Raw genomic sequence first — 113,752 nt, 5'->3', positions numbered from 1 at the left:
GAACAGCAGCACGGCACGGTCGCCGAACGTTGCCTGGGCTTGCAAGGTGGCCGCGATGGTACGGGCGCGCGTATCGAGGTCTCGATAGCTGAGCACGGCCTGGGCACCCGGTTCGTCGGCCAGAAAGCGCAGCGCGACGCGGTCCGGGGTCTGCGCGGCGTGCGTTTGCAAGGCCTGGACCAGCGTGAGCGGGAGTTCGAAGGCGTCCGTCATGGGGTTTCCTGCCATGTCTGGGTAATCGGTGGCGAGCGCCCGCCTTGCGAGCAGGCGCAAGTGTCGGGGGACCGTGATGTACACAAAGGACGGATGGACAGGGGAAAAATTAAGGATCAGGGAACGCGGTCGGTAGGCATTCCCTTCCGCTTTGATAGGGGTGGTATATCTAGCGACTGGGATCGGACAGACGGACCCCGGCCACAGGCGGATGACTGGCGCTATCAGCCGTTTTCGGCGTGATTGTACGAGGCGACCGCGCGTGCCTTGGGAAATTGCGGCGCATCAAGGTATTTTCTCAATTGACAATCATTATCATTCTGAATAACGTGTCGCTCGTCGCAGGGACCTCGACCACCCGAAGGCCTCCTTCTCCTTTCGAAACCAGGTGATTTCCATGGCGGAACAACTCTCCACAGGCAAGTGCGATTCACCGTTGCTGCAAGCGTTCGTCGACAACCGCAACGTGCTGGTGAAGATCGCCGCACGCATCACCGGGTGCCGCTCGCGTGCCGAAGACGTGGTGCAGGATGCGTTCTTTCGCCTGACCAACGCCCCGCAGATCACCTCCTCGTTCAAGGCTCAGCTGAGCTACCTGTTCCAGATCGTGCGCAACCTGGCCATCGACCACTACCGCAAGCAGTCCATGGAGCAGAAGTATTCCGGGCCCGAGGAAGAAGGCATGAACGTGGTGGTGCAGAGCGCGACGCCAGAGACCAGCCACATCAATTTCGCCACCCTCGAGCACATCGCCGCGGCCCTCGACGAGTTGCCCAAGCGCACCCGCTATGCCTTCGAGATGTACCGCCTGCATGGTGTGCCGCAGAAGGACATCGCCAAGGAGCTGGGCGTCTCGCCGACCCTGGTGAACTTCATGATTCGTGATGCGCTGGTGCATTGCCGCAAGACGGCCAATCGCCAAGGGTGATGGTACGACGGTGTGGACCACACTGCTGATCTGGCAGAGCGGTTCCCCCCTGTGGGGAAGCAGGCTTGCCCGCGATGCAGGCGGTGATGGGCCGGACGCTATCGCGGGCAAGCCTCACAGGGGGACGTCCGACGCCCTACTGTTGCCTCACAGCAACCCGCACCGCTCGAAGAACGCCTCGCGCCCTACCCGCATCAATGCCGCGCGCTTGTGTGGGAAATCGAAGGTCTTTTCACGGTAGAACCCTTGCGCCTGGAGGTAGCCGATCATCTTGTCGTTGTCGGCCCGTGGCTCGGCCACCACGTGCTGCGTGCGCGGATCGTCCAGGAACAGGTAATGCGTCAGCGCCGACAGCCAGCTGGCGACCTTGTGCGGCCCGCGGTGGGTGTCTTCACCTACCAGCATGTGCACGCCCCGGTCGTAGTCGTCGACCGGGTAAAACGGCGCGATGCGGTCTTCCTTGGCCCAGTAGGCCTCGAAATAAGCGAAGGGCTGATCGTCGAAGCAGCCGATCAGGGTCACGGTGTGAGGGTCTTGCTCCAGTCGCGACAGGTAGTCGTGGTGCTGCGCCAGGGTGCCGCCCTCCTCCCAGAACTGCAGGACACGTGGGGTGTTCTGCCAGCGGTTGAAGCGCTCCAGGTCATGCTCGACCGACAGGGTACGCAGCGATACCCAGGCCCCGATGCGCGGATCGAAGCGGCGATAGACCTCGCCCTGGGGCTTGGGCGGACGTTGCGGGTGGCGTTTGCCAGCCGTGATCTGCATCTGTTGCGGGTAGACCGCCGCGGCGGTGTCGCCCAACCAGGGCCGAGGCAATTGCCAGAACAGCGTGCGCTCGCAGCGGTAACGGCCAGGCTCCCCATCGCGCACCAACAGGCCAAGGGCCAAGGCCTCGAGCGGCACCTGGGACAACGTCCACTGCAGTCGCTGGCAGGCCGGGTCGCGTGCCAGCAGCCAGTAGCAGGCCGTCCAGAGCGCCTGCTCGACACGCTCGGCGTCGAGCGCGTCCAATCGAACCTCGAGGTGCGGGCCGGTCCCAGCCACACGCAACGCGATCAAGGGTCGACCCTCCAGCATCAGGTTCAGGCGGCCTGGGGCCTCTTCGGCCTGCAGGCTGCGCCAGCGCGGCGAGAAAAAGGTCTGGGGGTCGGCATCGAACGGCATGGCGGAGGCTCGCGGCAATGGGAGGGTACACACGACAGGTAACGTTGCCGAGGCAGGAAAAATTAGCCGAGGCGCAATCAGTGCCAGGTGTCGACAGGCACGGCAGGATCCCTGTCGCGCTCGGCTCCATCCCGAGTCTATACACGGCAGCCCGGCGTTGGCGCAGCCGTATCGAGGCCCTCACGCCTTAGAGTGGCGTCGTCACCCGCACTTGATACGGCGCGAAGATCCGTCGCAGCTCACCATTGGCGCGCAGTTGCGCCAGCAGCTGCGCGAAGGCCTGCGCGCTGATCGGGGCCTGGGGCCGCAGCAGGGCGTAGTGACGGTAGGTCTGATCGATGCGCTCGGAGGCCAACAAGCGCTCGGTCTGATCGGGATGGCGCAGCAGGAAATCGTTGAAATACGAACGGGTCACCAGGGCGATGTCGGCGCGTCCGCGCTCGAGCATGTACAGGTTGCTGTCATGGGAGTAGGTCAAGATCGCGCGGTGGGTCTGCTGCAGGAAACGGGTGTCGGCATTGAAGCCGGCGAAGGCGTAGTGATAGCCGTGGAACAAGGCCAGGTGCTTGCCGCGCAGGTCATCGAAGAAGTGCTGGTCGCGCCCGGCCTTGCGCGCTGCGACGAAGATCTCGGCATCTTCCAGGCCCATGTCCACGGCGCTGTGGGCCACCGCCTGCCAGCCCCAGGCAGGATTCTCGAAGATGGCCATGTCGGTACGGCCCTGCTCCAGGTCGGCGAAGCGCCGGGGCACCGAGGTCGGCACCAGGACGAAGCGATACACCGGCTGCGCTTGATTCAGTGCCTGGGCCAATTGCGCCAGCAAACCAACCTTTACGTTTTGTTCGGGTCGTATCGTGTACGGCGGGAAGTGTGTCGCCCCGATCCTGACTTCGATGGCTTCGGCGGCCAGCGGCGATGGGGTGTACCACAGCCCGACGAACACCGTCAGGCAGGTAAAGGACAGCAGGCGTATGAATCGGGGCACGACCAGGCGCTCGTTACGAATTCTGAAAGAAATGGCCTTGGCCACGTGAAGGGCCCACGCGCGACCCTGGAGGGCCGAGCGATGGGCAACGGCAAAATGCCACGAAATGGCGTTGGCTGCCACAGCAGCTACGCTTGGGCCACGTCTTGCAAGGGAGCCTCGCCATGGGCCATTGGCTGGTGATCGACCTGGAAGCCACCACCGACGAGGGTGGTTGGCCGATCACGGACATGGAAATCATCGAAATCGGCGCCAGCCTGGTGAACCGGGAAGGTCGTGAAGTCGACCATTTCCAGCGGTTCGTGCGACCACGTCGGCGTCCGCAACTGACCACTTTCTGCCGTCACCTGACGCACATCGGCCAGGCCAGCATCGACACCGCGGAGTCGTTCGCCCTGGTATGGACACAGTTCGAAAGCTGGCTGGTGCACCATCAACCACGCCTCGAAGGTTGGGTCAGCTGGGGGGACTACGACCGTCGGCAATTGCTGCTGGAGTGGCAGGTGCATGGCGTGCAGAGCCTGTTGGGGGCCTTGCCACACGTCAACCTCAAGCAGCGCTTCGCCAAGGCTCGACGACTGGAGCGGCCGACCGGCCTCAACGGCGCATTGCACCTGGCAGGCTTGCAGTTCACTGGGCAACAGCACCGAGCGCTGGAAGACGCCCGCAACACGGCACGCCTGCTGCCCCTGAGCCTGCCGCTGGCCCAGGCCTGAAAGCAGATGACGGCGCGTTGGGCCTTGGGCATACTGGCCGGCCCTCTCATAGCCTTCATGCAGGAGCCGCGCCATGTTCAAGGTCAACGAATACTTCGATGGAACCGTCAAGTCGATCGCCTTCACCGGCCAGGAAGGCCCTGCCACCTTGGGCGTGATGGCACCGGGCGAGTACGAGTTCGGCACCGCCAAGCGCGAGATCATGCACGTGGTGTCGGGCGCATTGACGGCGAAGTTGCCAGGCAGCGACGACTGGGAAACTTTCGAGCGCGGCAGCCAGTTCCAGGTGCCGGCCGACAGCAAGTTCCAGTTGAAGGTGGCCGTGGACACGGCGTACCTGTGCGAGTACCGCGACTGAACGAGGGTGAGCGAAGCACGGCGCCGTGGTGCCTGACCGGGCGCCATCGCGGCGGGTGGAGCAGCCCCTCCCGGGCTGCCCAACCGGCTCCACAAATCGATCAGCGACACAGCCTCCGAGCACTGCCCGCCATCGCCATGTTCTCTGCACGACAGCACGGTGCCTGGCGGCAGACGGATTCCCACAGGTACCTGTTTCAAGCAGGTAGCAACACGACGGCGATGCACCCTCTGGGAGCGGGCTTGCCCGCGATGGCGTCAGCTCAGCCACCGACGAGCGAGGCACCCTTTCAAGCCTGACCTCGCAAGAAAGCCCCCACCTGCTCCACCGCCGCTTGCATATGCTGCTCGTGGGTGAACCCGGACACCTTCAACGGCTTGAAATCATGGTCACCCGTCGCCAACCAGTGCACCTGGATCGCAGGCGACAGGGCATACCCTGCGACCGTCTCGCGATCGCCCAGTGCATCGCGTGTGCCTTGCACGATCAAGGTCGGTGTACGTAACGTCGCCAGGTGTTCGACCCTGGGCTTGTCCGGCTTGCCGACGGCATGGAACGGATAGCCGAGACAGACCAGCGCTTCGACGCCCCTCTCATCGGCCAGCAGGCTGGCCATGCGCCCGCCCATGGACTTGCCGCCTATCGCCACAGGTCCGGTCAGGTGCGTCCGCACCTGCGTCAGCACCTCGCGCCAGCGGTCGAGCAGGACTGTCTGCGGGTTCGGCGGCCGGCGCTTGCCGTCCAGCCGCCGCTGTGCCATGTACGCGAATTCGAAACGCACCACCCCGATCCCCTGGGCGGCCAGACGTGCTGCCACCGTGTCCATGAACGGGCTGTCCATGGGCGCACCGGCACCGTGGGCGAGGATCAGACAGCCGATGCCCGCCGTCGCCTGCCGGGGCGGATCACAGCGCAGCCCAGGCACGTGCGCCAAGGCACTCCATGCCGCCAGATCCTCGTTCGTCACCTGTCGCTCCCTCACTCCGGTCTCCCACCTCACTGCTGACAGCCCCTGACCGACCGCGGCCAAGGTTCGAGCGCATAGGGTAACCCTTACGCTCGGCGCACGTTCGGCTTTCCAGCCTCCCGGCCTCGCCCACGCCCAGGCTTGTCGCGGCCGACACTCACCGAGGCGGCCTTGATGCAGATCAAGGTCGCCTGCCGCAGACGTCCTAGACTGCGCTACCGCCGTTCTCTCTCCAGGACATTCCCATGCTCGACGACCTCCGTTGGGATCCAGACCTGATCCGTCGCTACGACATGGCCGGGCCTCGTTACACCTCCTACCCCACCGCCGTGCAGCTGCGCCCCGAGGTCGGCTCGTTCGACCTGCTGCACGCCCTGCGCGACAGCCGCCGGGCGATGCGCCCTCTGTCGCTGTACGTGCACGTGCCCTTCTGCGCCAACATCTGCTACTACTGCGCCTGCAACAAGGTCATCACCAAGGACCGCGCCCGGGCCCAACCGTACCTGCAACGCCTGGAGCAGGAGATCCAGCTGGTCGCCTGTCACCTGGACCGGGCCCAGCCGGTCGAGCAGTTGCACTTCGGCGGCGGCACACCGACCTTCCTCAGCCATGTCGAACTGCGTGCGCTGATGGCCAGCCTGCGTCAGCACTTCGGCCTGCTCGATGACGACTCCGGCGACTACGGCATCGAGATCGACCCGCGCGAGGCCGACTGGTCGACCATGGGCCTGTTGCGCGAACTGGGCTTCAACCGCATCAGCCTGGGCGTGCAGGACCTCGACCCGACCGTGCAGCGGGCGATCAATCGTCTGCAGAGCCTGGAACAGACCCGCACCCTGATCGAGGCAGCGCGCACCCTGCAATTCCGCTCGGTGAACCTCGACCTGATCTACGGGCTGCCACACCAGACGCCCGCCGGTTTCGCCCGCACGGTGAACGAGGTCATCGCCCTGCAACCGGAACGGCTGGCAGTCTTCAACTACGCCCACCTGCCCGACCGCTTCCTGCCGCAGCGGCGCATCGACAGCCTGGCGCTGCCCTCACCGGCGGCCAAGCTAGAGATGCTGCAGGCCACCGTCGAGCAACTGATCGCCGCTGGCTACCGCTACATCGGCATGGACCATTTCGCCCTGCCCGACGACGACCTGGCCATCGCCCAGGAAGATGGCACCCTGCAGCGCAATTTCCAGGGCTACACCACGCACGGCCATTGCGACCTGATCGGCCTGGGCGTCTCGGCGATCAGCCAGATCGGCGACCTGTACTGCCAGAACAGCAGTGACCTGACCACGTACCAGGACGCCCTGGGTAGCGGCCAGCTGGCCAGCCAACGTGGTCTGATCTGCACGCCGGACGATCGCCTGCGCCGTGCCGTGATCCAGCAACTGATCTGCCACTTCGAGCTGGCGTTCGAGGCCTTCGAGACACGCTTCGCCATCGACTTCCAAGGCTATTTCAAGGATCAATGGCCCGCCCTGCAAGCCATGCATGGCGATGGCCTCATCCACCTCGACCGACGAGGCATCCGAGTGCTGCCTGCCGGACGCCTGCTGGTGCGCTCGGTGTGCAAGGTGTTCGATGCCTACCTGGACTACGGCAACCTGCAGCGCTTTTCCAAGGTCATCTGAACGCTGCACCTGGAGACGCCTCGTCGGAGGGCTGGGCGAAACCGCCCTCGACCCGACCTGCTTGTCCCGGTCCTGCCACCCCCCGGCGTCCCATGCGCTGGCCTACAGTCCGGTCGTGGGTTACCCTTACAGCCGATGTGTGCTTTCCCACAAGGACCGAAAAGAATGCCCGAGCCCGTCAAACTGCGCGCCCACAGCCAGGCCCACTGCAAGGATTGCAGCCTGGCTCCTCTGTGCCTGCCCCTGTCATTGAACCTCGAAGACATGGAGGCACTGGACGAGATCGTCAAACGCGGCCGCCCGTTGAAGAAAGGCGAGTTCCTTTTCCGCCAGGGCGATGACTTCGGCTCGGTCTACGCCGTGCGCTCAGGTGCCCTCAAGACCTTCAGCCTGAGCGACGGCGGCGAAGAGCAGATCACCGGCTTCCATCTGCCCAGCGAGTTGGTCGGCCTGTCCGGCATGGACACCGAGTCCTACCCGGTGTCGGCCCAGGCCCAGGAAACCACCTCGGTCTGCGAGATTCCCTTCGAGCGCCTGGACGAACTGTCGGTGCAGCTGCCGCAATTGCGACGCCAGTTGATGCGGGTGATGAGCCGCGAGATTCGCGACGACCAGCAGATGATGCTGCTGCTGTCGAAGAAGACCGCCGACGAGCGCATCGCCACCTTCCTGGTCAACCTGTCCGCGCGGTTCCGGGCCCGTGGCTACTCGGCCAACCAGTTCCGCCTGAGCATGTCGCGCAACGAAATGGGCAACTACCTGGGGTTGGCGGTGGAAACCGTTTCGCGGGTGTTCACCCGCTTCCAGCAGAACGGCCTGCTCAAGGCCGAAGGCAAGGAAGTGCACATTCTCGACCCGATCCAGCTCTGCGCGCTGGCCGGCGGCTCGATGGACACCTGAACACGTCCGGCAGCAGGTATACTGGCGCATTCGTTTTTCAGGATACCTGCCTCATGCACAGCGACACCTTCGACCTCAAAGCCTTGATCCGCCCTGTCCCGGACTTCCCGAAGCCGGGCGTGATCTTTCGCGACATCACGCCGCTGTTCCAGTCGCCCCGTGGCCTGCGCTACGTGACCGACCAGTTCGTCGAGCGTTATGTAGAGGCCGACTTCACCCACATCGGCGCCATGGACGCACGCGGCTTCTTGATCGGCGCGATCATCGCCCATCAACTGAACAAGCCGCTGATCCTGTTCCGCAAGCAGGGCAAGCTGCCGGCCGACGTGCTGTCGGAAGGCTACCAGACCGAATACGGCGAAGCCTTCCTCGAAGTGCACGCCGACAGCCTCTGCGAAGGCGACTCGGTGCTGATCTTCGACGACTTGATCGCGACCGGCGGGACCTTGCTGGCCGCCACCAACCTGGTGCGTCGCACCGGTGCCCAGGTGTTCGAGGCGGCGGCGATCATCGACCTGCCGGAGCTGGACGGTGCCAAGCGCTTGCAGGCGGTCGGGGTGCCGACGTTCTGCCTGACAGAATTTTCGCTCAGCGAATACTGAGGGCGTGAGGGTGGGCAGTCTTTGTGGAGACTGTTCATTCATGCGCTAACGCGTTGCCTGGCTTCGTGGGGCCTTTGGCCCCAATCGCGGCACTGGGGCCGCTCCCACATGGACCGCGATCGCCTTTACCACCGCGGCGGGTGTAGAAGCGGCCCCCGCCGGGGCGCCGGACCGGCCGCGATTGGGCCCGCAGGGCCCATGAAACCAGCCCATTCAATACATCAGGCGCACTGCTGCCAGCCCCGCGCATCGGAGGGTGATGGGCCAGCGTTGCAGGCGCATGCTGGACCTATCCCGCCACACCCTGCCCTCACAACGAAATCGGCCGACGCCCCGCAAAGGCATGGGCCAAGGTCCCGCCGTCCACCAGCTCCAACTCCCCACCCAGCGGCACCCCGTGGGCGATACGGGTCGCCGGCAGGCCCTTCTCGGCCAGCAGCTGGGCGATGTAATGGGCGGTCGCTTCGCCTTCGACGGTAGGGTTGGTCGCCACGATCACTTCGCTGAACGTGCCCTGTTCCTCGATCCGTGCCATCAACTGCGGGATGCCGATGGCGTCCGGGCCCAGGCCGTCCAGCGGCGACAGATGGCCCTTGAGCACGAAATAGCGCCCTCGGTAGCCGGTCTGCTCCACCGCATAGACGTCCATCGGGCCTTCCACCACGCACAGCTGGGTGTCGTCGCGGCGCGGATCGGCGCACTGCGGGCACAGTTCCTGTTCGGTCAAGGTACGACACTGTCGGCAGTGCCCTACCCCTTCCATGGCCTGGGCCAACGCCTGGGACAGGCGCACGCCGCCGCTGCGGTCGCGCTCGAGCAGTTGCAGCGCCATGCGCTGGGCGGTCTTCTGGCCGACACCGGGCAAGGTTCGCAGTGCGTCGATCAGTTGGCGGATGAGAGGGCTGAAGCTCATGGGGGCAACCTGTCGGTGGTTCAGAGGGACTGCAACGAAAATGGGAGCAGCGACGCGCTGGCCGATGCTCCCACTGGACCTGACGCCGTGTCGGTCAGAACGGCATCTTGAAGCCTGGCGGCAGTTGCATGCCAGCGGTCATGCCGCCCATCTTCTCCTGGCTGTTCTGCTCGACCTTGCGCACGGCATCGTTGATGGCCGCGGCGATCAGGTCTTCGAGCACTTCCTTGTCTTCCTGCATCAGGCTGTCGTCGATGCTCAGGCGCTTGACGTCGTGACGACCGGTCATCACCACGCTGACCAGGCCGGCACCGGATTGGCCGGTCACTTCGGCATTGGCCAGTTCTTCCTGCATCTTGGCCATCTTTTCCTGCATCTGCTGAGCCTGCTTCATCAGGCCGGCCATGCCACCTTTCATCATGGGGAATTCCTCGGTTGTGTCGTGTAGGGCGGCCAGGCGTACCTGGCCACAGAGTATGCGTTCAGTGGCCCTGGGGCGCCTTGGCCTCGACCGGTTGGATGCTGTCCGATCGCACCGTCGCGCCGAACTGGCGGACCATCTGCTGGATCAATGGATCGCTTTCAATCGCCACCTCGGCCTCGCGCTGACGCTCGGCACGCTTGCGCGCCGCAGCCTGGGCAGGCGTTTCCTGCTCGGGCCGGACCAGTTCGATCTTCAACCGCAGGCTGCGGCCCAGGTGCTGGTCGAGCGCTTCGTTCAGGCGCCGCTGCTGGGTGGCGTTGAACAGCGCGCCTTGCGCCGGATCCAGGTGCAGCAACCAGTCATCGCCGTCGGCCGCCACCAGCGTACAGTTGGCGGCGATGTTGCCTGTCATCCCTGAGATAGGCAATTGTGGGAATAATTCCAGCCATTGCAAGGCCAGCCCGGTGGCCGGGCGTGCGGCGGGCGACGGTTCCGGGACGCTGGACGGCTCGGGGTCATGCACATGCTCGGCCAGTTCGTCGAGGTAGGTGAAGCCGGCCGGGTCCGTTTCGACCAGGTAGTCGTCCTCGTCGTCCGACGGCGGTTCGTCATCCCGGGTCATGCCCGCCAGGTCGTAGGCCTCGGGATCGAACGGCGGCGCGTCGTCACGCGAGGGCACTGCGTTCGTCACCGGGGCAACTGGCGGTGGGCTGGCCTGCGGGCCGGCATTGGTGCGCGGCGCAGGCGGAACCGACTCGGGCGAGGCCTCCCACGGCGGGTGGAATCCCTGGGCATCGGCAGGCGCCGGCTCAGGCACTTCGGCGGCCACGCGTGGCTTGACCGTCGGCCCTGCGACGGCCGCCAGGGGCGCGTCGGGGTCGTCGCGTTCCAGCGGCGTGGATACAGACACGGAATCGGGCTGCGGGGCCGGCACCGACGCTGGGGCAGACGGGGCGACAGCCACGGGCTCCGGGGAATCAGCCGTGGCCTGGCTGATCCCCGAGGTCTTTAGTCGGGGCGTCGGGGCATCGTCGGTGTCGGCGGGCCGGAACGCGAGCATGCGCAACAGCACCATCTCGAACCCGCCGCGAGGATCGGGCGCCAGTGGTAGGTCGCGACGGCCGATCAGGCCCATCTGGTAATAGAACTGCACGTCCTCGGCCGGCAAGGCCGAAGCCAGCGCCAGCACCTTGTCCCGGTCGCCCTGGCCATTGTCCACCGCGTCGGGCAAGGCCTGGGCGACGGCGACCCGGTGCAGCACGTTGAGCATCTCGGCCAGTACGCCGCTCCAGTCCGGCCCCTGCTCGGCCAAGGCGCGTACCGCCTCGAGCAAGGCGCGGGCATCCCCATCGAGCAGGGCCTGCAACACGCCATAGACCTGGCCATGGTCCAGCGTACCGAGCATGGCCCGCACGTCGGCGGCCAGCACCCGGCCTTCACCGAAGGCGATGGCCTGGTCGGTCAGGCTCATGGCATCGCGCATCGACCCATCGGCGGCACGGCCCAGCAGCCATAGCGCATCGGCCTCGAAAGGCACGTTCTCGGCACCGAGGACATGGGTCAGGTGCTCGACCACCCGCTCCGGGCTCATGTTCTTCAGAGAGAACTGCAGGCAGCGCGAGAGGATGGTCGCCGGCAGCTTCTGCGGGTCGGTGGTGGCGAGGATGAACTTGACGTAGGGCGGCGGCTCCTCCAACGTCTTGAGCAGCGCGTTGAACGAGTGCGTCGAGAGCATGTGCACTTCGTCGATCAGGTAGACCTTGAAGCGCCCGCGGCTCGGGGCATACTGCACGTTGTCCAGCAGTTCGCGGGTGTCCTCGACCTTGGTACGGCTGGCGGCGTCGATCTCGATCAGGTCGACGAAACGACCCTCGTCGATCTCGCGGCAGACCGAACAGGTGCCGCACGGGGTCGAAGTGATGCCGGTTTCGCAGTTCAGGCACTTGGCGATGATCCGGGCGATGGTGGTCTTGCCGACCCCTCGGGTGCCGGTGAACAGGTAGGCGTGGTGCAGGCGCTGGTTGTCCAAGGCGTTGATCAGCGCCTTGAGCACGTGCGCCTGGCCGACCATTTCGCGGAACGAGCGCGGACGCCATTTACGTGCAAGAACCTGATAACTCATGGGAAAACGCCACAGCCTGAACGAGCGGAAGAGGCGCTAATGCTAGCGGAGCGGGGGCAAAATTGCACCCTGCCCTGCACGTCTTCCTCCCAGTGGGCCAGGCCCATCCCCTTTACCCAGGGAGACCTTGGTGTGCGACGACTGCTAGCCCTCTTGATGCTGTGCGCAGCGCCCTGCCTGGCAACGACGGCGACCTTACGCATCGCGGTTTCGGAAAGCTGGAGCATGCCGCTGATGCAACTGCGCGACGATCGGCCGGTGGACGGGATTCTGTTCGAGGTGTTTCAGGCCCTGGCCGAGCGCACGGAGGTCGAGCTGGAATACCACCTCATGCCGCGGCTGCGCCTGCAACAGGCCATGCTCGAGGGTACCGTCGACCTGCAGTGCTACATGGCGCCGACCTGGCTCGAGCAGATTCCGCCCGCCTACCGCTGGAGCGTGCCTCTGTTGATCCAGCGTGATGTGCTGGTGGCCGCGCCAGGCGTGGCGACGTCGACCACCCTGGCCCAGTTGCATCAGGAAACCGTGGGCGCCGTGCTGGGCTTTCGTTACCCCGCGCTGGATACCGCCTGGCAATCCGGCGAGCTGCACCGCGAAGACAGTCGCAACCAGTTGCTGGTACTGCAAAAGCTCGAGGCCGGCCGGTTCCGCTTCGCCGTGAGCAATCAGCTGACGCTCGACTGGTACAACCGCCAACTGCCGCCGGACGAACGGTTGCAGGCACTCGATGTACTGGAAGAGGACGCGCTAGGCTGCCTGGTGCGCGACGATCCACGCCTGCCGGTGCGCGCCGTGCTCGCCGAACTCAAACGCATGAAGCGCTCGGGGGACATCGATCGGTTGATCCACCGTTACCTGGCGCGGACCGGGTCTGTCCGCGCGGACTGAACGCGGACGAGCGAACACCGCTAGCACATGCCCCTCGTGTTTGCGAGTCCCTGCCATCCGGACTATAAACGCGGATGTGAAATATTTCTATTTACACTTTTTTCACAATTGACTAGCCTTCCGTTCGCGCCGACGGCTAGGCGCCTTCGCCTTAAAGGGACGTTCACTCTCAGACTTCGACACCGCCCCATCCGAGGCGCGGGTCCGCTTGGGTTTTGCCCGGGGAATCTTTCGAGCATGAATCGCTTTGCTGTGCGCCCACTGGCGCTGCTGATTTCGCTGACCACCGCCAGTTCGCTGGCCGTCGCTGCCGACGTCATCGAACTGGACGAGAGCACGATCACGGCGCAAACCGCCGGTGTGGCCGGGCAGGCGACGACCGAGGGGACACGGTCGTATACCACGGGGTCGATGAGCACGTCGGCGGGCCTGCCGCTGTCGATTCGCGAGACGCCGCAGTCGGTGAGCGTGATCACCCGCCAGCGCATCGAGGATCAGGGGTTGAACAACCTCGATGACGTGGTCAAGGCGGCGCCTGGGGTAACGTTGCGCAGGACCGGCTCGGACCGTCGCGAATACCTGGCCCGAGGCTTCCGTATCGACAACCTGATGTACGACGGCCTGCCCACCACGGCAGGCACCTTCACCCTCGACACCTTGTCTGCTGCCGACCTGGCCATCTACGACCGCATCGAAGTCGTTCGCGGCGCGACGGGGTTGATGACCGGCGCTGGCGACCCTTCCGCGACCTTGAACCTGGTGCGCAAGCGCCCGACCGCAATCCCCCAGGCCAGTGTCACCACCAGCGCCGGCAGCTGGGACCGCTATCGCACCGAGATCGATGTCTCCAACAAGCTCAACGACAGCGGTACGCTGCGTGGGCGTGCGGTCGCGGCCTATGAAGACAACGACAGTTTCGTTGATGTACGGGGCACCAAGCGCCAGACATTCTACGGGATCCTGGAAGCCGATTTGAGCGATGCGACCACCTTCACGGTCGGTGCCTCCAAGCAACGCGAAGACAAGAAGTCCGACTGGGGCAGCCTGCCGGCAGGCCCCAATGGCGAGAACCTCGGTCTGTCGCGCTCGACCTTCCTCAGTGGTGATTGGGGCTACTGGGACCAGGACACCTATACGCTGTTCGGTGACATCACCCACACCTTCAGCAATGGCTGGAAAGGCAAGATCGCGGCGCAGAAAGTCTGGGGTGAGTCGGATACATTCTCCAACTACCTCGGTTCCACCCGGTCCGACTATGCTTACACGTCCGTTGCGGACCTGGGGACGGCCTCGGGCCACTATGTCACCGACGACGACCTGTTCAACGTCGATGCGTCGCTGGGCGGCAACTTCCAGCTGGGCGGACGCGAGCACGAATTCATGGTCGGCGTGAACCGGCGCCAGGAGAAGTACAACCAGCGAGGGGGCTATTGGGGTCTCACGCCGGTCGACATCTACCACTTCGATCCGGGCAGTATCACCAAGCCATCGCTCAGCGATCGCATCTCCTATTCCAACCATAACGTCACGACCGAGGAAGCCGCCTACGCGGTGGCACGCTTCAATCCCATCGACCCGCTGCACGTCATCGTAGGCGGTCGCGTGAGCTGGTGGGACTACGACAAGATCGGCAGCGACAGCGATTACAAGACGACTCGCGAATTCACCCCGTACGCCGGCGTGATCTACGACTTCAACGATACCTACTCGGCCTACGCCAGCTACACCGAAATCTTCAAACCGCAGGACCAGCAGGACACCGGTGGGTCCGTACTCGAGCCCATGACAGGCAAGAGCTACGAAGTGGGTCTGAAGGCCGCCTACCTGGACGGCGCTCTGAACGCTTCGGCAGCGCTGTTCGAGACCAACCAGGAAAACCGCGCCTACGCCATCGCCAACCAGCCGGCAACGTGTCAGGCGACGCAGCGCACCTGCTACGAAGCCGCTGGCGAAGTCCGCAGTCGCGGTATCGACACCGAATTGAGCGGTGCGATCACGCCCAACTGGAACTTCTCCGCCTCCTACACTTATGTCATGAGCGAGTACGTCAAGGACAAGACCTACCAAGGCAGCCGGTTTGCGCCCAACCAGCCCAAGCACCTGTTCAAGGCGGTCACGTCCTACAACCTCACGGGCGACCTGAACAAATGGCGCATCGGGGCAGACGTCTTCGCCCAGAGCAGCACCTACGAGCGTGTCGGTCTTGGCCATGCCGAACAGGACAGCTACGCCGTGGTCGGCCTGATGGCAGGCTACCGCTTCGACGAGCACTGGGACGGCCGAGTCAACCTCAATAACGTGTTCGACGAAAAGTATTGGCAGGGCATCCCGACCGGTACTGGCCAGGGCGTCTACGGTGACCCTCGCAACGTGATGTTCAGCCTGAAATGGACCCTGTGATCGGCCTGAGCGGCTGATCCACGGCCCACCCCCTGGCAGCGGCGAATCCGTAGCGCTGCCAGGGCATGGAGCATCCCGTCACGCCGCCGCCACCCAGGCAGTCGCGTACAACCCCGCCCCGAACAACAGGTGCGTCATCAGGCTCCGTGCGCAACTGCGCCAAGGTGTCGCCGTACGCCGTGCGAATACCCCCAGCCCCATCGCCGGCTGCATCACGCACAGCGGCACCAGCACCGTCAGCGCACCGAACGCCAGCGCGACCCCGAGCGTCGGCTGCACGCGCCACCCTGCCCCGACCAGTGCCAGGAACAGGCCGGCGAACAGGATGCCCACCGCATAGTGAAGCCCCCAGCCCCATGCCCGCTCGCACCTGACGGGTGAGGCTTGCCCGATGGCCTGATGACGCCACCGTCCTCGCAGTCCATGCCCTGCCCACCGCCCCAGCAAGGCGTAGTCCAAGGTGCGGACACCCAGGCGGCGCAGCAGCCACGCCCACAGGTCCATGACCAGCGTGGCGCCGATGCCGACGTACAGTGCAGCGAGTGTGAAAGCCGTGATGTTCATGGCACGTGATCCTTGCGTATCGATGAGGTACCACGCAGCATGGAAGTTGAAGTCAACTTCAAGTCAAGGGGCTTTTCATGGACATTGCAGACGTCGCCAAACGCACTGGCGTCCCGGCCTCGACGTTGCGCTATTACGAGAAGAAAGGCCTGATTCGGTCGCTGGCCGAGCCAGGGCAGCGCCGCCAGTTCCCGGCCGATGTCATCGACCGTCTGGCGCTGATTGCCCTGGGCCAGGCGGCGGGGTTTTCCCTCGAGGACATCGACGGCCTGCTTGGCCAGCCTCGGATCGACCGGCAGCAACTGGTCGCCAAGGCCCTGGAACTGGAGGCAACGGCCAGACGGTTGATGGCCTTGGGCAAAGGCCTTCGCTATGCCGCCGAGTGCCCGGTGCAGGACCACCTGAGCTGCCCGACCTTTCAGCGGTTGCTGAAGGTGTCGGCTGATGCGGTGCGGGTGAGGAAGCGTCGGTAGATCGAGCGCGAGCGTGGTGGCACTCCATGGCGATCACGGGCACGTCCCGTGAATGGATGTCAGTGCAGGTTGGCCTGACCCTCGGAGTGGCTGATTTCATGGGCCCTGCGGGCCCAATCGCGGCCGGTCCGGCGCCCCGGCGGGGGCCGCTCCGACACCCGCCGCAGTGGTGCATGCGATCACGGTCCATGAGCGGCCCCTGTGCCGCGATCGGGCCCGCAGGGCCCGCAAACCCACCCAACGCGGTAGCACATGCCTCAACGCCTGTGGCAGCGAGCTTACTCGCGATGAGGCTGCCACCATGCCTGCCAGACCCGCCCTGCCCTTCAGTAACCGTGCGCCCCCCGGTGATTGCTGGCATGAAACCCGATCCACTCCTGCAAGTCGTACGGCAGATACAACCGATGCTTGGCCCGGGAGATCCCGATGTAGATCGCACAGATCCGGTGGTCGAACTCGTAGGCATCCTTGAACGGCACGGTGGTGAGCAACCCCGGCGTCAGCAGCACCTGGTCGAACTCCCAGCCTCCGGCCTCCTCCGCCATCAACAACAGGCAGCTCGATGCCTCGTCGCTGATCACCCGGTCGAGCGCCGTCACGTCGGCCACGCGCAAGCCCTGTTCCAGCTCATCCTGCACCCACAGGAACGACTCATCGAACCGATGGGCCTCGCGCACCCGATGCCAGTCGGTCATTTCGGCAAAGGCCGGGTGGCGCTCGGCACGCCCGGTCTCGCCATACACGTCCGGGCGGAACAGCCGGACGGCGCTCTCCATGAACCACTTCAGGTCGTCCTCGGCGCGCTTTTCGAGAAAACCGAAGCCACACTGCTGGCGGCACAGCTCCAAGGCCCAGCGCATGCTGTCCCAGCGCGAGCCGGTCAACACCACGCAGCCGGCCGGGGGCGTGAAGCGCTCGGGGTAGAGCTCCACGCGCACGTCGGCATCGCGCGCGCCCTCGAACGGCAAACGGGGCTGGTGCGAGTGCAGCGAGATCAACGGATTGACCAGCGCCTCGACCTTGCGGCCGGAGCGCACTGAGTAGCTCACATCGCTCTGCCGCACTCGCCGCTCGCGCTTGACCACCGGACCGCTGGCCTTCTGGTACTCGTCGCCCAGGGTCACCAGCACCTGGCGTCCACGCTCGATGATCTGCAACAGCGGCGGCGGGATGTCCTGGCTTTCGTCAATGATCACGTGGGTGAAACGCGGTGGCACCTGGCAGCCGGCCAGGCTGGCGCGCTTGATCAGCAGCAGCATCTCGAACCCCGTGCGCGGTGCCCACTGCGGGTGCGCGTCCAGCCAGGTCCAGACCCGGCTGGCCTGCTCGAGCAGCACCTGCGCCTCGACCGGTGTCAGGGCCTGCTGGAAGACCGGCAGGTGGGCGTTGCACAGCGCCCGGTCCCACGAGTCGCAGTAGCGCGCCAGCACGACCAGACAGATGTCCAGCGCCTGTATCGGTCCGTATCCCCGGAATCCATGGATCGACAACTCATCGCACACGGCCGCCTTGGTCGCGAGTCGCGCCGTGCTTCTTACGGTGCGGGCGCCACGTGGCGCGGCCTGCACGGTCTCGGCGAACGCCTTGAAGCTCAGGCCGGGCAGCTTGCCCTTGCCCCCCAGACGCCGCCGCAAGGCTTCGAGCTTCTTGTCGGTGCGCGCTAGGGCCAGGGTACGCCCCGGCCGCAGGCAGTCCACCAGGGCGCCGAGCAGGTGGCTCTTGCCCACCCCGGCGTAGCCTTGCACGTGCAGGTGCTCGTCGAGGTTGGCGCGGAAGGTGCGTACCAGCCGGTCCTGCGCCGAACTCAGCCAGCGCTCGCGCCCGCGGGCGGTGATCATCTGGCTGGCGAACGGATGGTGACGGTGGAAGTGTCGGGCCTTGTAGTGCACGTCCCAGCGGCCATCGGGCAGCAGGTATTCCTGCGCCGTCACCTCCTCCGCCTCGAGCAACCGCAGGCCCAGGCCGTCGAGCAGGCCCAGGCCGAAGTAGAGCTTGCGCGCATCGAACAGCCGCTGCGCTTCGCTCAACAGGTGGGGCCCGGTGTCCGACGTGCGCGCCTGCTGCCAGGCCAGCAGCTTGGCCAGGATCTTCTCCGCGCCGCCGGCACTGCCCCCCTGCTCACCGGCCTGTGCCAGGTGCTGGATCACCAGCAACGCGGCCAGTTCCGGGTCGCTGAGCGCTGCCAGGCCCGCCACGCCATCGTCGTCGAGCAGCTGCTGGCAGCAGGCTTCGGCAATGGGCAGGTAGACGGGGCTGGAGAGGTCGTAATGTTCCGGTTGCATGGGGTCTCGTGGTGTGGGCGATGGGACGTGGTGTCACTGTGGATCGGGGTCTTCAAGGTCGTCCTGCCTGACAGGACGGTTGGCCAGCAGTTTGGAGGCCGCCAGTTGGGCGACCACGCGCTGCGCCGGATTGGCCGGTGCGGGCCGCTGACGGACGTCGCGCAGCAGGTGGGCATCGATCAGCCGTTGGCGCACGGTCGTGGCCGGCAGGGATAACGTCCTGCCGAGGTCGGCGATGATACGTTGCGCGGTCTCGATGTTGTAGGGTTCGTCGTCGACATAGATCACGCCATGGCCACGCCACTTCACGTCATACGCGGCCAGCAGCGGCATCAAATGCTGGGCGAGGGCCTCGTCCGACAGGTGTGGCGCAGCAGGTTGGCCGGTGACGCCTGGTGCGGGCGTGTCCGTGGTGGGAGGGGTCGAATCATTCATCGGAAAGGCCTTTGCGCTGGAGCTCGAAGCGGTAGTCACCGAGGGTACCGCCCATCCGGCCGGTGAGCGAATGCCCCGTGGCACCGCCCAGCTTGCCGTCGAGTTCGTGCAGTGCGGTCTGGATCAAGGCGCGAAGGTCGTCGACGTTGGCGGCAGAGACGTCCAGCCGCAGATCGAGCCGGTGGCGACCTTGCCCAGGTGCAGGTTTGCTCAGCGGGGGTGACGCCTGCGCGGGCTCGACCGGATCGGGCACGTCTGCCGTCGGCGTGCTCCCTTGGGCGGCGTGCAGGATGCGCTCATGCTCTTCATCCATTTCATCCAGCACCCATGACAATTCCAGGGTGCGCTCCGGAGACGCCTGCATCTGATCCTTGATGGCCAGACGCCGAGCCTGCCATTCCCGAATGCGCTCCGCGATGAGCGGGTCGACTTGATCCACGGTTACCACCCCTGACGCGTTGACGAACACCACCGACGAGTAGGCACTAGGATGCCGGCAGGATCAAGCGGTGCAAGGATTCAAAATGTGCAACGACGGCCGAGCGAGCTGATGCGTCTGCACTACGCCACATGTGTCATGAGCACGGCTAAAGGGTCTGTGAAATCCATTCAGTTCCGCTCCCTCCACCCCGCACCTACCATACGACCGACTGGCAGGGCCTGCAGCTATTGGAGCGAGACGACCGATCATGACGTGCACCGACTTCCGTTTTTCCATCACGACTTTGGGTTTCGACGAACACTACCGTCCCTCCTCCACGACCCGAGTGACGACCAACTTCGCCAACCTGGCACGGGGCGAACGTCGCCAGGAAAACCTGCGCAACACGTTGCGCATGATCGACAACCGCTTCAACGCCCTGGCGCAGTGGGACAATCCCGAGGGAGACCGCTACGCCCTCGAACTCGACATCGTCTCCGTCGACATGCACCTGGCCACTGCACAGGACAACCCCGCACTGCCCTTGATCGAGATGCTGAAAACTACCGTGCTCGACCGCCAGACCGGTGAGCGCAGCGCAGGCATGGTCGGCAACAACTTCTCGTCCTACCTGCGCGACTACGATTTCAGTATCGTGCTGCCCGCGCAGGCCCAGCGCGCGTCGACTGCCCACCCGCCTGCCCACTTCGGCGAACTGCACGGCAAGCTCTTCAAGTGCTTCATCCAGTCGAGCACGTACCGCGCGCACTTCGACAAACCGCCGGTCATCTGCCTGAGCGTGTCGAGCAGCAAGACGTACTACCGCACCGACAAGCACCACCCCGTGCTGGGCTTGGAGTATCAACAGGACGCTCCCTCACTGACCGATGCGTATTTCGCGAAGATGGGCTTGCAGGTGCGCTACTTCATGCCGCCCAACAGCGTCGCCCCCCTGGCGTTCTATTTCATGGGCGATCTGCTGGCGGATTATTCCAACCTGGAACTGATCAGCACCATCAGCACCATGGACACCTTCCAGAAGATCTACCGCCCCGAGCTCTACAACGCCAATTCGGCGGCCGGCAAGGTCTACCGGCCCACCTTGCAGCACCAGGACTACTCCCTGACGCGCATCGTCTACGACCGCGAAGAACGCAGCCGGCTGGCCGTCGAACAAGCCCGTTTCGTCGAAGCGCACTTCATCACGCCTTACCACGCCATCCTCGAGCAGTGGTCGGCGAACTACACCGTTTGATTCACGCGGCACATCAGGTCATTTCTCATGAAAACGTTGTTACCCACCTCCACCGCCGGCAGCCTGCCCAAACCGTCCTGGCTCGCCCACCCCGAAACGCTCTGGTCACCCTGGAAGCTGCACGGCGAGGCGCTGACCGAAGGCAAGCAGGATGCCCTGCGCCTGGCGCTGCTGGAACAGCAACGGACAGGCATCGACATCGTCAGCGACGGTGAGCAGACCCGTCAGCATTTCGTCACCACCTTTCTCGAACACCTCGACGGCGTCGATTTCGAAAAACGCGAGACGGTCAGGATCCGCGACCGCTACGAGGCCAGCGTGCCGACGGTCGTCGGGGCCGTCGCGCGCCGCGCGCCAGTGTTCGTGGAAGACGCCGCCTTCTTGCGTCGACACACCGACCAGCCCATCAAATGGGCCCTGCCCGGCCCGATGACCCTGATCGACACGCTGTACGACAGCCATTACAAGAGCCGCGAACACCTGGCCTGGGAGTTCGCCACGATCCTCAACCAGGAAGCCCGCGCGCTGCAGGCGGCGGGCGTGGACATCATTCAGTTCGACGAACCGGCGTTCAACGTGTTCTTCGACGAGGTGAACGACTGGGGCGTCGCGGCCCTGGAGCGGGCCGTCGAAGGGCTCACCTGCGAAACGGCCGTGCACATCTGCTACGGCTACGGCATCCAGGCCAACACCGACTGGAAAAAGACCCTGGGCCGCGAATGGCGGCAGTACGAAGACGTCTTCCCCAGGCTGCAGGCCTCCAGCCTCGATATCGTCTCGCTGGAATGCCACAACTCGCACGTACCCATGGACCTGCTCGAACTCATTCGTGGCAAGAAGGTGATGGTGGGCGCCATCGACGTGGCGAATCCAGCCATCGAGACGCCTGAAGCGGTGGCCGACACACTGCGCAAGGCGCTCCAGTTCGTCGACGCGAACAACCTATACCCCTGCACCAACTGCGGCATGGCACCGTTGCCCCGCGCCGTGGCGCAAGGCAAGCTGCGGGCCTTGAGCGCAGGCGCGGACATCGTGCGCCGCGAGCTGTCGGCCCGATGAAGGCACACGCGAGCGTAGCCCGTCGCCCATGATCGACTTGAGGCACCTGCGCACCCTCCACACCCTGCGCGAGACCGACAGCCTGCCCCTGGCCGCCGAGCGCCTGCACCTGACGCAGTCGGCGCTGTCGCACCAGTTCCGCGAGCTGGAGAGCCGCCTGGGCCTGCCCGTGTTCGTGCGCAAGTCCAAGCCCGTGCGCTTCACCACCGCAGGCCTGAAGCTGCTGCAACTGGCCGACCAGGTCCTGCCGCTGATCCGCACGACCGAACGCAGCCTGGGCAAGCTGGCCGGAGGCATCGCCGACCGGCTGCACATCGCCATCGAATGCCACAGCTGCTATCAATGGCTGATGCCGTCACTGGACGCCTTTCGCAGCGACTGGCCGGAGGTCGAACTGGACCTGGCCTCGGGATGGTCGTTCGCGCCGCTGCCGGCCCTGGCACGGGGCGACCTCGACTTGGTCGTCACCTCCGACCCGGTGAGCCTGCCGGGCGTCACCTACATCCCCCTGTTCGGGTACGAAGCGCTGCTGACCCTCGACAAGCACCATGCACTGCGCGATAGACCGTACCTGGAACCTGCCGACCTCGCCGGGCAGACCTTGATCACATACCCCATCGAACGCGACCGCCTGGACATCTTCACCCGCTTTCTGGATCCGGCCGATGTCGAGCCGGCACAGGTCCGCACGGCGGAGATGACGGTCATGATGATGCAGCTGGTCGCCAGTGGCCGTGGGGTGTGCTGCTTGCCGAACTGGGCGGTGCATGAATACAGCGCACGGGGGTATGTGATGGCCAAGCGGCTGGGGAAGGAGGGGTTGCAGGCGACACTGTTCGCGGGGGTGCGCAGCGATATGCTGGAGATGGCGTATATGCGAGATTTCTTGCTGACGGCGAAGGATATTTCGTTTGCGCGGTTGGAGGGGGTGCATAAGTCAGTGGGCGGGGTGTGAGCCTGTATCGACGTCTGGCTTGAGCAGAGTACCGCTTGGCATTGAGAAATGTCTTACGGGAAGCGGATGCCAATCCTCAGACACGCCGCGTGGCGGCTTCGTAAACTTCATCGTCGCGCCTGGCCCCGACACACAGCACCAGGACGATCTCATTACCTCTTATGCGATAAACGATACGAACATCACCTGTGCGTATACGGCGGCACCCAGCCAATATGCCCCGTAGCGGCTTGCCGAGCTTGTCGGGCTCACCCTCGGCAATGCGCGTTCTCACCACTTTGAGGATTCGCCTTGCTTCCGCAGTACCGAGCTGTAGAAGATCGTCGTGTACAGCAGGATGAAAGGTGACGTTCCAGCTCATAGGCTCACGACCTGAAACAGGCCTCCATGTCTTCAAGGCTGACAGTGTTACTTTCGTCCAAACTGAGTAACCGCTCGGAGGCCAAACGATCGGCACGAAGGTCTTCGAGCTCATCCTGCAGGGATTGATAAGCTTCGACGCCTATCAGTACCGCTGCGGGCTCATTGTCCTTGAAAATGACGAGATGGGTAGTCTCTCCACTGGTGACATCCTTCAGACGCGCGCCGAAGGTTCTAGCCATTGCAGTAGCAGATACGGCCTGTTCAGCTCTGGTCAATAGCGATGCCATGCTGTTCTCCTGCTTCTTGGTTCAACGTGACAGGTAGACCTGTTCACTTCCTGCCCGTAAACGAGACACCTAGACATGACGAGTCATGATGTCACGCATCAAAGCTCGCTCAATCATACACAACATGATGCGTAGATCAATGATAGGCGGGGCTGTGATTGAAGCATCCAGAACACATACTCGCTCTTGCCAATACGCATGGAGTACCTGGCTGCAGAGCACATAATGCAGCATCCTCCACCCATGGCAATGCACGACAGTAAGCTCAGCGCACACTGACCATGAAGTCGCTGTCAATGGAAGGATGTTCTATTTGCAACGCTAGAGCGCATCACTACGGTAGCAGCATCGACTGATCAGCGCTGGCGCTCGAGCGTAAAGCTCAGCAGGCTTGGCAACGATGCCGTCGGAGGCGTTTGGAGAATCCTTGGGAATTCAAGGAATTGCGTAATGGAGGCAGCCCCACCAGCCACACCCCGGCACACGATGTTCCCGCCATGGCTGCTCCCTTCCGGGCCTGACCAGGTTAACGGGTAATCGTTGCGGAGGGACCGGTAGGGCCACCACGACGCCACTTGTCATGTGACAAGCGGCGCCATTGTACCGCGCTGGGCAGAACTTACAACCTCTGTCTCACGAAAAACCCATCATTTCTCAATGACTTGTCGCGCAGGCTCGTCAAACGGCGATGCCCTGCCCTTCCAGGAAGCGCACGAAGGCGTCCTCGTCGAGCACCTCCAGGCCCAGTTCGTTGGCCTTGGTCAGCTTCGAGCCGGCGCCGGGGCCGGCGACCACGCAGTGGGTCTTGCCGGACACCGACCCGGACACCTTGGCCCCCAGGCGTTCGAGCGTGTCCTTGGCCACGTCGCGGCTCATGCGCTCGAGCGAGCCGGTCAGCACCCAGGTCTGTCCGGCCAGGGGCAGGCCTTCGGCGGTCTTCTTCTCGCTCGCCCAGTGCATGCCGAAGTCGCGCAGCTGCGCTTCGAGAGCACGGGCCAGGCGCTGGTTGGCTTCGTCGCGGAAGAAGGCGCGCACGGCGTCGGCCTGGCGGGTGTTGAGCACCTGGCGAAGGTCAATGCCATCGGCCTCGATGATCTTGTCCAGGCTGTCGAAGCGGGCCACCAGTTTTTCAGCGCCGGTCGGACCGACCGAGGCGATGTCGAGCTTGGCGATCAGGCCGGCCAGGCGGGTGCTGGCGGCGAACTCGGCGCCCAGCTCGCCCTCGTCCTGAAGCGTGAGGCCGCAGTCGAGCAGTTGCTGGATGACGCTGCGGTTGTGCTCGTCGTCGAAGAAGTTGTGAATCTCGTGGGCGACCTCCAGGCCGATGTCCGGCAGGTAGGTGAGCACCTGGGGCAAGGCGGCCTGGACGCGCGCGAGGCTCCCCAGGGAGCGGGCCAGGACCTTGGCGGTCTCTTCGCCGACGTCCGGGATGCCCAGGGCGTAGATGAAGCGCGCCAGGCTCGGGCGCTTGCTGGCCTCGATCGCCGCCAGCAGCTTGTTGCTGGAGACTTCGGCGAAGCCTTCGAGGGCCACCACCTGGTCGAAGGTCAGGCGGTACAGGTCGGCGGGCGAGCGGATCAGGTGCTGGTCGACCAGTTGCTCGACGCTCTTCTCGCCCAAGCCATCGATGTCCATGGCGCGGCGCGACACGTAGTGGATGATCGCCTGCTTGAGCTGGGCGGCGCAGGCCAGGCGGCCGACGCAGCGGTACACCGCGCCTTCGCTGGTGGTCTCGCGGCCCTTGCTGCGCTTGACCAGCTGGGTACGCTCGACCTGGGCGCCACACACCGGGCACTGCTCGGGCACGTGCACCGGGCGGGCATCTTCGGGGCGGCGTTCGGTGACCACCTGCATGACCTGCGGGATCACGTCGCCCGCGCGGCGGATGATCACACTGTCGCCGATCATCAGGCCCAGACGGCCGATCTCGTCCATGTTGTGCAAGGTGGCGTTGGACACGGTGACGCCGGCGACCTTGACCGGCTTGAGCCGGGCCACGGGGGTGACCGCGCCGGTACGGCCGACCTGGAACTCGACGTCGAGCACGTCGGTGATCTCTTCGAGCGCCGGGAACTTGTGGGCCAGGGCCCAGCGCGGCTCGCGCGAGCGGAAGCCCAGTTCGCGCTGGGAGGCCAGGCTGTTGACCTTGAACACCACGCCGTCGATCTCGTACGGCAAGTCGTTACGCCGCGCGCCGATGTCATGGTAGTAGGCCAGGCACTCGTCGATGCCGGCGGCATGGCGCAGTTCGCGACTGATCGGCAGGCCCCAGGTCTTGAGGGTCTCGAGGGTCTCGATGTGGCTGTCGGCGACCGGGGCCGAGGTGTGGCCGACGCCGTAGCAGCAGAATTCCAGGGGCCGGCTGGCGGTGATCTTCGAGTCGAGCTGGCGCAGGCTGCCGGCGGCGGCGTTGCGCGGGTTGGCGAAGGTCTTGCCGCCGATCTCGGCCTGGCTGGCGTTGAGCCGCTCGAAGCCGGCCTTGCTCATGTACACCTCGCCGCGCACCTCCAGCTCGGCCGGCCAGCCGCTGCCGTGCAGCTTGAGCGGGATGTTGCGCACGGTGCGCACGTTGGCGCTGATGTCTTCGCCGGTGGTGCCGTCGCCACGGGTGGCCCCCTGCACCAGCTGCCCATCGCGGTAGAGCAGGCTGACCGCCAGGCCGTCGAGCTTCGGCTCGCAGCTGTAGTCGACGGCCGAGCCGGCGTTGGGCAGGTCCAGGCCGCTGACCACGCGCCGGTCGAACTCGCGCAGGTCGCTTTCCTCGAAGGCGTTGCCCAGGCTGAGCATGGGGATCTGGTGGCGGATCTGGCTGAACGCAGCCAGCGCCTGGCCGCCGACGCGCTGGGTCGGGGAATCGGCGGTGACCAAGTCAGGGTGCTCGGCCTCGAGCGCCTTGAGTTCGTTGAACAGGCGATCGTATTCGGCATCGGGCACGCTGGGCTCGTCGAGCACGTAGTAGCGGTAGTTGTGCTGGGCGATGGCGTCACGCAGTTCGAGGATTCTGGAGTCGGCGGTCATGTCTAGGTTCTTCTCTTGCAAAAGCAAGAAAGCAGCCGAGGCTGCTTTCTTGTCCGTTAACGGCTGGGCCCGACCCGGCGAGCCCGCGTCACCTTCAGCGCTTCTGGGTCAACGCCCGGCGCTCGAATTCGACGATGCGCTGGCGATAGTGCTCGATGGTCTGGGCGGTCAGCACGCTGCGCTGGTCGTCCTTGAGTTCGCCATCGAGCTCATGGGCCAGCTTGCGCGCGGCCGCGACCATCACGTCGAAGGCCTGCTTGGGGTGGCGCGGGCCTGGCAGGCCGAGGAAGAAGCTCACGGCCCGGGTGCTGAAGTGGTCGATGTCGTCCAGGTCGAACACGCCCGGCTTGACCGCATTGGCCATCGAGAACAGCACTTCGCCGTTGCCGGCCATGCTTTCGTGGCGATGGAAGATATCCATTTCGCCGAAGCGCAGGCCGCTTTCCAGGATGTTCTGCAACAGCGCAGGGCCCTTGAAGCCGCCCTCGTCCCGGGAAATGACGCTGATCACCAGCACTTCCTCGGCCGGCGGCAGCTCCTTGGCCGGCGCCTGGGAAGACGCCTGGCCGGCAGGGGCCGCCTGGGCCGACACGAAACCGGTGCCACGACGTTCGTCGCTGTAGTCATCGTGATCGTCGACGAACAGCTCCGGCTCACGCAGCTCACGCGGCGCGGCGACCGGGGCGTTGTCGGCCACTTTCTCTTTGCGCTTGGGCGCCTTGACCGGTTTGGGGTCGCGTTCACGCGCCGGCGCGCTCATCGACGGCAGGTCGCTTTCGTCCAGCTCCGGCTCACGCTGCGTGTCCAGCACCCGTGAAGGGCCCAGCACCTCGGCGCCACCTTCTTCTTCGGGCAGGTTGGAGAAGCTGCGGTCCAGACGAAATTTCAATTTACCCTTGCCGCCGCGCATACGGCGCCAGCCATCGAACAGAATGCCGGCGATGACGATGACGCCGATGAGGATCAGCCACTCGCGCAGACCGATTTCCATGTAATTCCGTGCCTCTGTAAAAAAATGTGCTTGGAAACAAAGGCTTCAAAGCCCTTTAACTCGTGGCGCCAACTCGCTGTTCTGGCAGGCGTTTTCCCACGTTTAAAACAGGTGACATAAAGCTAGCACGACCCACGGCAAGTTTCACCGTCTGTCTGACATGTCAGTGGCATTCTTCCCACTTCCGCGTTCCTTCTCGCGCCTCAGGTGTCCACCAGGGCCATCGCCTCTTCCACGTCGACCGCCACCAGCCGCGAACAGCCCGGCTCGTGCATGGTCACCCCCATCAGTTGATCGGCCTTTTCCATAGCGATCTTGTTGTGGGTGATGTAGATGAACTGCACGGTTTCGCTCATCTCCTTCACCAACCGGGCGTAACGTCCCACGTTGGCATCGTCCAGCGGTGCATCGACCTCGTCGAGCATGCAGAACGGCGCCGGGTTGAGCTTGAAGATGGCGAACACCAGTGCCAGCGCGGTCAGGGCCTTCTCGCCACCGGACAGCAGATGGATGGTGCTGTTCTTCTTGCCCGGCGGACGCGCCATGATCGTCACCCCAGTATCGAGTAGATCTTCGCCCGTCAGTTCCAGATAAGCGCTGCCGCCACCGAAAACTTTTGGAAAAAGTGCCTGTAAACCTGCATTTATCAGATCAAAGGTATCCTTGAAGCGGTTACGGGTTTCCTTGTCGATCTTGCGGATGACGTTTTCCAGCGTGTCGAGGGCTTCGACCAGGTCGGCATCCTGGGCATCGAGGTAGCGCTTGCGTTCGGACTGCTGCTGGTATTCGTCGATGGCCGCCAGGTTGATCGCACCCAGGCGCTGGATGCGCGCATCCAGCTGTTCGAGTTCCTGTTCGGTGCCCGACTCGCTGGCCTGTTCGTCCAGGGTATTCAGCACGCCATGCAGGTCGTAGCCGTCGGCCAGCAGCTGTTCTTGCAGGGTCTTGCGGCGCACGTCGAGCCCTTGGCTCTCCAGGCGCAGCTGCTCCAGCTGGCCACGCAGCAGCTGGGCCTGCTGCTCGGCCTGGGTACGGCGCTTCTCGGCATCGCGCAGTTCGCGGTCGGCGTCTTCCAGGTGCAGCCGTGCCAGGCGCATCTCCTCGTCGACGCCCATGCGTTGCTCGAGCAGCGCTTCGAGCTTCAGGCGCAACTCTTCCAGCGGCGCCTCGCCCTCTTCCAGGTTGAGGCTCAGTTGTTCCTGTCGTTCGAGCAGGCGGATGGCCTGCTGCTCCAGGCGCTCCAAGGCCTGATGGGTAGAATCATGCTGGGCCCGCAGCGACCCCACGCGCACGGCGAGCTGGTGCGCATGGTCTTTGTGCTGACGGGCTTCCTGGCGAGCCCGGTCGAGGGTCTCGCGCAGCCCGTCGCGGCGCGCCAACAGCTGCTCACGCTGGTCGGAGTCCTGGGCCATGAGCTCCAGTGCCTCCTGCAGCAGCAACCGGGCCTCGCTCAATTGCTCATGCTCCAGGGCGCGCTGCTCTTGCAGTTCGGTCAATTCTTCCTGCAGGCGCTGGCGCCGCAGCGCCACCTGCTCGGCACGGGCGCGGGCACCCGACAGCCGCGCCTTGGTCTCGCCCAGCTGACGGCTTTCGTCCTGCTGGCGGCGGCGCAGGTGCTCGCGCTGCGCGTCGTGTTCGCGTTGACGCTCGCCCAACGCCTGCAGCTGTTCGTCGAGCTGGTCGAGCTGAGCCTGTTGCTCCACCTGGTGGGCGAGCAGGCGCTCGAGCTCCTGACCCCGCGCCAGCACGCCGCCCTGGGCATCGTCGCCGCGGCTGACCCGCAGGAACTGCCGCCCGACCCAGTAACCGTCGCGGCTGACCAGGCTTTCGTCTTGGGCCAGGCCTGCGCGCTGGGCCAGGGCCTGCTCCAGGCTCTCCACGGGGCGCACCTGGCCCAGCCAGGCCGACAGGTCGACGGCGCTCTCGACCTTGTCGAGCAGGCTGCCGGCCGATGCCGATCCTGGGGCCTGGGTCACCAACAGGCGCAACTCGCCCTGGGCCAAGCTGGCGTAGTCGAGACCGGCGAGATCATCGACCAGCACCGCCTGCAGGTCGGCGCCGAGCACGGTCTCCACCGCCTGCTCCCAGCCCGGCTCGACACGCAGGCCGGTGGCCAGCCGCGGACGCTGGGCCAACCCGGCCTCACGCAGCCACTGCGCGGTCCCGGCACCCGGCTCGAGCGCGGCCTGTTGCAAGGCTTCCAAGGAGGCCACGCGACCGCCCAGGCGCTGCAGCTCGCCCTGCACGCGCTGGCGACGTTCGTTGCCTTCACGCCAGTGCTCGCGCGCCTGCTCGAGTTGCTCGAGCGCCTCCTGCTCGGCCATCTGCAAGCCTTCGATCGTGGCCTCGCCGGCGGCCAGCTGCTCGGCCAGCTCGAGCAAGGCCGCGTCTTGCGGGTCGGCGCCGAGCTGATCGCGCTCCTCGCCGAGCTTGCGCTGGCGTTCGGCGAGGCGTTCGAGCCCCGCTTCGAGCTGTTGCAGGCGTGACTGCTGCACTTCGGCCTGGCGCCGAGGCTCGGCCGAGCGGGCGGTGAAGTCGTCCCACTGCGCCTGCCAGCCCTGCATGCCCTCTTCGGCTTCTTCCAGGGTCGCCGCGCTCTCTTCGGCGGCGGCCAGGGTCAGCTCGCGCTCCGGCTCGAGCATCTCCAGCTCTTCGGCCAGGCTGGTCAGCAGGGCGCGGTCGTGGCCCAGGTGCGATTCGGTCTCCTGGCGCGTGCGCTCGGCTTCCTTGAGGTCGTCCTGCAATTGCCGCAGGCGCTGCTGACCGTGCTGGATGCTCTGCTCGACGCGGGCGATGTCGCCTGCCACCGAATAGAAGCGTGCCTGCACCTGGTTGAAGCGCTCCGACAGCTCGTGATGCCCATCGCGCAACCGCTCGATACTGGCATCGGCACTGCGCTGCTCGGCCACCAGTGCCTCGAACGCCACCTCCTGATCCAGGATCACCGCCTCGCGCTGACGGACCCGTTCATCCAGGGCGCTCCAGCGCAAGGCCGACAGGCTGGCCTTGAGCTGACGCTCACGGGCCTTGTAGTCCTTGTATTTCTCGGCGGCCTGAGCCTGGCGGTGCAGGCGTTCGAGCTGACGTTCCAGCTCTTCACGCAGGTCGGTCAGGCGTGCCAGGTTCTCCTGGGTGCGACGAATGCGGTTCTCGGTCTCGCGGCGGCGCTCCTTGTACTTGGAGATGCCCGCGGCCTCCTCGATGAAGTTGCGCAGCTCCTCGGGCTTGGCCTCGATCAGCTTGGAGATCATGCCCTGCTCGATGATCGAGTAGCTGCGTGGTCCCAGGCCCGTGCCGAGGAAGATGTCGGTGATGTCCCGACGGCGACACTTGGTGCCGTTGAGGTAATAGGTGTTCTGCGCGTCGCGGGTGACCTTGCGGCGGATGGAGATCTCGGCGTAGGCCGCGTACTCGCCCACCAGGGTGTTGTCGCTGTTGTCGAACACCAGTTCGATGCTCGCCTGGCTGACCGGCTTGCGGCTGGTGGAGCCGTTGAAGATGACGTCGGTCATCGACTCGCCGCGCAGGTTCTTCGCCGAGCTTTCGCCCATCACCCAGCGCACGGCGTCGATGATGTTGGACTTGCCGCAGCCATTGGGCCCGACCACGGCGGCCATGTTGCTGGGGAAGTTGACGGTGGTCGGGTCGACGAAGGACTTGAAGCCGGCCAGGCGAATGCATTTCAGGCGCATCGGTCAACCTGCGGCCAAGGCAGCGATGACCAGGTCGCCACTGCGCGTGCAATAGGTCACCAACACCTCGCGGATCCGTGGTGTGTCGCGGCGCAGCACGGCCTCGAGCAGGTCGTCGAACAGCTGGACGAAATCGGCCATGCTCGCCTGGCGCTGCGCGAGCGCCAGGTGGTAGGCGCGACTCATGGCCGGCTGCAGGTTCTCGGCCGTCTCCTGCAGGTACAGGTTGTCGGCGAACGGATAGGCGGCGCGCATCACCGCGAAGCTGTCGGCGACGAACGCCTCGATGTCCCCGCGCGCGCAGGCCTGCACCAGCCGCTGCTGCACCGCCATGAACGGCAGCAGGTCGCTGTCGGTGCGCCAACGGGCGGCCACGGCATTGCCCAGCAGGATGTACAGCTCCCCCATCATGTGGCACAGGCTGCGCACGCTGTGGGCGTCCAGCACGGTCACATGGGCGCCACGGCGTGGCAGGATGGCCACCAGATGCCGGCGCTCGAGGATCAACAGCGCTTCACGCACCGAGCCACGGCTGACGTTCAGGGCCTGGGTGACCTTCTGTTCCTGGATGCGCTCGCCAGGCGCGAGTTCGCCGCGGATGATCCGTTCGGCCAGGTGGCGGGCGATCTGTTCGCAGAGGCTGTCCGGCGCCTTGAACGTCATGGGGGTCCTCAAGGGTCATGGGGCTGGGCGAAGGGGCGCAATTGTAGCGCACTTGATGCCCGGCGGCGCGAGCCGTTGCGGGTCTGGTACGCTTGCCCATGGCCCGCGTCGAACGTGCCCTGTTCCGTCTGAGGACAGGGCCTACGACGCTGCACCTTTTCTGACAGACGAGAGCCGCATGAGCACACCCTGCACCGCCTACCGCGCCGCCATTCTCTACAGCCTGGCCGACCCCAGCGAGGTCGGCCTGGACGCGTCCTACGCCTACTTCGACGATGGCCTGCTGGTGGTCGAGGACGGCCGGATCACCGCCGTCGGCCCGGCGACCGAGCTGTTGCCGACCCTGGCGCCAGACACCGAGGTGGTCACCCACACCGATGCGCTGATCACCCCCGGCTTCATCGACACCCATATCCATTTCCCGCAGACCGGCATGATCGGCTCCTATGGCGAACAGCTGCTCGACTGGCTCGAGACCTACACCTTCCCCTGCGAGCGCCAGTTCGCCGACAAGACCCACGCCGACCAGGTCGCCCAGCTGTTCCTCGGCGAACTGCTGCGTAACGGCACCACCACGGCCCTGGTATTCGGCAGCGTGCACCCCGAGTCGGTGGACGCCCTGTTCGAGGCGGCCGAACGCCTCGACCTGCGGCTGATCGCCGGCAAGGTGATGATGGACCGCAACGCCCCGGACTACCTGACCGACACGGCCGACAGCAGCTACCAGGACAGCAAGGCGCTGATCGAGCGCTGGCACGGCAAGGGTCGCCTGCACTATGCCGTGACCCCGCGCTTCGCGCCCACCAGCACGCCCGAGCAACTGACCGCCGCTGGCCGCCTGCTCGAGGAACATCCTGGGGTGTACCTGCACACGCACCTGTCCGAGAACCTCAAGGAAATCGACTGGGTCAAGGCGCTGTACCCCGAGCGCAGCGGCTACCTGGACGTCTACGACCACTACCGGCTGCTCGGCGAGCGCTCGGTGTTCGCCCATGGCGTGCACCTGTGCGACGCCGAATGCCAGCGCCTGGCCGAGACCGGCTCGGCCGTGGCCTTCTGCCCGACCTCGAACCTGTTCCTTGGCAGCGGTCTGTTCAACCTGCCCCAGGCCGAGCGCTTCGGTGTACGCGTGGGCCTGGGCACCGACGTGGGGGCCGGTACCAGCTTCTCGCTGCTGGCGACCCTGAACGAGGCCTACAAGGTGATGCAGTTGCAGGACGTGCGCCTGCACCCGTTCAAGTCACTGTACCTGGCGACCCTCGGTGGCGCGCGCGCCCTGCGCCTGGAAGAGCGCATCGGCAGCCTGGCGCCAGGGCACGACGCGGACTTCGTGGTGCTGGACTACAAGGCCACGCCGCTGCTCGACTACCGCCTGCAGCAGTCGCGCAGCATCGAGGAGACGCTGTTCGTGCTGACGACGCTGGGAGATGACCGGGTGGTGCGGGAGACCTACGCTGCCGGGCGGTGCGTGCACAAGCGGTAATCACGCGCAACGTCCATGCGGATCGAGCGGCCGGGCGAGTGACAATTTTGTCAGTTGTCCGGGCGCAAGGGACGGCTCACAGTGCACACTCTGCTGCTGGAGAGCGTATCCATGATGACCACTCAGCTTTTCTATCGCGCCGAGCACCTCAGTGAGCTTTTGAAGGGTAACGGGCACGTGCACCTGATGCGGCACCGAGGCTCATTGCTTTCCCAGTACTCGCACGCACAGGCCAACGGGCTGTTCAAGGTTGACCTGCAGAACTCCGTGCATGCCATAGTCTCGACGCAGACGACGCAGCACATGACCTATACGCCGTATGGTCATGTCTCCTCGTGTTCGCCACCGTCGATGGTCGGCTTTACGGGGATGTTGTTCGACGCGGCCCTCGAAGGCTTTTTGTTGGGCAATGGACACAGAGCTTATCGACCTGCACTACGGCGCTTTCTCAGTGCAGACGTGTTGAGCCCCTTCGGCGCAGGTGGCATCAATGCGTATGCGTACTGTGCGAACGACCCTGTCAATCATCAAGACCCCAGCGGCAGGGTACGGGTATTCAATACCTCCCTGGTACGCCCACTGGTCAAGACCCTCATAGCCAGCACGTCCAAGATCTCAGTGCCAATTACCCTCAAGAAAAAAGCGTACATCGCCACGCAACTGGAAGACGCTCGGCAGGCGCTCTTCTACAAGCGACAACCTGCCCTTCACATGTCCCCCGAGCGACAGGTGCTTGATGCTGCGTTTTCCGCCTACCCGGTCGAGCGCCTGGAACCCTTCCCTCGGTCCGTCCAGTACGTCAACACGAACCTGGCCTCTCACGGCAACAGCAGGATTTCGATGGAGGGCAGCCGCCACTACGCTGCCCTTGTCGCCCAGGTACAGGCAGACGAGCGGAGTAACAGCAGTGCTCATCTGTCGGCGGCTTACTCGTGGCTCTCGAGAGGTGAAGCGACCGGCTTTGTGTTCAATGTCGGAGGTGCTTTGGTCACGGGCGCGCACGACCATAGAAATCGGGTCTTAGGGATACGAAGCGGACACTGACATCGTCACTCTCGTCACCGCCCACTTCAAACGTTTGGAAAAACAGCCGAACTTGATCGATCGCTCAAGTTATCGACGTCAACTTCCATGATCGAACGCTTGAGCTTCACTCGACAACTCAGTAACCTGCGCGCCCTTCGAGCAGCCTGGCTTGCAGACGCGCCGTGCTGGCGCTCGAAACCTTCGACACCCCGCATCCTGTCGCATGCCAAGCTTCGGCCGTCCTCCGCCTGAGTGCTTGGACAGGCGCCTGCGTGCACACCCTAACGACACGGCCGCCAACGCCGACACTGACACCCGGAGCTTCCTTCGCAATGCGTATCTTCCAGAGTCTGGTACTGGCCGCTGGCCTGCTGACCACCGGCACCAGCCTTGCTGGCGACCTGCTGCAGTGGCAGGGCAACAGCCTTACCTACCTGTACGGCCACGACTTCAAGGTCAACCCTGAGATCCAGCAGACCTTCACCTTCGAGCATGCCGATGCCTGGAAGTACGGCGACAACTTCGTGTTCGTCGACCGCATCTTCTACAACGGCAAGAAGGATTCGGGTAATGGCCGCAGCACGCTGTACGGCGAGATCACCCCGCGCCTGTCGTTCAACAAGATCTTCGACCAACAGCTCGCGTTCGGCCCGGTCAAGGACGTGCTGCTGGCGATGACCTACGAGTTCGGCGAAGGCGACGTCGAGTCGTACCTGATCGGCCCCGGCTTCGACCTTGCGGTACCGGGCTTCGACTGGTTCCAGGTCAATTTCTACCACCGCACCACCGATGGCAGCCGTCCGGGTGACAACGTCTGGCAAATCACCCCGGTCTGGTCCTACACGATTCCCGTCGGCCGCTCGGACGTGCTGATCGACGGCTACATGGACTGGGTGGTCGACAACGACGTGAACCGCCGTGGCACCTATCAGGCCAACCTGCACTTCAACCCGCAGATCAAGTACGACCTGGGCAAGGCATTGAAGCTGGGTGAGAAGCAGCTGTACGTAGGGTTCGAGTACGATTACTGGAAGAACAAGTACGGGATCAAGGACAGCAGCGCTTTCGAGACCGACCAGAACACCGCCAGCTTGCTGGTCAAGGTGCAGTTCTAAGACGTCCGCCCGGCGCCGCGTTGTCGCACAGAGCACATGGCGATAGCTGGCAGGCTCAGAGGCCTTATCGCCGATCGATTTCTGCAGCCGCTCACGCCCGCCGCGGTGGTACAGACAATCGCGGCCCATGTGGGAGATTTATGGTTCCTGCCACGTGCAGATATAGGCCCTGCGGGCCCAATCGCGGCACAGGGGCCCACAGGAGAGCCCGCCCCCACAAAGGCTTGCGCTCAACGCGCTGCGCGTCCACGCACCCAGGACACACCGCCAACCGCCACCGCTGCCAGGAAGCCCGACACGATCCCCACCACGCCAAACAGCCCCATCTTGACGACCGCGCCCCAGCTTCCACTGTTCGCGACCACGTGCTCGACGGCATGCTCCAGCGGAACAATGCCCTCGCCCACGAACGTTCCGCCGACCAGGAACATGGCGATCGTCCCGATCCAGGACAGGGCCTTCATCAGCAGGGGTGCCGCCGACACCAGGATCTGCCCGCCCTTCCTGACCACCCTGCCCCACAGGCCTTGCGCCTTGGATTTGGCGAGCGCGAACCCGGCATCATCGAGCCGAACGATGCCTGCCACCACGCCATACACGCCCACGGTCATCGCCACCGCGATCACGATCAAGGTCAGGATCTGCTGATACAGCGGGGCGTCGGCCACGACGTTCAGGGTGATGACGATGATCTCGGCGCTCAGGATGAAATCGGTCTTGATGGCGCCTTTGATCTTGCGCTTCTCGTACTCGGCGAGCGCTTCGGGGGTTCGCGGGACGGCCTTCTTTTTCGCCTCCTGCGCACCTGACGCCTTGCGTGAAAACTTGTCCTTTATCGCCTCATAGCCTTCGTAGCAGAGATAGACACCCCCCGCCATGAGCAACCACTTGACGGCTGCAGGGAGAAAGGCGCTGAGCAGGAGCGCACAGGGCACCAGGATCGCCTTGTTCTTGAGCGAGCCCTTGAACACGGCCCAGACCACGGGCAATTCGCGATCGGCCTTCATGCCCGTGACCTGTTCGGCATTCACGGCCAGGTCGTCACTCAGGACACTGGCCGTCTTTTTTGCTGCGACCTTGCTCATCAGGGAGATGTCATCCAGAAGCGCTGCGATGTCATCCAGTAACGCAAAAAAACTGCTGCCCGCCATGTCATTTCATCCTTAGTCGATTCTTGTCGCTTCGTGCTTCCTGGAAGACCGGGTATACGGATGGCCCGATGGGAACAGCACGATGCTCGACAAGATGGCGTTCAGACCTACCGTGGGCGAAACAGTTCTGCTCAGGCGTTCAGGCACTCGAAGGTCTTGTCATGAGCGCCTATGCTTCGAAGCACCTCCATGGCCAGGCGTCGCTTCTGCTTGCTCGGCAGCGCATCCACGCACAGGCCCTTTCTACGCTGCCGCCCCTCGCTGGGCAGGAAGACGAACACGATGCGCATTGCCGCCAACCTGACCTTGCTCTTTACCGAAGTGGATTTTCTGTCCCGTTTCGAAGCCGCCGCCAAGGCCGGGTTCGACGGTGTCGAATGCCAGTTCCCTTACGCCTTCGACGCCGAACAGATGCGTGAACGGCTGGACCGTCATGGCCTGCCAATGGTGCTGTTCAACCTGCCGGCGGGGGATTGGGCACGCGGGGAACGCGGCATCGCCTGTCACCCGGACCGTATCGAGGAGTTCCGCGCCGGGGTGCACACGGCCATCACCTACGCCAAGGTGCTGGGGACCAAGCAGGTCAACTGCCTGGCAGGGGTAAGGCCAGCGAACCTGGACGACGCGCTGGTGCAGCGTACTTTCGTCGATAACCTGCGCTACGCGGCAGATGCGCTGCAGGATGCTGAAATGACGCTGCTTATGGAAATGATCAATACCCGTGACGTGCCGGGGTTCTACCTCAACCACACGGCCCAGGCCCTGGCGATCCAGGCCGAGGTCGGCAGTGCCAGCCTGTTGTTGCAGTACGACCTTTATCACATGCAGATCATGGAAGGTGACCTGGCCCACACACTTCAGACCCACCTGGACCATATCGGCCATGTCCAGCTGGCCGATACGCCGGGACGCCACGAACCGGGCACTGGAGAGATCAATTACCGTTTTCTGTTCAAACACCTGGCGCGGATCGGCTATCAAGGATGGATCGGTGCGGAGTACCAGCCACGAGGTCACACCCATGATGGGCTGGGGTGGCTGACCAGCGCACCGACCCTGCGTCTGAACCCTTGAAGAACCTCAACGAAGCAACGGATGCGACCCTGGGCTCGGCTCGACCCGATCGATTTGAACTGTTCGGTGAGCCTGCCGTATGCCACATCGCTTATGGTTTTCCAGGCCAGCACGATGGTCGTGCTTGTCGAAAGAACCTGTTTGGGCGCTTGCCCTGGTGTTTTCACTGGAATGGACAATATCGCTGTTCCTGAGGCAGGAGCCGTCGTTACATTGCCTATCACAACCTGGACAGCCCTGGGCGTGGGAACGTTGACTTCGACGCCCTTGGTGCTCATGGTCAGCGTGCTTCCGGGCAATTCGCTGAACAGGGCGCCCAAAGGAATCCGCACGTCCACCCCTTTATCATGACTGGCCCCCGACCGTGTTGATGAGTCTAGAGCGTCATGGAACCTTCACGCCCACGAAACTGACATTTCTATCGGTTTTGCAGGTTTGAAACGCTTGTCACGGACCTTGCTCCACTTCTAGCCTTGCCGTTCTGCCTTTGGAACCTGTGCTTTCATGTCCTCCTCACCCTCCCTGCGCGAACGCCTCTACATCGTCGTCTTCCAGAACGACAACACCGCTGGCCGCCGTTTCGACAAGGCCTTGCTGCTGCTCATCCTCGCCAGCCTGGTCACGGTCATCCTCGACAGCATCGATTCGGTGCACCGCAACTACGCCCATGTGCTGGCCGGTATCGAGTGGGGCTTCACCACGGTCTTCCTGCTCGAGTACCTGACGCGCCTGTACTGCTCGCCCAAGCCGCTGCGCTATGCCTTCAGCTTCTACGGCCTGGTCGACCTGCTGGCGATCGTGCCGGGCATCCTCGCGTTGTACTACAGCGATGCGCAGTACCTGCTGATCATCCGCGTGATCCGCATGCTGCGAATCTTCCGCATCCTCAAGCTCAGCCCCTACCTCAACCAGGCCAACTACCTGCTCACCGCCCTGCACGGCAGCAAGCAAAAGATCATCGTGTTCCTGGTCAGCGTCTCGACCCTGGTGACGGTGTTCGGCACCCTGATGTACGTGATCGAAGGCCCGGAACACGGGTTCACCAGCATTCCCAAGGGTATCTACTGGGCCATCGTGACGCTGACCACAGTGGGCTTCGGCGACATTGTCCCGACCACGCCGCTGGGTCAGGTGCTGTCGTCGCTGGTGATGATCACCGGTTACTCGATCATCGCCGTGCCCACCGGGATCTTCACGGCGGAATTGGCCAGCGCCATGCGTCCGGGGCAACTGGTGCACGACTGCCCGAGCTGCGCCAAGTCGCAGCATGAAAGCAGCGCCGCCTTCTGCGCGCGTTGCGGCAGCGCGCTGTTTCGCAAGACCGAATAAGCACAGCACGTTTCGGTCTTTATAAGGGCGATGGCCAACCGCTATAGTCGCGGACCCTCGCCCTTCTCTCTCGAACAAGGAACGCGTCGTGAAAAGACTCTTCAGCGCTTCGTTGCTGGCCGCCGGCCTCGCACTCGGCAACCTGGCCCAGGCTGCCCCTACCCTGCTCAACGTTTCCTACGACGTGATGCGTGATTTCTACAAGGACTACAACCCAGCGTTCCAGAAACACTGGGAGGCCGAGCACCAGGAGAAGGCCAACGTGCAGATGTCCTTCGGCGGCTCGAGCAAGCAGGCCCGCGCGGTCATCGACGGCCTGCCGGCGGACGTGATCACCATGAACATGGCCACCGATATCAATGCGCTGGTCGACCATGGCAAGCTCATCCCGGACGACTGGGTGACCCGCTTGCCGAACCACAGCGCGCCGTTCACCTCGGCCACGGTGTTCATCGTGCGCAAGGGCAACCCCAAGGCGCTCAAGGACTGGCCGGACCTGCTCAAGGACGGCGTCCAGGTGATCGTGCCCAACCCCAAGACCTCGGGCAACGGCCGCTACACCTACCTGTCGGCCTGGGGCTACGTGCTCAAGACCGGCGGCGATGACGCCAAGGCCCGCGACTTCGTCGGCAAGCTGTTCAAGCAGGCGCCAGTGCTCGACACCGGCGGGCGGGCGGCGACCACCACGTTCATGACCAACCAGATCGGCGACGTGCTGGTGACGTTCGAGAACGAGGCCGAGATGATCGCCCGCGAGTTCGGTCGCGATCAGTTCGAGGTGGTGTACCCGAGCGTGTCCGCCGAAGCCGAACCACCGGTGAGCGTGGTCGACAAGGTGGTGGACAAGAAAGGCACCCGGGCGCTGGCCGAGGAATACCTGAAGTACCTATGGTCGCCGGCCGCGCAGGAGATCGCCGCGCAGAACTACCTGCGTCCACGCGATGCGACGGTGCTGGCCAAGTACACCGACCGCTTCCCGAAGGTGGACTTTTTGTCGGTGGAAAAGACCTTCGGTGACTGGCGCACGGTGCAGAAGACCCACTTCAACGACGGTGGCGTGTTCGACCAGATCTACGGCGGGCAGTAAGGCGAAGTCGAGGAAGCGCTCTTGGGTCATGAGGTCATTGCCACGGCAACCAGGGCTTTTCCTGCGGCCCCTGGCGGGCCCGATCGCGGCACTGGGGCCGCTCCCACATGGACCGTGATCGCCTGTACCACTGCGGCGGGTGAGCGGCCCCTGCCGGGGCGCCGGACCGGCCGCGATCGGGCCTGCCAGGGGCCGCAGAACCTGGCACCGCGCTGGCCGCGTTCACTGCAGTACAGGACTCTCCTGCTGACCACTCGAGATGAATCGGCCTGCTCGCTCATCGAACTTTCTCACCCCTCAAGCCCTCAGTTCCTTGGATAACCCGTCCCCGCACTGGTCCAAGGAGTCCTCCCGTGCCGCGTTCACTCATCACTCTGCTGTTCGGTCTCTTGCTGAGCACGCGCCTGCTGGCCGCCGAACCGGCCCCTGCCGAGGAACCGGCACCGGTCGTTCAGGGCGGGTTGCTGGGCGCGCTGGCCGATGGCCTGGACACCGCCGCCGACGACCTCGACCTGGATGCGCACCTGGTGGATGCCTGGCGTTTACGCACCGACCGCGCGGCCAAGGAAGTGGAACGCCTGGTCAACCGTCACGCCGGCAACGATGGGCTCGGTCTGGTCGGTGACTTCCTGCTCATCACGCTGGCCTGGGTGGCCAGCTTCGCCGTCCTGACCGGCATCGGCCGCTGGCTGTTCCAGCGCAGCCGTCGCCGCGCCTGGCTGGCCAAGCGCCCGCGCATCGAAGGCTTGCTGAGCTACCTGCTGCCCTTCACCCTGCCCGCGCTGGCCAGCCTGCCGCTGACCCTGTACGCCAGTCGCTTCCTGGACCCGTCGGTCGCGCGTGCCTCGGGCTTGAGCCTGGCCTATGCGACCAGCAGCGGGCTGTTCTCCACGTCCATCGTGCTGTGCCTGATCGTCCTGTTCGACGCCGGCCACAAGCGGGCCGCCGTCGGCGTGATCCGTCGGCTGACACCGCGTCCGCTGTTCATGATCGGCTTCCTGGCCGCCTGGAGCGACGCGCTGACCAGCCCGCAGATCGCCCGCCAGCTCGGCACCAACCTCACCAGCAGCATCGCCGTGTGCACGGGCCTGGTCGCCACACTGATCTTCGCCGGCCTGGTGATCCGCCTGCGCCGGCCGGTGGCTCACCTGATCCGCAACCGCGACCTCAAGGACCGTCTGCAGCACCGCGCCGTGCAGGAAACGCTACGCATATTCTCCACCGTCTGGTACCTGCCGATCCTGCTGATGATCCTGGTGTCGGCAGTGCACCTGATCGGTGCTGGCGAAGAAAGCCAGCGCGCGCTGCAAAACGCTCTGCTGACCACGGTACTGCTGGTGGGCACGGTGTTCCTCAGCACGGTCCTGCAGCATGTGTTCGCCCCGCGGGCGCCCGACCTGAATGCACGCGCACGGCCCTACAAGGAACTGTTGCGCAGCCTGGCCCATGCCGTGCTGAGGATCGTCATGGCCGTGGCGTTCATCGAATTGCTCGGGCGCATCTGGGGCGTCTCGGTCATCGATTTCGCCCTCAGCAATAGCCTGGGGCGGGCGATCAGCGACTCCTTGAGCAGCATCGGCCTGATCCTGCTGGTGACCTGGCTGCTCTGGGTGGTGCTCGACACCGCCATCCAGGAAGCGCTCAAACCGGCCGTGGGGCGCCGCGCCTCGCGTCAGCCGAGCACGCGGGTGCGGACCATCCTGCCGATGCTGCGCAACGCCATCAAGATCATCCTGGTGGTGATCTGCACCATCACCACCATGGCCAACCTGGGCATCAACGTCGCGCCTCTGCTGGCCGGTGCCGGCGTGGTCGGGCTGGCCATCGGCTTCGGTTCGCAGCAGCTGGTGCAGGACGTGATCACCGGGCTGTTCATCCTGATCGAGGACACCATCGCCATCGGCGACTGGGTGGTGCTGGACTCGGGACACGCCGGCACGGTCGAGAGCCTGACCATCCGCACCCTGCGGTTGCGCGATGGCAAGGGCTTCGTGCATTCGGTGCCGTTCGGCCAGATCAAGGCGGTCACCAACCAGTCGCGGCAGTTCGCCTATGCGTTCTTCTCGGTGCAGTTCACCTACGACAGCGACGTGGACAAGGCCCTGGAACTGATCCACGAAGTGGGCCAGTCGATCAGCGAGGACCCGCTGCTGAAGATCAACCTGCAAGGCCCGTTGCAGGTCTTCGGCGTGGACCGCATGGACCTCAACGGCTTCGTGCTGACCGCGCAGTTCCGGACCATTTCCGGTGGGCAGTACACGGTCAGCCGCGCCTTCAACGAACGCCTGAAAAAGCGCGTGGACCAGACCGGCGACGTCAGCTTCGCCCAGCTCTACCCACTGCCTCCTGCGCTGCGCGGGGAGGCGGTGCAGGGTTGAGTGTCCTGCGCTTCAGCTCTGAAAGACCAGCGCCTTGAGCCCGCCCTGGGGATCGGCGTCCGGAAACTCCGGCGGGTTGTCCAGACGTTCGACGAAGCGCAGCGTCGGCGCGTGTTCGGCCATGCCTTCGATGAGAAAGTCCTGGCCGATGCCCGGATCGTTGACGCAGGCCAGCACGGTCCCGCCGTCGCTCAGCAACTCCGGCAGCCGGCGCAGGACCTTGGCATAGTCCTGGGTCAGCACGAAGCTGCCGCGCTGGAACGTGGGGGGGTCGATGATGATCAGGTCATAGGGCCCGTACTTGCGGACCTTGCCCCAGGACTTGAACAGGTCGTGGCCCAGGTAGGCGACCTTCGAAGCGTCATGGCCGTTGAGACGGTGGTTCTCCCGACCCCGTGCCAGGGCCGACTTGGCCATGTCCAGGTTGACCACCTGCTCGGCGCCGCCGGCGATGGCCGCCACGGAAAACCCACAGGTGTAGGCGAACAGGTTGAGCACCCGCCGCCCGGCGGACCGCTCGCGCACCCAGCGCCGGCCCAGGCGCATGTCGAGAAACAGCCCGCTGTTCTGCCGTACACCCAGGTCCAGCAGGTAGCGCAGGCCGTCTTCCACCACCTCGCGTTGTGGCTGAGGCTCACCCAGCAGCCAGTGCCCGGGGCTGTCCGGCAGGTAGCGGTGCTGGATCAGAATGGCCTGACCCGTCCACACCGGCTGTTCGGCCAGGCGCAGGAGCATGGTCTGAAGGGCCTCGAGCTGGCCGGGCGGCGGCTCACGGAACAGGCCCACCAGCAGCACGCCCTGCAGCCAGTCGACGGTGATCTGCTCCAGGTCGGGCCAGCAGCGGCCACGGCCGTGGAACAGGCGGCGAGTTTCGTTCGGTGCGGGGTCGAGGGCAGCGAGCAGGTGCTGCTCGAGGGTGTGGATAACGGAAGGCATGGCGGGGTCGCGGCTGAGAAAAGGGGTGCATTCTAGCAAGGCTGAAGGAAGTGGAACGGTACGCGAGCGATTGTCTTTTGTGCTCCAGGCTCCTATGGAGCGGGCTTGCCCGCGCTAGCAGTGGTAGCACCGGCCCATGACCGACAGGCTGAACACTGGCCTGTCAGCCCTGAGGTGAATGCGCAGGTCCCATCGCTGACAAGCCAGCTCCCACACTCTCCATTTCAAGCAGATATCGGCACGATGGCAGCTCAGCCACCTGGGCAGACTGTGTGGGAGCGGGCTTGCCCGCGATAGCGGCGGTAAGGCCGCCACATGGTCAACAGGTGAGCGCTGGCCTGTCAGGCCCGAGGTGAATCTTGTCCTCAGGTCGGGCACCGCTGTGCACCGCCATTGAGCCCCTGGCGCACATTGCGGCTGAGCAGGCTGGCCTTGCCATCGCGCCAGGTCAGCGTCAGCACGTAGAGCGTGTCGAAATCGTCGCCTTTCCAGTTCTGGGTCACGACCCGCTCTTCCCCCAGCGCCTTGCCGGCGACGGTGTTGATCAGCTCGGGCAAGTACCCGCTGGACCAGGCGGTGTAGACCGTGGCATTGCGGTACTTGTCGCTCAGCAGCTCGTCGGCCAGGTCGTCGTAGTCGTTGGCACCGAAGTCGATGTTCACCGGCAGGCCCAGCTTGATGGCGCTGGGGCTGATGGTCATCAAGGGGCGGATGTAGCTGTAGCGTTCGTCCTCGCTGCCCTCCTCCACGTGCCGGGTAGGGTTGGCGGCGAACACGTAATCGGCCTTGCCGAACTTCTCGGGCAGCAACGTCGCCAGGTCGATGGCGCGGTTGAGCCCCTGGCAATTGAGTTGGCCGAGCCCTTCGCCAGGTTTCTCGGCGTGGCGCATGAAGACCAGGGTCTGGGTGCCATCGACCGGCTTGTCCAGCCCTTGCAGGGCCTCGACCGCCACCGGGACGGCCAGGCCGACCGCCAACAGGCCGGCGAACGCGAGACGGTGACGACGCAGGAACGCGGGTAACATCATGGGATAGCTCTTTCAGCGAATGGGAAAGGTCGGCCCGATCACCTCCTGCATCAGGCCAAGGGCCGCTTCCGTGCGGCGATGCGAGCGTGAGAGTCGAGAATGCCCACTTGGTTCAGCCCTGAGCCGTCGTCCTTGAACACGAGCGAGCTTAATCCCTTCGTATTAAGGCTGTAAGACAGCGGCTGGCCGACATTTTCCGACGAACCGTCAGTCGTCGCGGGTCAGCACTTCCAACAGTTCGATCTCGAAGGTGAGGTCCGAATGGGGCGGGATGCGCCCGACCGAGCGCTCGCCATAGCCCAGCGTGGCGGGCACCTGCAGACGACGCTTGCCGCCTACGCGCATGCCCATCAGGCCGAGATCCCAGCCCTTGATCACACGCCCGGTGCCGATCACGCACTGGAACGGCTTGCCACGCGACGCGGAGGCGTCGAATTCGGTACCGTCGGCCAGCCAGCCGGTGTAGTGGGTGGTGATCAGGGCGCCCTTGACCACTGCCTTGCCATCGCCTTCGACGAGATCGGTGCACTGCACGGTGTCATTCATGGTCTGTCGGTACCTTCAGGTTCAAAGGCCGCCGTTTTCGCAGGAATGCACCGGTTTGGCAAGCCGGCCGTCGCTCACGCCGTGACCGGGGTCAGCACCGGTTCGCCGGCGAAGAACGCCTGCAGGTTGCGCACCACCAGGGCGACGGTGTCATGGGCGGCTTCGGGCGACTGCCCGGCCACGTGCGGGGTCAGCAGGGTACGGTCGAGCATCTTGAGCGCGTCGGGCACCTGGGGCTCTTCATCGAACACGTCCAGCGCTGCGCCTGCCAGGGTCTGCGCGCGCAGGGCCTGGACCAGCGCGTCGGTATCGACGACGCTGGCCCGGGCGATGTTGACCAGGTAGCCCTGCGGGCCCAGCGCGTCGAGCACGGCTGCATCGACCAGGTGCCGGGTGGCCGCGCCACCGGGCGTTGCCACCACCAGGATGTCCACGGCAGCGGCCAGTGCCCGTGGGCTGTCATACCAGGTGTAGGGCAAATGCGCGTGGCGAGTGCGGGTGCAATAGCTCACCGGCATGTCGAAGCCCAGCGCCGCCCGCCGGGCAATGGCCTGCCCCACCGCACCCATGCCCAGGACTCCCAGACGCTTGCCGGAGACCGAAGGGCGGATCACGCGGCGCCATTCACCCTGGCGAGTGCTGGCGTCGGCACGGGGGATGTCGCGCAGCAGGCCGAGCAGCATGGCCAGGGCATGGTCGGCCACCGTGCTGGCATTGGCCCCGGCGCCATTGGTCACGGTGATGCCGCGCACTGCGGCGGCAGCCAGGTCGACCTGCTCGTAACCGGCACCGATCACGCAGATGAGTTTCAGTGCGGGTAGCGCTGCGATTTCCTGGGCGGTCAGGCCCAGCGGGCCACGGGTCAGCACGGCGTCGATCTGCGCGGCGTGGGTGGCGATGAAGGCCTGGCGCAGCGCGGCCGTAGGCGCACGCAACAGCCGGTAGCCGGCCTGCTCGAGCAGGGGAAGATAGTCGTCGACGGTTTCGACCAGCACCAGGATCGTCTTGCGCATGCCACCTCCAGCGTCAGGGGAGGCGGCAGTATGCGCCGCTCAGGTCACTGGGCGAAAGCCCGGCCCAGGCCGCCTGGCACGCCACTGCTGTCGGTGGCCTGCCATGGGCCATCAGGGCTGGTGGACCAGCTCCAGCCGTCGCTCCAGCGGTAGTAGGTGCGCTGACGGTAGAAGGTGTTGGGTTGCTTCTCCAGCACATAGACCCCCATCTTCGGGTCCCAATGGCTGGCGCCTCCCGGTGGCGGCGCGAAGCTGGCCGAGGTGCGCGGCATCGGCTTGGGCTTGGCTGCCGGTGCGCTGGGTGGCGCTGGCGGCTTGCCGCCGGGCAATGGCTTGACCACGGGGCCGGCAGGCGGCGCCTTGTCGATCGGCGGCGCCGGGGGTTCGGACGGCCGGTGCGTGGTACAGGCGGACAGCCCGATGGCCAGGGTGATCAGGGTCAGGCGAAGGGCACTGTTCATGGGCGAAGTTCTCGGGTATCGGGACGGTCGATGATCAAGTGCTGCACCTCGTGTACGTCCGAGGGCAACGGCGCGCCCTGCCCGATCCACTCGCCTTGGGTCGGCTGGCCTGCACGGGACACGCGCGCAAACAGTTGGACTGGCCCGGCCGTGGACAGTTTCATCCCGCTGACCATGGCGTCGGCGTCGGTCAAGGTGACCTCCATCGGCAATTGCGCCACCGTGACCCGCTTGGCTGCGACCGGCATCGGAGACCCTGACACGGCCCGGGCGAAGATGTACACGCTGTCCTGAGGCTCGACCTGGCCCGCGACCGCCTCGGCCAGCCTGACCCGCACGGTCAGGCGCGCCCCTTCGGTGGCCGGGACGCGCGCGGCGTCGGCACCCTGCCCGGCCAGCTTCGCGGTCGCCCGGTCGATGCCGCCTTGCAGGGCTGCGCGCGAGGCATCGCCAGCCGGCAGCGTGGCCAGCAGGCGCGTCCAGTAGGCGATGGCGTCGGCGTAGCGCTGGCCTTCGAAGGCCGCGATACCGAGCAGTCCCAGGCTGGTGGGCTCGCCCGGATCGGCCTTGAGCGCCTGGTCGGTCAGCGCCTGCACCTGCGGACTCCAGCGCTTGCCCTGGGCGAAGTACAGGGCCTGGGCCCACTGACCGAGCAGCTCGGGCTGCGTCCCGCTCAGCGCCGCCGCCCGTTCGAAGGCGTGGACGGCATCGCCGAAGCGCTGCTCGGCCATGTAGGCACGCCCGAGGAAGTACAGGCTCTCGACCGAATCGGGCTGCACGGCCACGGTGCGCTCCAGGCGCGAGGTCATGTCCTGGAGCGTCTTCGGTGGCTGGGCGAAGGACTGGGTCAGCGCGACACGGTCGGCCGCTCCGACGTACAAGTACAGGCCCAGCGCCACCAACGGCACCAGCAGCGCCGCGGCCAGGGGTACGCCACGGCCCAGGCGCGCCGAGCGCACGGGCTCGGCCTGGTCGGCGTCCGTCAGCAGCTCGCGCGCCGCCTCGTCACGACCATGCCGCACCTGCGCCTCATCGAGCAGACCCGCCTGCTGCTGGGCCTCGAGCTCGGCGACACGGGCCTGATAGGCCTCGACGTTGACCGCCGTGCGGTCGACCTCGGCGTGGCCCCTTCGGTGGCGCAGCACGGGCACCAGCAGCATGCCCAGGGCCACCAGCAACAGCAGCCCGGCGCTCAGCCATAACTCGATCATCGGTCGGTCTTCCTGTCGAGCAGCCGGGACAGCCGCTCGCGTTCTTCGGGTGAAAGGGTCGAGGCCTCGCTGGCCGCTGGTGTCCGACGGCGGTTCACCCGCAGCAGCAGCGTGATGGCGCCGGCGATCAGCAACACGCCCGGGCCGAACCAGAGCAGCCAGGTCCGCGGCGTCAGGGCCGGCTTGTAGCGCACGAAATCGCCATAGCGATCGACCATGAAGTCGACGATCTGCGCGTTGCTCTGGCCTTCGCCCAGCAGGCGGAAGATCTCGCGGCGCAGGTCGGCGGCGATCGGCGCGTTGGAGTCGGCGATGTCCTGGTTCTGGCACTTGGGGCAGCGCAGCTCGCGGGTCAGTTGCTGGTAACGCGCCCGCTCGGCCTCGTCGCGAAAGCGGTAGGTGTCGATCGCGGCCTGCACCGTCCCGATCAGCCCCAGGCCCAGCACCAGCGCCGCCAGCCAGCGCCTCATGGCCGCGCCTCCTCGACCAGGGCCTGGTACAGCGGCGCCAGTTGCTCGCGCCAGACCGTGGCGTCGATCACCCCGACATGGCGGTGACGGATGATGCCCCGGGCATCGATCAGAAAGGTTTCCGGCGCGCCGTACACGCCTAGGTTCAACCCGAGGGTGCCCGCGTCGTCGCGCACGTTCAGCGTATAGGGGTCGTGAAAATCGCGCAGCCAGGCCTGGGCTGCGGCCGAATCGTCCTTGTAGTCGATGCCATGGATCAGCACGCCCTGCTCGGCCAGTTGGTTCAGGAACGGGTGCTCGACCTTGCATGAGGGGCACCAGGTGCCCCAGACATTGACCAGCGCCGGGCGGCCGATCAGGTCGGCCTCGGTCACGGTCCGCTCGCCCTGCACCGCCGGCAGCGAAAACGCCGGGAACGGCTTGCCGAGCAGCGCGGACGGCAAGGCGTCGGGCTTGAGGAACAGCCCCTTGTACAACACCCCGGCCAGCAGCAGGAACACCACCAGCGGTACCGCTTTCATCCAACGCTTCATGCCGTCGCTCCAGACAGGTTCAAGCCCTCACGGACACGCGCTGCCACCTTGGCCCGGTAACGCCGGTCGAAGGCCGCCAGCAGCCCGCCCAGGCCGGTCAACAACCCACCCAGCCAGATCCAGCGCACGTACGGCTTGACGTGGATGCGTACCGCCCAGGCGCCGTCTTCGAGCGGCTCGCCGAGGGCGACGTAGAGGTCACGGGTGAAGCCGGCATCGATGCCGGCTTCGGTCATCACTGAGCGCTGCACGCTGTACAGGCGCTTCTCCGGGTGCAGCACGGCGACCTCACGGTCCTCGCGGGTGACCCGCACGGTGCCCCGGTCGGCCACGAAGTTTGGCCCCTCGGCATGCGCAGCGCCTTCGAAGTGGAACAGGTATCCGGCCAGGGTCACCGCCTCGCCTGGCGCCAGGCGCAGGTCACGTTCGGCGCTGCCATGGCTGGACAGCACCACGCCAAGCGCACAGACCACCAGGCCCAGGTGCGCCACCTGCATGCCCCAGTAGCTGCGTGGCAGGCGCCGCAGGCCGACTAGCCGACCGCTGTGGCGCGTCTTGTCGAACACGTCGCGCACCCCGCCGAGCACCACCCAGGCGGCCAGCGCCAAGGTGCTCAGCACCGGCCAGGCGAAATCGCCGACCAGCAGGCTGCCCAGCGGGGCCAGCAGCGCGCTGCCGAGTAGCACCGGGGTAAGCATGCCCGCCAGCCAACGGCCCGGGGTATCCTTCCAGCGCACCAGCACGCCGACGCCCAGCACCAGCATCAGCACGGCCATCAGCGGCAGGAACAGGGCGTCGAAATACGGCGGACCCACCGACAGCTTGGCCCCGGTCAGCGCATCGAGGACCAGCGGATACAAGGTGCCGAGCAGGATCGTCGACGCCGCCACCACCAACAGCAGGTTATTGGCCAGCAACAGTGCCTCGCGCGACCACAGGGCGAAGCGGATGTGGCTCTGGACTGCGGGCGCACGTACGGCGAACAGGGTCAGCGAACCGCCGACCACGCACAGCAGGAACACCAGGATGAACACGCCGCGCGACGGGTCGGCGGCGAACGCGTGCACCGAGGTCAGCACCCCGGAGCGCACCAGGAAGGTCCCCAACAGGCTCAGCGAGAAGGCAGCGATGGCCAACAGCACCGTCCAGCTCTTGAACACGCCACGCTTCTCGGTCACCGCCAGCGAGTGCACCAGGGCGGTCCCGACCAGCCAGGGCATGAACGAGGCGTTCTCCACCGGGTCCCAGAACCACCAGCCGCCCCAGCCCAGTTCGTAATAGGCCCACCAGGAACCCAAGGTGATGCCGATGCCGAGAAAGGCCCAGGCCACCAGGGTCCAGGGCCGCGACCAGCGCGCCCAGGCCGCGTCCAGGCGGCCGCCGAGCAAGGCAGCGACGGCGAAGGCGAAGGCCACCGAGAAGCCGACGTAGCCCATGTACAGCATCGGCGGGTGCACGATCAGGCCGATGTCCTGCAGCAGCGGGTTGAGGTCGCGGCCGTTGGCCGGCATCTGCGGCAGCAGGCGCGCGAAAGGGTTGGAGGTGGCGATCAGGAACGTCAGAAAGCCCACACTGATCATCCCCATCACTGCCAGCACCCGCGCCAGCATGACCTGCGGCAACTGCCGCGAGCCCACCGAAACGGCGAAGGTCCAGCCGCCGAGGATCAGCGCCCAGAGCAGCAGCGAGCCTTCATGGGCGCCCCACACGGCACTGAACTTGTAGTACCAGGGCAAGGCGCTGTTGGAGTTGTTGGCGACGTAGGCGACCGAGAAGTTGTCGGTCAGGAAGGCCTGGGTCAGGCAGGCGAACGCCACGGCCAGGAAGCCGAACTGGCCCCAGGTCGCCGGCCGTGCCAGCGCCATCCACAGGCGATCCCCGCGCCAGGCGCCGATCAATGGCAGGCTGGCCTGGACGCCCGCGAAGCAGAGCGCCAGGATCATCGCCAACTGGCCCAGTTCGGGCACGAGCAAGGTCGCGTTCATGGGCGGGCCTGCGTGGCGCTGGCGGCCTGGCCACGGTCTTCGAGCGCCTGGGTGACTTCCGGTGGCATGTATTTTTCATCGTGCTTGGCCAGCACCTCGTCGGCCACCACCACCCCGTCGGCCCCCAGCCGGCCCAGGGCGACGATGCCCTGCCCTTCCCGGAACAGGTCCGGCAGGATGCCGCGGTAGGTGATCGGCACCGAGCGGTGGAAGTCGGTCACCACGAAGCGCACGTCCAACGAGTCGGCCGAACGCTGCACCGAGCCTTTCTCGACCATGCCACCGGCGCGGATGCGCGTGCCCTGGGGCGCCTCGCCGTCGGCGATCTGGGTCGGGGTGTAGAACAGGTTGATGTTCTGCTGCAAGGCCGTGAGGGCGAAGCCCACGGCCAGGCTCACGCCCAGCAGCAGTGCCGCGATCAGGATCAGGCGCTTCTTGCGCTGGGGGGTCATCGCGCGCGCTCCCGACGCAGACGGCGCGCTTGGTCGCGCAGATGGCAGCGGCGCGCCCACAGCGGCGCCGCAACGTTGATCGCCAGCACCATCAGGCACAGGCCGTAGGCCGACCAGACGTACGGGCCGTGCCGGCCCATGGCGAGAAAATCACTGAACGAAGCAAAACTCATGACGGGGTCTCCTGGCCCAGGCAACGGGCGATCTCGGCCTTCACCCAGCTGGCCCGCGCCTCGCGCTTGAGTACCTCCAGGCGCATGCGCAGCAGCAGCACCGCGCCGAAGAAGCAGTACAGGCCGAGCACGGTGAACAGCAGCGGCAGCCACATCTGCGCCGGCATGGCGGGTTTTTCGGTCAGGCTGAAGGTGGCGCCCTGGTGCAAGGTGTTCCACCACTCGACCGAGTACTTGATGATCGGGATGTTCACCACACCGACGATCGCCAGCACCGCACACGCCTTGCCGGCGCTGTCGCGGTGGCTGATCGCCTGGCCCAGCGCGATGATGCCGAAGTACAGGAACAGCAGGATCAGCATCGAAGTCAATCGCGCATCCCAGACCCACCAGCTGCCCCAGGTCGGCTTGCCCCAGATCGCCCCGGTGAGCAGCGCCAGCGCGGTCATCCAGGCACCGATCGGCGCCGCGCACTGCAAGGCGACGTCGGCCAGCTTGATCTTCCACACCAGCCCGATCACCCCCGCCACCGCCAACAGCACGTAGCACGACTGCGCCAGCATCGCCGCCGGTACGTGGATGTAGATGATGCGGAAGCTGTTGCCCTGCTGGTAGTCCTCGGGCGCGAAGGCCAGGCCCCAGACGAGGCCGACCGACAACAGCAGTGCCGCGGCCCCGGCCAGCCACGGCAGCAGGCGACCGCTGAAGGCATAGAAGCCCTTCGGCGAAGCCCAGGTGTGGAACCATGTCCAGCGTGTCTTCATCACGGTGCATCCAAAATGACTGGTCGCGCACGCGGCGCGAGTCTCGTTATTCACCGACGCTGATGCTCAGGCCGGCGGCAATGGCAAACGGTGCCAAGGTCACGGTCAGCGCCGTCAGGCTGGCCAGCCACCACAACTGTCCGGTGGCCGGCAGGCCTTGCAGGGCGGCCTGCAGCGCGCCGCTGCCCAGGATCAGCACCGGCACGTACAGCGGCAGGACCAGCAGCGCGAGCAGCAGCCCACCGCGCTTGAGCCCGACGGTCAAGGCTGCGCCCACCGCGCCCAGCAGGCTCAGCACCGGGGTGCCGAGCAGCAGCGACGCCAGCAGCACTGGCAGGCACTCGCCCGGCAACCCCAGCATCAGCGCCAGCAGCGGCGCCAGCACGACCAGGGCCAACCCGGAGAACAGCCAGTGCGTCAGCACCTTGGCCAGTGCCAGCAGCGGCAAGGCGCGGCGCGACAGCAGCCACTGCTCGAGCGAGCCGTCCTCGAAATCGCTGCGAAACAGCCCGTCGAGCGACAGCAGCACGGCCAGCAACGCGGCGACCCAGACCAGGCCGGGCGACAGCGTGCGCAGCAGCGCCGTCTCCGGGCCGACGGCCAGGGGGAACAGCGCGACGACCAGGGCGAAGAACACCAGGGGATTGATCAGCTCGGCCGGCCGGCGGCACAGTACGCGCGCCTCGCGGCGCATCATCGACAGAAACAGGTTCATGCCGCCTGGCGCCCCAACTCGAGCGGCCGGTAGCGCGCCGCCGTGCGCGTCAGGGCATGGTGGGTGGTCAACACTACGCCGCCGCCCTGGTCGCAGTGGCGGGCCAGATGGTCTTCCAACTGCGCCACGCCCTCACGGTCGAGCGCGGTGAACGGCTCGTCGAGGATCCACACGGGCGGCGCCTCCAGGTACAGCCGGGCCAGGGCCACGCGCCGACGCTGGCCAGCGGACAGCGTCTGGCATGGCACGTCTTCGAACCCCCGCAACCCGACCCGATCCAGGGCCTTGTCGATCGCCGGCGGGCTGACCTGGCCGTGCAAGGCGCCGAGCCAGTGCAGGTTTTCCCGGGCGCTGAGCAGGTCCTTGATGCCGGCGGCATGGCCGATCCACAACAGGCGCCCGGCCAGGGCCTGGCGCTGCCTGGCCAGCGGCTGGCCATCGAGCAGCACCTGCCCGGCGGTCGGTGTCATCAGCCCGGCCAGCAGGCGCAGCAGGCTGGTCTTGCCGCTGCCGTTGGGGCCGCTGACCTGGAGCATCTCGCCCGGTCGCAGGCGCAGGTCCAGGCCCTCGAACAGCAGGCGCCAGTCGCGTTCGCAGGCCAGGCCCACGGCTTGAAGATCAAAGGTCACGGTACCGCCTTGTGCTAGAGCTGCCTCAAGTCGCTCGCCGGGCTGCCGTTATACTGGCAGCAACGGGTCCTCGACCCGGCGCGCGACCGGCATTATACATACGCAAGCCCCCCGACGAAGCACGCGGGGCGCGACAGGATGTACAGACCATGAGCGACATCAAACGTCTCGACGCCCCAGCGGCCATGAGTCCACCGCCCGTCAGAACGGCGCCGAGCGGCGAGGTGCTGCGCCTGACACCGCCCCAGACCAGCCCGCTGGCCTCGGGCGAGGATGCGCAGGCCGAAGTGGTCTCGCTGCGCCAGAGCGGTCAGGATTTCCAGATGCTGCTGCGCCTGACCCAGGCCAACGGCGCACAGAACCAGGTACAGGTCAGCGCGCGTCAGCCGTTGCCCGAAGGCAGCCAGTTGCTGGTCAGCCAGCCGCCCAGCGGTGCGCCGGGCTTGATGGTGCGTCAGCTGGACACGACCCGCAGCGACACGCTGGTACGTCTGGACACGGCGCGCACGCCCGTAGGCACCCTGCTGCAAGCCAAGGTGGTCACCAGCCAGGTCGAACCCCAGGTACCCGGCCAGCCAGTCAATCACCGCATCCTGGCCACCCTGCTCAACACCGCCCAGGCCGGCGCGACGCTGACCCTCGATAGCCCTCGCCCGCTGGCCGTCGGCAGCCTGCTCAGTGCCTTGGTGGAGAACGATCAGACCTTGCGCTTCGTGCCGCTGGCCGGCCGTCAGGAGCAGCTGGTGACCGCTCAACAGTTACTCAACCAGCAAGCGCGCCAGGCCTCCTTGCCCGGCCTGCTCGCGGCCCTGCAGGCCCTGCCCGCCGATGCACCGGTCGACCCCGCGCTGCGCACGGCGGTGCAGACCTTGCTCAGTACCCTCCCGGACCTGGCGCAGCTGACCGATGCCAAGGGCCTGGCGCAAGCCTTCGCGCGTTCGGGTGCGTTTCTCGAGGCCAGCTTGCTGGCCGGTCAACCCGGCGGCCTGGCCGGCGACCTCAAGGCGCAGATGCTGCGCCTGGTGGCCCAACTGCCTGGCGTGCCGGGCAACCCGACGCAGCCGCCTGCCTTGGCCGCCGGCAACCTGGCCCAGGCCCTGCCCGGGATGGTCCGCAACGCCCTGGGCATGCTCGGCCAGGTCGGCCCTCGTCCACAACCAGGCGGCTTCCCGCTGCCCGCTCGGCTGCTGCAGCACCTGGCCGAGGGCGAGGGCGAAGGCGACCTCGAGCACCTGCTGCGCCTGGCTGCCGCCGCCATCTCGCGGTTGCAGAACCATCAACTGGCCAGCTTGCAACAGACCGGCATCGACGAGCGCGGCAACGTGCAGACCACCTGGCAGAGCGAGCTGGCGCTGCGCCAGGACCAGGCTTTCGTGCCGATCCAGGTCAAGCTCCAGCGCGAAGAGCCCCCACCGCGCGAGGATGACCCACCGCGCGAACAGCGCGACCCGCTGCAGGCGCTGTGGCGCATCGACCTGGCGTTCGATGTGGCGCCGCTGGGGCCATTGCAGGTACAGGCTCAGTTGAGCCAGGCACGCCTGTCCGCCCAGCTCTGGGCCGAGCGCGCCGACACCGCCATGCTGCTGGACGGACAGCTGGACGACCTGCGGATGCACCTGGTGGCACGTGGCCTGGACGTCGGCGATCTGGCCTGCCACGCCGGCACGCCGCCTCAGGGCACTGGCACCCGTCTCGAACACCGTTGGGTGGATGAAACCGCATGAACGAACGACCTCCACGCCAGGCCATCGCCCTGACCTACGATGGCACCCAGGCACCGACCCTCAGCGCCAAGGGCGACGACGAGCTGGCCGAAGCGATCCTGGCCCTGGCCCGCGAGCACGAGGTGCCGATCTACGAGAACGCCGAGCTGGTCAGGCTGCTGGCGCGCCTGGAACTGGGCGACCAGATCCCCGAAGCACTGTACCTGACCATCGCCGAAATCATCGCCTTCGCCTGGCGCCTGCGCGGCAAGGCGCCGGCGGGGTTCGAAGAACGGACGGCCACCGAGCGTGACGTCACGCCCGCGTTGCCGGGGTTACCGGACTCCAGCCATATGTAGCACCTTGGCAGGCTGTCCACCCAGGATCCTCACGGCGTTCGCTCACCTCGAGGATCCCCATGAACCGTATCGCCCCCGACACCCAGCGCCTTGCCAGCGAGGCCCTGGTCGACTTTCCCCGCCCCGACGAGATGGCCCACCAGCTCCTTGGCGAATGGCTGCGACAGCACGGCGTGACCCTGTCGCCACGTGACATCGACATCGTGACCGTTCACTACCAATACGAACCCCTGGGCGAAGGCCGCACTCACTTTCGGGAGAACGCCATCGTTCGGCAGAAGATGGACCTGGTCGCCGCACTGCTCGGCAATTGGCAGGGCGAAACGGCAACCGGCTATGGCGGCTTTCACTATGGCGACTGGGCAGGCCAGGCGCCGTTCGGGCCCCTGCACGTGGTCGAACGCCTGGCGCCGGCAGGCGTGCTGTCGAACACCGACGCGTTCCAGGTCTTCAATGGGTTGTATCGACGCACCACGCCGGTACGGTACAGCCCCGATACCCTGCTTCCCGTTCGCGCCGAGGCCTTTCAAGGGTTCATCTGGAGCCTGCGCTTTCATCATCGGTTCAAGGAACACCTGCACGCCTATTGGCAACGGCAGGAGATGGCCTACCGACGTGCGTTGAAGATCGCCCTGGTGGCCGCCTGCAACCGACAGGTGACCGAGGGCCGCCTGACGCGCGCCGCCCAAGCGCTGGTCTGGAAGGCGGCAGGCCTCGTGCCGGCGCTCGGCCAGGTGCGGTTGTCAATGCTCAACGTCTATGGCTACAGCGCCGTTTCGATCCTGCGGATCGCCGATCCGCGCAGCGACCTGAACGTCCTGTACATCCCTGGCAATACCTCACCGCTGCACGCCTTCGACACACCCTTGGCGATGAAGCACTGGGTCGCCGAGCAATGCCAGACAGAAGCACGGCGCGAGCAGCTCTTGCAGCATTTCAAGCGTGCCGACTGGCCCGACGGGCTGGACTACAGCGGCCTGAGCACGGCGCTGACAGGGCTGGGCGTGTTTCCCAAGGTCCATCGCTTCGGCCCCAACCATCCAGGCTTCGCCACCAGCGGTCGCTGGGACCCCGAATACATCGTCGATTACCGTCCCGAGCGCTACAGTCCTGCCATTACGGACGAGGTGTTCGCCCATCTGACTCACCTGGAGCGGCAGCGCTCCTACGCCGACGCCGATAGCCAGATCGTCAGCAACCACCAGATCGACCGTGCCCGCTGGGGCAGTTACCTTCAGGTCGGCCTCAACGTCCTGATGCCCCTGGCCCTCGTGGTTCCGGCCCTCGCCCCGCTCATGGCCGTCGCGGGGGCCGTGCAGTTCGGCTTCGGCCTGCGCCATGTGATCGAGGGCACCACCCTGGCGGAAAAGACCGAAGGCATACGACAACAGGTCTTCGGTCTGCTCAATGCGTTGCCGCTGGCCGCAGAGGCCCTGCGGCAGACGCCGCGGGTGTTCGAATATCGCCGGCCTGGCTTCGTGACATGGGCCGACATGCGCGAACAGCTGACCCGCAGTCCATCGCCCGGAGGTGAGATCGAGCTCGCCGAGCTGGCGCCTGCACACACTGCGTTCCGACCCCTGACGATCTATGGAGGGTCGTTGGAAACCTCGTTCTGCACCCGGGTGGACCATGACCTGTTCCCGCGCATCTATGGCGTTTTCGACCTCGACGGGGAACGCACCGAAGCGTCGGTCGAGTTCGAGCTGAGCAGCAATGCCTTCATCAAGAGCCGCGAAATCCAAGACCCTGGCGCTCAGCGCTGGATCGCCAGCCCTGAGCAACGTGGCGTCATGGTACTGGCCGAGGGCGAACGTCAGGTCGACGCCGAGGCGCGCATGGCCACCTTGCGTGCCCTGGGCATCCACGTGGACCTGCCCCTCTCACCGGCCCCCTTCGAAGCCTTGCAGCCCCAGGCGATTCCCAAGCGGGTGGCCAGCCTGTGGGTCGGCGATCGGACGCTCGAAGAGCCGTTCATCAGCGTCCTGGCTCACAATGCACGGGCCTTGCGCGACAGCGACCACACGTTCGAGCTGTACCTCTCGCGACGCTCGACTGCGGCGTTCGAGCGCAACCAGGCCCTGCTGGCGGCGCAGGCGCCGGACCTGTCGGTGCGCGTGCTCGAAGAGCAGGCGTTCTATCAGGACTTCACGGCCTCGCCCTGTTTCGCGCAATTCGAAGCGGCGCTCAACGTCTCGGGCACGGGCGCAGGCAACTTCAGTTCGGCCTGCGACATCCTGCGTTTTCAGCTGTTGAAACGACAAGGCGGCCTGTACCTGGATGCCGACGATCGCCTGGTGACGACGACCGTGTCGGGCCAACCGCGTGCGCGCCTGGCTGGCATGACCCTGCGCACACCTCAGGAAGGGCTGCTGCTGGCGCCACCCGTGTCCAACGACCCGTTGGGCCTGTACTTCAAATACAACACCAGCATGATCGGCAGCCATCCGGACAACCCCACGCTCGACGCGATGCTCGAGGAAATGCAGGCCCGCTACGCGAACGATCCCACGTTCTACGATAGCCGTCCGGACGTGGAAACCGACCCCGTCGCCTTTGGCGATTACGCGCGGCGCCTGAACCGGTTGACCGGGCCTGGGCTGATGAACGACGTGATCGATAGGCGCCTGCCGTGGTTACGGCAGTTGCGGGAGATCTGCGTGTTGATGATTTCGCCGGTCACCGATGCGCATCAGGTGGTCAACCTGCGCTGGTTCAACCAATTGCTCAAGACCTACTTGCCGCTGGACCGCCTTGCGGACGTCGGGAGCGCGCACAGTTGGCGTACGACGCGATAGGCACTGCCTGGGTAACTTGGCTGGGCAGGGATCGCTTGCGCAGTGCCCCGCCTGGCCTCGCTCGTGCGAGGCGAATCGCTCGCCTGCAGCGGCGCCATGCCGCTCAGCACTATCTACCGCCCGGCTGCGCCCTTCTGGGCGGAGGCTTGCGAGTTCCTCATCCCTGGAGATCCCTCATGGCTCATACCGGCATCAACTCCCAAGGCGTACAACGCGTGCGCGACCACCTGGCTCAACTGCCGCGCCCCGATCGCGAAGCCCGGAAGGCCATCGCCAGTTGGCTGCGCAGCCAAGGGGTCAGCCTCGACCCCGACGCGATCGATGTGGTGACGTTGCACCTGCAACTCCACGCCTCGGGTCGTTACCACGCGCAGGTCGTGCAGCGCCTCAGCCTGCCGCAGGCGGTGCTGGCCAACTGGCAGGGCGAATCGACCAACGACGTGTTCGGCGCCCTGATCGGTGCACCTTGGGCGGGACGTTTTCCCACGGATGGCCCGCTCGACGTGGTCGAAGCGCTCGAGCCTCCGCCGCTGCTGTCGAACGCGCCGTCGTACCGTGTCTTCAACGGCCTGTTCCAGCGCCGTGAGCCTATGCGCTTCGACTCGTCGACGCTCATCGACGTGGCGGCCGAGACGCTGCAAAGCCATCTTGAGGCACTGGACTTCTCGACGCGGTACAAGGCGCAGCTCGAACGGTTTTGGCAGGCTCATGCAGGCGAGTATCGCCTGTGTTTCAAGCTCAACGTCATCGCCGCCTGCAACAAGCAGGTGGCCGAGGGCAGCCTCGGCGAGGCGGCACGCAGGCTGGTCTGGCAAGCGGCAGACCTGCTGGCGCGCCCTCCCACGTTCAGGGCCCGCCTGCTCAACATCTATGGCTACACCTCCACCGATCTACTGTGCCTGCACGATACGCACAGCGACCTGACGGTGCTTTACGTCCCCGGCAACAGCGCGCCGCTGCTCGAGTTCGCCAGCCTGGACCTGCTCAGGACATGGGTCGGCGAGCAGTGCAAGGATGAGGTCAAGCGCCGTCACCTGAAACGTCACTTCCGTCTGGCCGATGGCCCCCAGGGCATCGATTTCAGTGGCCTGGACACCGCCCTGGAAGGGCTGGCCGCCTACCCTCGGCGTCATCGCCTGCCGCCTGAACATGGCGTCTTCAACGACGACGGCAAATGGCCGCCGCGCACCTACGTCCAGTACCGTCCCGACACCTACAGCCCAGCGTTGCACGGCGATCTGTTCCAGGCCCTGGCCGAACACCAGCGCCAGCGCAGCCTGGACGATGCCGACTTTCTCATCACCAGCGACGAAGCAGTACGCAAGCAGCGCTGGCGCCACTACCTCGACGGTGCCCTCGCCCTGCTCCTGCCGCTGTCCTTCGTGGTACCGGGCCTGGCCCCACTGCTCGCGGTCGGCGGCATCGTTCAACTGGGTGTCGGCCTGGACGAGGCGATCAATGGCAAGACCTTGCATGACCAGCAGGAGGGTATCGGCGAGATCGTCTACGGTCTGTTCAATGCCGTGCCCGGTGTGGTGCACGTCGTCGGCGAGGCCACGGACGGCCTGTTCCAGACCTGGCACGAAGGCTTCGTCGCGCCGAGCCGCTTGAACGACCAGATCGGCTACCCGCTCAGTCCGATCGACCCGCCGCGCCTGCCAGACCAGGACGTCGCGCCTTACTTCAATCATCGGCCAACCATCGAGCCATTGGCCGGTGGCGATAGCGAGGTAGCCCGCTGCGTGAGGCGCCATCCGCGCTATGACGGTAGGCCAGACCTATTGAGGGGCTACGAGGATCTGGGCGGCGGCTATGCGCAGTCACTGGACCTGTTTTACGACATGGAAAGCAACCTGTTCTTGCGCGAGGAAGACCTCAACGAGGTGCAACCTCGTTACTACGCGCCTGATCCAGAGACTGGCAACCTGCGCCAGGTGAGTGCTCCGAGTCATCCGGTGACCGATGCCATGCGCATGGCGACCCTGCGCGCCTTGGGCGTCGACCTCCCACTGCCCGTCGAGTTGCCACCCCCCCTGCCAGAAGGTGCCACGCCCATTCCCAAGCAGATCACCGCCTTGTGGGTCGGCGACCAACGAATCAAGACCCAGGTGCTGGACAATCTTGCCCACAATGCTCGGGCGCTGACCGACAGCGCCTATGGGTACCGACTGCTGCTGTCCAACCGCAGCCCCGAGGCTTTTGCCCACAACCTGGCGCAGTTGAGCCGCCACGTACCCGGGCTGGAGGTCTTGGTGCTGGAGGATCAAGGCTTCTACCAGGCGTTCGAGCAAGGCCCGGACTACGCCCAGTACCAGGCGGCACTCGCCGGTGGCAGCTCGGCGAGCAATTATGCGTCTGCCGCCGATGTGCTGCGTTACCCGATGCTGCACAGCGAAGGCGGGCTCTACATGGACGTCGATGACACGCTGCTGCTGCACCCTGACACCGGCAAAGCCGTGCTCGACGATGTCGAGCTGGCCACGACCCCCGATGGCTTGCTGCTGCAGCCACCGGTACAGAACGAACTGATGGGCCTGGACTCGGGCTATAACAACAGCATGATCGGCAGCCACGCCGGCAACCCGACACTGCTGGCGATCAGTCAAGCGATGCGCGCACGCTACCTGCGTACCGTGGAGCCTTACCCGATACGTCCCAGCCGCGCAGCCAACCCGGTCGCCTTCAGACGCTATGCCAGACAGATCAGTTGGCTCACGGGCCCGGACGTGCTGACCGATGTCGTCGACCGCACCTTGCCTGACTTGTACAGGCTGCGACAGCTGGCGCAGCTGTACGCGATTCCGCGCATCAACAGTTACCGGTTCGTCAACCTGGAGGCGCTGAATGCAGTGCGTGCAGCGCGTTCGCCGCTGGCACGCGTGGCGCGGATCGGTGGGCTGCATTCGTGGGCCTGACACCGTACCGGCCCGACCCGCTCAGCGCCCGGAGGCGCTGAGCGTTCGTCGGACGCCGTCGAACAGCGGCACGGTCCTGTAGCCGAAGCCGCCCCAGGCTCGAAACAGCGAGCCGACAATCCGATGGCATGGACGCTCGTCACGGCGTGCGATGCAGTTTGCTCATCAGTTGCGCCTCGGCCTGGGTCAGCCCGCAGGACTGGGTCAGCTCTTCGACACTGGCGCCCATCCCCACCAACTTTGCCGCCTGATGATAGGTCAGGCTCTTGGGATCGCGCTGCTCGAGCTGCTGCAGCTTCTCGGGCAACGGCTCGACCAGCAGACGCAGCTCGTGCAGCATTTCGCCCATGCGCACGGTGCCGCTCTGGTAATCGTCCAGGCGTTTGGCCAGGTCCTTGATGCGCTGGTCGCGCAAGGCGTCGCCCAGCGCCTGCTCGACGAGCAGCTGGCGCTGGCGCTTGATGTGGTTGAGGAACAGCCACAGGCTCACGGCCCAGAGCAGCGCCAGGAACAGCAAGCCCGCTTCGAAGATCAACTCAGATGCTCTCCAGTTCCGACCACTCTTCCTCGGTCATCATCTTGTCCAGCTCGACCAGGATCAGCAGTTCGCCATTCTTGTTGCACACGCCCTGAATGAACTTGGCCGACTCGTCATTGCCCACGTTCGGCGCGGTCTCGATCTCGGACTGGCGCAGGTAGACCACTTCGGCGACGCTGTCGACCAGGATGCCCACGACCTGCTTGTCCGCCTCGATGATCACGATACGGGTGTTGTCGGTCACTTCGGTGGGCATCAGGCCGAAGCGCTGACGGGTGTCGATCACCGTCACCACGTTGCCACGCAGGTTGATGATCCCCAGCACGTAGCTCGGCGCACCCGGTACCGGCGCGATCTCGGTGTAGCGCAGGACTTCCTGCACCTGCATGACGTTGATGCCATAGGACTCATTGTCCAGGCGGAAGGTGACCCATTGCAGGATCGGATCTTCGGAACCCTGTGCTGACGACTTCTTCATTACCCTACCCTCGAAAGCCGCGCGGTGGCGGTCTGTGCTGCGTGAGTGCGCGAAGCGCGCGTATTCATTTACCGGCCTGCTGCTGCTTGACGGCACCGCTGGCGATCAGTTCGGCCAGCTCGGCGACGTCCAGCAGCGCACACATGTGCTCGATCACCGTGCCGGCCAGCCAGGGCCGCTGGCCGCGTTGGCTGCGCCACTTGATCTCGCTGGGGTCCAGGCGCAGCGACCGGCTGACCTGGTGCACGGCCAATCCCCATTCATAGCCCTGAACCGAAATCACGTACTGCAGCCCCTGGCGGAAATCGTCCCGGTAGCGGTCGGGCATCACCCAGCGCGCAGTGTCCAGCACCTTCAGGTTGCCCGCCTGACAGGCCAGGATGCCCAGGAACCAGTCCGGCTGCCCGAACAGCGGCGTGAGCGCCTGTCCGGCCAACGGGTAGATCGAGCCTAGGCACACCAGCGGTACGGCCAGGGTCAACCCGGCCACGTCGAACAGCAGGCACTCGAACGGTTCGGCGGCCCAGGCCGGCCGCCCGTCCGGGGTGGACGGCAGACGCGGGCCCATGATCTGGGGGCGATGCAGATCGGCCAAGGGCGCGATAGGTTCGGGCACGCCGGTCTCGTCGACCGGGCGCAGCGCCACGACCTCGACCGCCGGCAAGGCTGCTTCGCGCAGCGGCAGCACCGTCGACAGCGCCAGCGGTGCAGGCGGCTCGGCGAAGGGCCGCGGCGCGCGCGCGGCGCTGGAGGCCCGTGCGTCACGGACCTGTTCTTCGAGCACCGCCGCCTGGAATTCATCGTTGGCAACCGGTGCCTGGGCGGCGATCGCCACCGCGACGGGTGCAGGCACGGGCGCGTCGAACGCTTCGGTCGCCTCCTGCAGCAGACCATCGAGGTAGGACTGCAATGCCGCTTGCGGACGGATCGTGGTGGGCCGGGCTGGACTCATCAGGCTACCTGCAGGCTGGAACGGGGTGTCAGCAAGTGCTTGAGCAGCGCCCGATAGGCGATGATGCCGCGGCTCTTGCCATCATGTTGCGAAGGCGTGACACCGGCGCGACTGGCGTCGCGCAGCCGGGTATCCACCGGAATGTAGCCTTCCCAGACGTGCGCGGGGTGCGCATCGCGCAAGAACTTCAACGTGCCCAGCGAGGCCTGGGTGCGCCGGTCGAACAACGTCGGCACGATGGTGTACGGCAAGGCCTGCTGGCGCGAGCGATTGATCATGCCCAAGGTGGTGATCATCCGCTCCAGCCCCTTGACCGCTAGGAACTCGGTCTGTACCGGCACCACCAGTTGCTGGCTGGCGGCCAGCGCATTGACCATCAGCACCCCGAGCAGTGGCGGGCTGTCGATCAGCGCGAAATCGAAGTCCTGCCACAACTGCGCCAGACTCTTGGCGATCACCAGCCCCAACCCACCCTGCCCCGGCGATTGGCGTTCGAGCACGGCCAGGGCAGTGCTCGACGGCAGCAGCGAGATGCGCTCATCGCTGGTCGGCAGCAGCAGTTGCCCCGCAAGCCCATCGGGCACGGCACCCTTGTGCACGAACAAGTCATAGCAACTGTGCTCGAGCACATCCGGATCGTGCCCGAAGTAACTGGTCATCGAACCATGTGGGTCGAGGTCGACGACGAGCACGCGCTTGCCGGCCTCGGCCAGCAGGCCGGCCAGGGCGATGGTCGTGGTGGTCTTGCCGACTCCACCTTTCTGATTGGCTACTGCCCAGACTCTCATCGTGCGTGTTTCCACCCGCTGGCCCAGAGGCCCTGTCGGGAACGGTTCAAGAAGACGGTGACGTAGATTTGACGGAACTCGCCGACTCCGACGTCGCTGGCGATGCCGGTGCACGTTGTGTGCCAGCCCGCTGCAACGCGGCATCGGGCGTGGCGTTGGCGCTGCCCGACCCAGTCAGGCTGCGGCGTATTTCGAGGTTGCGCGAAATCACCAGCACCACCCGCCGGTTGCGCGAGCGACCTTCGGCGGTGTCGTTGCCGGCCACCGGCTGATACTCGCCATACCCGACCGCGGCCAGGCGCCCCGGGTTCACCCCTTCCATCGCCAGCAGGCGCACGATGCTCGCCGAGCGCGCCGCCGACAGCTCCCAGTTGGTCGGGTACTGCGCCGTGCTGATCGGCAGGTTGTCGGTGAAGCCTTCGACGTGTACCGGGTTGGCGAACGGTTTGAGGATGTGGGCGACCTTCTCGATGATGCCGAACGCCGCATCGCTGGGCATGGCGTCGCCGCTGCCGAACAGCAGCGCCGAGTTGAGCTCGATCTCGATCCACAGCTCGTTGCCGCGCACGGTCATCTGCTTGGCGTCGATCAGGTCGCCGAACGCCTGGCGCACGTCGTCGGTGATCTGGGTCAAGGCGTCGCTGGCGCTCTGCCCAAGGCCGGCGTCGGTCTGCTCGCTGTCCTTGATCAACGGCTGCGCCGGGCGCGCGCCTACGGGTTGGTCCTCGCCCACCGGAATGGGCCGGGTGCTGCGGGCCGGATCGTTGAAGACCCCGACCAGCGCCTGGGAGATCACCTTGTACTTGCCTTCGTTGATCGAGGAAATCGAGTACATCACCACGAAAAACGCGAATAGCAAGGTGATGAAGTCGGCGTACGACACCAGCCAGCGGTCATGGTTGACGGGTTCCTCGGTGCGATGGCGACGGCGCATGGCTACTCCATGAAGCCTTGCAGCTTCAGTTCGATGGAGCGCGGGTTCTCGCCTTCGGCGATCGACAGCAGCCCTTCGAGCAGCATTTCACGGTAGCGCGACTGGCGCAGCACGATGGCCTTGAGCTTGTTGGCGATCGGCAGCAGGATCAGGTTGGCGCTGGCCACCCCATAGATGGTGGCGACGAAGGCCACGGCGATGCCGCTGCCCAGCTGCGCCGGGTCGGCCAGGTTGCCCATCACGTGGATCAGGCCCATCACCGCGCCGATGATGCCGATGGTCGGCGCATAGCCGCCCATGCTCTCGAACACCTTGGCCGCCTGCAGGTCACGGCCTTCCTGGGTCAGCAAGTCGACTTCGAGAATGCTGCGGATCGCCTCCGGCTCGGCACCGTCGACCAGCAGTTGCAGGCCCTTGCGGGCGTAAGGGTCCGGCTCGGCATCAGCGATCGTCTCCAGCCCGAGCAGACCTTCCTTGCGCGCGGTCAGGCTCCAGCCGACCACCCGGTCGATGCCCCCGGCCAGGTCTTCGCGCGGGGCGAAGAAGATCCAGCCGACGATCTGCAGCGCGCGCTTGAACGCCGGCAGCGGCGACTGCAACAGCACCGCCGCCAGGGTGCCGCCCAGCACGATCAGTGCGGCCGGGCCGTTGACCAGCGCCGACACGTGCCCGCCTTCGAGGAAGTTGCCGCCGACGATGGCGACGAAGGCCAGAATCAGGCCGATCAGGCTCAGCACATCCATCAGCCGCAGGCCTCCACCAGGTGCCGGCCGATGTCGTCCAGGCTGTAGACCGCATCGGCCAGGTTGGCCTTGACGATGGCCATGGGCATGCCATAGATCACGCAACTGGCCTCATCCTGGGCCCACACGGTGCTGCCGCCCTGCTTGAGCAGGCGCGCGCCTTCGCGGCCGTCGGCGCCCATGCCAGTGAGCACCACCGCCAGGACCTTGTCGCCGTGGGCCTTGGCCGCCGAACCGAAGGTGATGTCCACGCAAGGCTTGTAGTTCAAGCGCTCGTCGCCCGGCAGGATCTTCACCGTGCCACGGCCGTCGACCATCATCTGCTTGCCGCCGGGGGCCAGCAGCGCCAGGCCGGGACGCAAGACGTCGCCGTCCTCGGCTTCCTTGACGCGGATCTTGCACAGCTTGTCGAGCCGTTCGGCGAAGGCCTTGGTGAACGCGGCCGGCATGTGCTGGATCAGCACGATCGGTGCCGGGAAGCCGGCGGGCAACTGCGTGAGCACACGCTGCAGCGCTACCGGCCCACCGGTCGAGGTGCCGATGGCCACCAGTTTGTAAGGCTTGCGCCGAGGCGTCGGCGAACTGGCCGACTGCGGTGCCGGTGCCGGTATGCGCGAAGGGATCGGGCTGCGCGCCGGTGCCGGCGCGGCCTGGGCAGGTTGGGCGGCCGGCGCGGCATGGCCGCTCAGGCTGCTCGGCGTAGGCAGCGGATGACTGGAGAGATAGGCCGGACGACGACGGTTGCTGCGCGAGACGCTGTGCACCTTCTCGCACAGCAGTTGCTTGACCTTGTCCGGGTTGCGGGAAATGTCTTCGAAGTTCTTCGGCAGGAAGTCGACCGCACCGGCGTCCAGCGCATCCAGCGTCACCCGCGCGCCCTCATGGGTGAGCGAGGAGAACATCAGGACGGGGGTGGGGCTGCGCTGCATGATGTGGCGGACCGCAGTGATGCCGTCCATCATCGGCATCTCGTAGTCCATGGTGATCACGTCAGGCTTGAGCGCCAGGGCCTGTTCGATCGCTTCCTTGCCGTTGGTGGCAGTGCCGACCACCTGAATCAGGGGGTCCGATGAAAGAATTTCCGTGACGCGGCGGCGGAAGAAACCCGAATCATCCACCACCAGGACCTTGACTGCCATAAACACTCCGTTAGGCGACGCGCCCTGCGGGCGCGTCGCCAAAGATCAAATACGCCGCGCGGCGTAGCGCTTGAGCATGCTCGGGACGTCGAGAATCAGCGCGATGCGCCCGTCGCCGGTGATGGTGGCGCCGGACATGCCAGGCGTGCCCTGCAGCATCTTGCCCAAAGGCTTGATCACCACTTCTTCCTGACCGACCAACTGGTCGACGACGAAGCCGATGCGCTGGGTGCCGACCGACAGGATCACCACATGGCCTTCATGCTGTTCCTCGTGCACCTGGTCGCGGACCAGCCAGCGCTTGAGGTAGAACAGCGGCAGCGCCTTGTCGCGCACGATCACCACTTCCTGGCCGTCCACCACGTTGGTGCGCGACAGGTCGAGGTGGAAGATCTCGTTGACGTTGACCAGCGGGAAGGCGAACGCCTGGTTGGCCAGCATCACCATCAGGGTCGGCATGATCGCCAAGGTCAGCGGCACTTTGATGACGATCTTCGAGCCTTGCCCCTTGGCCGAATAGATGTTGATCGAGCCATTGAGTTGGGAAATCTTGGTCTTGACCACGTCCATGCCGACGCCTCGGCCCGAGACGTCGGAAATCTCGGTCTTGGTCGAGAAGCCCGGCGCGAAGATCAGGTTGTAGCAGTCCGACTCGCTCAGGCGATCGGCCGCATCGCGGTCCATCAGGCCTTTCTCGACGGCCTTGGCGCGCAGCACGTCCGGGTCCATGCCCTTGCCGTCGTCGGAAATCGACAACAGGATGTGGTCGCCTTCCTGTTCGGCCGACAGCACCACGTGGCCCGTGCGCGGTTTGCCGCCGGCCTCGCGCTCGTCGGGCGACTCGATGCCATGGTCGACCGCGTTGCGTACCAAGTGTACCAACGGGTCGGCCAAGGCCTCGACCAGGTTCTTGTCCAGGTCGGTCTCTTCGCCGACCAGCTCCAGGTTGATCTCTTTCTTGAGCTGGCGGGCCAGGTCACGGACCAGGCGCGGGAAGCGGCCGAAGACTTTCTTGATCGGCTGCATGCGGGTCTTCATGACGGCCGTCTGCAGGTCGGCGGTGACCACGTCGAGGTTGGAGACGGCCTTGGACATGGCTTCGTCGTTGCTGTTGAGGCCCAGGCGTACCAGGCGGTTACGCACCAGCACCAGCTCGCCGACCATGTTCATGATCTCGTCCAGGCGCGCGGTGTCGACCCGCACGGTGGTTTCCGCTTCGCTGGCCACGGGCTTTTCGGCCACCGGCGCCGCTGCGCGGGCCGGGGTAACGGCCTTGGCCGGCGCGGCTGCCGAAGCCGCCGGCGTGCTACGGGCCGCTGCCGGGGCGGCCGCTGCGGGTGTCGTGACGGGCGCTGCCACGCGCGCGGTCGCCGCCGCGCCCTCGTCGGCCACGCTGTCGCTGGAGAACTTGCCCTTGCCGTGCAACTGGTCGAGCAAGGCTTCGAATTCGTGATCGCTGATGTGATCGTCGACAACGGCTGGCGGCGCGTCGGCAGCGGCACTGGCCGGCAGCGCCTGGGGACTGAAGGCGCCCTTGCCGTGCAGCTGGTCGAGCAGCGACTCGAACTCGTCGTCGGTGATCTCGTCGCCGGCCGGCGCCGGCGCGGGCTCGGCAGGTGCGGCAGTGACTGCCACGGCCGGCGAGAACTGCCCTTTGCCGTGCAGTTGGTCGAGCAACGATTCGAATTCGGCATCGGTGATGTCGTCGCCACCGGGCGAAACGGGCTCGGCCTGACCCAGCTCGACCGCCTCGGCTTCGGCCTTGACCGCATCGAGCGAATCGAGCAACTGCTCGAACTCGGTATCGGTGATGTCCTGCTCGACGACCGCCACGGGCGCCTGTGCGACCGGTTCAGGCACGGCGACGGCTGCAGCGGGCGTCTCGGCGCCTGCTGGCTCGGCCAGACGCGCCAAGGCCTCCAACAGCTCAGGCGTGGCCGGGGTGACGTCGGTGCGCTCGCGCACCTGACCGAACATGCGGTTGACCGTGTCGAGCGCTTCCAGGACCACGTCCATCAGCTCGGCATCCACGCGTCGCTCACCCTTGCGCAGGATGTCGAACACGTTCTCGGCGATATGGCAGCACTCCACCAGCTCGTTGAGCTGGAGGAAGCCGGCGCCCCCTTTTACAGTATGGAATCCGCGAAAGATCGCATTGAGCAGGTCCGCATCGTCCGGGCGGCTTTCCAGCTCGACCAGTTGTTCGGACAGTTGCTCGAGAATCTCGCCGGCCTCTACCAGGAAATCCTGAAGGATTTCTTCATCGGCGCCGAAGCTCATCAAAGGTGCTCCCTAAAAACCAAGGCTGGACAGCAGATCGTCGACGTCGTCCTGACCGGACATGACGTCTTCACGCTTATCGGCATGAATCTGCGGACCTTCACCCTGCGGCGGATGTTTTTCGTGATCTTTTTCCGCGCGCAGTTGATTGTGGTCATGCTCGATGCCGGCGAAACGGTCCACCTGGCTGGCCATGAGCACCAGCTTGAGCAGATTGCTTTCGACGTCGGTCACCAGCGTGGTCACCCGTTTGATCACCTGCCCGGTCAGGTCCTGATAGTCCTGGGCCAGCAGAATGTCATTGAACAGGCCGCCGACCTTGCGGTTGCCCTCGCAGCTGCGCGTCAGAAAACCGTCGACCCGGCGGGCCAGTTCACGGAATTCGGCCGCATCGACTTCACGGCGCATGAACCGTTGCCAGTCGGCGCTCAGCGCCTGCGCTTCGTTGGCCAGGTCGTTGACCAACGGGGTCCCGGCTTCGACCAGGTCCATGGTGCGGTTGGCCGCGCCCTCGGTCAGCTTGACCACGTAGTCCAGACGTTCGGTGGCGTCGGTGATCTGCGAGACCTCCTCGGCCTGCGGCATGCGCGGGTCGATCTGGAAGCTGACGATCGCGCTGTGCAGCTCGCGGGTGAGTTTGCCGACTTCCTGGTACAGGCCGCGGTCACGGGTCTGGTTGAGCTGATGGATCAGCTGCACGGCCTCGCCGAAACGGCCTCGCTCGAGGCTGTCGACCAGTTCCTGGGCATGCTTCTTGAGAGTCGATTCGAACTCCCCGAGCGACGTTTGATTTGACTGCATGGCGCCCTCTGGACTTCAACCGTTGACGCGTTCGAAGATCTTCTCGATCTTTTCCTTGAGCACCTGGGCGGTGAACGGCTTGACCACATAGCCGTTCACACCGGCCTGGGCCGCCTCGATGATCTGGTCACGCTTGGCTTCGGCAGTGACCATCAGCACGGGCAAGGCCTTCAGGCGCTCGTCGGCGCGGACCTTGCGCAGCAGGTCGATGCCGGACATGCCAGGCATGTTCCAGTCGGTCACCAGGAAGTCGTAGTGACCGTTCTGCAGCATCGGCAACGCCGTGATGCCGTCATCGGCCTCGTCGGTGTTGGTGAACCCCAGGTCACGCAGCAGGTTCTTGATGATCCGCCGCATCGTCGAGAAGTCGTCGACGATGAGGATTTTCATGTCTTTGTTCAATTAGGCCTCCAGGCACTCTCAAACACGCTCGGCGCCGAGCGTGCGTCTTTCGGGGAGGGTCGGCGCCAAGCTCTAAGCGGCAAGCTTCAAGCTGACCAGGGTCGTGTGCACGGTACTCGACCCCTTCCCCACTGCTGATTCTGTTCGCTCACGCTTCTAGCTTTTAGCTTCTAGCTTGCGGCTTGTAGCTCTATCGCGCGCGCCATTCGCCAAGGCGGCTGCGCAAGCGGGCGGCGCATTGGCTGTGCAACTGACTGACACGTGATTCGCTGACGCCCAGGACCTCGCCGATTTCCTTGAGGTTCAGCTCCTCGTCATAGTACAACGCCAGCACCAGGCGCTCGCGCTCCGGCAGGTTGGCGATCGCATCGGTCAAGGCCGCCTGGAAACGCTCGTCCTCCAGGTTGCGCGAAGGGCCGAGCTGGGCGCTGGCGCCGTCCTCGTGCAGGCCTTCGTGCTCGCCGTCCTGCAACAGGTCGTCGAAGCTGAACAGGCGGCTGCCCAAGGTATCGTTCAGGATGCCGTAATAATCATCCAGGCCCATATTGAGTTCGGCAGCGACTTCATTATCTTTAGCGTCGCGTCCGGTCCGGGCTTCGACGGCGCGCATGGCATCGCTGACCATGCGGGTATTACGGTGCACCGAGCGGGGTGCCCAATCGCCCTTGCGGACCTCGTCGAGCATGGCCCCGCGGATACGGATGCCGGCGTAGGTCTCGAAGCTGGCGCCCTTGCTGGCGTCATACTTGTTGGCGACTTCCAGCAGACCGAGCATGCCGGCCTGGATCAGGTCCTCGACCTGCACGTTGGCCGGCAGCCGCGCCAGCAAATGGTAGGCGATACGCTTGACCAGGGGCGCATGGCGCTCGATCAGCGCGTACTGCGCATCCTTGGATGGCTTGCTGTACATCTTGAACCCGTTCGCACTCATAATACCGGCCCCGCGCTGGTCGGTTGCACCAGACGTTCGACGAAAAATTCAAGGTGCCCGCGTGGGTTGGCGGGCAGTGGCCAACTGTCGACCTTCTGCGCGATGGCCTTGAACGCCAGCGCGCACTTGGAGCGCGGGAAGGCTTCGTAGACCGCGCGCTGTTTCTGCACGGCCTTGCGCACGCACTCGTCGTACGGCACGGCGCCGACGTACTGCAAGACCACATCGAGGAAGCGGTCGGTGACCTTGGTCAGCTTGGCGAACAGGTTGCGCCCTTCCTGGGGACTCTGCGCCATGTTGGCCAGGACCCGGAACCGGTTCATGCCATAGTCGCGGTTGAGCAGCTTGATCAGCGCGTAGGCGTCGGTGATGGAGGTCGGCTCGTCGCAGACCACCAGCAGCACTTCCTGGGCCGCGCGCACGAAGCTCACCACCGAATCGCCGATCCCCGCGGCGGTGTCGATCACCAGCACATCGAGGTTGTCGCCGATTTCACTGAAGGCCTGGATCAGCCCGGCGTGCTGCGCCGGCGCCAGTTGCACCATGCTCTGGGTGCCGGAAGCCGCCGGGACCACACGGATGCCGCCGGGCCCCTGCAGCATGACGTCGCGCAGGTCGCAGCGCCCCTCGATCACGTCCGCCAGGGTGCGCTTGGGCGCCAGGCCCAGCAGCACGTCGACGTTGGCCAGCCCCAGGTCGGCGTCCAACAGCATGACGCGTCGCCCCAGCTCGGCCAGGGCCAGCGACAGGTTCACTGAAACGTTGGTCTTGCCAACGCCGCCTTTGCCGCCGGTCACGGCGATCACCTGTACAGGATGCATGCTACCCATGTCTGTTATTTACCTTGTCTCGCTGGCATCCAAGCCGCACGAGGGACGTCGTCTTCAGGGGGCGAGCCCTGGAGAACCCCTGTTTGGAGGTGGTCTGCACTTCGTTCATGGTCAACCTGCGCGCTTGCCAGGGTTGTGGTAGAGATCGGCGAACATGTCGGCCATGGCCTCGTCGCTGGGCTCGTCCTGCACTTGCACGCTCACCGCGCGGCTCACCAGCTGGTGCTTGCGCGGCAAGTGCAGGTCTTCGGGTATCCGTGGCCCATCGGTCAGATAGGCCACGGGCAGTTCGTGTTCGATGGCCAGGCTCAGGACTTCGCCCAGGCCTGCCGTTTCGTCCAGCTTGCTCAGGATACAACCGGCCAGGCCGCAGCGCTTGTAGCTGTGGTAGGCGGCCGACAGTACCTGCTTCTGGCTGGTGGTGGCCAGGACCAGGTAGTTGCGCGAAGCGATGCCGCGCCCGGCCAGGGAGTCGAGCTGCATGCGCAGCGCCGGGTCGCTGGCCTGCAGTCCAGCCGTGTCGATCAGCACCACGCGCTTGCGTGCCAGCGGCTCGAGGGCCTGGACCAGGGACTCGCCCGGATCGACGTAGGTCACCGGCACGTTGAGAATGCGGCCGAGGGTCTTGAGCTGCTCCTGGGCGCCGATCCGGAAACTGTCCATACTCACCAGCGCCAGGTTCTGCGCACCGTAGGCCAGGACATAGCGCGCGGCCAGCTTGGCCAGCGTGGTGGTCTTGCCCATGCCGGCCGGCCCGACCAGGGCGATCACCCCGCCCTCCTCGATCGGCTCGACCTGGGGCACCTTGATCATGTGCGCCAGGTGCGCCAGGATCATCCGCCAGGCCTGGCGCGCATCGTCGATGCCAGCCACGCGCTCGAACAGACTGCCCGCCAATGCGCCCGACAGGCCGATGCGCTGCAGGCGACGCCAGAGGGTGGCCTGCTGCGGACGGCTGCCCTGCAACTGGTTCCAGGCCAGCGAGCCCAGCTGCACTTCCAGCAGCTCGCGCAGGCCCGACAGTTCCGAACGCATCGCGTCGAACAGGCGTGGGTCGACCGCAGCCGGGGCGGCGGCCGGTACGGCCTTGGGCTTCTCGACGTGAGACTCGACCAGGGGCTCCGACGCGGTCAGGGACAAGCCGGCGAACAGCTGGCGGTTGCCACCGTCTTCCTCGGGGGCGTCCTGGCGGCTGTTCAGCTCGGCCTGGGCGGTGACGATGCGCGACTGGGTCTTGCGCAGCTCGGCTTCGAGTTCGGCGTTGGGCACGCGAGGGGCGAGCGCAGACTGCTTGTAATCCAGCGCAGCGGTCAGCTCGACACCCCCGGCGATACGCCGGTTGCCGATGATCGCCGCGTCGGAGCCGAGTTCGTCCCTGACCAGTTTCATGGCCTGACGCATATCGGCAGCGAAAAAACGCTTCACTTGCATATTCCACTACCCTCAGCCATTGGGGCCCACGGTGGCAACGATGGTGACTTGCTTGTTATCCGGAATTTCCTGGTACGCCAGCACGTGCAGGTTCGGTACCGCCAAACGCCCGAACCGCGACAGCATCGCACGGATCGGTCCGGCCACCAGCAGGATCGCCGGGTGCCCGAGCATTTCCTGACGCTGAGCGGCCTCGATCAACGAGCGTTGCAACTTCTCTGCCATGCTCGGTTCGAGCAGGACGCCTTCATCCTGACCCTGCCCCGCGCGCTGCAGACTGTTGAGCAAGATCTGTTCCAACCTGGGTTCCAATGTGATCACAGGCAGTTCCGACTCGATACCGACGATGCTTTGCACGATGGCGCGGCTCAGGCCGACCCGTACGGCTGCGACCAAGGCGGCGGTATCTTGACTCTTGTTCGCATTGTTGGCGATCGCTTCGGCGATGCTGCGGATATCGCGTACCGGCACCTGTTCGGACAGCAGCGCTTGCAGGACTTTCAACAGCCCTGACAAAGAAATGACGCCCGGTACCAGTTCCTCTGCCAGTTTGGGCGAGGCCTTCGACAGCACCTGCAGCAACTGTTGAACCTCTTCATGGCCGATCAGCTCATGGCAGTGCTTCTGCAGGATCTGGTTCAGGTGGGTGGCGACCACGGTGCTGGCATCGACCACCGTGTAGCCGAGCGATTGCGCCTGGGCGCGCTGGGCCACGTCGATCCACACCGCCTCGAGCCCGAATGCCGGGTCACGGGCGGCGATGCCGTTGAGGGTGCCGAACACCTGGCCGGGGTTGATCGCCAGTTCGCGGTCCGGGTAGATCTCGGCCTCGGCCAGGATCACGCCCATCAGGGTCAGGCGGTAGGCGCTGGGGGACAAGTCGAGGTTGTCGCGGATGTGCACGGTCGGCATCAGGAAGCCCAGGTCCTGGGACAGCTTCTTGCGCACGCCCTTGATCCGCGCCAGCAGCTGTCCACCCTGGTTACGGTCGACCAGCGGGATGAGCCGGTAGCCGACTTCCAGGCCGATCATGTCGATCGGGGTGACGTCGTCCCAGCCCAGTTCCTTGGTCTCCAGGGCACGCTGTGGCGAAGGCAGCTGGTCCTGCTGGCGCTGCACCTCGGCGGCGGCCTTGACCTTGGCCTCCTGCTGCTTGCGCCACACGAGGTAGGCACCGCCGCCGGCGAGCAGGCCCAGGCCGAGGAAGGCCACGTGGGGCATGCCCGGCACCAGGCCCATGACGATCATCAGTGCCGCCGAGACCCCGAGGGCCTTGGGTGAATCGAACATCTGCCGGTTGATCAGCTTGCCCATGTCCTCGGAGCCCGAGGCCCGGGTGACCATGATCGCGGCGGCCGTGGACAGCAGCAGCGACGGCAACTGGGCGACCAGGCCGTCACCGATGGTCAGCAACGCGTAGACCTTGCCCGCTTCGCTGAACGGCATGCCGTGCTGGAGCATGCCGATGAGCATGCCGCCGATCAGGTTGATGAACAGGATCAGCAGGCCGGCGATGGCGTCGCCGCGGACGAACTTGCTGGCACCGTCCATCGAGCCGTAGAACTCGGCCTCCTGGGCGACTTCGGCGCGACGTGCCTTGGCCTGGTTCTGATCGATCAGGCCGGCGTTGAGGTCGGCGTCGATGGCCATCTGCTTGCCGGGCATGGCATCCAGGGTGAACCGCGCGCTGACCTCGGAGATCCGCCCGGCGCCCTTGGTGACCACCACGAAGTTGATGATCATCAGGATGGCGAACACCACCGCACCGACCACGTAGTTGCCGCCGATCACCACCTCACCGAAGGCCTGGATCACCTTGCCCGCAGCCTGGTGGCCCTCCTGACCGTGCAGCATCACCACACGCGTGGACGCGACGTTCAGGGCCAGCCGCAAGAGCGTGGCCACCAGCAGGATGGTCGGGAACGCGGCGAAGTCGAGCGGCCGCAGGGCGTAGACGCAGACCAGCAGGACCACGATCGACAAGGCGATGTTGAAGGTAAAGAAGATGTCCAGCAGGAACGGCGGGATGGGCAACATCATCATCGCCAACATCACCAACAGCAGCAGCGGCACCCCCAAGGCGCCCCGGCTGAGCCCCGCCAGGTTGCTGCGGGCATGGTTGATCAACTGGCTACGATCCACTGGACATCCTCTCGAAGCAGAACTTTGACGCCAGAAACGGCGTTTGGCGCTGCTTTGCAAGAAGCCTTCCAACTTTGTCGTCAGGTCACGGGCAGGGGCTGGCAATGGGCCTTCAGGGGAGTATCGGGCGTTCTGGGGAGTGCGATCGCCAGCAGGGCTGGGCGGCTTTGTCGCTGATCGATTTCAGGGCCGCCTTGCGGCCCATCGCGGCACAGGGGCCGCTCCTACAGGGGACCGCGGCTGCCTGTACCACCGCGACAGCTGTAGCGGCCCCTGCGCCGCGATTGGGCCCGCAGGGCCCACATTCGCACTTGGCAAAAACCATAGAATCTCACACAGGGGACCGCAGCTACCTGCTGCCGCGGCGGGTGTACAAGGAGCGGCCGCGAATAATGGGCCCACCCGACCTCGTCATTCTTCCCGCCGCAGATCCTCCGGGATCGGCAGGTCCTTCTTCAATGGATCCGGCGCCTTGCCGCGCCCGGAGCGGTACTGGCGCAACTGGTACACGTACGCCAGCACCTGCGCCACCGCCAGGTACAACCCGCCCGGAATCTCCTGCTCGAGTTCGGTGCTGTAGTAGATCGCCCGCGCCAACGCCGGCGATTCCAGGATCTGCACGTTGTGCCCCACCGCGATCTCGCGGATCTTCAAGGCGATGAAGTCGGTGCCCTTGGCCAGCAGCAGCGGCGCGGCGCCGTTCTTCTCCGGGTCGTACTTCAAGGCCACGGCATAATGGGTCGGGTTGGTGATGATCACGTCGGCGTCGGGCACCGCCGCCATCATCCGCCGCTGCGACGCGTCGCGCTGCAGCTGTCGGATCCGCTGCTTGACCTCGGGCTTGCCCTCGGAGTCCTTGTACTCGTCGCGGATTTCCTGCTTGGTCATCTTCAGCTTGTTGTGCGACTGCCAGAGCTGGTACGGCACGTCGGCCGCGGCGATCAGCAGCAGGCCCGCGGCCATCCACAACGCGCTCCAGCCAACCACCTGGACGCTGTGAATGATCGCCTGGTCGAGCGGCTCGTTGGCGATCGACAACAGGTCCTTGCGGTCATGGGACAGCACCGCCAGGGCCACGGCCAGGATCACCGTGAACTTGGCGATCGCCTTGAGCAGCTCGGTCAGCGCATGCATCGAGAACATCCGCTTGAGCCCGGCCAAGGGGTTCATGCGGCTGAATTTGGGTGCCAGCAGGCTTCCGGAAAACAGAAAGCCGCCCAACGCGATGGGCCCGATGAAGGACATCACGAACAGCACCACCAGCACAGGCTGGGTCGCCCAGATGGCCATCTTGCCGGACCCGAGCAGGAAGCGGCCCATGGCGCCGACGTCGAGCACCGCTTCGCGAGGGATCTCGAAATTCATGCGCATCAACGTCATCAAGGTTTCGGCCAGGTAGCCACCGAAGGCCAGCAAGGCCCCTGCGCCTGCCAAGGTGACCAGCACGGTGTTGAGCTCGCGCGAACGAGCGATCTCACCCTTCTTGCGGGCGTCCTGCTTGCGCTTGTCGGTGGGGTCTTCTGTCTTGTCCTGACCGCTTTCGCTCTCTGCCATGCTCAGCGCGCCCTCGCCAGGTCACGCAACCACAGCAGGGCCTCGCTGGCCACGGCCTGGTAGTGCGACAGAATGTCGGCCAGGCCGACCCAGAACACCAGCATGCCCAACACCAGCGTCAGCGGGAAGCCGATGGAGAAGATGTTCAGCTGCGGTGCGGCCCGGGTCATGACGCCGAAGGCGACGTTGACCACCAGCAGCGCGGTGATGGCCGGCAGGATCAGCAGCAGCCCGGCGCCCATGACCCAGCCCAGTCGCCCGGCCAGTTCCCAGAACTGCGTCACCGACAGCGCATGGCCCACCGGCAGCGTGGTGAAGCTTTCGGTCAGCACCTCGAACAGCACCAGGTGGCCGTTCATCAGCAGGAACAGCACGCTCACCAGCATGGTCATGAACTGGCTGATCACGGTGACGTTGACGCCGTTGGCCGGGTCGACCATGGACGCGAACGCCATGCCCATCTGCACGGCGACGATCTGCCCGGCGATCACGAAGGCCTGGAACAGCAACTGCAAGGACAAGCCGAACATGACCCCGACGATCACCTGCTCGGCGATCAGCAGCAGGCCGTCCACACCCAGCGGGTTGACCGCCGGCAAGGGCGGCAGCGACGGCAGGATGGCGACGGTGATCGCCACCCCCAGGTACAGCCGGATGCGCGCCGGCAGCATGCGCGTGCCGAGGATGGGCATGGTCATCAGCACCGCCACGACCCGGAACAGCGGCAGCACGAGGGTCGCCACCCAGGTGGAGATCTGCGCATCGGTCAGCTCGAGCATGGCCGTTTCAACCGATCAGCTGCGGAATGCTGGTGTACAGGTTGGTGATGTACTCCATGAACTTCTGCACCAGCCACGGCCCGGTGACGATCAGCGTGACCAGCATCACCAGCAGGCGCGGCAGGAAGCTCAGGGTCTGTTCGTTGATCTGGGTGGCAGCCTGGAACATCGCCACCACCAGACCGACCAACAGGCTGGGCACCACCAGGATGGCCACCAGCAGCGTGGTCAGCCACAGCGCATCGCGAAACAGGTCGACGGCAACTTCCGGGGTCATCGGACTTCTCCTGAAAAGGCGCTCAGACGCCGCCGAAGCTGCTGGCCAGGGTGCCCATGATCAGGGCCCAGCCGTCGACCAGCACGAACAGCATGATCTTGAACGGCAACGAGATGATCAGCGGCGACAGCATCATCATGCCCATGGCCATCAGCACGCTCGCCACCACCATGTCGATGATCAGGAACGGGATGAAGATCATGAAGCCGATCTGGAACGCGGTCTTGAGCTCGGAGGTGACGAAGGCCGGCACCAGGATGGTCAGCGGCGCCTGGTCGGGGCTGGCGATGTCGGTACGCTTGGACAGGCGCATGAACAGGTCCAGGTCGCTCTGGCGGGTCTGCGCCAGCATGAAGTCCTTGATCGGGCCTTGCGCGCGCTCGATCGCCTGGGGCGCCGTCAGCTGCTCGTTCAGGTAAGGCTGCAAGGCGTCCTGGTTCACCCGGTCGAACACCGGGGCCATGATGAAGAAGGTCAGGAACAGCGCCAGCCCCGTGAGCACCTGGTTCGACGGTGTCTGCTGCAGGCCCAGGGCCTGGCGCAGGATCGAGAACACGATGATGATCCGGGTGAAGCTGGTCATCAGGATGACGATCGCCGGGATGAAGCTCAGCGCCGTCATGATCAGCAGGATCTGCAGGCTGACCGAATACTCCTGCTGACCGTCCGGGCCATTGGCCAGGGTGATCGCCGGGATCGACAGCGGGTCGGCCGCCAGGGCCAGTGGCGCGCCGAGCAGCAGCGCCAACGTCAACAGCATGCGCCATGCGCCCATCACGTCTTGTCCTTGTGGTCCTTGCCCATCAGTTCCATGAGGCGCTGGGCGAATTCCGGCGTGGCCTGACGCGCACTGGCCGGCACCTCCACCGGCTCGGCCAGCACGTGCAGCGCCTCGATGCTGCCTGGGCTATGCCCCAGCAGGATCTGCGCCTTGCCCACCTGCACCAGCAACAGCCGATCGCGCGGGCCGATGGTACGGCTGCCGAGGATCTCGATCACCTGCCCGCGCTGTGGCGTGGCGCCCTGGACACGGCGCAGCAGCCAGGCCAGCACGAAGATCAGGCCGAGCACCGCCAGCAGACCGAGCACCATCTGCAGCACCTGGCCGCCGAGGCTGCCAGGTGCCGCACTGGCCGGCGCGACGCTCGCCGCGCTCGCCAGGGACGCGCTGCCCATCACGCCCAGCGCCACCAGGGCGCGCATCAGGCCGGCCACTCAGCGCAGCTTCCGGATGCGCTCGCTGGGGCTGATCACGTCGGTCAGGCGGATGCCGAACTTCTCGTTGACCACCACCACCTCGCCATGGGCGATCAGGGTCCCGTTGACCAGCACGTCCAGCGGCTCGCCGGCCAGGCGGTCGAGTTCGATCACCGAGCCCTGGTTGAGCTGCAACAGGTTGCGGATGTTGATCTCGGTGCTGCCCACCTCCATGGAGATGTTTACCGGGATGTCCAGGATCACATCCAGGTTCGGGCCCTCGAGGTTGACGTTTTCCTTGGGCCGCGGCGAGCTGGCGAACTCTTCCATCGGCAGACGGCCGGCACCGGCGGACGCCGAACGCCCGGCGTCGGCAGCGAGCAAGGCGTCGATGTCGGCCTGACCGGCGTCACCGGTCTCCTGCAGGGCAGCGGCCCATTCGTCGGCCAGGGCCTGGTCGTCGACGGAGGGAATTTCGTTTTCGTTGGCCATGATGTCCTCGACTGGCGTTCAACTGAAGAATGACGGGCGGGCGCCTCAGCGGCGCTCGATCGGGTCGATGACCTGCACGGCCAGGGTGCCCTTGTGCGAGCCGAGCCGCGCCTTGAACGACGGCACACCGTTGGTTCGCAGCACCAGGTGGTCGGGCAGCTCGATGGGGATCACGTCGCCTGGCTGCATGTGCAGGATGTCGCGCAGCTTGAGCTGACGACGTGCCACGGTGGCGGTCAATGGCACACTGACGTCCAGCACGTCCTCGCGCAGGGCCTTGACCCAGCGCTCGTCCTGATCGTCCAGGTCGGACTGGAAGCCCGCGTCGAGCATCTCGCGCACCGGCTCGATCATCGAGTACGGCATGGTCACGTGCAGATCGCCACCGCCGCCATCGAGCTCGATGTGGAAGGTCGAGACCACCACCGCCTCGCTCGGGCCGACGATGTTGGCCATGGCCGGGTTGACCTCGGAATTGATGTACTCGAAGTTGACCGGCATGATCGCCTGCCAGGCTTCCTTGAGGTCGACGAAGACCTGGTCCAGCACCATGCGCACCACGCGCAGTTCGGTCGGGGTGAACTCGCGACCCTCGATCTTGGCGTGCCGACCGTCGCCGCCGAAGAAATTGTCGACCAGCTTGAACACCAGCTTGGCATCGAGGATGAACAACGCCGTGCCGCGCAACGGCTTGACCTTGACCAGGTTCAGGCTGGTGGGCACGTACAGCGAATGCACGTATTCGCCAAACTTCATCACCTGCACACCGCCCACCGCCACGTCGGCGGAGCGCCGCAGCAGGTTGAACATGCTGATGCGGGTGTAACGGGCGAACCGTTCGTTGATCATTTCCAGGGTCGGCATGCGTCCACGGACGATCCGATCCTGACTGGTCAGGTCATAACTCTTGACGCTACCTGGCTCGGTAGGCGCTTCGGTCTGCACCAGACCATCGTCCACCCCATGCAACAGGGCATCGATCTCATCCTGGGACAGCAGGTCTTGCACGGCCATCGGGTGCTCCTACTGCAATACGAAGTTGGTGAACAGCAGCTGGTCCACGACCGGCTTGCCGACTTCCTTCTGCGCCACTTCCTGGACGACCACGGTGGCCTTCTGGCGTAGCATCTCCTGGCCGACCGGATTGCCGGCCAGGGTATCGAACCCCTGCCCGGAGAACATCATCACCAGGTTGTTGCGGATCACCGGCATGTGCACCTTGAGCGCGTCCAGGTCGGCCTGGTTGCGCGCCTGCAAGGTGATGCTCACCTGCATGTAGCGCTGGCGACCGTTCTGGTTGAAGTTGACCACGAAGGCGGGGGTAAGTGCCTCGTAGATCGCCGCCGGCTTGGCGTTGGCCTGCGCCGGATCGGCGACCGGGGCCGGTTCGCTCTTGTGCATGAAGAACCAGGTGGCGCCCACGGACAGGCCGACGGCCAGCAGCAGGCCAACGACCAGCAGCAGGATCAGCTTGAGCTTGCCCTTCTTAGCGCCGGGTTCTTTCGTGTCTTCGGTTTTTGCCATGCCAATAATCCGTCATCCAGCGAGGGGTCGAGGGGAATGACGAGGGTTGAGCAAGTGTTATGCCAGGTCTGCTGATGCGGTTTGAGCAGGGAGTCAAATGGGGGGTGGGACGGGTGGTTTGCCAGACAGCGATGGGGCGCTCAAGCATGGACGCGCCAACAGGCTAGGGCCACGCTGCCAAGGATGCAGCGACGCTACCACCGCAATCGCGGGCAAGCCCCACAGGGTGCACATTCATGCCTTTGGCAGCCTGCACAGGTCCTTTTGGATGGGTGCAAACCCATGCTCTTTGACGGCCTGCATTGGCCTGTTTGGAGGGTGCTCATTCATGCCTTTTGGCAGCCTGCACTGGCCCTTTTGGAGGGTGAAAACCCATGCTTCTTGGCAGCCTGCACGGGCCCCTGTGGGAGCTGGCTTGCCAGCGATGAGGCCCGTACAGCCAGCGCCTAATGAGCTAGCACGCCATGGGGTCCGAGCAGAAGGTCTGATCGGACCTGTCTTTCTTCTTACGCGTAATAATCCACCGCACTGCTCCCCATCACCACCTGCCGCTCAGCCACCGCCCCCACCGTCTCGCGCTCTCCACCCTGCCCTTCGGCTTCGGCACGGCGAGCCGCCACGCCCGACAGGCGTGTCTCGCCCTGCTGGTGCGCCTGCTGTTGCTGCTGGCCACGAGACTGGTCAGCGACGCTCACATCCGGCTGGGCAAGACCCTGCTGGGTGAACAGCTCGCGCAGCCGGTGCAGCTGGCTGTCGAGGGTGTCGCGCACACCGGCGTGTCCGCTGACGAAGGTGATCTGGGTAGCCTGGTCGGTGGCCATGTTCACGCGGATGTCCAGGCGTCCCAGTTCGGCCGGCTCGAGCTGGATGTCGGCGGACTTGAGGTTCTGGCTGGACAGGTACATGACGCGGTTGACCAAGCCTTCGCTCCAGGCGCTCTGGTTCAGGGCGAGCGGCTGCTGCAGCGGGTTGCTCGGCAGGGTGGCCTCGGATTTGTGGGGCACGGCCTGGGTCAAGGCCGCCAGGCGGTTGGCGAAATCGTCGACACGCGTGTCCTGGCCTGCGCCCTTGATGTCCTTCAGGCCGCTGTCGATCAGCGCGCCGAAGGCCTTGTCGCCCGATCCAGACGTACCCGCCTCGCCCTCGGCGGTCGGGTCGAGGGTCGCCAAGGTATTGACGGCACCGCGGCCGGCGTCTGGGGCGGTGTCAGTTTCTTCGCGGGCATGGGCCGAAGTGGTGCCCTGTCGCTCGGCGCTGTGCTGCAGGGCCAGGCGCAGGGCCGGGAGGTCGGCCAAGGCATCGCCGCTGGGGTCGAACGCCTCGCCGTCAGGCGCGTCCTCTTCGCTGGACGCTGCCTGGCCCGGTACCAGAGGCAGGCCCGCCACCGCTTCGGCCTGGGCCTGTATCATCTGTGCCCCTGGCGGCGCATCGGTCACCTGACCGGCCACCAGACGCGCATCGGTCGACTCGACCGCATCGGCCTGGGCCTTCTCCTGCGCGTCGACCGGCAATGCCTTGCCGCCTGCAGTGACGGCCGATGCGTCGGTTTGCCGCCCGCCGGCCTCGGGCGTGCGGTCATCGTCACGGGCACGTTCGGGCGTGTCCGCACGCAGCGTCGCCCCGGGTCGGGTCTGCCGAGCCATGACCTGATCGAAACCCGAGGCCCGGTCGTTCGCCGCTTGCGAGGGTTTTTCCGATGAGGCGGCGCGGGCGCCGACGGACGCGGTCGCAGGGCCGGCCTGCAACAGGGGATTGGACGCAACGGGCATTGAAAGAGTCTCCGCGCCAGCAGGCTGAATGGCATCTGGCGTAAAGGCAGGCAAGACTCGCGCCAGCTTTTCTCAGACGGCTGAAAATCGCTCGCGCTCGCCGCTGTAGAAACGGCGCACCTCGAGGTATTCCTGGTCGATACGGTTGATCAGGTCCTCGATGCCGTACAAGGGAAGCTGCCGCGTGCGCTCCTCGAGCTGGCGGCACAGCTCGGCCAGGCCCACGGCGCCCATGTTGCCGCTGCTGCCCTTGAAGCTGTGCGCGGCCTGTCCCAGCTCGCTGGCGTCCTTGGCGTCGTGCAATTGCAGCAGACGCCGCTCGGAGTCTTCCAGAAAGATTTCCAGCAATTGCAGGTAGCCATCTTCCATGACCTCCCGCAGGTCGCTCAGGACCTTGTGATCGATGCGATGCTCTGACACTTGTTCACTCCCTGACCAAGTCACTGACCCTGGGTACCCCAGGTGAATTCCACGTGGGCCCGACGCCCACCATCGAGCCATTGCGCACGCTGGCTCAAGCGTTGTACCAGATCCAGGCCACGCCCGCTCAACCCACGTTGGGTGGGCACCGGCACCAGTACACGCCGAACGTCGAAACCCTCGCCGCTGTCGAGCACCTCGATCGTCAAACGTCCTCCATCGTCCTTGGGTTCGACCTGCAGCGCAAGCCGCACGAAGCCTTCGGGAGCGGCCGCCAGCCGTTGGGCGCGCTGTCGGTAGTAGTCCGCGAACCCTGCGGCGTCGCGCTTGAGGGCCGAATCGAGCTTCAGCACCCCATGCTCCAAGGCGTTGGAATACAGCTCCGTCAGCACGCTGTGCAAGGCGCCACTGCAGGCGCGCAGGCCAGGCACCTCCTGCAGCAGTTGCAGCAGGAACGGGATCGGGTTGAGCTGCTGCAGGCTCTCGTCGCACAACTCGAAGCACAAGGACCAGCGCGACGACGTCGACAGCCCCCGGCGTGCGGCCCCGAGCATCGCCGGTGGCGCGTGCTCGGGTTCAGCCAGACGAATGTCGACCAGGCTGACATCGTCCCGCACGGGGCCGCCGAACGTCGCCAGGGCCTGGACGACACGCTCGAGCGATGAGCCACCCTGGGCCTGGGCGCTCAGGGCGGCCTGCAGCCGCTCCACGCCGAACGGACGGTCCTGGGCATCGCGCCTGTCGACCACGCCGTCCGAAACCAGAAACAGCCGGTCCCCCGCCTGCAGGGGCATGACCTCCAGCTCATCGTCGAACTGCCCGCTCTCGAGGATGCCCAGGGGCAGGTGCCGTGAGCGCAGCGCCGCGCGGATGCCGCCGGCGGCGTCCAGGCGGTAGCCATCGGGCATGCCGCCGTTCCAGACCTCGACGCTGCGGTGCTGGAAGCTGACGCTGACCACCATGGCGCAGCAGAACATGTCCACGGGCAGGATGCGCTTGAGCTTGGCATTGAGCTCGCGAACGACTTCGGCCAGCCCATAGCCCTTGGCCGTCATGCTGTAGAACACATCGGCCAGTGGCATGGCGCCGACCGCTGCCGGCAGCCCATGCCCGGTGAAGTCGCCCAGCAGCAGATGCATGTCGCCCGACGGCGTGTGCGCGGCCAGCAGCAGGTCGCCGTTGAACAGCGCATAGGGCGATTGCACGTAATGGATGTGCGGCGAGTTCAGGCAGCCCGAATGGGTGACCTTGTCGAACACCGCCTTGGCCACCCGCTGCTCGTTGAGCAGGTGATGATGGTGGCGGGCGATCTCGTCACGTTGTGCCAGGACGGTCGCCTGCAGCCGACGCAGACGGTCCATGGCGCGGATCTTCGCTACCAGCAGGGTCGCGTTGTAGGGCTTGGTCATGATGTCGTCGCCACCGGCCTCCAGGCAGCGGACCAAGGCGTCCTCTTCGCTCAGGGACGTGAGGAAGATGATCGGCACCAGCGACTCGCCGGCCAGATGCTTGATCTGTCGAGCGGCCTCGAAGCCATCCATCACCGGCATCAGGGCGTCGAGCAGCACCAGCTGGGGCGCCTCGCGGGTGAACAGCGCCACGGCCTGCCGGCCGTTCTCGGCGGTGAACACCTGGTGCCCCTGGCGGCTGACGATCCGCGCCAGCAACAGCCGATCGGCAGCGGCGTCCTCGGCGATGAGCACCCGCAGCGGTTCACTGGCGGACATGGCAGACCTCCGGCGTCAGTCGATCTCGAACAACTTGGAAAAATTGGAGATGGCCAGGATGGTCCGTACGTCGGTATTGGCGTTGACCACGCTCACGCGGGCTTGGTCGTCGCCCTGGTATTCGCGCAGCAGGAGCAGCATGCCCAGTGCCGAACTGTCCAGGTAGGTGGTTTCGGCCAGGTCGATCACCACCTGCTCGGGCGCCACGGGCGGGTCTTCGTAGGCGCTTCGAAACGCCTGGTGCAGGCCGAAATCGAAGCGCCCGCGGACCTTGATGGTCAGACGTTTTTCATCCGTTGAAAAGACGGTGTCGACAGCCATGTCACGATTCCTTGAGCCATTGCGCACGTCGGCGCTAGAACAGGTGTAGCAGGCATCCTCCTGCACAGCAAGGTGCCATCAGGGTTGCTCCAGGCGCGGCAGGCGCTGGGCCAGTTCATCGAGCAGCTTCTGCTCGCGCTTGTCCTCGGCGCGGCGCGCCTCGTCGAGGTAACGCTGCACCAGCTTGCGCAGCCCTTCGACACGGGCGTAGGCCTGCTGCCAGGCCTGGCGGGCGTGGTTGAGGTTGTTCTGGTGCCAGGTCAAGCTCTGGCGCTGCTGGTTCATCGCCGTCTCCAGCTGACCGAGAAAGCGCTGGTAGTTGAGCAGCCAGCTGCCATCGACGCCCTGGCCGCCGCGGTTGATCCACTGCTGCTGGTAGTCTTCGCGAAAGCGTTCGAGCTCGCTCAGCTTGGCCTGCGCCTGAGTGACCTGCTGCTGGAACTGCCCCAGGCGCTGGACGGCCTTGCGTTCGGCTTCCTCGGCCATCTCCACCACGGGGACCAGGCGGGCGGCGCGGCTGTTGGCGGCCATGACCGTCAGCTACCGGAGGGCGCAGCGAACAGGCTGCCCAGGTGGCTACGGCTCTGCTCGAGGCTGACGTTCTCGTTCAGCGCCTGGCGCAGGTAGCCGACCAGTCGCGGCTGCAAGGCGATCGCCTGGTCGGTCTCGGCATCGCCGCCTGCGACGTAGGCGCCGACGCTGATCAGGTCGCGCGCCTGGGACAGCTTCGACCACAGCTGCTTGAATTTCTGCGCCTCGCGCAGGTGCTCCGGGCTGACCACCTGCGGCATGACCCGACTGATGGAGGCTTCGATGTCGATCGCTGGGTAATGACCTTCTTCGGCCAGGCGCCGGGACAGCACGAAGTGACCGTCGAGCACGCCCCGCGCCGAGTCGGCGATCGGGTCCTGCTGGTCGTCGCCTTCGGACAGCACGGTGTAGAACGCGGTGATCGAGCCGCCGCCCGCCTCGCCATTGCCGGCACGCTCCACCAGCTTGGGCAGCTTGGCGAACACCGACGGCGGATAGCCGCGGGTGGCCGGTGGCTCGCCGATGGCCAGGGCGATCTCGCGCTGAGCCTGGGCGAAGCGGGTCAGCGAATCCATCAGCAGCAGCACGTTCTTGCCCTTGTCGCGGAAGTATTCGGCGATCCGTGTGCAATACATGGCCGCGCGCAACCGCATCAGCGGCGCATCGTCGGCCGGTGAGGCGACCACCACCGAACGCTTCAGGCCTTCGCTGCCGAGGATGTGTTCAATGAACTCCTTGACCTCGCGGCCCCGCTCGCCGATCAGCCCGACCACGATGATCTCGGCCTCGGTGAAGCGGGTCATCATGCCCAGCAGCACCGATTTGCCCACCCCGGTGCCGGCGAACAGGCCCAGGCGCTGGCCACGGCCCACGGTGAGCAGGCCATTGATGCTGCGGATGCCGACGTCCAGCGGCTGGCTGATCGGGTCACGGTTGAGCGGGTTGATCACCGGCCCGTCGATCGGCACCCAGTCCTCGGCCTTCATGCCGCCGCGCCCGTCCAACGGCCGCCCGACGCCGTCGAGCACGCGCCCGAGCATGCTCATGCCCATGGGCAGGCGCCCGCTGTCGGCCAAGGGCACCACCCGCGCACCCGGCGCGATGCCGGCGACGCTGCCGACCGGCATCAGGTACACCTTGCTGCCGGAAAAGCCCATCACCTCGGCCTCGACCTGCACCGCCTGGTAGCTGTCGTCGTTGATCACCACGCAGCGGCTGCCCACCGCCGCACGCAGTCCTTCGGCTTCCAGGGTGAGGCCGACCATGCGCAGCAGGCGCCCTTCCACCACGGGCCGGGTCGGCAGGTCGATCGCGTCGAGGTAGCCCGACAGGCGCTTGGCGAAACTGGTGCGTTCAACCGGCATCAAAGGTGTCCGTCTCGAGGTTCAGGTCAGGGCTGGCCGGGTGCAGGACCTGATCGTGCATCTGCACGAACAGCTGGCCCACAGCCTGTTCGATGCGCGTCTCCATGCTGGCGTCGATCCGGCTGTGCGCCGTCTCGATCCGGCACCCGCCAGGCAGCAGCGTGTCGTCCTCGAGCAATCTCCAGGTTTCTTCATGTCGCTCGCGCAATGCCTTGGCCGCCTCGAAATCCTGAGGGTTGAGGTGAATGCGAATGTTCTCGGCGCCCATCGGCAACAGCTTGAGGGCCTCGCGCAATACCTGGGTGATCTGCGTGGAATCCAGGCGCAGCTCGCGCCCGATCACCTGACGGGTGACATGGCTGACCAGGTGGACCAGTCCGCGCTCGATCTGCGCGTCCTGTTCGGCGATCGGCTCGAGCAGCTGGCCCATGACCCGCTCGAGGCTGTCCAGCTTGGCCGCCAGCGCCACCTCGGCCTCCTGCCGCACCTTGAGCTGGGTGCTGTGGAAGCCTTCGCGCTCGCCAGTGGCGAAACCCTCGTTCCAGGCCTCCTGGCGGATGCTCTCGAGCTCTTCGAGGGTCAGCGGCTGGACCTCGTCGAGCGGCACTTCCTCGACCTCGTCCTCCACCGCCTGGGATGGGGGTTCGGGCTCGGGCGCCGGGTCAGGCGGCGGATCGAAGCTGGGCAGCGCCCAGACATCGACGCCTCGCAGGTCGCGGGCGCGGATCAGGTCGCTGGAAGGGTCGTTGCTGGACATGCGCTGGGGTACTCGAAACCGTGACTGAAGGACCGGGCATCATGGAGTGGACACCCGGTCAGGCCCATCAGATCATTTCTTCGGCGCCTTTGCCACCCAGCACGATCTCGCCAGCCTCGGCCATGCGCCGGGCGATGGTGAGGATTTCCTTCTGCGCCGCCTCGACGTCGCTGACCCGGACCGGCCCCTTGGCTTCCAGGTCGTCGCGCAGCAGCTCGGAGGCGCGCTTGGACATGTTCTTGAAGACCTTGTCCTTGAACTTGTCGTCGGCGCCCTTGAGCGCGACCACCAGCACGTCCGAGGACACCTCGCGCAGCAGCGCCTGGATACCGCGGTCCTCGACATCGCCGAGGTTGTTGAAGACGAACATCAAGTCTTCGATCTGCTCGGACAGGTCGCTGTCGACCTCGCGGATCGAGTCCATCAGCTGGCCTTCGACCGAGCTGTCGAGGAAGTTCATGATGTCGGCGGCGCGCTTGATGCCGCCCAGGGTGGTGCGCGCGGCGTTGGAGTTGCCGGAGAACTGCTTCTCGAGGATCTGGTTCAGCTCCTTGAGCGCCGCCGGTTGCACGGTATTGAGCGACGAGACGCGCAGGATGATGTCCAGGCGCACCTTGTGGTCAAAATTGCTCAGCACCTCGCCGGCCTGGTCGGGATCGAGGTAGGCCACGACGATGGCCTGGATCTGCGGGTGCTCGTAGCGGATCACGTCGGCCACCGCACGGGGCTCCATCCACTTGAGGCTGTCCAGGCCGCTGGTGTTGCCGCCCAGCAGGATGCGGTCGATCAGGCCGTTGGCCTTGTCTTCGCCCAGGGCCTGGTTGAGCATCTTGCGGATGTAGCCGTCCGAGCCTACGCCCAGGCTGGTCTGATCGCCGACGATGTCGACGAACTCGCTCATCACCTGCTGGACCTGCTCGCGGTTGATGTTGCCCATCTGCGCCATGGCCACGCCGACGCGCTGCACTTCCTTGGGCCCCATGTGGCGCAGGACCTGGGCCGCGTCGGTCTCGCCGAGCGACAGCAGCAGGATGGCAGCCTTGTCGACCTTGGTCAGTTTGGCGGTAGCGGCTCGGTTGTCACTCATCGTCGTTGATCCACTCTTTGACGACCTGGGCGACACGGCCCGGGTCTTCGGCCACCAGGCCCTTGATTGCGTTCAACTGCGCCTCGTAACCCTCTTGCGGGCTAGGCAGCAGAATGCTTTGCGGCCCGCTGAGGCTCACACGGTCGTTGGCCAGTTCGCCATCGGCACCGATCATGCCGCCCATCTCCATGTCGCTGCCCAGCGCCTCGGCCGGACGGCCGCCACCGGAAATGTTCTTCAGCACCGGACGCAGCACGCCGAACACCAGTACCAGGATGAACAGCACGCCGAGCACCTGCTTGACGATGTCCCAGAACCACGGCTGCGAGTAGAACGGCACTTCGGCGATCACCTCGCCACGGTCGGCGGAGAACGGCACGTTGATCACGCTGACGCTGTCGCCGCGGCTGGCGTCGAAGCCCACCGCGTCCTGCACCAGGCGGGTGAAGCGCGCCAGGTCCTCGGCGCTCCACGGCGTGCGGGTGGTCTCGCCGGTCGCCGCGTCGAGCTTGAGCTGGTCGTCCACCACCACGGCCACCGACAGACGGGTCAGGCGCCCTTGCTGCTGGCGGGTATGGCTGATCGAGCGGTCGAGCTCGAAATTGCGCGTGGTCTGCTCACGCTTGTCGCTCGGGTACGGCGCCAGCATGGGCTGACCGGTGGCCGGGTCCATGATCTGCTGGCCGTTGGCGTCGAGCAGTGGCTGGCCGGGCTGGATCGCGCCAGCGCCCGCCGCACCGCCGGTGGCGACCTGGGGCGCGGCAGCGGCCGCCGGTGGCTGGTTGCTCAGCGCGCCGGGGACGCCCGACGAACCCGAGCTGCTGGAACGCTGCTCGTTGACCGCCTGCTCGCTGCGCAAGGCCGGCTGGTCGGGGTTGAACTGCTCGGAGGTGGACTCGACCGCATTGAAGTCGACGTCGGCCGACACCTCGGCCTTGTAGCGGTCGTTGCCCAGCACCGGCTGCAGGATGCTTTGCACGCGCTGGGTCAGCAGGCCTTCGATGCGCCGGCTGTAGTCGAACTGCTTGCCGGCGGCGCTCATCGCCGTGTCCTGCAACTGGTCGGACAGCAGGTTGCCTTTCTGGTCGACCACGGTGACCTGGGACTTGTCCAGTTCCGGCACGCTGGTCGCCACCAGGTTGACGATGGCCATGACCTGACCGGCTTCGAGCGAGCGCCCGGCGTACATCTCGATCAGCACCGAGGCGCTGGGCTTGCGCTCGTCGCGCACGAACACCGAGCTTTTCGGGATTGCCAGGTGCACGCGGGCGGCCTTGACGTTATTCAGGCTGGCGATGGTCCGCGCCAGCTCGCCTTCCAGGCTGCGCCGGTAGCGGGCGGCTTCCATGAACTGGCTGGTGCCCAAGCCTTGCTCCTTGTCGAGCATTTCGAAGCCGACGTTGCCGTCGTTCGGCGCGACGCCTGCGGCGGCGAGCTTCAGCCGCGCGCGCGACAGGTCATCGGCCTTGACCAGCAAGGCGCCGGAGTTCGGTTCCACCGTGTAGGGAATGTCGGCAGAGGCCAGGGTGTCCATGACCTGCTTGGTGTCCATGCCCGCCAGGCTGCCGTACAGCGGCCGGTAGTCCGGCTGCTGCGACCAGAGCACCACGGCAAAGCCGATGGCCACGCTCGCGGCCAGGCCGACCAGCAGGCCCATCTGGCGCAGAACCGGCATCCGCGAAATGTTTTCCAGGAACGCCAGGCCCGGCAAGCCAGGCTTGCGGGGGGCGGGAGCGCCGCTGGTAGCGGGTGGAGTGTCGAGTGCTTCGGCCATGTCTTAGCTTGCCCTCAAACCGGCATCTGCATGATGTCCTGATACGCTTGGACCACTTTGTTGCGCACTTGGGTCAATGCCTGGAACGAAACGCTGGTCTTTTGCGAGGCGATCATCACGTCGGTCAGGTCGACGCCGCTCTTGCCGATCTCGAAGGCGTTGGCCAGCTGCGAGGACGCCTGCTGGGTCTCGTTGACCTTGCCGATGGCCTGACCCAGCATGTCGGCGAAGTTCATCGCACCCGCCTCGGGGGCGGCCGTGACCGTTGTCCGCGACAGCGACATGGCGTCGGCCTGCATGGCGCGCATGTCCAACATCAAACGATTGAATTCAACACCTTGGCTCATGGACTTCTCTCTGCGACGGCCGCATTTTTTTGACACTCCTGCGGCGGATAGTCACGACCTAGCAACAAGGATGCCAGCACCTGTTTCAGCGGCGTGACAGCGCGCTCAAAGGTCGGGCTCGGCGTCCAGATCCAGACCAGCGTCACGCATCTGCGCCAGCTTGTAGCGCAGGGTGCGGGCGCTGATGCCGAGCCGATCGGCGGCCTCCTTGCGTCGGCCGCGTTCGCTGCGCAAGGCATCGAGAATCACCTGGAACTCATGGCGGCGCAGGTCGTGTTCCAGCCCCGAAGGCATGGCAGGGGCTTGCGCGATGTCGGGCATGGCAGGCGGGGGCACGGCAGCCAGGGTCGGCATGCTGCCCTCCAGACAGAAATCCGCCACGTCGATCACGCCACCCTGCTGCAGGATCAACGCGCGCTGAAGCGCGTTGTCCAGCTCGCGCACGTTGCCAGGCCAGCCATACGCCAGCAGCGCCTGCCGGGCGGCCTCGGAGAAACGCACGGGCGCGTGCCGCATCTTGCCGACATGGCGCGCCAGCAAACGCTCGGCCAGTGGCAGAATGTCGGCGCTGCGCGCGCGAAGCGGCAGCAAGCGCAGGGGAAAGACCGACAGGCGGTAGTAGAGGTCTTCACGGAACCGCCCCGCCGCCACCTCGGCCGTCAGGTCGCGGTTGGTGGTGGCCAGCACGCGGATGTCCAGCGCGATCGGCTTGCGCCCCCCGACCCGCTCCACTTCACGCTCCTGCAGGACACGCAGCAGCTTGGCCTGCAAGGCCAGCGGCATCTCGGAAATCTCGTCGAGCAGCAGGGTACCGCCCTGGGCCTGTTCGAACTTGCCGGGCTGGGCGGCGATGGCGCCGGTGAAGGCGCCCTTTTCATGGCCGAACAACGTGGCTTCGAGCATGTTGTCGGGAATTGCCGCACAGTTGATGGCCACGAAGGGCTGTTCGGCGCGGGCCGAACGACGGTGAATGTAACGCGCCAGCACCTCCTTGCCAGTGCCCGATTCGCCCGCGATCAGCACCGTCGAGTCACTGCGTGCGACCCGCGCGGCCAGGTCGAGCAGGTGTCGACTGGACGGTGCGCACGCCACCGGCCCGTCATCGTCGGACGGCAGTCGCCCCTGCCCATGCCGCTCGATCAGCGTCACCAGCGCGCGTGGCTCGAAGGGTTTGACCAGGTAATCCACGGCCCCCTGACGCATGGCGTCGACAGCGCGCTCGACGGTGGCGTGGGCGGTCATCAGCAGCACGGGCAGTTGCGGTTGGGTGTGGCGCAGGTGCATCAACAGGCGATGCCCGTCCATGCCGGGCATGTTGACGTCGCTGATCACCAGCCCATAGGTCTCCTGCGTCACGGCAGCCAAGGCCGCCTCGGCACAGTCCACGGCCCGATGCTCGAACCCCCCGATGTCCAGGGTATCGGCCAGGGCCTGGCGCAGCGCCGGGTCGTCTTCGACCAGCAGGACCTTGATCATGAACGTCCCGACGCTGGCGCATGCGCCTCGAGCACAGGCAGCTCGATGCCGACGCAGGTGCCACGCCCCAGACGCGAGCGCCACTGCACATGCCCCTGATGGGCACGCACCACGGCCTTGGTCACGGCCAGCCCCAGCCCCGTGCCGGTGGGCTTGGTGGTCAGGAACGGCTCGCCCAGGCGAGCCAGCAGGCTCGGCGCAATGCCGGGGCCGGCATCGCTGATGGCCAGGCGCAGGACCGTACCGCGCCGGTAGAGATGCACCTTGACGCGCGCGGGTGCCTCGCTGGCCTGCAGGGCATTGTCCAGCACGTTGAGCACGGCACCGACCAGCGTATCGCGGTTGCACAACACCTCGCCCAGGCGGGCGTCGCACTGCCAACGCACCGCATGCCCCTGGACATGGCTCTGCGCAGCCTGTTGCAGGGCCTGGAACAGCGCCTTGGGCGTGAGCTTGTCGGTCAGCGGCAATTCCCCGCGGGCGAAGACCAGCATGTCGCGCACCTGGTGCTCCAGCTCGTGCAGGCGGGCCTTAAGGGTGTGGACGAAGCGCTGACGGGTGGCGGCAGGCAAGTCGGCCTCAGCGTCGGCCAGGTGGCCGGCATACAGCATGGCCGCCGACAGCGGGGTACGAATCTGGTGAGCCAGGGACGCCATCATCCGACCCAATGAGGAGAGACGCTCATGGCGCGCCAGCTGGTCCTGCAGGCGTCGAGTTTCCGTCAAGTCGGTGAGCAGCACCAGTTGGCCGGGCTCGGCGTCCAGCGACCGGGTAGCGATGGACAGGCGGCGACCATCGCGCAGGGAGACCTCATGCCCATCGTCCTCGCGTGGCGCGAAGCAGCGAGCGATGACCTGACGCCATGACTCGCCCTGCAATGGCTCGCCCAGCAGATCGCTGGCAGCCGGATTGGCTTCGCAGACGTGTCCCTGGGCATCGATGACGATCACCCCGCCTGGCAGCAGGTCGAGCAGATGGCGCAGGCGGTCGGCCAGGCGCGCCTTGTCGTCCAGCTCGGCCAGGCGCTGCTCGCTGACGGCCGCCAACTCTCCCTTGAGCGCATTGATCCGCGCTTCGAGCATGCCATAGGAGTCGGCCAACTGATCGGCCACCTGATCGACGCGGCAAGCCGCCTGCTCACGAACTGGACGCTCGCGTGGAGTAGAGGGCGTGGAGGCAGAAACGGCCGACGGGCGGACGGATGAGGCGGCGTGAGGCATCGTGCTGTCTCGTAGGGCTGACCGTCAAAAACGGTACGGTACGAGAGGAGGAAGCAATCACCGTGCCGGGTGAAGACAAGGCAGCCTGGGAGCGCGAAGCGAGGCCGAAGCCGCCATCGCGGGCAAGCCCGCTCCCACACCCGTAGTTACACCGCCGTGGTACAGACGATCGCGGTACTGTGGGAGCCCGCTCTCACACGCGTTACACCGCCGTGGTACAGGCGATCGCGGTACTGTAGGAGCGGGCTTGCCCGCGATGGGCTGCAAGGCAGCCCTATGAAACTTCAGTTACAGGCGCCCCCGACCCGGTGCGAGCGCCATACACCCCTCATTCGTCCGCCGCGTCTTCCCCTTCACGCCGACTCATGCCGTACTTGCGCATCTTCTCCACCAACGTGGTGCGACGAATGCGCAACCGTTCGGCGGCGCGGGCGACGATGCCGTTGGCGTCGTCCAGCGCCTGCTGGATCAGCCCCTGTTCGAGGTTGCCCAGGTAGTCCTTGAGGTCCAGCCCTTCGGGCGGCAGCATGGCATGGCCGGAGAAGCTGGCGGCCTGACCATTGATCGCGACGCGCTCTTCGAGCTCCGTGCGCAGGCTGTCGACGATCTGCTCGTCTTCGTCCTCGACGTAGCGGAATTTCTTCGGTAGCTCGGACACGCCGATCACCCCGTACGGGTGCATGATGGCCATGCGCTCGACCAGGTTGGCCAACTCCCGCACGTTGCCCGGCCAGCCATGCCGGCATAGCGACATGATCGACGCCGAATTGAAGCGGATCGAGCCGCGCTTCTCGTGCTCCATGCGCGAGATCAGCTCGTTCATCAGCAGCGGGATGTCTTCGACCCGTTCACGCAGCGGCGCCATCTCGATGGGGAACACATTGAGCCGGTAGTACAGGTCTTCACGGAACGACCCGAGCTCGATCATCTGCTCGAGGTTCTTGTGGGTCGCGGCAATGATGCGCACGTCGATGCTCTGGGTCTTGTTGCTGCCGACCCGCTCGAACGTTCGCTCCTGCAGCACGCGCAACAGCTTGACCTGCATCGGCAACGGCATGTCACCGATCTCGTCGAGGAACAGCGTACCGCCATTGGCCAGCTCGAAGCGCCCGGCACGGCTGGTGATGGCACCGGTGAAAGCGCCCTTTTCGTGACCGAACAGCTCGCTCTCGAGCAGCTCGGCCGGAATCGCGCCGCAGTTGACCGGCACGAACGGCGCTTCGCGGCGCTTGGAATGGTAATGCAGATTGCGGGCGACCACTTCCTTGCCAGTGCCCGATTCGCCGAGGATCAGCACGCTGGCGTCGGTGTTGGCCACCTGCTGCATCATCTGCCGGACGTGTTGGATCGCGCGGCTGGTACCGACCAGGCTGCGGAACAGATTGGTTTCGCGCTGGCGGCCCCGTTCGCGGGCCTGGTCGTACATCTCGCGATAGACCTGGGCACGGTGCAGTGAATCCAGCACCTGGCTGTAGCTGAGGGGCATTTTCAGGCTGGACAGCACCCGCCGGCGCAGCTCTTCAGGGAAGTCGGCGACAGAAATATCGCCAATCAGCAAAATCGGAAGGAACTCATCCCAGGCCAGCACTGTCCTAAGCAGCCCAGAGACCGTCGCGGGCGCCTCGACCGTGCCGACGAGGACGCAGAGCACCTCCCGGTTTGACGCCAGGGACTCGACCGATTGCGACCAATCCTGGCTGGAGCACGGCAGGTTCTCTTCGCCCAGGAAATTCAGCACCACCGCCAGATCGCGTCGGCGTTCACTGTCGTCGTCGATCAGGAGAATTTTTGATTCACGCCACATGCAATAGCAACTTCCCTAGTCATATCGGCGCCCGGGGGCAGGCTCGACACCATTACGACTGAATGCTCAGCGTTCACGACGTCATCTACGAAAACAGCTACTAGTTAAGTCAAAAAACCACGAGCAGTCAATTTGTTGGCGCCCGTGTTTTGCATCATCCAGTGTCAGCTGAACAAATGGTATACCTTCGTCGCCGTTTGCGCCTGTCGGATTTCAGTCATTTCCGCTATCAAACTTTGACGTTCGTCACTTGCTATGTCGATCAGCTGACGGTAGACACGCAACAAGTCCTCGAGCCGCCCCTTCACTGCCTGCTGATTGATGGCAGATTCGGCCAGTACTTCATCGACGCACACCCGGCATTCGAGGTCCAGTTCGCCAATGGCCTCCCAATCACGCGTGGCCAATGCCGCGAGCAAGGCCTGACGGGTGTGGTCGATGCGTTCGAGGACTGCATTCATCGGAGCGTCTCCTAGAAATCCGGGCCAGCCTGGTCGCCGATCGCATCCCAGCCTTCCTTGACGGTGATCAGCAAGCGCGCCACTTCGTCGATGATGGCCGGGTCGTTCTTCACATTGGCTTCGATCAGACGGCGGCTCATGTAACTGTAGAGGCTGTCCAGGTCGGCCAGTTGCGCCCCGTGGTTCTCCAAGTCCAACCCTTCGCGCAGGCCGCCGATGATGTCGATGGCCTTGCCGATCAATACGCCGCGCTGGGCCACATCGTTGCGCGCCATGGCGCCCTTGACCTGAGCCATGCGGTCCAGACCGCCCTGCATCAGCATCTGCACCAGGCGGTGCGGGCTGGCTTCGGAGGTTTGCGCGACGCTGTTGACTTTCTGGTATTGGCGCATGGCCAGCATTGGGTTCATGGTCTGCCTCATTGCAGCGAATGGATTGCATGTACCGGGTTATCGTCGTCAGAACGGGAAACTTTAGACCAAAAAAAACCCGCGGGGCTCGTCGGGCGACCGCGGGTCGGTGTACCGGATGCCGGTCAGGAGTTCTTGGCCTGGGCGTTGATCGCGTCAAAGATCGAGGTGATCTGAGCCGCCTGGGCCTTCATCTTGCCCAATGCGGCATCGAGCGCCACGTAACGCTTGGTCAGCGATTCGGTCAGCGATTCGGTCCGACGGTCCAGCGCCGCCTGCTGCTCGGTCAGGCCCTTGGCAACCTTGTCGAGGTTGCTCTTGCGGGTGGCCAGGCTACCGTCGGTGGCGTTGTAGGGGTTGATCGCACTCTTGAGACGGCTGAACAGGCCCTTTTCACCCGTGAAGAACGCCTCGACGCTGGTGCCCAGCTTCTTGTCGTTCATCGCCGTGGTGAAGGTGGTCGTGTTGAACGCCAACGTGCCGTCCTTCTGAGTAGCCACGCCCAGCTGACTGAGGGTGGACAACTGGTCGCCAGCCCCGGCCGTTGCCAGCACGCCACGGATGTCGGCCAGCAGCGAGCGCGTGGTCGGGTCGTTGGTCAGCGACCCCAGGACCGTCTTGCCATCAGCGTCCGTGGACGTGCTGGTCAAGGAAGTGATGCCCTTCTGCAAGGTGTTGAACGCATCGACGAACGCCTGCACCGAGGTCTTCAGGCCGTCATTGTTGGGTGCCACCGTCACCTTGACGGCGGTCGCCGGCACCGGTGCCGAGGCCAGGTCGAGGGTCAGCCCGCTGATGGCGTCAGTGATGGTATTGATGCTGCTGGACACCGCCAGCCCGTCGATGGTCAGCGAGGCATCCTTGGCGAGCTCGGTGATGAAGCCTGCACCGTTGCCACTCATCTTCTGGGTGCCGTCGATCGCCAGCGAGGCGATACCGCTGACCGACACGTCCGACCCGGCGCCAGTGGCGTTGGAGCCCAGCACCAGCCGGGCGCCGTCCCCGGCATTGATGATGTTGGCCGAGAAGCCGCGAGGGCCGAGTTCCTTGTTGATCTGGTCGCGGACACTCTGCAGGGTGGCGCCGTCGGCGACATCGATCGAATAGCTGTTGCCGCTCTGGGTGAGGGTCAGCTTGCCGGCCTCCACACTGCTGCTGGCGCCCCCGGTGAACACCTGGCTGGCAATCTTGGAGCTGGTGGCCAGGTTGTTGACCTGGACACTGTAGCTGCCGGCCACGGCCGTGTTGCTCGAGGTGACCTTGAGCACGCTCTCGTTGGACGAGCTGGCCGCGAAGGCATTGAACGAGGGGGCGGTGGTGCTGCTGAGCTTGTCCAGCGACGACTGGAAGGTGGTCAGCGCACTGCGCAGCGCGCCGATGCCCGACAGCATCGCGGTGTTGTTGCTGGTCTGCCGAGTGATCTGGCCTTGCTTGGCCGCCGTGTCTGCCTTGACCAGCGAGGTGACGATGGTGCCGATCTCCAGGCCGGAACCCAGGCCGGTGCTGGATACGATGGTAGAAGCCATGTCATTGTCTCTCTCTGTTGATCGCTACGCCTGATCCGGGTGCCTGGCCCCTGCCCTGAACGCTGACATTGGCAGGGATCACTGGATCAGACCTTGGCACTGAACAGGATGCTCGCGGTATCGTTCAGGGCACGGGCGATGCGCAACGCCTCTTCGGAAGGCAGCTGGCGAATCAGTTCCCCGGTGTCGCTGGCGATGACCTTGACCACCAGCCTGCCAGATTCCTCGTCGGTCGAGAACTGGAGATTGCGTCGGCTGGCGCTCAGGAATTTTTCGATATCGGATACAGCGCTCTTGAGTTGATCGGTTTCGTCCGCCGACCCGACCTCAGGGGTGATGTCTGTACGGCCCGGATCAGCAGGCGGGGAGCCGGGCGTCGCGACCGGCCGTTCGGTGGCCGTGTCGTCTGCGCGGGGCGCCGGGTAGGGCTGGCTGAACCTGACGTTGATGTCCATGACATTCACCTCGAAACGAAAAGACGGGGAAGCGTCTTACGACACTCCCCCGCCGATGGCCGTCACCGATTACTGAAGCAGCTTCAGAACCGAGGATGGCAGCTGGTTGGCCTGGGCCAGAACCGACGTGGACGCCTGCTGCAGGGTCTGCTGCTTGGTCAGCTGAGCGGTTTCAGCAGCGAAGTCGGTGTCCTGCACGCGACCGCGAGCGGCCTCGGCGTTTTCGTTGATGTTCTGCAGGTTGTTGATGGTGCTGGTCAGACGGTTTTGGGCAGCACCCAGGTCGGCGCGCGACGTGTTGATCGTCTGCAATGCTGTGTCAATCGCTTCTACGGCGGCCTTAAAGTTTGTTTCACTTTCAGCGTCATCAGCTGCAGAGATCTTGATCGTGGCCTTGTCGACCTTCAGCGTCTCTGCAGTCAAATCCTGCAGAGTAATATCAATTTGATCATCAACACTAGAGTTCGAGCCTACCTGGAAGGTCATCTTGTTGTCGGCTGTATCCAGAAGACTCTTCCCGTTGAGCTGGGTACTCTTTGCAATACGCGTCAACTCGTCGGACATCTGCGCGAATTCGGTATTCAGTGCATCGCGGTCTTTCTCGCTGTTCGAACTGTTGCGGGACTGAATAGCCAGTTCACGCATACGCTGCAGGATGTTGGTCTGTTCCTGCATCGCGCCTTCAGCGGTCTGGGCGATGGAGATACCGTCGTTGGCGTTCTTGATCGCCATGGTCTGACCGCGGATCTGCGAGGTCATGCGGGTAGCGATCTGCAGGCCGGCAGCGTCGTCTTTGGCGCTGTTGATCTTCAGGCCGGAGGACAGACGGGTCATCGAAGTGCTCAGCGCATCGGCAGCCCGGTTCAGGTTTTTCTGAACGCCCAGAGAAGTGGTGTTGGTGTTGACAGTCAAAGCCATGACGAATTCCTCGTGGTATGGGTACTACGGCTTCCGGCCTTGGCAAATCGCCGGGCGTGGCACAGAGAACCTTCGTAGTAGTTATCGTCGTCAGGGCGGGTTGCTTTAGGGAAATTTGCAAAATTTTTGCTGGCAGGCTGCCACTTTCGAAAAATCAATGACTTGCCGCACACCACAGCCAGCACCTGGGGGCGGAGAGCCTGACGCAAAACGCCGCTCGGCGAGAGCGGCGTTGGCAGGACGGACAGACGGTCAGCCTTGGCGTTCGAGAATCGCCGAGCCCCACGACAGGCCCACCCCGAACCCGCTGAGCGCCACACGCTGCAACGGCGCGCCGAGCACGTGCTTCTCCAGCAGCAGCGGAATGCTGGACGACACCGTATTGCCGGTCTCGAGCATGTCCTTGACGAACTTGTGCTTGTGCGCGCCGTCCTCGAACCGCGACGACACCGCATCGACGATGGCCGCGCTGCCCTGGTGCAGGCAGTACAGGTCGATCTGCTCGGCGCTCAGGCCGCTGGCCTCGAGCAGCTGGTGAAGGTGCGCCGGCACCTTGACCAGGGCGAAGTTGTAAACCTGACGACCGTTCATGAAGAAGGTGCCGTCGGTGGTGCGCAGGTGCTCGGCCCCTGCCCCGTCGCTGCCGAACAGCGATTTGCCCAGCTGCCACGGCGCGTCTTCGCCCATCCAGGTAGCCGTGGCGGCATCGCCGAACAGCATGGTGGTGTTGCGATCTTCCGGGTCGACGATCTTCGAGTACGGATCGGCGGTGATCAGCAAGCCGTTCTTCAGCCCCGTGGCCTCCATGAAGCCCTTCATGGCGTACAGGCCGTACACGTAGCCCGAGCAGCCGAGGGAGACGTCGAACGCCGCCACGGCCGTGGACAGGCCCAGCTTGTGCTGGACGATCGCAGCGGTGTGAGGCAGACCTTCGGCATCACCGTTCTGGGTGACGACGATCACCACGTCGATCGAGGCCGGATCGAGCGCCGGATTGGCGGCGAACAGGTTACGGGCCGCGGCGACGCCCAGGTCGGAGGTTTCCTGGTGCTCGTCCTTGCGCGGCAGAAAGGTCGAGCCGATCTTGCCGAAGATGAAATCCTGGTCTTTGCCGAATTTCGCACCTTGGGCGTAGTTGTCCACACCCTCGAGCGGTACGTAGCTGGCGATGCTTTTCAGGCCAATCATATGGCTTCCCAATTCAGTGACAGCGCAACACATGCGGCGACTTCCGACGGCCAAGCCCCAGGTCTGTCGAAGGACATCGACACCTGCCGGGCGCGTCGGAAGACGAGGCAACGATTCGTGGTCGGGTAATATACAGGGGAGATGCGCGATCTGACTCCCGAGTCACGCGCTTTTTTTGTGACGTGCTCTGCAAAGAAGTCGAGAGCGGGCGGGAAGCGAGGCTTGACTAGCTACCAGAAATGGTAAAGCGCCTCCAATTTGTCAGCCAAAAAGCCGCGCACCATCGGGCCAGCTCCACAGCTTGCGCTGTGGAACGGTTCAGCGAGCAATCGTACTGGTGCGTTAAGACAGGAATACGGCGGCTTCTAAAGACAAGTGCAATGCCACGTTATCGAGCTGGGCAAAGGCTGTCGTGATGATCCGCCATCATCTCTAGGGGACATAGATTAACTCGCATGCACAACCTTAAACAAAGCATGCGCCTGCCTAGAGAAAGGCTGACGCACGAGTAGGACAATATGTATTAATCAGATGTAGTTGACCAAAGACAGGTTTGCAATCTTTGCGTAGGCCTGCAGAGACGCCGTAAGCATGTTGCTTTGCATCTGCAGCCGCAACATGACCTCGGCCGGGTCGCTCTCGCGAATCGAACTCTGAGTCTTGGTATTTTCGATGCTCAAGGCTTCGTTGGTCTCGGCCTGCACATCGAGCGCCTGACCACGGCCACCAATCGACGCGATCGATGCGCCGACCTGGTTGCTGGCATTGGTGATGTTGCCCAAAGCAGCGTCCAACGAGGCCAAAAAATTCTGTCGCGCAGCGGGATCATTGTCCATTGGCGTGGTCAATGCGGTTCGCAATTGACTGATGGTATCGAGCACGTTTTGCGTCTGGTGAGTATTGACCTTGACCGAAAACTGATCGGCTGCCTCTGGCGTACCCGACACCTGAAAGCTGACACCGGCTACAGTCGCGGTACCGTCGTTCAAGGTTCCTTTCCCCACCGGACGGCTGTCGTCGGTGACCGGCGAAGCGTACAGCTCGAAATCAGTTCTGCTGGTGAAGCGCAGCACGGCGCCGCCGCCCGGAAAGGTCGACGTATACGCTTTCGAGTCGCTGATTGAGCTGCCAGTAACTTGGGCCGACGATGCATTGCCTGCGCTACGAGTGCCGACGAGCGTGTCGGGCTTAGAGCTCAAGGAGAATACATGGCCCGCGATCGAAGCATCGGCATCGGCGCTGTCTGCCTTGACCTGCAGGCGCAGGTCCACACCCCGGAAGCTGATGGCGGAATTGCTCGCTGATGGGTCGAATTTACCGCCCTCGCCCACTTCCACGGTCACGTCCTTGCCCGCAGCATCGGTGATCTTCAGCTGCGTGCTGCTGGTGAACTCGATGCGATACGGCTCACCGCTGCGGAAGCGGTCGTTGTAGCTGACGCTGCCCGAGACCTGGCCATTGGACAGGCTGACCCGCCCATCGTCGGTGGCCGGCGACAGCAGCTTGGTCTCGCTGCGGCTGGTGTTGAGGGCCTGCTCGAAGGCGCTGTAGCCGGTCTCGTTGGCCGCCAGGCTGATCATGTCGCCGACCTGCAAGGTCAGGCTGACTTCGTCGCCCTGGTAGCTGTAGGTGCCGTCGGCGTTGCGCACGTAGGGCTGGGTACTGCCCTTGGAGCCGGAGAACAGGTAGCTGCCGGTCTCGTCCTTGGTGTTCATCAAGGTGTACAGCTGGCTTTCCAGCGACGACAGCTCATCGGCGTTGGCCTTGCGGTCCGAGTCGGTGAAGGCGCCGTTGCCGGAACTGACCGCCAGCTCGTTGACCCGCTGCAACAGGGTGCTGATCGAGCTGAGCGTGGTCTCGGCGGTCCCCAGCGCGTTGCGCACGCTGGTCACGTTGGTGCTGTACTGCTTGAGCATGTTCTGCTGCTGCTCGAGCTGCAGCAGGCGCGCCGAGCCGACCGGATCGTCCGCCGCCGACCGGATGCGCAGGTTGTCGCTGGCGTCCTGCTGGCTCTTGACCGTGTTGGCATAGCTGCGCTGATAGTTGGCGCTGCTGGTGTTGTAGAACTGCGAGGTCGAGATACGCATGGTCAGGACGCTCCTTTAAAGGCTGTTGATCAAGGTGGCGAAGGTTTCCTGGGCCGCCTTGATGATCTGCGACGACGCGGTGTAGTACTGCTGGAATTTGATCAGGTTACCGGTCTCTTCGTCGATGGAGACGCCGGACACCGAATCGCGGCTGTCACGGGCCGACGTCTGCAAGACCGAGGTGGCCGTGCTGTCCATGGTCGCCTGGGACGCCTTGCCGCCGACGTTGGAGACCAGCTTGGCGTAGGCATCGGTGAAGCTCATGCCCTTGCCGGTGGCACCGATGTCGACACTGGAGCCGTTCTGCAGGGCCAGCAGCGCCTGGGCGTTGCGGTTGTCGGTGGAGCCCGAACCGGTCAGCGAGACGGTGAAGCTGTCGCCCTTGCGCGGCACGCCCTCCACGCTCATCTCGAAGGTGAAGGCCTGTTGCTGGCCGTTCTCGGTGATCGGGTTGCCGCTGGCGTCGACCATCGGCACGCTCAGCTTCAGCGCGTTGCTCTGCCCGGCGACGATGGTGCCAGTGCCGATCTGCGTGCCTTTGGCGTCGTACAGCTGGTAGCCCTGGGGCGAGGCGGTGTCGTCGCCGAACACCAGCTTGACCGGGGTGGAGTACTTCAGGCCGGTCTGCAGCTGGCTGCGCTGGGTCGCGTCGTAGGCGTCCAGCGTCGAGGTCAGCGTCGGCTGCCCGGCCACCGCCGTGCCCTTGTTGCCCAGCGCGGTGCTGATGCTCAGCGGCGCGGACAGCGCCAGACGCTTGGCGTCGGTCAGGGTCGTGCCGATGTCGCCCGCGCCACTGCGGGTCGGCACGATACGGAAGCTGTCGCCTGCCTTCGGGGCGCCGCCCTTCATCGCCAGGCTGAAGCCGTCGATGACCGGCGCCGGGTCGGCGCTCAGGTCGAAGCTGCCCATCTCGGTGTTGTCCGGCAGACGGCGCACGCTGTAGGTGGTGGCGTTGCTGAAGGTCACCTGGTAATCGTTGGTGGTGAGCTTGCCGCTGTTCTCGATGGTCACGCCCAGGTTGCCCGAGCCGACGCTGTTGCCGATCCGCGGGATGCTGCGCTGACTGGTCGCCTCGGCACTGTTGATGTCGCCGAACAGGGCCACCCCGAACTCGCCGTTCTTGTCCAGGCCCTGGGCCAGCTGGCTGTTCATCGAATCGGACACGACCAGCGCAATACGGCCCAGCTCGTTGAGCGCCGGGTCCAGGGTGTCGCTGCGGTAGCGCAGCAGGCCGCCCAGCTCACCGCCGGTGGTGCTGGCGGTGATGTCCATCTGGGTGTTGCCGCGGTTGAGCATCAGCGCCATGCGCGTCGGGTCGCTCTGGCCCGGTGCCACGGACAGGGCCTGGGTGGTCTTGCCCAGCACCAGCGACTGGCCGTTGTTCAGGTAGATGTCGTAGTTGCCTTCGCGCTCGACCACCTGGGCGCCGACCAGCGAGGTCAGCTCGCGCACCGCGCCATCGCGCTTGTCGAGCAGGTCGTTGGGCGTGCCCTGGGTCGCCGAGACGCGGGCGATCTGGTCGTTGTACTGGGCGATGGTGCTGCTGAGCTTGTTGACCTGGTCGGCCATGGTGGCCAGGTTGCCGTCGATGTTGCTGCTCTGCTGGTTGAGCTGGGTCGACAGGGCATTGAAGCGCTTGCCCAGGGTCTGGGCGCTGGTCAGCAGCAGTTGCCGCGAGGCGTCTTCGGTCGGGCGCGCAGAGACTTCCTGCAGAGCGCTGAAGAAGCTCTGCAGGGCCGAGGTGACGCCGGTGTCGGTGCTCGACAGCGACTTGTCCAGGGGGGTGATCTGGTTGAGGTAGGCGGTCGAGTCGCTGCTCAGGCTGGTGGTGGTGCGCAACTGGTTCTCGAGGAACGAGTTGTACACGCGGCGCACGTCGGCCAGGGTGGTCCCGGTGCCGATGTAGACGTTGCCGTATTGCTGCGAGCCTTTGGTCTGCTGGACGATCTGCTGGCGCGAATAGCTGTCCACGTCGGCATTGGCGATGTTGTTGCCCAGGGTGTGCAACCCCGACTGCGCGGCGTTCAGGCCGGAGATGCCGATATTGATCAAACTCGCCATGGTTGCGGGCCCTTATAGTTGCCGAGTGGTCGTCAGAGCTGCGTAGCTCTCGGTCGACTTCATCTGCTTGGCTATCTGCGAAATCTTGCTGGCATAGGCAGGGTCGGTGGCGTACCCGGCTTTTTGCAGCTCCTTCACGAACTGTTCTGGTTTATCGGCAGAAGCGACCGCATCTTTATAGCGGGCGTTGTTCTGCAGCAAGCTGACCAGGTCGTGGAAGCTGTCCTGGTACGACTCATAGGAGCGGAACGACGCCGTTTCCTTGACGAACTTGCCGTCGCGGAACTCGCTGGTGATCGCCCGTGCCTTGTCGCCTTCCCAGTTGCCGCTGGCCTTGATGCCGAACAGGTTGTGGCTGTTGCTGCCATCGGCGTTGCGCATCACCGACTTGCCCCAGCCGGTTTCCAGCGCCGCCTGGGCGACCAGGTAGCGCGGGTCGACGCCGATGCGCTTGGCGGCCGCTTCGGCCATCGGCAGCATGGTGGCGACGAAGTCGTCACTGCCGGAGAAGACCTTCTGCGGCGCCAGCGGCGGTTGCGCGACGCTGCGACTGAGCCCTTGCAGCTGGGCGCGGTCCGGCGCGGCGAAGGCACGGGCCGTGGACACGGCAGCCACGCCTTCACGCGCCGGCAGCGCGGCGGTGTTGGTCGTGGCGGCGGCCGTGGCCGCCGTGGCCGACGGCACGATGCCCGCCAGCAGACGGTCGGTCAGCTTGCCCGGCAGGGCCAGGCGCCGAGCGTTGAGCGCCGCGACGTCGTTGCGCCCGTGGGTATCGCCGCTGACCGCCGAATGGGCGCCGGCCACGCCCTGCCGCCCCCACAGGGTCGGCGCGCTGCCTTCGACGCGCGGGAACGGGCTGGTGTTGCCCACCGCCGGGCTCTTCTGCTTGGACAGCTGACGCATCAGCACGTCCTGCAGGCCGATGCCACCGCCCTGGCGCGACATGCTCACCGCCATCTGCTGGTCGTACATGTCCTGGTACTGTTTGACCGTTTCGGTGTTCATCGGGTTGTCGTCGGCCAGCACGTTGCTGGCCTTGCGCGAGGCCTTGAGCATTTCGCTGACGAACAACGACTCGAATTCCTGGGCCACCTTGCGCAGGTTGCCTTCGCTGTCGCGATCACCGTGCTTGAGCGAGCTCAGGCGGTTGAGGTCGGTGTAGGCGCCGCTGTCGGCTTGACTGGAGACCAGGCTCTTGGCGTTGTTCATCGTACGGTCCTCAGATCACGATCAGGTCGGCTTGCAGCGCCCCGGCCTGTTTCAAGGCTTCGAGGATCGCCATCAGGTCACCGGGTGCAGCGCCGACCTGGTTCACCGCGCGGACGATCTCGTCGAGCGTGGTGCCGGGGCCGAACTTGAACATCGGCTTGGCTTCCTGCTGGGCGTTGACCCGCGAGCGTGGCACCACGGCGGTCTGACCGCCGGAGAAGGCACCCGGCTGGCTGACGATCGGGTCCTCGGTGATGGTCACGGTCAGGCTGCCGTGGGTCACCGCCGCTGGCGAGACCTTGACGTTCTGGCCGATCACGATGGTGCCGGTACGCGAGTTGATGATCACCTTGGCCACCGCCTGGCCCGGGTCGATCTCCAGGTTCTCCAGGATCGACAGGTAGTCCACGCGCTGGCTCGGGTCCATGGGCGCGGTGACCTGCACCGAGCCGCCGTCGATGGCCTGAGCCACGCCAGGGCCGAGCAGCTCGTTGACCTTGTCGACGATGTGCTTGGCGGTGGTGAAGTCCGGGCGGTTGAGGTTCAGCGTCAGGCTGTTGCCCTGGTTGAAGCCGCTCGGTACCGCACGCTCGACCGACGCGCCCCCAGGGATGCGCCCGGCCGACGGAACGTTGACGGTGATGCGCGAGCCGTCTCGGCCTTCGGCGTCGAAGCCGCCGACCACCAGGTTGCCCTGGGCGATGGCGTAGACGTTGCCGTCGATCCCCTTGAGCGGCGTCATCAGCAGGCTGCCGCCGCGCAGGCTCTTGGAGTTGCCGATGGACGACACGGTGATGTCGATCACCTGGCCCGGCTTGGCGAACGCCGGCAGGTCGGCATGCACCGACACCGCCGCGACGTTCTTGAGCTGCACGTTGCCCGACCCTGGCGGCACCTTGATGCCGAACTGCGACAGCATGTTGTTGAAGGTCTGCAGGGTGAACGGCGTCTGGGTGGTCTGGTCACCCGTGCCGTTGAGCCCCACGACCAGGCCGTAGCCGATCAACTGGTTGGTGCGCACCCCGGAGATGCTGGCGATGTCCTTCAGGCGTTCGGCCTGGGCACCGAACGCACAGGTCAGCAGCAGGGTGGCGACGATCAGGTGCCTGACGTTGAGCATGGGCGTGCGCACTCAGAAGGGGAACAGCGGGCTGAGGAAGAAACGGTCGAACCAGCCAGGCTGACTGGCCTCGGCGAACGAACCGGTGCCCGAATAGGTGATGCGCGCATCGGCGACCCGGGTCGAGGGCACGGTGTTGTCGGTGGCGATGTCATCGGCCCGGACCAGCCCGGCGATGCGCACCAGCTCGTCGCCGGTGTTCAGGGTCATCCACTTCTCGCCGCGCACGGCGATGATGCCGTTGGGCAGCACCTCGGCCACGGTCACGGTGACCGAACCGGTCAGGGTGTTGCCTTGCGCGGCCTTGCTGTCGCCCTTGGTGCTGCGGTCACCGCTGTAGCCGGCGTCGAGCGACAGGTCGCCGCCGCCGAACGGGTTGTTGGTGGTGGCCGAACCCCCGAACAGCGAGGTCAGGCCGAGCTTGGCGCTGCTGTTCTTGGCGATCTGCGAGCCGGCGTTCTTGCTGGCCGAGGTGCGCTCGTTGAGGGTGATGGTGATGATGTCACCGACCCGGAAGGCCTTGCGATCGCTGTAGAAGTTCTGCTCGAACCCGGCCTGATAGATCGACCCGTTGTTGGCTGCCGCCGGCAGCGGCGTGCGCGGCAGCACCGGCGCATAGTAGGGGTCGTTGGGCTTGGCTGCCGGCGCCACGCAACCGGCCAGCACCAACGCACTGCCCAGGGCGAACACGGAAAACAGACGATGCATGACGCTTACCTCACGGTGTGACGGACGCTGCGGGCGCAGCCGGATCGCTTTCAAGGGTTACAGCTGTTGGGTCACGAACGACAGCATCTGGTCGGCGGTGGAGATGACCTTGGAGTTCATCTCGTAGGCGCGCTGGGTGGTGATCATGTTCACCAGCTCTTCCACGGTGCTGACGTTGGAGTTCTCCAGGGTCTGCTGCAAGGTGGTGCCGAAGCCGTTCAGGCCAGGTGTACCCACCTGCGGCGCACCGCTGGCGGCGGTCTCCAGGAACAGGTTGTTGCCGATCGCTTGCAGGCCGGCCGGGTTGATGAAGTCGGCGGTCTGCAGGTTGCCGATCACCTGGGCGGCCGCGTTGCCGGAGGTGGTGATCGACACGGTGCCGTCCTGGCCGACGGTGAAGGTCATGGCATCGGGCGGCACGACGATGGCCGGCTCCAGCGACAAGCCGTTGGCGGTGACGATCTGGCCATCGGAGTTCAGGTGGAACGTACCGTCACGGGTGTAGGACACCGTGCCATCGGGTTGCAGCACCTGGAAGAAACCGCGCCCGTTGACCGCCATGTCCAGCGGGTTCTCGGTGGTCTGCAGGCTGCCGACCGCGAAGTTCTTCTGGGTGCCGACGATACGCACACCCGTACCGACCTGCAGGCCGGACGGCAGCTGGCTGTCCTGGGTGGACTGGGCACCGGGCTGGCGCTTGGTCTGGTACAGCAGGTCCTGGAACTCGGCGCGATCGCGCTTGAAACCGGTGGTCGAGACGTTGGCCAGGTTGTTGGAAATGACCGTCAGGTTGGTGTCCTGGGCGGACAGGCCGGTCTTGGCGACCCACAGAGCCGGAAGCATGGGATTCTCCTCGTGTGCCTGTTTTACGGCACGTGTTCAGGTGTGATTAGCCGATTTGCAAGACGCGGGCCATGGCTTCATCGCCTTCCTTGGCCGTGTTCATCATCTTGATGTGCAGCTCGAATTGCCGGGACAGCGCCAGGACCGAGGTCATCTCCTCGACGGCATTGACGTTACTTGCCTCGAGAAAGCCCGAGACCATGCGCACGGTGCCGTCGGCCGGCGCCGGCTGGCCGTCGCCGGTATGCAGCAGGCCGTCGGTGCCTTTGCTGATGGCCTTGATGTCCGGCTTGACCAGCTTGATCCGGTCGACTTCGGCCATGACCCGAGGGTCCTCGCCCATGCCGCGGATGCTGATGGTACCGTCCTCGCCGATCTCGACCTTCTGCTCCGGCGGAATGGCGATCGGGCCGCCGTTGCCCATCACCGGCATGCCGTTGCCGGCGCGCAGCACGCCCAGGGCATCGATGTTCAGGCTGGCGGTGCGCACGTAGGCCTCGCTGCCATCGGGCGCCTGCACCGCGATCAGACCGTCGCCGCTGACCGCCACGTCCAGGTCACGCCCGGTTTCCTGCAGGGCGCCCGGGGTGAAGTCGGTGGCAGGCCGCTCGGTCATCGCATAGGCCCGCGCCGGAAAGCTGTCACCGAACACCGGCATCGAGCGCGCCTGCTCCAGATCACGCTGGAAACCACTGGTCGAGACGTTCGCCAGGTTGTTGGCATGGGCCTGTTGCGCCAGTGCGTTCTGGCTGGCGCCACTCATGGCCACGTAGAGCAATTTGTCCACTTCGATCCTCCGCTGCATGGGCAAGCGATTGCCGCCGACCGTTGCTGTGCTGGCTGTTAAGCAAGCTTTGCGCCAACTTTTCGAAAACACGAAAAGGCCCCGTATTCACGGGGTCTGGGGATGAACGGTCGGGCCAGGGATGACGGTTATCCGGCGGTCGTTTGCCGCCTGCCGGCAGCCGGTGAGGCAGTGGTTGAACGCACCGGCCCTATCGCCGGCAAGCCGGCTCCCACAAAGGCCCTATCATTGTGCGCTCGGCACTGGAGCCATGGACGTGCCGCTGACGGTCCAGACGTTGTAGAGCCGTTGTGGGAGCCGGCTTGCCGGCGATGCAGAGATGAAAATACTGGCCCAACCACAACAGACCCCTAATGATCGCGGCAGCCGGCGTTGTTGAAAGGGCCGGCAAACCGTTTCCAGCCTTCGCCGGGCGACCACTGCGAGCAGACCAGACGCCCATCGACCTGGCTTTCCCAACGGAACCAGGGCGCGGCAGCGGCGTGGGCCTGAGCCAGCAGCAGGGCGCCGGCCAGGGCGCAGACAAGGAGCGACGCGCGCATACAGGCACTAACCCCCTACGAAAATGGACGTGAAGCGCACCACGACGCGAGCGCCGGGCCTGCCAGAGTCGAGGCCCCGGCAGGCCTGGCGCCAACCGCCATCAGGTCATCTGGATGGTGGTCTGCATCAGGGTGCTCTCGGTGGAAATGGTCTTGGCGTTGGCCTGGTAGTAGCTCTGCGCCTTGATCAGGTCGACCAGCTCCTGGGTCAGGTTGACGTTCGACGACTCCAGCGAGCCGGATTCGATCGAGCCCAGGCTGCCGGTCTTCGGCGTGTCGACGCCGGCCGCGCCCGAGGCGTAGGTCGCCTGCCAGCGGGTACCGCCGATCTTCGCCAGGCCCTGGTCGTTGGCGAAGCTGGCGACCGCCACCTGGCCAATGGCACGGGACTGCTGGTTGCTGAAGCTGGCGAACAGCACGCCCGTGGAATCGACGCTCAGGCTGGACAGCGTACCGGTGGCATAGCCGTCCTGCGACTGCGAGACACGTGCGGTGTCACTGTTGTAGGACGTGGTTGCCTCCATGCCCAGCTTGATGCCCTTGGCATCGCCGGCCGCACCGTTGGGGGCCCAGACGCCGGCACCGTTCTTCTCGGCCGGCACCCAGCCGGCCAGGGTGAAGGTGTTGTCGGCCACGGTGAACGATGCGCCGTCGGGCAGGCCGGTGTTGTTGGCGGTCATGCTGTTGATCGAGCCGTCGCTGTTGAACGCCAGCGAACCGGTCAGCGGCTGGGTACTGGTCGGATCCATCGGGTTGCGACCGTCGATCAAGGTGTACATCGACCACTGGTTGGTGTCGGTCTTGCGGTAGAACTGCTCCAGGGTATGCTCGTTGCCCTGGCTGTCGTAGACCTTGGTCGGGAACGAGCGGCTGTAGGTCGTGTCGTCCGACGGGTCGAACGGTTTGTTGGCGACCATCGCCGGTGGCGTGTTGCCGTCCGAGACCTGCAGCGGAATCGAGGTGGCCGAGGAGTTCAGGTTCAGGCCCTGATCGACCTTGGTGGTGGCCTTGGGCTGCAGCGCCGAGGTGTCGATCTTCAGGTCGGTCAGGCCGGTCTTGAGGATCTTGCCCGAAGCATCGGCGGCATAGCCTTGCAGGCGATCGCCATCGGCGCTGACGATGTAGCTGTCCTTGTCGGTCTGGAACGCACCGGCACGGGTGTAGCTGGTCGAGTTGCCATCGTTGAGGATGAAATAGCCCTGCCCCTGGATGCCCATGTCCAGCACGTTGCCGGTGTTGGTCACGTCACCCTGGTTGAACTGCTGGGACACGGCCGCCAGGTTCACGCCGCTGCCGATCTGCTTGCCCGCGGTACCCAGCCGGTTGGCACCGGCATAGACGTCGGCGAACTCGGCACGGGAGGACTTGAACCCCGTGGTGTTGGCGTTGGCGATGTTGTTGCCGGTCACGTCCAGCTGCTTGTTGGCCGCGTAGAGGCCACTCAGGCCGATGTTGTACGACATGTTTCACTCCTGATGCCGTGAACCGGCGTCAAATACCGATGGTTTGCACTTTGGACAACGCGACCTGACCGACACCGGACAGGTTGAGCATCATTTCTCCGCCAGTCTGGCTGAGGGTCACGCTGGTGACGGTGGCGGGCAGCAACGTGCCCAGGGCCACCGAGGCGCCGTCGAGGGTGGTCTTGGCGTCGAAACGGTAGGTGCCGGGGTCGACCTTCTCGCCACTGGCGTTGGTGCCGTCCCAGATGAAACTGGCATTACCGGCGCTTTGCGGCCCCAGCTCGAGGGTCTTGATCACCTTGCCACTGGCGTCGCTGACAGTGACCGTGGCCCCGCTCACCGATTGCGGCAGCACCACGCTGCCGTTCAGGCTCTTGCTGGTGTCGACCACGGCCTGGTCGTTCTGCACGACCACCGAGCGCCCGACCAGGGACGAGGCCTGCAAGGCGCGGGACGAGCCGAGCGCGCTGGAAATGGAGGTCACCGACTCGTTGAGCGAGGAGATGCCCTCCAGGCTGCTGAACTGCGCCAGCTGAGCGACGAACTCGCTGTTGTCCTGCGGGTCGAGCGGGTTCTGGTTCTGCATCTGGGTGACCAGCAATTGCAGGAACGCATCCTTGCCGAGGGCTTTTTCGCTGGCGCCGGTGAGGCTGGCGCTCTTGGTGCTGCTGGGAGTGGCGCTGGTCACGGTGGACGCCTTGAGGACGTCCGTCAGGTTGACCGCGCTGGTGCTATCGACTGCCATGGCCGGGGTTCCCTATCACTGACCGAGGGTCAGGACTTTCTGCATCATTGTCTTGGCGGTGTTCATCAGCTCGGCGTTGGTCTGGAACGACCGGCTGGCGGAGATCATGTCAGCCATCTCCTCGACCACGTTGACGTTGGGGTAATAGACGTAGCCGTCCTTGTTCGCCGCCGGGTGATTGGGTTCGTAGCGCGCCTCCAGATTGCTCTGGTCCTCGACGATCCCGGTCACCTGCACACCTTGCCCGGCCTCGCCCTGGTCCTCGAACAGCGACTGGCCCATGCCGGATTGCGCCTGCTGGAAGGTGGTGGCGAACACCGGGTGCCGCGCGCGGTAGGTCTGGTCGACGCTCGAGGAGACGGTCTCGGCGTTGGCGATGTTCGACGCCACCGTGTTGAGGCGGGTGTTCTGTGCGCTCATGCCGCTGCCGGCGATGTTGAAAACGTTGGCCAGGGACATGGTCACTCTCCGCGCAGGGCCGACATCAGCCCTTTGAATTTGTTGTTGAGCAAGGTGAAGCTGGCCTGGAAGCCGATGGCGTTCTCGGCGTAGCTCGACTGCTCGAGCTGGGCGTCGACGGTGTTCTGGTCCAGCGACGGCTGCAACGGTGTGCGGTACTGCAGCACGTCGTCGGTCGAAGGCGACAGGCCCTCGGCTTCGATGTGGCGGCTGCTGGTACGCTCCAGGGTCATGCGGCCGCCTTGGGTCTTCTGCGACTCGGCGGCGAGCACCGAAGAGAAGTCCAGGTCGCGCGCCTTGTAGTTCGGCGTATCGGCGTTGGCGATGTTGTTGGCCAGCACCTCGGCCCGCTGGGCACGAAAGCCCAGGGCTTTTTCGTGGATGCCGAGCGCCTTGTCGAAACTGATGCTCATGTCGGAAAACCTTCGCAGGACGGCCAGAATGGTCGGATGCGAAGTATTAGCAAGGGTTGTGCCAATGTGGCAGGAGGCAATGAATGCGGGGGCCGTGCGTGAAAGTGTCGAAGTGGCTGCCAGAAAAGCGGCAATTTTTTTCCGCAGGGTGACGGGAAAGCGGCAATGGAGGGTGGCGGGCTGCAAGCTACAAGCTACAAGCTACAAGCTACAAGCTACAAGCTACAAGGATTATGGCTGAGCCATGGGGGTGAGCCCGTGTCGACGGTGTGGCTGATCGTGCGGGCCCTGCGGGCCCGATCGCGGCACGGGGGCCGCTCCTTGTATCTCGACTTTTGCCTCCTTGCAGGCCAAAGTTCTCGACTGATCATCGAGGGAAGGCCATGAAGCAGAGCCGCTCCTGGGGCATCGAGCCCGCATTGTAGATATGCTCGGGCCTTCCACCCTCACTCGAACAGTTCGAACGGTATCTAGTGCCCGCCCCCGGCGTGAGCACGCATTCACAAGGTTGAACCGAGTGCTGGATGATC

General features: G+C 65.2%; 109 protein-coding genes and 1 other RNA gene (1 of these 110 cut by a window edge). 23 read left to right on the top strand and 87 right to left on the bottom strand.

Annotation, left to right across the window (positions count from 1 at the left end):
• Positions 1–213, bottom strand: partial view of a non-ribosomal peptide synthetase gene (locus tag G7007_RS07055; RefSeq protein ID WP_181100292.1) — the 5' portion only. Its footprint begins 12,747 nt before the window's first position; only the first 213 of its 12,960 coding nucleotides appear in the window; it begins with the start codon at positions 211–213; the stop codon falls past the left edge of the window.
• 397 nt (positions 214–610) lie between these two features.
• On the opposite strand from G7007_RS07055, the gene G7007_RS07050 reads away from it, so the two are divergent.
• Complete coding sequence (locus G7007_RS07050; protein WP_181100290.1) at positions 611–1,141, top strand: RNA polymerase factor sigma-70; 531 nt, start codon at positions 611–613, stop codon at positions 1,139–1,141.
• 147 nt (positions 1,142–1,288) lie between these two features.
• Here the strand turns inward: G7007_RS07050 and G7007_RS07045 are convergent, their stop codons facing one another.
• Positions 1,289–2,305, bottom strand: a complete 1,017-nt coding sequence (locus G7007_RS07045; RefSeq protein WP_181100288.1) for a GNAT family N-acetyltransferase — start codon at positions 2,303–2,305, stop codon at positions 1,289–1,291.
• Positions 2,306–2,492: 187 nt separating this feature from the next.
• Positions 2,493–3,272: a substrate-binding periplasmic protein gene (locus tag G7007_RS07040; protein WP_219858983.1), complete on the bottom strand. Its 780-nt coding sequence runs from the start codon at positions 3,270–3,272 to the stop codon at positions 2,493–2,495.
• A gap of 182 nt (positions 3,273–3,454) precedes the next feature.
• Between G7007_RS07040 and G7007_RS07035 the strand changes: the two genes are divergently transcribed.
• Together G7007_RS07035 and ppnP are read left to right on the top strand one after the other, a co-directional pair.
• Entirely contained in the window at positions 3,455–4,006 is a 552-nt protein-coding gene (locus G7007_RS07035; protein ID WP_181100286.1) for an exonuclease domain-containing protein, read from the top strand.
• Between the two features lie 73 nt (positions 4,007–4,079).
• Entirely contained in the window at positions 4,080–4,364 is a 285-nt protein-coding gene (gene ppnP, locus G7007_RS07030; RefSeq protein WP_181100284.1) for a pyrimidine/purine nucleoside phosphorylase, read from the top strand.
• Between the two features lie 289 nt (positions 4,365–4,653).
• Here ppnP and G7007_RS07025 read toward each other — a convergent pair whose 3' ends face one another.
• Entirely contained in the window at positions 4,654–5,331 is a 678-nt protein-coding gene (locus G7007_RS07025) for an alpha/beta family hydrolase (protein ID WP_308852284.1), read from the bottom strand.
• A gap of 245 nt (positions 5,332–5,576) precedes the next feature.
• Here G7007_RS07025 and hemN point away from each other — a divergent pair, with 245 nt between their 5' ends.
• The 3 genes from hemN to G7007_RS07010 all read left to right on the top strand — a co-directional run bounded on the left by hemN (position 5,577) and on the right by G7007_RS07010 (position 8,461).
• Positions 5,577–6,959, top strand: coding sequence for an oxygen-independent coproporphyrinogen III oxidase (hemN, locus tag G7007_RS07020; RefSeq protein WP_181100282.1), 1,383 nt, complete (start codon positions 5,577–5,579; stop codon positions 6,957–6,959).
• A gap of 165 nt (positions 6,960–7,124) precedes the next feature.
• A complete protein-coding gene (fnrA, locus tag G7007_RS07015; RefSeq protein WP_181100281.1) occupies positions 7,125–7,859 on the top strand; it encodes a Crp/Fnr family transcriptional regulator FnrA in 735 nt (244 codons plus the stop codon).
• 53 nt (positions 7,860–7,912) lie between these two features.
• On the top strand, positions 7,913–8,461 hold the full coding sequence (locus G7007_RS07010; protein ID WP_181100280.1) for an adenine phosphoribosyltransferase: 549 nt from the start codon (positions 7,913–7,915) through the stop codon (positions 8,459–8,461).
• 310 nt (positions 8,462–8,771) lie between these two features.
• Here G7007_RS07010 and recR read toward each other — a convergent pair whose 3' ends face one another.
• The 3 genes from recR to dnaX all read right to left on the bottom strand — a co-directional run bounded on the left by recR (position 8,772) and on the right by dnaX (position 11,920).
• Positions 8,772–9,374, bottom strand: coding sequence for a recombination mediator RecR (gene recR, locus G7007_RS07005; RefSeq protein WP_181100279.1), 603 nt, complete (start codon positions 9,372–9,374; stop codon positions 8,772–8,774).
• Positions 9,375–9,468: 94 nt separating this feature from the next.
• Complete coding sequence (locus tag G7007_RS07000; protein WP_060394327.1) at positions 9,469–9,795, bottom strand: YbaB/EbfC family nucleoid-associated protein; 327 nt, start codon at positions 9,793–9,795, stop codon at positions 9,469–9,471.
• Positions 9,796–9,856: 61 nt separating this feature from the next.
• The gene (dnaX, locus tag G7007_RS06995; protein WP_181100278.1) at positions 9,857–11,920 is read right to left on the bottom strand and encodes a DNA polymerase III subunit gamma/tau; all 2,064 of its coding nucleotides are present in this window, start codon (positions 11,918–11,920) and stop codon (positions 9,857–9,859) included.
• 225 nt (positions 11,921–12,145) lie between these two features.
• Between dnaX and G7007_RS06990 the strand changes: the two genes are divergently transcribed.
• Both G7007_RS06990 and G7007_RS06985 read left to right on the top strand, forming a co-directional pair.
• Positions 12,146–12,808 (top strand): substrate-binding periplasmic protein, encoded by a 663-nt coding sequence (locus G7007_RS06990; protein ID WP_375139480.1) that lies wholly within the window; start codon positions 12,146–12,148, stop codon positions 12,806–12,808.
• Positions 12,809–13,045: 237 nt separating this feature from the next.
• Positions 13,046–15,208, top strand: a complete 2,163-nt coding sequence (locus G7007_RS06985; protein ID WP_258198505.1) for a TonB-dependent siderophore receptor — start codon at positions 13,046–13,048, stop codon at positions 15,206–15,208.
• Positions 15,209–15,286: 78 nt separating this feature from the next.
• Here the strand turns inward: G7007_RS06985 and G7007_RS06980 are convergent, their stop codons facing one another.
• The gene (locus G7007_RS06980) at positions 15,287–15,772 is read right to left on the bottom strand and encodes a DUF2938 domain-containing protein (protein ID WP_181100272.1); all 486 of its coding nucleotides are present in this window, start codon (positions 15,770–15,772) and stop codon (positions 15,287–15,289) included.
• Between the two features lie 77 nt (positions 15,773–15,849).
• Here G7007_RS06980 and G7007_RS06975 point away from each other — a divergent pair, with 77 nt between their 5' ends.
• The gene (locus G7007_RS06975) at positions 15,850–16,245 is read left to right on the top strand and encodes a helix-turn-helix domain-containing protein (protein ID WP_181100270.1); all 396 of its coding nucleotides are present in this window, start codon (positions 15,850–15,852) and stop codon (positions 16,243–16,245) included.
• Between the two features lie 326 nt (positions 16,246–16,571).
• Here the strand turns inward: G7007_RS06975 and G7007_RS06970 are convergent, their stop codons facing one another.
• From G7007_RS06970 to G7007_RS06960, 3 genes are read right to left on the bottom strand one after another with little or no spacing between them, the layout of a single operon-like run.
• The gene (locus tag G7007_RS06970; RefSeq protein ID WP_181100268.1) at positions 16,572–18,527 is read right to left on the bottom strand and encodes a hypothetical protein; all 1,956 of its coding nucleotides are present in this window, start codon (positions 18,525–18,527) and stop codon (positions 16,572–16,574) included.
• Positions 18,528–18,560: 33 nt separating this feature from the next.
• The gene (locus tag G7007_RS06965) at positions 18,561–18,962 is read right to left on the bottom strand and encodes a hypothetical protein (RefSeq protein ID WP_181100266.1); all 402 of its coding nucleotides are present in this window, start codon (positions 18,960–18,962) and stop codon (positions 18,561–18,563) included.
• Positions 18,955–19,401, bottom strand: a complete 447-nt coding sequence (locus tag G7007_RS06960; protein ID WP_181100264.1) for a hypothetical protein — start codon at positions 19,399–19,401, stop codon at positions 18,955–18,957. Before G7007_RS06960 ends, G7007_RS06965 begins: the two co-directional genes overlap by 8 nt.
• Before the next feature lie 250 nt (positions 19,402–19,651).
• On the opposite strand from G7007_RS06960, the gene G7007_RS06955 reads away from it, so the two are divergent.
• From G7007_RS06955 to G7007_RS06945, 3 genes are read left to right on the top strand one after another with little or no spacing between them, the layout of a single operon-like run.
• Positions 19,652–20,638, top strand: coding sequence for a DUF1852 domain-containing protein (locus tag G7007_RS06955; protein WP_181100262.1), 987 nt, complete (start codon positions 19,652–19,654; stop codon positions 20,636–20,638).
• Between the two features lie 27 nt (positions 20,639–20,665).
• Positions 20,666–21,697 (top strand): methionine synthase, encoded by a 1,032-nt coding sequence (locus G7007_RS06950; RefSeq protein WP_181100260.1) that lies wholly within the window; start codon positions 20,666–20,668, stop codon positions 21,695–21,697.
• Positions 21,698–21,725: 28 nt separating this feature from the next.
• Complete coding sequence (locus tag G7007_RS06945) at positions 21,726–22,652, top strand: LysR family transcriptional regulator (protein WP_181100258.1); 927 nt, start codon at positions 21,726–21,728, stop codon at positions 22,650–22,652.
• A 76-nt stretch (positions 22,653–22,728) separates the two neighbouring features.
• Here G7007_RS06945 and G7007_RS06940 read toward each other — a convergent pair whose 3' ends face one another.
• The 7 genes from G7007_RS06940 to G7007_RS06910 all read right to left on the bottom strand — a co-directional run bounded on the left by G7007_RS06940 (position 22,729) and on the right by G7007_RS06910 (position 31,666).
• Positions 22,729–23,013, bottom strand: coding sequence for a type II toxin-antitoxin system RelE family toxin (locus tag G7007_RS06940; RefSeq protein ID WP_181100256.1), 285 nt, complete (start codon positions 23,011–23,013; stop codon positions 22,729–22,731).
• Positions 23,014–23,017: 4 nt separating this feature from the next.
• Positions 23,018–23,254, bottom strand: coding sequence for a type II toxin-antitoxin system Phd/YefM family antitoxin (locus tag G7007_RS06935; protein WP_181100303.1), 237 nt, complete (start codon positions 23,252–23,254; stop codon positions 23,018–23,020).
• 508 nt (positions 23,255–23,762) lie between these two features.
• An RNA gene (ffs, locus tag G7007_RS06930) (signal recognition particle sRNA small type) lies at positions 23,763–23,859 on the bottom strand.
• Between the two features lie 121 nt (positions 23,860–23,980).
• The gene (ligA, locus tag G7007_RS06925; protein WP_181100254.1) at positions 23,981–26,320 is read right to left on the bottom strand and encodes an NAD-dependent DNA ligase LigA; all 2,340 of its coding nucleotides are present in this window, start codon (positions 26,318–26,320) and stop codon (positions 23,981–23,983) included.
• Positions 26,321–26,414: 94 nt separating this feature from the next.
• Complete coding sequence (gene zipA, locus G7007_RS06920) at positions 26,415–27,311, bottom strand: cell division protein ZipA (protein WP_181100252.1); 897 nt, start codon at positions 27,309–27,311, stop codon at positions 26,415–26,417.
• A 203-nt stretch (positions 27,312–27,514) separates the two neighbouring features.
• The gene (smc, locus tag G7007_RS06915) at positions 27,515–31,003 is read right to left on the bottom strand and encodes a chromosome segregation protein SMC (protein WP_181100251.1); all 3,489 of its coding nucleotides are present in this window, start codon (positions 31,001–31,003) and stop codon (positions 27,515–27,517) included.
• A 3-nt stretch (positions 31,004–31,006) separates the two neighbouring features.
• On the bottom strand, positions 31,007–31,666 hold the full coding sequence (locus G7007_RS06910; protein ID WP_181100250.1) for a GntR family transcriptional regulator: 660 nt from the start codon (positions 31,664–31,666) through the stop codon (positions 31,007–31,009).
• A gap of 178 nt (positions 31,667–31,844) precedes the next feature.
• Here G7007_RS06910 and guaD point away from each other — a divergent pair, with 178 nt between their 5' ends.
• The 3 genes from guaD to G7007_RS06895 all read left to right on the top strand — a co-directional run bounded on the left by guaD (position 31,845) and on the right by G7007_RS06895 (position 35,290).
• Positions 31,845–33,149 carry a guanine deaminase gene (guaD, locus tag G7007_RS06905; RefSeq protein WP_181100249.1) on the top strand — a complete coding sequence of 435 codons (1,305 nt, stop codon included), beginning with the start codon at positions 31,845–31,847 and terminating at the stop codon, positions 33,147–33,149.
• Positions 33,150–33,260: 111 nt separating this feature from the next.
• On the top strand, positions 33,261–34,193 hold the full coding sequence (locus tag G7007_RS06900; RefSeq protein WP_181100248.1) for an RHS repeat-associated core domain-containing protein: 933 nt from the start codon (positions 33,261–33,263) through the stop codon (positions 34,191–34,193).
• A 314-nt stretch (positions 34,194–34,507) separates the two neighbouring features.
• Entirely contained in the window at positions 34,508–35,290 is a 783-nt protein-coding gene (locus tag G7007_RS06895; protein WP_181100246.1) for an outer membrane protein OmpK, read from the top strand.
• Positions 35,291–35,520: 230 nt separating this feature from the next.
• Here G7007_RS06895 and G7007_RS06890 read toward each other — a convergent pair whose 3' ends face one another.
• Both G7007_RS06890 and G7007_RS06885 read right to left on the bottom strand, forming a co-directional pair.
• A complete protein-coding gene (locus G7007_RS06890) occupies positions 35,521–36,441 on the bottom strand; it encodes a DUF808 domain-containing protein (protein ID WP_181100244.1) in 921 nt (306 codons plus the stop codon).
• Positions 36,442–36,572: 131 nt separating this feature from the next.
• Entirely contained in the window at positions 36,573–36,731 is a 159-nt protein-coding gene (locus tag G7007_RS06885; protein ID WP_181100242.1) for a hypothetical protein, read from the bottom strand.
• Between G7007_RS06885 and hyi the strand changes: the two genes are divergently transcribed.
• The 4 genes from hyi to G7007_RS06865 all read left to right on the top strand — a co-directional run bounded on the left by hyi (position 36,724) and on the right by G7007_RS06865 (position 42,309).
• Positions 36,724–37,515 carry a hydroxypyruvate isomerase gene (gene hyi, locus G7007_RS06880; RefSeq protein WP_181100240.1) on the top strand — a complete coding sequence of 264 codons (792 nt, stop codon included), beginning with the start codon at positions 36,724–36,726 and terminating at the stop codon, positions 37,513–37,515. The two genes, G7007_RS06885 and hyi, sit on opposite strands and share 8 nt — an antisense overlap.
• A gap of 504 nt (positions 37,516–38,019) precedes the next feature.
• Positions 38,020–38,844, top strand: coding sequence for an ion transporter (locus G7007_RS06875; RefSeq protein ID WP_181100238.1), 825 nt, complete (start codon positions 38,020–38,022; stop codon positions 38,842–38,844).
• Positions 38,845–38,932: 88 nt separating this feature from the next.
• Positions 38,933–39,931, top strand: coding sequence for a sulfate ABC transporter substrate-binding protein (locus tag G7007_RS06870; RefSeq protein WP_181100236.1), 999 nt, complete (start codon positions 38,933–38,935; stop codon positions 39,929–39,931).
• A 353-nt stretch (positions 39,932–40,284) separates the two neighbouring features.
• Positions 40,285–42,309: a mechanosensitive ion channel family protein gene (locus G7007_RS06865; RefSeq protein ID WP_181100234.1), complete on the top strand. Its 2,025-nt coding sequence runs from the start codon at positions 40,285–40,287 to the stop codon at positions 42,307–42,309.
• 12 nt (positions 42,310–42,321) lie between these two features.
• Here G7007_RS06865 and G7007_RS06860 read toward each other — a convergent pair whose 3' ends face one another.
• From G7007_RS06860 to ccmA, 14 genes are all read right to left on the bottom strand, one after another.
• Positions 42,322–43,245, bottom strand: a complete 924-nt coding sequence (locus G7007_RS06860) for a class I SAM-dependent methyltransferase (RefSeq protein ID WP_181100232.1) — start codon at positions 43,243–43,245, stop codon at positions 42,322–42,324.
• Positions 43,246–43,610: 365 nt separating this feature from the next.
• On the bottom strand, positions 43,611–44,273 hold the full coding sequence (locus G7007_RS06855; RefSeq protein ID WP_181100230.1) for a histidine phosphatase family protein: 663 nt from the start codon (positions 44,271–44,273) through the stop codon (positions 43,611–43,613).
• 207 nt (positions 44,274–44,480) lie between these two features.
• The gene (locus G7007_RS06850) at positions 44,481–44,819 is read right to left on the bottom strand and encodes an FKBP-type peptidyl-prolyl cis-trans isomerase (RefSeq protein ID WP_181100228.1); all 339 of its coding nucleotides are present in this window, start codon (positions 44,817–44,819) and stop codon (positions 44,481–44,483) included.
• A gap of 74 nt (positions 44,820–44,893) precedes the next feature.
• On the bottom strand, positions 44,894–45,832 hold the full coding sequence (locus tag G7007_RS06845) for a 2-hydroxyacid dehydrogenase (protein WP_181100226.1): 939 nt from the start codon (positions 45,830–45,832) through the stop codon (positions 44,894–44,896).
• Between the two features lie 44 nt (positions 45,833–45,876).
• Positions 45,877–46,293 (bottom strand): hypothetical protein, encoded by a 417-nt coding sequence (locus G7007_RS06840; RefSeq protein ID WP_181100224.1) that lies wholly within the window; start codon positions 46,291–46,293, stop codon positions 45,877–45,879.
• The gene (gene ccmI, locus G7007_RS06835; protein ID WP_181100222.1) at positions 46,290–47,504 is read right to left on the bottom strand and encodes a c-type cytochrome biogenesis protein CcmI; all 1,215 of its coding nucleotides are present in this window, start codon (positions 47,502–47,504) and stop codon (positions 46,290–46,292) included. The genes G7007_RS06840 and ccmI overlap by 4 nt, the downstream gene beginning before the upstream one ends.
• Positions 47,501–47,974, bottom strand: coding sequence for a cytochrome c-type biogenesis protein (locus G7007_RS06830; RefSeq protein ID WP_181100220.1), 474 nt, complete (start codon positions 47,972–47,974; stop codon positions 47,501–47,503). The genes ccmI and G7007_RS06830 overlap by 4 nt, the downstream gene beginning before the upstream one ends.
• A complete protein-coding gene (locus G7007_RS06825) occupies positions 47,971–48,507 on the bottom strand; it encodes a DsbE family thiol:disulfide interchange protein (RefSeq protein ID WP_181100218.1) in 537 nt (178 codons plus the stop codon). Before G7007_RS06825 ends, G7007_RS06830 begins: the two co-directional genes overlap by 4 nt.
• Complete coding sequence (locus tag G7007_RS06820; protein WP_181100216.1) at positions 48,504–50,492, bottom strand: heme lyase CcmF/NrfE family subunit; 1,989 nt, start codon at positions 50,490–50,492, stop codon at positions 48,504–48,506. The genes G7007_RS06825 and G7007_RS06820 overlap by 4 nt, the downstream gene beginning before the upstream one ends.
• Positions 50,489–50,944, bottom strand: coding sequence for a cytochrome c maturation protein CcmE (gene ccmE / locus G7007_RS06815; RefSeq protein ID WP_181100214.1), 456 nt, complete (start codon positions 50,942–50,944; stop codon positions 50,489–50,491). Before ccmE ends, G7007_RS06820 begins: the two co-directional genes overlap by 4 nt.
• On the bottom strand, positions 50,941–51,117 hold the full coding sequence (ccmD, locus tag G7007_RS06810) for a heme exporter protein CcmD (RefSeq protein WP_181100212.1): 177 nt from the start codon (positions 51,115–51,117) through the stop codon (positions 50,941–50,943). Before ccmD ends, ccmE begins: the two co-directional genes overlap by 4 nt.
• Positions 51,114–51,881 carry a heme ABC transporter permease gene (locus G7007_RS06805; protein WP_181100210.1) on the bottom strand — a complete coding sequence of 256 codons (768 nt, stop codon included), beginning with the start codon at positions 51,879–51,881 and terminating at the stop codon, positions 51,114–51,116. Before G7007_RS06805 ends, ccmD begins: the two co-directional genes overlap by 4 nt.
• A 46-nt stretch (positions 51,882–51,927) precedes the next feature.
• Positions 51,928–52,596, bottom strand: coding sequence for a heme exporter protein CcmB (gene ccmB, locus G7007_RS06800; protein WP_181100208.1), 669 nt, complete (start codon positions 52,594–52,596; stop codon positions 51,928–51,930).
• Positions 52,593–53,225, bottom strand: a complete 633-nt coding sequence (gene ccmA, locus G7007_RS06795; RefSeq protein ID WP_181100206.1) for a cytochrome c biogenesis heme-transporting ATPase CcmA — start codon at positions 53,223–53,225, stop codon at positions 52,593–52,595. Before ccmA ends, ccmB begins: the two co-directional genes overlap by 4 nt.
• A gap of 149 nt (positions 53,226–53,374) precedes the next feature.
• Between ccmA and fliK the strand changes: the two genes are divergently transcribed.
• The 4 genes from fliK (at position 53,375) to G7007_RS06775 (ending at position 61,000) form a co-directional block, all read left to right on the top strand.
• Positions 53,375–54,949, top strand: a complete 1,575-nt coding sequence (fliK, locus tag G7007_RS06790) for a flagellar hook-length control protein FliK (protein WP_181100204.1) — start codon at positions 53,375–53,377, stop codon at positions 54,947–54,949.
• Positions 54,946–55,287 carry an EscU/YscU/HrcU family type III secretion system export apparatus switch protein gene (locus tag G7007_RS06785; protein WP_181100202.1) on the top strand — a complete coding sequence of 114 codons (342 nt, stop codon included), beginning with the start codon at positions 54,946–54,948 and terminating at the stop codon, positions 55,285–55,287. The genes fliK and G7007_RS06785 overlap by 4 nt, the downstream gene beginning before the upstream one ends.
• 59 nt (positions 55,288–55,346) lie before the next feature.
• Positions 55,347–58,085 carry a dermonecrotic toxin domain-containing protein gene (locus tag G7007_RS06780; protein ID WP_181100200.1) on the top strand — a complete coding sequence of 913 codons (2,739 nt, stop codon included), beginning with the start codon at positions 55,347–55,349 and terminating at the stop codon, positions 58,083–58,085.
• Between the two features lie 176 nt (positions 58,086–58,261).
• Positions 58,262–61,000, top strand: a complete 2,739-nt coding sequence (locus G7007_RS06775; protein WP_181100195.1) for a dermonecrotic toxin domain-containing protein — start codon at positions 58,262–58,264, stop codon at positions 60,998–61,000.
• A 139-nt stretch (positions 61,001–61,139) separates the two neighbouring features.
• Here the strand turns inward: G7007_RS06775 and G7007_RS06770 are convergent, their stop codons facing one another.
• The 53 genes from G7007_RS06770 to flgB all read right to left on the bottom strand — a co-directional run bounded on the left by G7007_RS06770 (position 61,140) and on the right by flgB (position 113,222).
• Positions 61,140–61,535, bottom strand: a complete 396-nt coding sequence (locus tag G7007_RS06770) for a DUF2802 domain-containing protein (RefSeq protein WP_181100193.1) — start codon at positions 61,533–61,535, stop codon at positions 61,140–61,142.
• Position 61,536: 1 nt separating this feature from the next.
• Positions 61,537–62,016, bottom strand: coding sequence for a chemotaxis protein CheW (locus tag G7007_RS06765; RefSeq protein ID WP_060394371.1), 480 nt, complete (start codon positions 62,014–62,016; stop codon positions 61,537–61,539).
• Between the two features lie 64 nt (positions 62,017–62,080).
• Positions 62,081–62,968: a CheW domain-containing protein gene (locus tag G7007_RS06760; RefSeq protein WP_181100191.1), complete on the bottom strand. Its 888-nt coding sequence runs from the start codon at positions 62,966–62,968 to the stop codon at positions 62,081–62,083.
• The gene (locus tag G7007_RS06755; protein WP_181100189.1) at positions 62,968–63,756 is read right to left on the bottom strand and encodes a ParA family protein; all 789 of its coding nucleotides are present in this window, start codon (positions 63,754–63,756) and stop codon (positions 62,968–62,970) included. The genes G7007_RS06760 and G7007_RS06755 overlap by 1 nt, the downstream gene beginning before the upstream one ends.
• Before the next feature lie 46 nt (positions 63,757–63,802).
• Complete coding sequence (gene motD, locus G7007_RS06750; protein ID WP_181100187.1) at positions 63,803–64,690, bottom strand: flagellar motor protein MotD; 888 nt, start codon at positions 64,688–64,690, stop codon at positions 63,803–63,805.
• Positions 64,691–64,692: 2 nt separating this feature from the next.
• On the bottom strand, positions 64,693–65,433 hold the full coding sequence (locus tag G7007_RS06745; RefSeq protein WP_181100185.1) for a flagellar motor protein: 741 nt from the start codon (positions 65,431–65,433) through the stop codon (positions 64,693–64,695).
• The gene (locus G7007_RS06740; protein ID WP_181100183.1) at positions 65,433–66,572 is read right to left on the bottom strand and encodes a protein-glutamate methylesterase/protein-glutamine glutaminase; all 1,140 of its coding nucleotides are present in this window, start codon (positions 66,570–66,572) and stop codon (positions 65,433–65,435) included. Before G7007_RS06740 ends, G7007_RS06745 begins: the two co-directional genes overlap by 1 nt.
• 45 nt (positions 66,573–66,617) lie before the next feature.
• Positions 66,618–68,852, bottom strand: coding sequence for a chemotaxis protein CheA (locus G7007_RS06735; RefSeq protein WP_181100181.1), 2,235 nt, complete (start codon positions 68,850–68,852; stop codon positions 66,618–66,620).
• A 12-nt stretch (positions 68,853–68,864) separates the two neighbouring features.
• Positions 68,865–69,653, bottom strand: a complete 789-nt coding sequence (locus G7007_RS06730; RefSeq protein WP_181100179.1) for a protein phosphatase CheZ — start codon at positions 69,651–69,653, stop codon at positions 68,865–68,867.
• Between the two features lie 15 nt (positions 69,654–69,668).
• On the bottom strand, positions 69,669–70,043 hold the full coding sequence (locus G7007_RS06725; RefSeq protein WP_181091644.1) for a chemotaxis response regulator CheY: 375 nt from the start codon (positions 70,041–70,043) through the stop codon (positions 69,669–69,671).
• 202 nt (positions 70,044–70,245) lie between these two features.
• The gene (locus tag G7007_RS06720) at positions 70,246–70,986 is read right to left on the bottom strand and encodes an RNA polymerase sigma factor FliA (protein ID WP_181100177.1); all 741 of its coding nucleotides are present in this window, start codon (positions 70,984–70,986) and stop codon (positions 70,246–70,248) included.
• Positions 70,983–71,825, bottom strand: coding sequence for a flagellar synthesis regulator FleN (fleN, locus tag G7007_RS06715; RefSeq protein WP_181100301.1), 843 nt, complete (start codon positions 71,823–71,825; stop codon positions 70,983–70,985). Before fleN ends, G7007_RS06720 begins: the two co-directional genes overlap by 4 nt.
• Positions 71,826–71,927: 102 nt before the next feature.
• A complete protein-coding gene (gene flhF, locus G7007_RS06710; protein ID WP_181100175.1) occupies positions 71,928–73,247 on the bottom strand; it encodes a flagellar biosynthesis protein FlhF in 1,320 nt (439 codons plus the stop codon).
• Between the two features lie 12 nt (positions 73,248–73,259).
• On the bottom strand, positions 73,260–75,389 hold the full coding sequence (gene flhA, locus G7007_RS06705) for a flagellar biosynthesis protein FlhA (RefSeq protein ID WP_181100173.1): 2,130 nt from the start codon (positions 75,387–75,389) through the stop codon (positions 73,260–73,262).
• 411 nt (positions 75,390–75,800) lie between these two features.
• A complete protein-coding gene (gene flhB, locus G7007_RS06700) occupies positions 75,801–76,943 on the bottom strand; it encodes a flagellar biosynthesis protein FlhB (protein WP_181100171.1) in 1,143 nt (380 codons plus the stop codon).
• 2 nt (positions 76,944–76,945) lie between these two features.
• Positions 76,946–77,722: a flagellar biosynthetic protein FliR gene (gene fliR / locus G7007_RS06695; RefSeq protein WP_181100169.1), complete on the bottom strand. Its 777-nt coding sequence runs from the start codon at positions 77,720–77,722 to the stop codon at positions 76,946–76,948.
• A 7-nt stretch (positions 77,723–77,729) separates the two neighbouring features.
• On the bottom strand, positions 77,730–77,999 hold the full coding sequence (fliQ, locus tag G7007_RS06690; protein ID WP_144938635.1) for a flagellar biosynthesis protein FliQ: 270 nt from the start codon (positions 77,997–77,999) through the stop codon (positions 77,730–77,732).
• Between the two features lie 22 nt (positions 78,000–78,021).
• Entirely contained in the window at positions 78,022–78,774 is a 753-nt protein-coding gene (fliP, locus tag G7007_RS06685) for a flagellar type III secretion system pore protein FliP (protein WP_181100167.1), read from the bottom strand.
• On the bottom strand, positions 78,774–79,202 hold the full coding sequence (gene fliO / locus G7007_RS06680) for a flagellar biosynthetic protein FliO (protein WP_181100299.1): 429 nt from the start codon (positions 79,200–79,202) through the stop codon (positions 78,774–78,776). Before fliO ends, fliP begins: the two co-directional genes overlap by 1 nt.
• A gap of 12 nt (positions 79,203–79,214) precedes the next feature.
• A complete protein-coding gene (gene fliN, locus G7007_RS06675; protein WP_181100165.1) occupies positions 79,215–79,688 on the bottom strand; it encodes a flagellar motor switch protein FliN in 474 nt (157 codons plus the stop codon).
• 45 nt (positions 79,689–79,733) lie between these two features.
• A complete protein-coding gene (fliM, locus tag G7007_RS06670) occupies positions 79,734–80,702 on the bottom strand; it encodes a flagellar motor switch protein FliM (protein ID WP_181100163.1) in 969 nt (322 codons plus the stop codon).
• A 9-nt stretch (positions 80,703–80,711) separates the two neighbouring features.
• Positions 80,712–81,212, bottom strand: a complete 501-nt coding sequence (gene fliL / locus G7007_RS06665) for a flagellar basal body-associated protein FliL (protein ID WP_181100161.1) — start codon at positions 81,210–81,212, stop codon at positions 80,712–80,714.
• Positions 81,213–81,718: 506 nt separating this feature from the next.
• Positions 81,719–82,981: a flagellar hook-length control protein FliK gene (locus tag G7007_RS06660; RefSeq protein WP_181100159.1), complete on the bottom strand. Its 1,263-nt coding sequence runs from the start codon at positions 82,979–82,981 to the stop codon at positions 81,719–81,721.
• Positions 82,982–83,053: 72 nt separating this feature from the next.
• The gene (locus tag G7007_RS06655; RefSeq protein ID WP_219858978.1) at positions 83,054–83,350 is read right to left on the bottom strand and encodes an Hpt domain-containing protein; all 297 of its coding nucleotides are present in this window, start codon (positions 83,348–83,350) and stop codon (positions 83,054–83,056) included.
• Between the two features lie 71 nt (positions 83,351–83,421).
• The gene (locus tag G7007_RS06650) at positions 83,422–85,128 is read right to left on the bottom strand and encodes an ATP-binding SpoIIE family protein phosphatase (RefSeq protein WP_181100155.1); all 1,707 of its coding nucleotides are present in this window, start codon (positions 85,126–85,128) and stop codon (positions 83,422–83,424) included.
• Positions 85,129–85,143: 15 nt separating this feature from the next.
• The gene (locus G7007_RS06645) at positions 85,144–85,449 is read right to left on the bottom strand and encodes an STAS domain-containing protein (protein ID WP_181100153.1); all 306 of its coding nucleotides are present in this window, start codon (positions 85,447–85,449) and stop codon (positions 85,144–85,146) included.
• 78 nt (positions 85,450–85,527) lie between these two features.
• Positions 85,528–85,980 carry a flagellar export protein FliJ gene (gene fliJ, locus G7007_RS06640; protein WP_181100151.1) on the bottom strand — a complete coding sequence of 151 codons (453 nt, stop codon included), beginning with the start codon at positions 85,978–85,980 and terminating at the stop codon, positions 85,528–85,530.
• A gap of 5 nt (positions 85,981–85,985) precedes the next feature.
• Positions 85,986–87,344 (bottom strand): flagellar protein export ATPase FliI, encoded by a 1,359-nt coding sequence (fliI, locus tag G7007_RS06635; protein WP_181100149.1) that lies wholly within the window; start codon positions 87,342–87,344, stop codon positions 85,986–85,988.
• The gene (gene fliH, locus G7007_RS06630; RefSeq protein ID WP_181100146.1) at positions 87,334–88,101 is read right to left on the bottom strand and encodes a flagellar assembly protein FliH; all 768 of its coding nucleotides are present in this window, start codon (positions 88,099–88,101) and stop codon (positions 87,334–87,336) included. The genes fliI and fliH overlap by 11 nt, the downstream gene beginning before the upstream one ends.
• Positions 88,102–88,168: 67 nt before the next feature.
• Positions 88,169–89,188 (bottom strand): flagellar motor switch protein FliG, encoded by a 1,020-nt coding sequence (gene fliG / locus G7007_RS06625; protein ID WP_060394398.1) that lies wholly within the window; start codon positions 89,186–89,188, stop codon positions 88,169–88,171.
• Entirely contained in the window at positions 89,181–90,962 is a 1,782-nt protein-coding gene (fliF, locus tag G7007_RS06620; RefSeq protein WP_181100144.1) for a flagellar basal-body MS-ring/collar protein FliF, read from the bottom strand. The genes fliG and fliF overlap by 8 nt, the downstream gene beginning before the upstream one ends.
• A gap of 14 nt (positions 90,963–90,976) precedes the next feature.
• Positions 90,977–91,309: a flagellar hook-basal body complex protein FliE gene (fliE, locus tag G7007_RS06615; protein WP_181100142.1), complete on the bottom strand. Its 333-nt coding sequence runs from the start codon at positions 91,307–91,309 to the stop codon at positions 90,977–90,979.
• Between the two features lie 105 nt (positions 91,310–91,414).
• The gene (locus G7007_RS06610) at positions 91,415–92,785 is read right to left on the bottom strand and encodes a sigma-54-dependent transcriptional regulator (RefSeq protein ID WP_181100140.1); all 1,371 of its coding nucleotides are present in this window, start codon (positions 92,783–92,785) and stop codon (positions 91,415–91,417) included.
• Positions 92,782–94,005: a sensor histidine kinase gene (locus G7007_RS06605; RefSeq protein WP_181100138.1), complete on the bottom strand. Its 1,224-nt coding sequence runs from the start codon at positions 94,003–94,005 to the stop codon at positions 92,782–92,784. Before G7007_RS06605 ends, G7007_RS06610 begins: the two co-directional genes overlap by 4 nt.
• Before the next feature lie 328 nt (positions 94,006–94,333).
• Entirely contained in the window at positions 94,334–95,809 is a 1,476-nt protein-coding gene (locus G7007_RS06600) for a sigma-54 dependent transcriptional regulator (protein ID WP_181100136.1), read from the bottom strand.
• 164 nt (positions 95,810–95,973) lie between these two features.
• Entirely contained in the window at positions 95,974–96,270 is a 297-nt protein-coding gene (gene fliT / locus G7007_RS06595) for a flagellar protein FliT (RefSeq protein WP_181100134.1), read from the bottom strand.
• An 11-nt stretch (positions 96,271–96,281) separates the two neighbouring features.
• Positions 96,282–96,680, bottom strand: coding sequence for a flagellar export chaperone FliS (fliS, locus tag G7007_RS06590; protein ID WP_181100132.1), 399 nt, complete (start codon positions 96,678–96,680; stop codon positions 96,282–96,284).
• A gap of 125 nt (positions 96,681–96,805) precedes the next feature.
• A complete protein-coding gene (gene fliD, locus G7007_RS06585; protein ID WP_181100130.1) occupies positions 96,806–98,206 on the bottom strand; it encodes a flagellar filament capping protein FliD in 1,401 nt (466 codons plus the stop codon).
• An 86-nt stretch (positions 98,207–98,292) separates the two neighbouring features.
• On the bottom strand, positions 98,293–98,661 hold the full coding sequence (locus G7007_RS06580) for a flagellar protein FlaG (protein ID WP_181100128.1): 369 nt from the start codon (positions 98,659–98,661) through the stop codon (positions 98,293–98,295).
• Between the two features lie 69 nt (positions 98,662–98,730).
• Positions 98,731–99,579, bottom strand: coding sequence for a flagellin domain-containing protein (locus tag G7007_RS06575; protein ID WP_181100127.1), 849 nt, complete (start codon positions 99,577–99,579; stop codon positions 98,731–98,733).
• A gap of 252 nt (positions 99,580–99,831) precedes the next feature.
• Positions 99,832–100,767, bottom strand: coding sequence for a ketoacyl-ACP synthase III (locus G7007_RS06570; RefSeq protein ID WP_181100125.1), 936 nt, complete (start codon positions 100,765–100,767; stop codon positions 99,832–99,834).
• A 527-nt stretch (positions 100,768–101,294) separates the two neighbouring features.
• Positions 101,295–102,854, bottom strand: a complete 1,560-nt coding sequence (locus G7007_RS06565) for a flagellar hook-associated protein 3 (RefSeq protein ID WP_181100123.1) — start codon at positions 102,852–102,854, stop codon at positions 101,295–101,297.
• Positions 102,855–102,869: 15 nt separating this feature from the next.
• Positions 102,870–104,915: a flagellar hook-associated protein FlgK gene (gene flgK / locus G7007_RS06560; protein WP_181100121.1), complete on the bottom strand. Its 2,046-nt coding sequence runs from the start codon at positions 104,913–104,915 to the stop codon at positions 102,870–102,872.
• A gap of 12 nt (positions 104,916–104,927) precedes the next feature.
• Positions 104,928–106,124, bottom strand: a complete 1,197-nt coding sequence (gene flgJ, locus G7007_RS06555; RefSeq protein ID WP_181100119.1) for a flagellar assembly peptidoglycan hydrolase FlgJ — start codon at positions 106,122–106,124, stop codon at positions 104,928–104,930.
• 10 nt (positions 106,125–106,134) lie between these two features.
• A complete protein-coding gene (locus G7007_RS06550) occupies positions 106,135–107,244 on the bottom strand; it encodes a flagellar basal body P-ring protein FlgI (RefSeq protein ID WP_181100117.1) in 1,110 nt (369 codons plus the stop codon).
• A 12-nt stretch (positions 107,245–107,256) separates the two neighbouring features.
• Positions 107,257–107,952 (bottom strand): flagellar basal body L-ring protein FlgH, encoded by a 696-nt coding sequence (gene flgH, locus G7007_RS06545; RefSeq protein WP_181100115.1) that lies wholly within the window; start codon positions 107,950–107,952, stop codon positions 107,257–107,259.
• Between the two features lie 57 nt (positions 107,953–108,009).
• Positions 108,010–108,795, bottom strand: coding sequence for a flagellar basal-body rod protein FlgG (flgG, locus tag G7007_RS06540; protein ID WP_181100113.1), 786 nt, complete (start codon positions 108,793–108,795; stop codon positions 108,010–108,012).
• A gap of 46 nt (positions 108,796–108,841) precedes the next feature.
• Positions 108,842–109,582 (bottom strand): flagellar basal body rod protein FlgF, encoded by a 741-nt coding sequence (locus tag G7007_RS06535; protein ID WP_181100111.1) that lies wholly within the window; start codon positions 109,580–109,582, stop codon positions 108,842–108,844.
• Between the two features lie 368 nt (positions 109,583–109,950).
• Complete coding sequence (locus G7007_RS06530) at positions 109,951–110,142, bottom strand: hypothetical protein (protein ID WP_181100109.1); 192 nt, start codon at positions 110,140–110,142, stop codon at positions 109,951–109,953.
• A gap of 101 nt (positions 110,143–110,243) precedes the next feature.
• Positions 110,244–111,605 (bottom strand): flagellar hook protein FlgE, encoded by a 1,362-nt coding sequence (gene flgE / locus G7007_RS06525; RefSeq protein WP_181100107.1) that lies wholly within the window; start codon positions 111,603–111,605, stop codon positions 110,244–110,246.
• 28 nt (positions 111,606–111,633) lie between these two features.
• Entirely contained in the window at positions 111,634–112,350 is a 717-nt protein-coding gene (flgD, locus tag G7007_RS06520) for a flagellar hook assembly protein FlgD (protein WP_181100105.1), read from the bottom strand.
• 15 nt (positions 112,351–112,365) lie between these two features.
• The gene (gene flgC, locus G7007_RS06515) at positions 112,366–112,809 is read right to left on the bottom strand and encodes a flagellar basal body rod protein FlgC (RefSeq protein WP_144938713.1); all 444 of its coding nucleotides are present in this window, start codon (positions 112,807–112,809) and stop codon (positions 112,366–112,368) included.
• 2 nt (positions 112,810–112,811) lie between these two features.
• The gene (gene flgB / locus G7007_RS06510) at positions 112,812–113,222 is read right to left on the bottom strand and encodes a flagellar basal body rod protein FlgB (protein ID WP_181100104.1); all 411 of its coding nucleotides are present in this window, start codon (positions 113,220–113,222) and stop codon (positions 112,812–112,814) included.
• Positions 113,223–113,752 lie beyond the last annotated feature (530 nt).

Source organism: Pseudomonas entomophila, from assembly GCF_013523125.1.
Lineage (GTDB): Bacteria > Pseudomonadota > Gammaproteobacteria > Pseudomonadales > Pseudomonadaceae > Aquipseudomonas > Aquipseudomonas entomophila_B.
This window is presented reverse-complemented; position numbering and strand designations above follow the sequence as displayed.

Bases quoted from the DNA above. Each gene is read 5' to 3' on its own strand.
- G7007_RS07050 (WP_181100290.1), top strand. From the start codon at position 611: ATGGCGGAACAACTCTCCACAGGCAAGTGCGATTCACCGTTGCTGCAA.
- G7007_RS07045 (WP_181100288.1), bottom strand. From the start codon at position 2,305: ATGCCGTTCGATGCCGACCCCCAGACCTTTTTCTCGCCGCGCTGGCGC.
- G7007_RS07035 (WP_181100286.1), top strand. From the start codon at position 3,455: ATGGGCCATTGGCTGGTGATCGACCTGGAAGCCACCACCGACGAGGGT.
- ppnP (WP_181100284.1), top strand. From the start codon at position 4,080: ATGTTCAAGGTCAACGAATACTTCGATGGAACCGTCAAGTCGATCGCC.
- hemN (WP_181100282.1), top strand. From the start codon at position 5,577: ATGCTCGACGACCTCCGTTGGGATCCAGACCTGATCCGTCGCTACGAC.
- fnrA (WP_181100281.1), top strand. From the start codon at position 7,125: ATGCCCGAGCCCGTCAAACTGCGCGCCCACAGCCAGGCCCACTGCAAG.
- G7007_RS07010 (WP_181100280.1), top strand. From the start codon at position 7,913: ATGCACAGCGACACCTTCGACCTCAAAGCCTTGATCCGCCCTGTCCCG.
- recR (WP_181100279.1), bottom strand. From the start codon at position 9,374: ATGAGCTTCAGCCCTCTCATCCGCCAACTGATCGACGCACTGCGAACC.
- G7007_RS07000 (WP_060394327.1), bottom strand. From the start codon at position 9,795: ATGATGAAAGGTGGCATGGCCGGCCTGATGAAGCAGGCTCAGCAGATG.
- dnaX (WP_181100278.1), bottom strand. From the start codon at position 11,920: ATGAGTTATCAGGTTCTTGCACGTAAATGGCGTCCGCGCTCGTTCCGC.
- G7007_RS06990 (WP_375139480.1), top strand. From the start codon at position 12,146: ATGCCGCTGATGCAACTGCGCGACGATCGGCCGGTGGACGGGATTCTG.
- G7007_RS06985 (WP_258198505.1), top strand. From the start codon at position 13,046: ATGAATCGCTTTGCTGTGCGCCCACTGGCGCTGCTGATTTCGCTGACC.
- G7007_RS06980 (WP_181100272.1), bottom strand. From the start codon at position 15,772: ATGAACATCACGGCTTTCACACTCGCTGCACTGTACGTCGGCATCGGC.
- G7007_RS06975 (WP_181100270.1), top strand. From the start codon at position 15,850: ATGGACATTGCAGACGTCGCCAAACGCACTGGCGTCCCGGCCTCGACG.
- G7007_RS06970 (WP_181100268.1), bottom strand. From the start codon at position 18,527: ATGCAACCGGAACATTACGACCTCTCCAGCCCCGTCTACCTGCCCATT.
- G7007_RS06965 (WP_181100266.1), bottom strand. From the start codon at position 18,962: ATGAATGATTCGACCCCTCCCACCACGGACACGCCCGCACCAGGCGTC.
- G7007_RS06955 (WP_181100262.1), top strand. From the start codon at position 19,652: ATGACGTGCACCGACTTCCGTTTTTCCATCACGACTTTGGGTTTCGAC.
- G7007_RS06950 (WP_181100260.1), top strand. From the start codon at position 20,666: ATGAAAACGTTGTTACCCACCTCCACCGCCGGCAGCCTGCCCAAACCG.
- G7007_RS06945 (WP_181100258.1), top strand. From the start codon at position 21,726: ATGATCGACTTGAGGCACCTGCGCACCCTCCACACCCTGCGCGAGACC.
- G7007_RS06940 (WP_181100256.1), bottom strand. From the start codon at position 23,013: ATGAGCTGGAACGTCACCTTTCATCCTGCTGTACACGACGATCTTCTA.
- G7007_RS06935 (WP_181100303.1), bottom strand. From the start codon at position 23,254: ATGGCTAGAACCTTCGGCGCGCGTCTGAAGGATGTCACCAGTGGAGAG.
- ligA (WP_181100254.1), bottom strand. From the start codon at position 26,320: ATGACCGCCGACTCCAGAATCCTCGAACTGCGTGACGCCATCGCCCAG.
- zipA (WP_181100252.1), bottom strand. From the start codon at position 27,311: ATGGAAATCGGTCTGCGCGAGTGGCTGATCCTCATCGGCGTCATCGTC.
- smc (WP_181100251.1), bottom strand. From the start codon at position 31,003: ATGCGCCTGAAATGCATTCGCCTGGCCGGCTTCAAGTCCTTCGTCGAC.
- G7007_RS06910 (WP_181100250.1), bottom strand. From the start codon at position 31,666: ATGACGTTCAAGGCGCCGGACAGCCTCTGCGAACAGATCGCCCGCCAC.
- guaD (WP_181100249.1), top strand. From the start codon at position 31,845: ATGAGCACACCCTGCACCGCCTACCGCGCCGCCATTCTCTACAGCCTG.
- G7007_RS06900 (WP_181100248.1), top strand. From the start codon at position 33,261: ATGATGACCACTCAGCTTTTCTATCGCGCCGAGCACCTCAGTGAGCTT.
- G7007_RS06895 (WP_181100246.1), top strand. From the start codon at position 34,508: ATGCGTATCTTCCAGAGTCTGGTACTGGCCGCTGGCCTGCTGACCACC.
- G7007_RS06890 (WP_181100244.1), bottom strand. From the start codon at position 36,441: ATGGCGGGCAGCAGTTTTTTTGCGTTACTGGATGACATCGCAGCGCTT.
- hyi (WP_181100240.1), top strand. From the start codon at position 36,724: ATGCGCATTGCCGCCAACCTGACCTTGCTCTTTACCGAAGTGGATTTT.
- G7007_RS06885 (WP_181100242.1), bottom strand. From the start codon at position 36,731: ATGCGCATCGTGTTCGTCTTCCTGCCCAGCGAGGGGCGGCAGCGTAGA.
- G7007_RS06875 (WP_181100238.1), top strand. From the start codon at position 38,020: ATGTCCTCCTCACCCTCCCTGCGCGAACGCCTCTACATCGTCGTCTTC.
- G7007_RS06860 (WP_181100232.1), bottom strand. From the start codon at position 43,245: ATGCCTTCCGTTATCCACACCCTCGAGCAGCACCTGCTCGCTGCCCTC.
- G7007_RS06855 (WP_181100230.1), bottom strand. From the start codon at position 44,273: ATGATGTTACCCGCGTTCCTGCGTCGTCACCGTCTCGCGTTCGCCGGC.
- G7007_RS06850 (WP_181100228.1), bottom strand. From the start codon at position 44,819: ATGAATGACACCGTGCAGTGCACCGATCTCGTCGAAGGCGATGGCAAG.
- G7007_RS06845 (WP_181100226.1), bottom strand. From the start codon at position 45,832: ATGCGCAAGACGATCCTGGTGCTGGTCGAAACCGTCGACGACTATCTT.
- G7007_RS06840 (WP_181100224.1), bottom strand. From the start codon at position 46,293: ATGAACAGTGCCCTTCGCCTGACCCTGATCACCCTGGCCATCGGGCTG.
- ccmI (WP_181100222.1), bottom strand. From the start codon at position 47,504: ATGATCGAGTTATGGCTGAGCGCCGGGCTGCTGTTGCTGGTGGCCCTG.
- G7007_RS06830 (WP_181100220.1), bottom strand. From the start codon at position 47,974: ATGAGGCGCTGGCTGGCGGCGCTGGTGCTGGGCCTGGGGCTGATCGGG.
- G7007_RS06825 (WP_181100218.1), bottom strand. From the start codon at position 48,507: ATGAAGCGTTGGATGAAAGCGGTACCGCTGGTGGTGTTCCTGCTGCTG.
- G7007_RS06820 (WP_181100216.1), bottom strand. From the start codon at position 50,492: ATGAACGCGACCTTGCTCGTGCCCGAACTGGGCCAGTTGGCGATGATC.
- ccmE (WP_181100214.1), bottom strand. From the start codon at position 50,944: ATGACCCCCCAGCGCAAGAAGCGCCTGATCCTGATCGCGGCACTGCTG.
- ccmD (WP_181100212.1), bottom strand. From the start codon at position 51,117: ATGAGTTTTGCTTCGTTCAGTGATTTTCTCGCCATGGGCCGGCACGGC.
- G7007_RS06805 (WP_181100210.1), bottom strand. From the start codon at position 51,881: ATGAAGACACGCTGGACATGGTTCCACACCTGGGCTTCGCCGAAGGGC.
- ccmB (WP_181100208.1), bottom strand. From the start codon at position 52,596: ATGAACCTGTTTCTGTCGATGATGCGCCGCGAGGCGCGCGTACTGTGC.
- fliK (WP_181100204.1), top strand. From the start codon at position 53,375: ATGAGCGACATCAAACGTCTCGACGCCCCAGCGGCCATGAGTCCACCG.
- G7007_RS06785 (WP_181100202.1), top strand. From the start codon at position 54,946: ATGAACGAACGACCTCCACGCCAGGCCATCGCCCTGACCTACGATGGC.
- G7007_RS06780 (WP_181100200.1), top strand. From the start codon at position 55,347: ATGAACCGTATCGCCCCCGACACCCAGCGCCTTGCCAGCGAGGCCCTG.
- G7007_RS06775 (WP_181100195.1), top strand. From the start codon at position 58,262: ATGGCTCATACCGGCATCAACTCCCAAGGCGTACAACGCGTGCGCGAC.
- G7007_RS06765 (WP_060394371.1), bottom strand. From the start codon at position 62,016: ATGAAGAAGTCGTCAGCACAGGGTTCCGAAGATCCGATCCTGCAATGG.
- G7007_RS06760 (WP_181100191.1), bottom strand. From the start codon at position 62,968: ATGAGTCCAGCCCGGCCCACCACGATCCGTCCGCAAGCGGCATTGCAG.
- G7007_RS06755 (WP_181100189.1), bottom strand. From the start codon at position 63,756: ATGAGAGTCTGGGCAGTAGCCAATCAGAAAGGTGGAGTCGGCAAGACC.
- motD (WP_181100187.1), bottom strand. From the start codon at position 64,690: ATGCGCCGTCGCCATCGCACCGAGGAACCCGTCAACCATGACCGCTGG.
- G7007_RS06745 (WP_181100185.1), bottom strand. From the start codon at position 65,433: ATGGATGTGCTGAGCCTGATCGGCCTGATTCTGGCCTTCGTCGCCATC.
- G7007_RS06740 (WP_181100183.1), bottom strand. From the start codon at position 66,572: ATGGCAGTCAAGGTCCTGGTGGTGGATGATTCGGGTTTCTTCCGCCGC.
- G7007_RS06735 (WP_181100181.1), bottom strand. From the start codon at position 68,852: ATGAGCTTCGGCGCCGATGAAGAAATCCTTCAGGATTTCCTGGTAGAG.
- G7007_RS06730 (WP_181100179.1), bottom strand. From the start codon at position 69,653: ATGCAGTCAAATCAAACGTCGCTCGGGGAGTTCGAATCGACTCTCAAG.
- G7007_RS06725 (WP_181091644.1), bottom strand. From the start codon at position 70,043: ATGAAAATCCTCATCGTCGACGACTTCTCGACGATGCGGCGGATCATC.
- G7007_RS06720 (WP_181100177.1), bottom strand. From the start codon at position 70,986: ATGAGTGCGAACGGGTTCAAGATGTACAGCAAGCCATCCAAGGATGCG.
- flhF (WP_181100175.1), bottom strand. From the start codon at position 73,247: ATGCAAGTGAAGCGTTTTTTCGCTGCCGATATGCGTCAGGCCATGAAA.
- flhB (WP_181100171.1), bottom strand. From the start codon at position 76,943: ATGGCAGAGAGCGAAAGCGGTCAGGACAAGACAGAAGACCCCACCGAC.
- fliR (WP_181100169.1), bottom strand. From the start codon at position 77,722: ATGCTCGAGCTGACCGATGCGCAGATCTCCACCTGGGTGGCGACCCTC.
- fliQ (WP_144938635.1), bottom strand. From the start codon at position 77,999: ATGACCCCGGAAGTTGCCGTCGACCTGTTTCGCGATGCGCTGTGGCTG.
- fliP (WP_181100167.1), bottom strand. From the start codon at position 78,774: ATGGGCGCATGGCGCATGCTGTTGACGTTGGCGCTGCTGCTCGGCGCG.
- fliO (WP_181100299.1), bottom strand. From the start codon at position 79,202: ATGCGCGCCCTGGTGGCGCTGGGCGTGATGGGCAGCGCGTCCCTGGCG.
- fliN (WP_181100165.1), bottom strand. From the start codon at position 79,688: ATGGCCAACGAAAACGAAATTCCCTCCGTCGACGACCAGGCCCTGGCC.
- fliM (WP_181100163.1), bottom strand. From the start codon at position 80,702: ATGGCCGTGCAAGACCTGCTGTCCCAGGATGAGATCGATGCCCTGTTG.
- fliL (WP_181100161.1), bottom strand. From the start codon at position 81,212: ATGGCAAAAACCGAAGACACGAAAGAACCCGGCGCTAAGAAGGGCAAG.
- G7007_RS06660 (WP_181100159.1), bottom strand. From the start codon at position 82,981: ATGCCCGTTGCGTCCAATCCCCTGTTGCAGGCCGGCCCTGCGACCGCG.
- G7007_RS06655 (WP_219858978.1), bottom strand. From the start codon at position 83,350: ATGGAAGATGGCTACCTGCAATTGCTGGAAATCTTTCTGGAAGACTCC.
- G7007_RS06650 (WP_181100155.1), bottom strand. From the start codon at position 85,128: ATGTCCGCCAGTGAACCGCTGCGGGTGCTCATCGCCGAGGACGCCGCT.
- G7007_RS06645 (WP_181100153.1), bottom strand. From the start codon at position 85,449: ATGGCTGTCGACACCGTCTTTTCAACGGATGAAAAACGTCTGACCATC.
- fliJ (WP_181100151.1), bottom strand. From the start codon at position 85,980: ATGGCCGCCAACAGCCGCGCCGCCCGCCTGGTCCCCGTGGTGGAGATG.
- fliI (WP_181100149.1), bottom strand. From the start codon at position 87,344: ATGCCGGTTGAACGCACCAGTTTCGCCAAGCGCCTGTCGGGCTACCTC.
- fliH (WP_181100146.1), bottom strand. From the start codon at position 88,101: ATGTCCAGCAACGACCCTTCCAGCGACCTGATCCGCGCCCGCGACCTG.
- fliG (WP_060394398.1), bottom strand. From the start codon at position 89,188: ATGAGTGACAACCGAGCCGCTACCGCCAAACTGACCAAGGTCGACAAG.
- fliF (WP_181100144.1), bottom strand. From the start codon at position 90,962: ATGGCCGAAGCACTCGACACTCCACCCGCTACCAGCGGCGCTCCCGCC.
- fliE (WP_181100142.1), bottom strand. From the start codon at position 91,309: ATGAGCCAAGGTGTTGAATTCAATCGTTTGATGTTGGACATGCGCGCC.
- G7007_RS06610 (WP_181100140.1), bottom strand. From the start codon at position 92,785: ATGATCAAGGTCCTGCTGGTCGAAGACGACCCGGCGCTGCGCCAGGCC.
- G7007_RS06605 (WP_181100138.1), bottom strand. From the start codon at position 94,005: ATGCCTCACGCCGCCTCATCCGTCCGCCCGTCGGCCGTTTCTGCCTCC.
- G7007_RS06600 (WP_181100136.1), bottom strand. From the start codon at position 95,809: ATGTGGCGTGAATCAAAAATTCTCCTGATCGACGACGACAGTGAACGC.
- fliT (WP_181100134.1), bottom strand. From the start codon at position 96,270: ATGAATGCAGTCCTCGAACGCATCGACCACACCCGTCAGGCCTTGCTC.
- fliS (WP_181100132.1), bottom strand. From the start codon at position 96,680: ATGAACCCAATGCTGGCCATGCGCCAATACCAGAAAGTCAACAGCGTC.
- fliD (WP_181100130.1), bottom strand. From the start codon at position 98,206: ATGGCTTCTACCATCGTATCCAGCACCGGCCTGGGTTCCGGCCTGGAG.
- G7007_RS06580 (WP_181100128.1), bottom strand. From the start codon at position 98,661: ATGGACATCAACGTCAGGTTCAGCCAGCCCTACCCGGCGCCCCGCGCA.
- G7007_RS06575 (WP_181100127.1), bottom strand. From the start codon at position 99,579: ATGGCTTTGACTGTCAACACCAACACCACTTCTCTGGGCGTTCAGAAA.
- G7007_RS06570 (WP_181100125.1), bottom strand. From the start codon at position 100,767: ATGATTGGCCTGAAAAGCATCGCCAGCTACGTACCGCTCGAGGGTGTG.
- G7007_RS06565 (WP_181100123.1), bottom strand. From the start codon at position 102,854: ATGCGTATCTCGACCTCGCAGTTCTACAACACCAGCAGCGCCAACTAT.
- flgK (WP_181100121.1), bottom strand. From the start codon at position 104,915: ATGGCGAGTTTGATCAATATCGGCATCTCCGGCCTGAACGCCGCGCAG.
- flgJ (WP_181100119.1), bottom strand. From the start codon at position 106,124: ATGAACAACGCCAAGAGCCTGGTCTCCAGTCAAGCCGACAGCGGCGCC.
- G7007_RS06550 (WP_181100117.1), bottom strand. From the start codon at position 107,244: ATGCTCAACGTCAGGCACCTGATCGTCGCCACCCTGCTGCTGACCTGT.
- flgH (WP_181100115.1), bottom strand. From the start codon at position 107,952: ATGCATCGTCTGTTTTCCGTGTTCGCCCTGGGCAGTGCGTTGGTGCTG.
- flgG (WP_181100113.1), bottom strand. From the start codon at position 108,795: ATGCTTCCGGCTCTGTGGGTCGCCAAGACCGGCCTGTCCGCCCAGGAC.
- G7007_RS06530 (WP_181100109.1), bottom strand. From the start codon at position 110,142: ATGCGCGCGTCGCTCCTTGTCTGCGCCCTGGCCGGCGCCCTGCTGCTG.
- flgE (WP_181100107.1), bottom strand. From the start codon at position 111,605: ATGTCGTACAACATCGGCCTGAGTGGCCTCTACGCGGCCAACAAGCAG.
- flgD (WP_181100105.1), bottom strand. From the start codon at position 112,350: ATGGCAGTCGATAGCACCAGCGCGGTCAACCTGACGGACGTCCTCAAG.
- flgC (WP_144938713.1), bottom strand. From the start codon at position 112,809: ATGTCCCTGGCCAACGTTTTCAACATCGCCGGCAGCGGCATGAGCGCA.
- flgB (WP_181100104.1), bottom strand. From the start codon at position 113,222: ATGAGCATCAGTTTCGACAAGGCGCTCGGCATCCACGAAAAAGCCCTG.